General features: G+C 59.8%; 110 protein-coding genes, 4 pseudogenes and 2 CRISPR repeat arrays (2 of these 116 only partly in view). Of the genes and pseudogenes, 43 read left to right on the top strand and 71 right to left on the bottom strand.

The features are described from left to right. Positions 1–1,301, bottom strand: partial view of a copper-translocating P-type ATPase gene (locus ACQUS8_RS15165; protein ID WP_435102618.1) — the 5' portion only. The gene continues 655 nt to the left of window position 1, outside the view; only the first 1,301 of its 1,956 coding nucleotides appear in the window; its start codon is at positions 1,299–1,301; the stop codon falls past the left edge of the window. Between the two features lie 138 nt (positions 1,302–1,439). On the opposite strand from ACQUS8_RS15165, the gene ACQUS8_RS15160 reads away from it, so the two are divergent. Together ACQUS8_RS15160 and ACQUS8_RS15155 are read left to right on the top strand one after the other, a co-directional pair. After that, the gene (locus tag ACQUS8_RS15160; protein WP_435102616.1) at positions 1,440–1,646 is read left to right on the top strand and encodes a hypothetical protein; all 207 of its coding nucleotides are present in this window, start codon (positions 1,440–1,442) and stop codon (positions 1,644–1,646) included. A 213-nt stretch (positions 1,647–1,859) separates the two neighbouring features. Further along, a complete protein-coding gene (locus ACQUS8_RS15155) occupies positions 1,860–2,231 on the top strand; it encodes an SHOCT domain-containing protein (protein WP_435102614.1) in 372 nt (123 codons plus the stop codon). Here ACQUS8_RS15155 and ACQUS8_RS15150 read toward each other — a convergent pair. Genes ACQUS8_RS15150 through trxA form a run of 3 tightly spaced genes read right to left on the bottom strand, consistent with a single transcriptional unit; the run spans position 2,228 to position 5,130 of the window. Beyond that, positions 2,228–3,694 (bottom strand): multicopper oxidase family protein, encoded by a 1,467-nt coding sequence (locus ACQUS8_RS15150; protein WP_435102612.1) that lies wholly within the window; start codon positions 3,692–3,694, stop codon positions 2,228–2,230. The two genes, ACQUS8_RS15155 and ACQUS8_RS15150, sit on opposite strands and share 4 nt — an antisense overlap. Beyond that, positions 3,691–4,722, bottom strand: a complete 1,032-nt coding sequence (locus ACQUS8_RS15145) for an NAD(P)/FAD-dependent oxidoreductase (RefSeq protein ID WP_435102610.1) — start codon at positions 4,720–4,722, stop codon at positions 3,691–3,693. Before ACQUS8_RS15145 ends, ACQUS8_RS15150 begins: the two co-directional genes overlap by 4 nt. Next, the gene (gene trxA, locus ACQUS8_RS15140; protein ID WP_435102608.1) at positions 4,723–5,130 is read right to left on the bottom strand and encodes a thioredoxin; all 408 of its coding nucleotides are present in this window, start codon (positions 5,128–5,130) and stop codon (positions 4,723–4,725) included. A gap of 196 nt (positions 5,131–5,326) precedes the next feature. Between trxA and ACQUS8_RS15135 the strand changes: the two genes are divergently transcribed. Both ACQUS8_RS15135 and ACQUS8_RS15130 read left to right on the top strand, forming a co-directional pair. Then, positions 5,327–5,731, top strand: coding sequence for a DUF302 domain-containing protein (locus tag ACQUS8_RS15135; RefSeq protein WP_435102606.1), 405 nt, complete (start codon positions 5,327–5,329; stop codon positions 5,729–5,731). Between the two features lie 123 nt (positions 5,732–5,854). Further along, positions 5,855–6,568, top strand: a complete 714-nt coding sequence (locus ACQUS8_RS15130) for a DUF4396 domain-containing protein (RefSeq protein ID WP_435102604.1) — start codon at positions 5,855–5,857, stop codon at positions 6,566–6,568. Positions 6,569–6,580: 12 nt separating this feature from the next. Here ACQUS8_RS15130 and ACQUS8_RS15125 read toward each other — a convergent pair whose 3' ends face one another. Then, complete coding sequence (locus tag ACQUS8_RS15125) at positions 6,581–7,828, bottom strand: MFS transporter (RefSeq protein WP_435102602.1); 1,248 nt, start codon at positions 7,826–7,828, stop codon at positions 6,581–6,583. A gap of 192 nt (positions 7,829–8,020) precedes the next feature. Between ACQUS8_RS15125 and ACQUS8_RS15120 the strand changes: the two genes are divergently transcribed. Then, the gene (locus ACQUS8_RS15120) at positions 8,021–8,584 is read left to right on the top strand and encodes a class I SAM-dependent methyltransferase (protein WP_435102600.1); all 564 of its coding nucleotides are present in this window, start codon (positions 8,021–8,023) and stop codon (positions 8,582–8,584) included. Then, positions 8,577–8,945 (top strand): rhodanese-like domain-containing protein, encoded by a 369-nt coding sequence (locus ACQUS8_RS15115; protein WP_435102598.1) that lies wholly within the window; start codon positions 8,577–8,579, stop codon positions 8,943–8,945. The genes ACQUS8_RS15120 and ACQUS8_RS15115 overlap by 8 nt, the downstream gene beginning before the upstream one ends. Before the next feature lie 31 nt (positions 8,946–8,976). Here the strand turns inward: ACQUS8_RS15115 and ACQUS8_RS15110 are convergent, their stop codons facing one another. From ACQUS8_RS15110 to ACQUS8_RS15080, 7 genes are all read right to left on the bottom strand, one after another. Continuing rightward, positions 8,977–10,098 (bottom strand): MBL fold metallo-hydrolase, encoded by a 1,122-nt coding sequence (locus ACQUS8_RS15110; RefSeq protein ID WP_435102596.1) that lies wholly within the window; start codon positions 10,096–10,098, stop codon positions 8,977–8,979. Positions 10,099–10,337: 239 nt separating this feature from the next. After that, complete coding sequence (locus ACQUS8_RS15105) at positions 10,338–10,739, bottom strand: helix-turn-helix domain-containing protein (protein WP_435102594.1); 402 nt, start codon at positions 10,737–10,739, stop codon at positions 10,338–10,340. Between the two features lie 66 nt (positions 10,740–10,805). Continuing rightward, positions 10,806–11,786, bottom strand: a complete 981-nt coding sequence (locus tag ACQUS8_RS15100) for a sulfite exporter TauE/SafE family protein (protein ID WP_435102634.1) — start codon at positions 11,784–11,786, stop codon at positions 10,806–10,808. A 17-nt stretch (positions 11,787–11,803) separates the two neighbouring features. Continuing rightward, positions 11,804–11,953 (bottom strand): DUF7512 family protein, encoded by a 150-nt coding sequence (locus ACQUS8_RS15095; RefSeq protein ID WP_435102592.1) that lies wholly within the window; start codon positions 11,951–11,953, stop codon positions 11,804–11,806. 90 nt (positions 11,954–12,043) lie between these two features. Further along, positions 12,044–12,484, bottom strand: coding sequence for a DUF6691 family protein (locus ACQUS8_RS15090; protein WP_435102590.1), 441 nt, complete (start codon positions 12,482–12,484; stop codon positions 12,044–12,046). Then, on the bottom strand, positions 12,481–12,987 hold the full coding sequence (locus ACQUS8_RS15085) for a YeeE/YedE family protein (protein WP_435102587.1): 507 nt from the start codon (positions 12,985–12,987) through the stop codon (positions 12,481–12,483). The genes ACQUS8_RS15090 and ACQUS8_RS15085 overlap by 4 nt, the downstream gene beginning before the upstream one ends. 2 nt (positions 12,988–12,989) lie before the next feature. Continuing rightward, on the bottom strand, positions 12,990–14,171 hold the full coding sequence (locus tag ACQUS8_RS15080) for an MBL fold metallo-hydrolase (RefSeq protein ID WP_435102585.1): 1,182 nt from the start codon (positions 14,169–14,171) through the stop codon (positions 12,990–12,992). Positions 14,172–14,376: 205 nt separating this feature from the next. Between ACQUS8_RS15080 and ACQUS8_RS15075 the strand changes: the two genes are divergently transcribed. From ACQUS8_RS15075 to ACQUS8_RS15055, 5 genes are all read left to right on the top strand, one after another. Beyond that, positions 14,377–14,619 (top strand): sulfurtransferase TusA family protein, encoded by a 243-nt coding sequence (locus tag ACQUS8_RS15075; protein WP_435102583.1) that lies wholly within the window; start codon positions 14,377–14,379, stop codon positions 14,617–14,619. 7 nt (positions 14,620–14,626) lie between these two features. Further along, complete coding sequence (locus ACQUS8_RS15070; RefSeq protein ID WP_435102581.1) at positions 14,627–15,202, top strand: DsrE/DsrF/DrsH-like family protein; 576 nt, start codon at positions 14,627–14,629, stop codon at positions 15,200–15,202. A 50-nt stretch (positions 15,203–15,252) separates the two neighbouring features. Next, complete coding sequence (locus ACQUS8_RS15065; protein WP_435102579.1) at positions 15,253–15,615, top strand: rhodanese-like domain-containing protein; 363 nt, start codon at positions 15,253–15,255, stop codon at positions 15,613–15,615. A gap of 122 nt (positions 15,616–15,737) precedes the next feature. Then, entirely contained in the window at positions 15,738–16,442 is a 705-nt protein-coding gene (locus tag ACQUS8_RS15060) for a DUF2270 domain-containing protein (RefSeq protein WP_435102577.1), read from the top strand. A 43-nt stretch (positions 16,443–16,485) separates the two neighbouring features. Then, entirely contained in the window at positions 16,486–16,824 is a 339-nt protein-coding gene (locus ACQUS8_RS15055; RefSeq protein ID WP_435102575.1) for a DsrE family protein, read from the top strand. Between the two features lie 2 nt (positions 16,825–16,826). Here the strand turns inward: ACQUS8_RS15055 and ACQUS8_RS15050 are convergent. The 3 genes and pseudogenes from ACQUS8_RS15050 to ACQUS8_RS15040 all read right to left on the bottom strand — a co-directional run. After that, a pseudogene (locus tag ACQUS8_RS15050) lies at positions 16,827–17,504 on the bottom strand (TSUP family transporter); the annotation flags it as partial. Between the two features lie 60 nt (positions 17,505–17,564). Beyond that, a complete protein-coding gene (locus tag ACQUS8_RS15045; protein ID WP_435102573.1) occupies positions 17,565–18,821 on the bottom strand; it encodes an RNA-guided endonuclease InsQ/TnpB family protein in 1,257 nt (418 codons plus the stop codon). A gap of 97 nt (positions 18,822–18,918) precedes the next feature. Then, a complete protein-coding gene (locus tag ACQUS8_RS15040) occupies positions 18,919–19,206 on the bottom strand; it encodes a hypothetical protein (protein ID WP_435102571.1) in 288 nt (95 codons plus the stop codon). Between the two features lie 210 nt (positions 19,207–19,416). On the opposite strand from ACQUS8_RS15040, the pseudogene ACQUS8_RS15035 reads away from it, so the two are divergent. Together ACQUS8_RS15035 and ACQUS8_RS15030 are read left to right on the top strand one after the other, a co-directional pair. Further along, positions 19,417–20,001, top strand: a pseudogene (locus tag ACQUS8_RS15035) (RNA-guided endonuclease InsQ/TnpB family protein); the annotation flags it as partial. Positions 20,002–20,144: 143 nt separating this feature from the next. After that, a complete protein-coding gene (locus ACQUS8_RS15030; RefSeq protein WP_435102632.1) occupies positions 20,145–20,417 on the top strand; it encodes an alpha/beta fold hydrolase in 273 nt (90 codons plus the stop codon). A 24-nt stretch (positions 20,418–20,441) separates the two neighbouring features. On the opposite strand, the gene ACQUS8_RS15025 is transcribed toward ACQUS8_RS15030, so the two are convergent. Then, positions 20,442–20,798, bottom strand: coding sequence for a hypothetical protein (locus ACQUS8_RS15025; RefSeq protein ID WP_435102569.1), 357 nt, complete (start codon positions 20,796–20,798; stop codon positions 20,442–20,444). Positions 20,799–21,316: 518 nt separating this feature from the next. On the opposite strand from ACQUS8_RS15025, the gene ACQUS8_RS15020 reads away from it, so the two are divergent. Both ACQUS8_RS15020 and ACQUS8_RS15015 read left to right on the top strand, forming a co-directional pair. Further along, the gene (locus tag ACQUS8_RS15020; protein ID WP_435102567.1) at positions 21,317–21,850 is read left to right on the top strand and encodes a VIT1/CCC1 transporter family protein; all 534 of its coding nucleotides are present in this window, start codon (positions 21,317–21,319) and stop codon (positions 21,848–21,850) included. Then, positions 21,847–23,367, top strand: a complete 1,521-nt coding sequence (locus ACQUS8_RS15015; RefSeq protein WP_435102565.1) for an SLC13 family permease — start codon at positions 21,847–21,849, stop codon at positions 23,365–23,367. The genes ACQUS8_RS15020 and ACQUS8_RS15015 overlap by 4 nt, the downstream gene beginning before the upstream one ends. Before the next feature lie 15 nt (positions 23,368–23,382). Here ACQUS8_RS15015 and ACQUS8_RS15010 read toward each other — a convergent pair whose 3' ends face one another. From ACQUS8_RS15010 to ACQUS8_RS14995, 4 genes are all read right to left on the bottom strand, one after another. Then, a complete protein-coding gene (locus tag ACQUS8_RS15010) occupies positions 23,383–24,111 on the bottom strand; it encodes an SDR family NAD(P)-dependent oxidoreductase (RefSeq protein ID WP_435102563.1) in 729 nt (242 codons plus the stop codon). 57 nt (positions 24,112–24,168) lie between these two features. Next, positions 24,169–24,456: a DUF6293 family protein gene (locus ACQUS8_RS15005; protein WP_435102561.1), complete on the bottom strand. Its 288-nt coding sequence runs from the start codon at positions 24,454–24,456 to the stop codon at positions 24,169–24,171. A gap of 43 nt (positions 24,457–24,499) precedes the next feature. After that, positions 24,500–25,075, bottom strand: coding sequence for a hypothetical protein (locus ACQUS8_RS15000; protein ID WP_435102560.1), 576 nt, complete (start codon positions 25,073–25,075; stop codon positions 24,500–24,502). A gap of 419 nt (positions 25,076–25,494) precedes the next feature. Beyond that, positions 25,495–25,689: a cold-shock protein gene (locus ACQUS8_RS14995; protein WP_435102558.1), complete on the bottom strand. Its 195-nt coding sequence runs from the start codon at positions 25,687–25,689 to the stop codon at positions 25,495–25,497. Between the two features lie 242 nt (positions 25,690–25,931). On the opposite strand from ACQUS8_RS14995, the gene ACQUS8_RS14990 reads away from it, so the two are divergent. Continuing rightward, positions 25,932–26,927, top strand: a complete 996-nt coding sequence (locus ACQUS8_RS14990; protein ID WP_435102556.1) for an aldo/keto reductase — start codon at positions 25,932–25,934, stop codon at positions 26,925–26,927. Positions 26,928–26,945: 18 nt separating this feature from the next. On the opposite strand, the gene ACQUS8_RS14985 is transcribed toward ACQUS8_RS14990, so the two are convergent. The 3 genes from ACQUS8_RS14985 to ACQUS8_RS14975 all read right to left on the bottom strand — a co-directional run bounded on the left by ACQUS8_RS14985 (position 26,946) and on the right by ACQUS8_RS14975 (position 29,523). Then, the gene (locus ACQUS8_RS14985; protein WP_435102554.1) at positions 26,946–27,827 is read right to left on the bottom strand and encodes a metallophosphoesterase; all 882 of its coding nucleotides are present in this window, start codon (positions 27,825–27,827) and stop codon (positions 26,946–26,948) included. Positions 27,828–27,995: 168 nt separating this feature from the next. Then, entirely contained in the window at positions 27,996–29,219 is a 1,224-nt protein-coding gene (locus ACQUS8_RS14980) for a PQQ-binding-like beta-propeller repeat protein (protein WP_435102552.1), read from the bottom strand. 70 nt (positions 29,220–29,289) lie between these two features. Further along, positions 29,290–29,523 carry a sporulation control protein gene (locus ACQUS8_RS14975; RefSeq protein ID WP_435102550.1) on the bottom strand — a complete coding sequence of 78 codons (234 nt, stop codon included), beginning with the start codon at positions 29,521–29,523 and terminating at the stop codon, positions 29,290–29,292. A 351-nt stretch (positions 29,524–29,874) separates the two neighbouring features. Between ACQUS8_RS14975 and ACQUS8_RS14970 the strand changes: the two genes are divergently transcribed. Then, positions 29,875–32,457, top strand: coding sequence for a TrlF family AAA-like ATPase (locus ACQUS8_RS14970; protein ID WP_435102548.1), 2,583 nt, complete (start codon positions 29,875–29,877; stop codon positions 32,455–32,457). Positions 32,458–32,923: 466 nt separating this feature from the next. Here ACQUS8_RS14970 and ACQUS8_RS14965 read toward each other — a convergent pair whose 3' ends face one another. The 7 genes from ACQUS8_RS14965 to ACQUS8_RS14935 form a co-directional block, all read right to left on the bottom strand. Continuing rightward, positions 32,924–33,148 carry a hypothetical protein gene (locus tag ACQUS8_RS14965; protein ID WP_435102546.1) on the bottom strand — a complete coding sequence of 75 codons (225 nt, stop codon included), beginning with the start codon at positions 33,146–33,148 and terminating at the stop codon, positions 32,924–32,926. Positions 33,149–33,324: 176 nt separating this feature from the next. Continuing rightward, positions 33,325–35,607: a pentapeptide repeat-containing protein gene (locus ACQUS8_RS14960; protein WP_435102544.1), complete on the bottom strand. Its 2,283-nt coding sequence runs from the start codon at positions 35,605–35,607 to the stop codon at positions 33,325–33,327. Next, positions 35,604–36,548, bottom strand: a complete 945-nt coding sequence (locus ACQUS8_RS14955; protein WP_435102542.1) for a hypothetical protein — start codon at positions 36,546–36,548, stop codon at positions 35,604–35,606. The genes ACQUS8_RS14960 and ACQUS8_RS14955 overlap by 4 nt, the downstream gene beginning before the upstream one ends. Continuing rightward, positions 36,545–37,045 (bottom strand): DUF2617 family protein, encoded by a 501-nt coding sequence (locus tag ACQUS8_RS14950; protein ID WP_435102540.1) that lies wholly within the window; start codon positions 37,043–37,045, stop codon positions 36,545–36,547. Before ACQUS8_RS14950 ends, ACQUS8_RS14955 begins: the two co-directional genes overlap by 4 nt. Before the next feature lie 2 nt (positions 37,046–37,047). Then, positions 37,048–38,838 (bottom strand): spermidine synthase, encoded by a 1,791-nt coding sequence (locus tag ACQUS8_RS14945; RefSeq protein WP_435102538.1) that lies wholly within the window; start codon positions 38,836–38,838, stop codon positions 37,048–37,050. Between the two features lie 12 nt (positions 38,839–38,850). Further along, positions 38,851–39,612, bottom strand: coding sequence for a hypothetical protein (locus tag ACQUS8_RS14940; protein ID WP_435102536.1), 762 nt, complete (start codon positions 39,610–39,612; stop codon positions 38,851–38,853). 104 nt (positions 39,613–39,716) lie between these two features. Then, positions 39,717–40,484 carry a formate/nitrite transporter family protein gene (locus ACQUS8_RS14935; RefSeq protein ID WP_435102630.1) on the bottom strand — a complete coding sequence of 256 codons (768 nt, stop codon included), beginning with the start codon at positions 40,482–40,484 and terminating at the stop codon, positions 39,717–39,719. Between the two features lie 134 nt (positions 40,485–40,618). Between ACQUS8_RS14935 and ACQUS8_RS14930 the strand changes: the two genes are divergently transcribed. Both ACQUS8_RS14930 and ACQUS8_RS14925 read left to right on the top strand, forming a co-directional pair. Beyond that, positions 40,619–41,872, top strand: coding sequence for an anion permease (locus tag ACQUS8_RS14930; protein WP_435102534.1), 1,254 nt, complete (start codon positions 40,619–40,621; stop codon positions 41,870–41,872). A gap of 127 nt (positions 41,873–41,999) precedes the next feature. After that, entirely contained in the window at positions 42,000–42,686 is a 687-nt protein-coding gene (locus tag ACQUS8_RS14925) for a DUF5828 family protein (RefSeq protein ID WP_435102532.1), read from the top strand. A gap of 79 nt (positions 42,687–42,765) precedes the next feature. Here the strand turns inward: ACQUS8_RS14925 and ACQUS8_RS14920 are convergent, their stop codons facing one another. After that, positions 42,766–43,194, bottom strand: coding sequence for a DUF7539 family protein (locus ACQUS8_RS14920; protein WP_435102530.1), 429 nt, complete (start codon positions 43,192–43,194; stop codon positions 42,766–42,768). A 209-nt stretch (positions 43,195–43,403) separates the two neighbouring features. On the opposite strand from ACQUS8_RS14920, the gene ACQUS8_RS14915 reads away from it, so the two are divergent. The 4 genes from ACQUS8_RS14915 to ACQUS8_RS14900 all read left to right on the top strand — a co-directional run bounded on the left by ACQUS8_RS14915 (position 43,404) and on the right by ACQUS8_RS14900 (position 46,105). Further along, positions 43,404–44,039, top strand: a complete 636-nt coding sequence (locus tag ACQUS8_RS14915) for a hypothetical protein (protein ID WP_435102528.1) — start codon at positions 43,404–43,406, stop codon at positions 44,037–44,039. Positions 44,040–44,300: 261 nt separating this feature from the next. After that, the gene (locus ACQUS8_RS14910; protein ID WP_435102526.1) at positions 44,301–44,882 is read left to right on the top strand and encodes a mechanosensitive ion channel family protein; all 582 of its coding nucleotides are present in this window, start codon (positions 44,301–44,303) and stop codon (positions 44,880–44,882) included. Positions 44,883–44,938: 56 nt separating this feature from the next. Continuing rightward, a complete protein-coding gene (locus ACQUS8_RS14905; RefSeq protein ID WP_435102524.1) occupies positions 44,939–45,451 on the top strand; it encodes a hypothetical protein in 513 nt (170 codons plus the stop codon). A 54-nt stretch (positions 45,452–45,505) separates the two neighbouring features. After that, entirely contained in the window at positions 45,506–46,105 is a 600-nt protein-coding gene (locus tag ACQUS8_RS14900; RefSeq protein ID WP_435102522.1) for a DUF5789 family protein, read from the top strand. A gap of 166 nt (positions 46,106–46,271) precedes the next feature. On the opposite strand, the gene ACQUS8_RS14895 is transcribed toward ACQUS8_RS14900, so the two are convergent. The 4 genes from ACQUS8_RS14895 to ACQUS8_RS14880 all read right to left on the bottom strand — a co-directional run bounded on the left by ACQUS8_RS14895 (position 46,272) and on the right by ACQUS8_RS14880 (position 50,939). Further along, positions 46,272–46,892, bottom strand: a complete 621-nt coding sequence (locus tag ACQUS8_RS14895) for a hypothetical protein (protein ID WP_435102520.1) — start codon at positions 46,890–46,892, stop codon at positions 46,272–46,274. 69 nt (positions 46,893–46,961) lie between these two features. Further along, positions 46,962–47,780 carry a hypothetical protein gene (locus ACQUS8_RS14890; protein WP_435102518.1) on the bottom strand — a complete coding sequence of 273 codons (819 nt, stop codon included), beginning with the start codon at positions 47,778–47,780 and terminating at the stop codon, positions 46,962–46,964. Then, a complete protein-coding gene (locus ACQUS8_RS14885) occupies positions 47,773–50,241 on the bottom strand; it encodes a tubulin-like doman-containing protein (RefSeq protein WP_435102516.1) in 2,469 nt (822 codons plus the stop codon). Before ACQUS8_RS14885 ends, ACQUS8_RS14890 begins: the two co-directional genes overlap by 8 nt. Positions 50,242–50,393: 152 nt before the next feature. Further along, on the bottom strand, positions 50,394–50,939 hold the full coding sequence (locus ACQUS8_RS14880; RefSeq protein WP_435102514.1) for a hypothetical protein: 546 nt from the start codon (positions 50,937–50,939) through the stop codon (positions 50,394–50,396). Between the two features lie 96 nt (positions 50,940–51,035). Between ACQUS8_RS14880 and ACQUS8_RS14875 the strand changes: the two genes are divergently transcribed. Next, positions 51,036–51,437 carry a hypothetical protein gene (locus ACQUS8_RS14875; protein ID WP_435102512.1) on the top strand — a complete coding sequence of 134 codons (402 nt, stop codon included), beginning with the start codon at positions 51,036–51,038 and terminating at the stop codon, positions 51,435–51,437. Between the two features lie 42 nt (positions 51,438–51,479). Here ACQUS8_RS14875 and ACQUS8_RS14870 read toward each other — a convergent pair whose 3' ends face one another. Further along, complete coding sequence (locus ACQUS8_RS14870) at positions 51,480–51,614, bottom strand: hypothetical protein (protein WP_435102510.1); 135 nt, start codon at positions 51,612–51,614, stop codon at positions 51,480–51,482. A gap of 54 nt (positions 51,615–51,668) precedes the next feature. Between ACQUS8_RS14870 and ACQUS8_RS14865 the strand changes: the two genes are divergently transcribed. Both ACQUS8_RS14865 and ACQUS8_RS14860 read left to right on the top strand, forming a co-directional pair. Continuing rightward, positions 51,669–52,904, top strand: a complete 1,236-nt coding sequence (locus ACQUS8_RS14865; protein WP_435102508.1) for an RNA-guided endonuclease TnpB family protein — start codon at positions 51,669–51,671, stop codon at positions 52,902–52,904. Between the two features lie 25 nt (positions 52,905–52,929). Continuing rightward, on the top strand, positions 52,930–54,516 hold the full coding sequence (locus tag ACQUS8_RS14860; RefSeq protein WP_435102506.1) for a hypothetical protein: 1,587 nt from the start codon (positions 52,930–52,932) through the stop codon (positions 54,514–54,516). Here the strand turns inward: ACQUS8_RS14860 and ACQUS8_RS14855 are convergent, their stop codons facing one another. From ACQUS8_RS14855 to ACQUS8_RS14810, 10 genes are all read right to left on the bottom strand, one after another. Further along, positions 54,517–56,523, bottom strand: a complete 2,007-nt coding sequence (locus ACQUS8_RS14855) for a M48 family metalloprotease (RefSeq protein WP_435102504.1) — start codon at positions 56,521–56,523, stop codon at positions 54,517–54,519. A gap of 533 nt (positions 56,524–57,056) precedes the next feature. After that, complete coding sequence (locus ACQUS8_RS14850) at positions 57,057–57,401, bottom strand: hypothetical protein (protein ID WP_435102502.1); 345 nt, start codon at positions 57,399–57,401, stop codon at positions 57,057–57,059. A gap of 89 nt (positions 57,402–57,490) precedes the next feature. Continuing rightward, positions 57,491–58,009 (bottom strand): DUF7342 family protein, encoded by a 519-nt coding sequence (locus ACQUS8_RS14845; protein ID WP_435102500.1) that lies wholly within the window; start codon positions 58,007–58,009, stop codon positions 57,491–57,493. 409 nt (positions 58,010–58,418) lie between these two features. Then, positions 58,419–58,982 carry a hypothetical protein gene (locus tag ACQUS8_RS14840; RefSeq protein ID WP_435102498.1) on the bottom strand — a complete coding sequence of 188 codons (564 nt, stop codon included), beginning with the start codon at positions 58,980–58,982 and terminating at the stop codon, positions 58,419–58,421. Continuing rightward, complete coding sequence (locus ACQUS8_RS14835; protein ID WP_435102496.1) at positions 58,979–59,518, bottom strand: DUF7342 family protein; 540 nt, start codon at positions 59,516–59,518, stop codon at positions 58,979–58,981. Before ACQUS8_RS14835 ends, ACQUS8_RS14840 begins: the two co-directional genes overlap by 4 nt. A 372-nt stretch (positions 59,519–59,890) precedes the next feature. Further along, complete coding sequence (locus ACQUS8_RS14830) at positions 59,891–60,142, bottom strand: hypothetical protein (RefSeq protein WP_435102494.1); 252 nt, start codon at positions 60,140–60,142, stop codon at positions 59,891–59,893. A 214-nt stretch (positions 60,143–60,356) separates the two neighbouring features. Then, on the bottom strand, positions 60,357–60,662 hold the full coding sequence (locus tag ACQUS8_RS14825) for a DUF433 domain-containing protein (protein WP_435102492.1): 306 nt from the start codon (positions 60,660–60,662) through the stop codon (positions 60,357–60,359). Positions 60,663–61,123: 461 nt separating this feature from the next. Beyond that, a complete protein-coding gene (locus tag ACQUS8_RS14820) occupies positions 61,124–61,798 on the bottom strand; it encodes an SdpI family protein (RefSeq protein ID WP_435102490.1) in 675 nt (224 codons plus the stop codon). 449 nt (positions 61,799–62,247) lie between these two features. Then, positions 62,248–64,050 (bottom strand): glutamine--fructose-6-phosphate transaminase (isomerizing), encoded by a 1,803-nt coding sequence (gene glmS, locus ACQUS8_RS14815; protein WP_435102488.1) that lies wholly within the window; start codon positions 64,048–64,050, stop codon positions 62,248–62,250. Between the two features lie 7 nt (positions 64,051–64,057). Continuing rightward, positions 64,058–65,218, bottom strand: coding sequence for a sugar phosphate nucleotidyltransferase (locus ACQUS8_RS14810; protein WP_435102486.1), 1,161 nt, complete (start codon positions 65,216–65,218; stop codon positions 64,058–64,060). A gap of 303 nt (positions 65,219–65,521) precedes the next feature. Between ACQUS8_RS14810 and ACQUS8_RS14805 the strand changes: the two genes are divergently transcribed. Further along, the gene (locus tag ACQUS8_RS14805; protein WP_435102484.1) at positions 65,522–66,712 is read left to right on the top strand and encodes a glycosyltransferase family 2 protein; all 1,191 of its coding nucleotides are present in this window, start codon (positions 65,522–65,524) and stop codon (positions 66,710–66,712) included. Positions 66,713–66,717: 5 nt separating this feature from the next. Here the strand turns inward: ACQUS8_RS14805 and ACQUS8_RS14800 are convergent, their stop codons facing one another. From ACQUS8_RS14800 to ACQUS8_RS14790, 3 genes are read right to left on the bottom strand one after another with little or no spacing between them, the layout of a single operon-like run. Continuing rightward, a complete protein-coding gene (locus ACQUS8_RS14800) occupies positions 66,718–67,788 on the bottom strand; it encodes a glycosyltransferase family 4 protein (RefSeq protein ID WP_435102481.1) in 1,071 nt (356 codons plus the stop codon). Further along, positions 67,785–68,897 (bottom strand): glycosyltransferase family 4 protein, encoded by a 1,113-nt coding sequence (locus ACQUS8_RS14795; RefSeq protein ID WP_435102478.1) that lies wholly within the window; start codon positions 68,895–68,897, stop codon positions 67,785–67,787. Before ACQUS8_RS14795 ends, ACQUS8_RS14800 begins: the two co-directional genes overlap by 4 nt. A 55-nt stretch (positions 68,898–68,952) precedes the next feature. Then, on the bottom strand, positions 68,953–70,008 hold the full coding sequence (locus ACQUS8_RS14790) for a glycosyltransferase family 4 protein (protein WP_435102476.1): 1,056 nt from the start codon (positions 70,006–70,008) through the stop codon (positions 68,953–68,955). Between the two features lie 239 nt (positions 70,009–70,247). Between ACQUS8_RS14790 and ACQUS8_RS14785 the strand changes: the two genes are divergently transcribed. Both ACQUS8_RS14785 and ACQUS8_RS14780 read left to right on the top strand, forming a co-directional pair. Beyond that, on the top strand, positions 70,248–71,702 hold the full coding sequence (locus tag ACQUS8_RS14785; protein WP_435102474.1) for a hypothetical protein: 1,455 nt from the start codon (positions 70,248–70,250) through the stop codon (positions 71,700–71,702). 55 nt (positions 71,703–71,757) lie between these two features. Continuing rightward, a pseudogene (locus ACQUS8_RS14780) lies at positions 71,758–72,332 on the top strand (IS6 family transposase). A 57-nt stretch (positions 72,333–72,389) separates the two neighbouring features. Here the strand turns inward: ACQUS8_RS14780 and ACQUS8_RS14775 are convergent. Further along, positions 72,390–73,706, bottom strand: a complete 1,317-nt coding sequence (locus ACQUS8_RS14775) for a sulfatase-like hydrolase/transferase (protein WP_435102472.1) — start codon at positions 73,704–73,706, stop codon at positions 72,390–72,392. Between the two features lie 191 nt (positions 73,707–73,897). On the opposite strand from ACQUS8_RS14775, the gene ACQUS8_RS14770 reads away from it, so the two are divergent. After that, entirely contained in the window at positions 73,898–74,815 is a 918-nt protein-coding gene (locus ACQUS8_RS14770; RefSeq protein WP_435102470.1) for an NAD-dependent epimerase/dehydratase family protein, read from the top strand. 27 nt (positions 74,816–74,842) lie between these two features. On the opposite strand, the gene aglM is transcribed toward ACQUS8_RS14770, so the two are convergent. Further along, positions 74,843–76,138 carry a UDP-glucose 6-dehydrogenase AglM gene (gene aglM, locus ACQUS8_RS14765; protein ID WP_435102468.1) on the bottom strand — a complete coding sequence of 432 codons (1,296 nt, stop codon included), beginning with the start codon at positions 76,136–76,138 and terminating at the stop codon, positions 74,843–74,845. Between the two features lie 87 nt (positions 76,139–76,225). Here aglM and aglF point away from each other — a divergent pair, with 87 nt between their 5' ends. Together aglF and ACQUS8_RS14755 are read left to right on the top strand one after the other, a co-directional pair. After that, on the top strand, positions 76,226–76,936 hold the full coding sequence (gene aglF / locus ACQUS8_RS14760) for a UTP--glucose-1-phosphate uridylyltransferase AglF (RefSeq protein WP_435102466.1): 711 nt from the start codon (positions 76,226–76,228) through the stop codon (positions 76,934–76,936). Positions 76,937–76,983: 47 nt separating this feature from the next. Continuing rightward, positions 76,984–77,934 (top strand): hypothetical protein, encoded by a 951-nt coding sequence (locus tag ACQUS8_RS14755; protein ID WP_435102464.1) that lies wholly within the window; start codon positions 76,984–76,986, stop codon positions 77,932–77,934. Between the two features lie 9 nt (positions 77,935–77,943). Here ACQUS8_RS14755 and ACQUS8_RS14750 read toward each other — a convergent pair whose 3' ends face one another. Both ACQUS8_RS14750 and ACQUS8_RS14745 read right to left on the bottom strand, forming a co-directional pair. Beyond that, positions 77,944–79,386, bottom strand: a complete 1,443-nt coding sequence (locus ACQUS8_RS14750) for a flippase (RefSeq protein WP_435102462.1) — start codon at positions 79,384–79,386, stop codon at positions 77,944–77,946. 242 nt (positions 79,387–79,628) lie between these two features. Beyond that, positions 79,629–80,693 carry a glycosyltransferase family 4 protein gene (locus tag ACQUS8_RS14745; RefSeq protein WP_435102460.1) on the bottom strand — a complete coding sequence of 355 codons (1,065 nt, stop codon included), beginning with the start codon at positions 80,691–80,693 and terminating at the stop codon, positions 79,629–79,631. 1,101 nt (positions 80,694–81,794) lie between these two features. Between ACQUS8_RS14745 and ACQUS8_RS14740 the strand changes: the two genes are divergently transcribed. From ACQUS8_RS14740 to ACQUS8_RS14720, 5 genes are all read left to right on the top strand, one after another. After that, a complete protein-coding gene (locus ACQUS8_RS14740; RefSeq protein WP_435102458.1) occupies positions 81,795–82,673 on the top strand; it encodes a hypothetical protein in 879 nt (292 codons plus the stop codon). Beyond that, positions 82,674–83,423 (top strand): hypothetical protein, encoded by a 750-nt coding sequence (locus tag ACQUS8_RS14735; RefSeq protein WP_435102456.1) that lies wholly within the window; start codon positions 82,674–82,676, stop codon positions 83,421–83,423. Further along, entirely contained in the window at positions 83,420–84,358 is a 939-nt protein-coding gene (locus ACQUS8_RS14730) for a hypothetical protein (RefSeq protein WP_435102454.1), read from the top strand. The genes ACQUS8_RS14735 and ACQUS8_RS14730 overlap by 4 nt, the downstream gene beginning before the upstream one ends. Before the next feature lie 982 nt (positions 84,359–85,340). Beyond that, positions 85,341–86,229: direct repeats of the CRISPR family, unit length 30 nt; unit sequence GTTACAGACGAACCCTAGTCGGGTTGAAGC. Positions 86,230–86,681: 452 nt separating this feature from the next. Continuing rightward, positions 86,682–87,074 carry an IS200/IS605 family transposase gene (gene tnpA / locus ACQUS8_RS14725; RefSeq protein WP_435102452.1) on the top strand — a complete coding sequence of 131 codons (393 nt, stop codon included), beginning with the start codon at positions 86,682–86,684 and terminating at the stop codon, positions 87,072–87,074. A 1-nt stretch (position 87,075) separates the two neighbouring features. Next, entirely contained in the window at positions 87,076–88,389 is a 1,314-nt protein-coding gene (locus ACQUS8_RS14720; RefSeq protein ID WP_435102450.1) for an RNA-guided endonuclease TnpB family protein, read from the top strand. A gap of 50 nt (positions 88,390–88,439) precedes the next feature. Here ACQUS8_RS14720 and ACQUS8_RS14715 read toward each other — a convergent pair whose 3' ends face one another. The 10 genes and pseudogenes from ACQUS8_RS14715 to ACQUS8_RS14670 form a co-directional block, all read right to left on the bottom strand. Continuing rightward, positions 88,440–89,822, bottom strand: coding sequence for an ATP-binding protein (locus tag ACQUS8_RS14715; RefSeq protein WP_435102448.1), 1,383 nt, complete (start codon positions 89,820–89,822; stop codon positions 88,440–88,442). 609 nt (positions 89,823–90,431) lie between these two features. Beyond that, positions 90,432–90,896, bottom strand: a complete 465-nt coding sequence (locus ACQUS8_RS14710; RefSeq protein WP_435102446.1) for a hypothetical protein — start codon at positions 90,894–90,896, stop codon at positions 90,432–90,434. 156 nt (positions 90,897–91,052) lie between these two features. Then, on the bottom strand, positions 91,053–91,391 hold the full coding sequence (locus ACQUS8_RS14705; RefSeq protein WP_435102444.1) for a hypothetical protein: 339 nt from the start codon (positions 91,389–91,391) through the stop codon (positions 91,053–91,055). A gap of 79 nt (positions 91,392–91,470) precedes the next feature. Continuing rightward, positions 91,471–92,727, bottom strand: coding sequence for an RNA-guided endonuclease InsQ/TnpB family protein (locus ACQUS8_RS14700; RefSeq protein ID WP_435102442.1), 1,257 nt, complete (start codon positions 92,725–92,727; stop codon positions 91,471–91,473). Between the two features lie 846 nt (positions 92,728–93,573). Continuing rightward, positions 93,574–94,221 (bottom strand): winged helix-turn-helix domain-containing protein, encoded by a 648-nt coding sequence (locus tag ACQUS8_RS14695; RefSeq protein WP_435102440.1) that lies wholly within the window; start codon positions 94,219–94,221, stop codon positions 93,574–93,576. 54 nt (positions 94,222–94,275) lie between these two features. Then, positions 94,276–94,428, bottom strand: coding sequence for a hypothetical protein (locus ACQUS8_RS14690; protein ID WP_435102438.1), 153 nt, complete (start codon positions 94,426–94,428; stop codon positions 94,276–94,278). Between the two features lie 325 nt (positions 94,429–94,753). Further along, the gene (locus ACQUS8_RS14685) at positions 94,754–96,283 is read right to left on the bottom strand and encodes an SLC13 family permease (protein WP_435102436.1); all 1,530 of its coding nucleotides are present in this window, start codon (positions 96,281–96,283) and stop codon (positions 94,754–94,756) included. Positions 96,284–96,804: 521 nt separating this feature from the next. Continuing rightward, a CRISPR array of direct repeats spans positions 96,805–98,160; the repeat unit is 30 nt; unit sequence GTTACAGACGAACCCTAGTCGGGTTGAAGC. A gap of 11 nt (positions 98,161–98,171) precedes the next feature. Then, positions 98,172–98,429, bottom strand: coding sequence for a hypothetical protein (locus ACQUS8_RS14680; protein WP_435102434.1), 258 nt, complete (start codon positions 98,427–98,429; stop codon positions 98,172–98,174). Positions 98,430–98,543: 114 nt separating this feature from the next. After that, positions 98,544–99,323 (bottom strand): annotated as a pseudogene (locus ACQUS8_RS14675) (cell division control protein Cdc6); the annotation flags it as partial. Positions 99,324–100,144: 821 nt separating this feature from the next. Continuing rightward, the gene (locus ACQUS8_RS14670) at positions 100,145–100,669 is read right to left on the bottom strand and encodes a hypothetical protein (RefSeq protein ID WP_435102432.1); all 525 of its coding nucleotides are present in this window, start codon (positions 100,667–100,669) and stop codon (positions 100,145–100,147) included. A gap of 135 nt (positions 100,670–100,804) precedes the next feature. On the opposite strand from ACQUS8_RS14670, the gene ACQUS8_RS14665 reads away from it, so the two are divergent. The 5 genes from ACQUS8_RS14665 (at position 100,805) to ACQUS8_RS14645 (ending at position 102,800) form a co-directional block, all read left to right on the top strand. After that, the gene (locus ACQUS8_RS14665; protein WP_435102430.1) at positions 100,805–101,323 is read left to right on the top strand and encodes a DUF7342 family protein; all 519 of its coding nucleotides are present in this window, start codon (positions 100,805–100,807) and stop codon (positions 101,321–101,323) included. Beyond that, positions 101,324–101,749 carry a hypothetical protein gene (locus ACQUS8_RS14660; RefSeq protein WP_435102429.1) on the top strand — a complete coding sequence of 142 codons (426 nt, stop codon included), beginning with the start codon at positions 101,324–101,326 and terminating at the stop codon, positions 101,747–101,749. Between the two features lie 119 nt (positions 101,750–101,868). Further along, positions 101,869–102,015 carry a hypothetical protein gene (locus ACQUS8_RS14655; protein WP_435102427.1) on the top strand — a complete coding sequence of 49 codons (147 nt, stop codon included), beginning with the start codon at positions 101,869–101,871 and terminating at the stop codon, positions 102,013–102,015. Positions 102,016–102,172: 157 nt separating this feature from the next. Beyond that, the gene (locus ACQUS8_RS14650) at positions 102,173–102,409 is read left to right on the top strand and encodes an antitoxin VapB family protein (protein ID WP_435102426.1); all 237 of its coding nucleotides are present in this window, start codon (positions 102,173–102,175) and stop codon (positions 102,407–102,409) included. After that, positions 102,366–102,800 carry a type II toxin-antitoxin system VapC family toxin gene (locus tag ACQUS8_RS14645; protein ID WP_435102424.1) on the top strand — a complete coding sequence of 145 codons (435 nt, stop codon included), beginning with the start codon at positions 102,366–102,368 and terminating at the stop codon, positions 102,798–102,800. Before ACQUS8_RS14650 ends, ACQUS8_RS14645 begins: the two co-directional genes overlap by 44 nt. 656 nt (positions 102,801–103,456) lie before the next feature. Here the strand turns inward: ACQUS8_RS14645 and ACQUS8_RS14640 are convergent. From ACQUS8_RS14640 to ACQUS8_RS14610, 7 genes are all read right to left on the bottom strand, one after another. Then, positions 103,457–103,726: a hypothetical protein gene (locus ACQUS8_RS14640; protein ID WP_435102422.1), complete on the bottom strand. Its 270-nt coding sequence runs from the start codon at positions 103,724–103,726 to the stop codon at positions 103,457–103,459. A gap of 222 nt (positions 103,727–103,948) precedes the next feature. Next, complete coding sequence (locus ACQUS8_RS14635; protein ID WP_435102420.1) at positions 103,949–105,160, bottom strand: phage NrS-1 polymerase family protein; 1,212 nt, start codon at positions 105,158–105,160, stop codon at positions 103,949–103,951. Then, a complete protein-coding gene (locus ACQUS8_RS14630) occupies positions 105,157–107,076 on the bottom strand; it encodes a VirB4 family type IV secretion system protein (protein ID WP_435102419.1) in 1,920 nt (639 codons plus the stop codon). Before ACQUS8_RS14630 ends, ACQUS8_RS14635 begins: the two co-directional genes overlap by 4 nt. Next, on the bottom strand, positions 107,073–108,095 hold the full coding sequence (locus tag ACQUS8_RS14625; protein ID WP_435102417.1) for a hypothetical protein: 1,023 nt from the start codon (positions 108,093–108,095) through the stop codon (positions 107,073–107,075). The genes ACQUS8_RS14630 and ACQUS8_RS14625 overlap by 4 nt, the downstream gene beginning before the upstream one ends. A gap of 7 nt (positions 108,096–108,102) precedes the next feature. Further along, on the bottom strand, positions 108,103–109,218 hold the full coding sequence (locus tag ACQUS8_RS14620) for a hypothetical protein (protein ID WP_435102415.1): 1,116 nt from the start codon (positions 109,216–109,218) through the stop codon (positions 108,103–108,105). Next, on the bottom strand, positions 109,215–110,819 hold the full coding sequence (locus ACQUS8_RS14615; protein WP_435102413.1) for a hypothetical protein: 1,605 nt from the start codon (positions 110,817–110,819) through the stop codon (positions 109,215–109,217). The genes ACQUS8_RS14620 and ACQUS8_RS14615 overlap by 4 nt, the downstream gene beginning before the upstream one ends. 8 nt (positions 110,820–110,827) lie before the next feature. Beyond that, on the bottom strand, positions 110,828–111,235 hold the full coding sequence (locus ACQUS8_RS14610) for a hypothetical protein (protein ID WP_435102411.1): 408 nt from the start codon (positions 111,233–111,235) through the stop codon (positions 110,828–110,830). 295 nt (positions 111,236–111,530) lie between these two features. Between ACQUS8_RS14610 and ACQUS8_RS14605 the strand changes: the two genes are divergently transcribed. Further along, on the top strand, positions 111,531–112,706 hold the full coding sequence (locus ACQUS8_RS14605; RefSeq protein ID WP_435102409.1) for a Fic family protein: 1,176 nt from the start codon (positions 111,531–111,533) through the stop codon (positions 112,704–112,706). Between the two features lie 119 nt (positions 112,707–112,825). Here ACQUS8_RS14605 and ACQUS8_RS14600 read toward each other — a convergent pair whose 3' ends face one another. After that, on the bottom strand, positions 112,826–113,083 hold the 3' portion of the coding sequence (locus ACQUS8_RS14600; protein ID WP_435102407.1) for a transcription initiation factor IIB. 657 nt of this gene lie beyond the right edge of the window; the window shows 258 of its 915 coding nt (coding positions 658–915); the start codon falls outside the window, past its right edge; its stop codon occupies positions 112,826–112,828.

Below are 113,083 nucleotides of genomic sequence, written 5' to 3'. Positions count from 1 at the left end.
TTGACGTCATCGGGTGCCTCAACGTCGAGTTTTTCGAGCAGATTCGGGCCACCGACGTGATACGTCTCGTCGTCGATCTCGGCACGGACACCGAGGCCGCGGAGGTTTTCGAATGACGTCGCGTGGGCTCCCTTGATGCCGCGTTCATCGGCGGCATTCCGAATCGCGCGGGCGATCATGTGCTCGGAGTCGCCTTCGATCGCAGTCGCGACGCGGAAAGCCTGTTCTTCATCCCAGCCGCTGGCGGTTTCGGTGCCGACGACACCTTGCTCGCCTTTCGTGAGCGTTCCCGTCTTGTCGAAGATTATCGTATCGAGGTTGCGAGATTCCTCCATAGCGATGCGGTCGCGGATGAGCATCCCATTCTGGGCCGCTGTCGACGTGTTGATAGCGACAACCAGCGGAACAGCGAGCCCGAGCGCGTGCGGGCACGCGATGACGAGAACCGTGACGACGCGTTCGAGGACGGCGATGTTGTAGCCAGTCGCGATGACCCACGCAACCGCGGTGACCGCGGCGACGCCGAGGGAAACGTAGAACAGCCACCCCGCGGCTTTGTCGGCGAGTAGTTGGGTCTTCGACTTCGACTGCTGGGCCTCCGAAACGAGGCGCATGATCCCCGCGAGTGCGGTTTCCTCGCCGGTCTTGGTGACCGCGACACGGAGACTGCCGTCCTGGTTCACAGTACCGGCGATGACCTCTGCACCGGGATCCTTGTCGACAGGACGGGACTCACCAGTAATCATCGACTCGTCGACCGAAGACTCGCCTTCGACGACTTCCCCATCGGCAGGAACGCTCGCTCCCGGCCGAACGAGAACGACATCGCCTTCCTGCAGATTGGCAATCGGGACTTCCTCAATCTCGTCGGATTCGGTGACGAGTTCGGCGGTGTCGGGCATGAGCTTCGCGAGTTCGTCGAGTGCACCGGAGGCCTGGCGAACCGACCGCATCTCCACCCAGTGCCCGAGGAGCATGATGTCGATGAGGGTGACGAGTTCCCAGAAGAACGGCGTCGTCCCCTCGAGGAAGAGGCTCGCGAGCGAGTAGACGAACGCGACCGTAATCGCGAGCGAGATGAGCATCATCATCCCGGGCTCGCGGTTCCGGAGCTCGGTGCGCGCCATCGAGAGGAACGGGACACCGCCATACGCGAAGATGACTACCGCGAGGACTGGGGTGATCCACACGCTCCCTGGGAACGTGGGTGCAGTGTAGCCGACGACGTCCTGGATGAACTCACTGAAGACGATAACCGGGATGGAGAGGACGAGCGAGACCCAGAACCGCCGTCGGAACATTTGCTCGTGGCCGGTGTGGTCCGTGTGTGCGCTGTGGCCAGTGTGGTCGTGACCTTCGTGCCCCGTTGTTGGCGTCACGTGGCTCACAGACGGCTCATCAGCAGCTCGTTCGTGATGTGGCTGGGGCTCACGCATCTCGTGTTCCGCGAGATCATGGTCGGGATGCCCGTGCTCAACGTGCTCACCGGCGTGATGCTCGTGTTCAGAACGGTCTTCTTGGTTTTCGGATTCGACAGTATCGGATACCTCCTCGGTCGCATCCCCATCACAGAATCGACAGGAAGGATACGTGCCGATCGGGTGCTCTGGTTCTTTATCGTCCGTCATTACCCCACCTCACTGTGACGAAAGTCGTCATTACCAGGATGTACGCGGTGTCAACCAAAGAGATGGTGGGTGGTTTTCCCAGGTAGAAAGCCAGTCGCTACGAAGTGGCCTGCCAGTCTTGACGTCGATATATTACTGGATGGTTTGTGTTTGCCAGCAAGAGACTTCATTAATTCGCCACAGTGCAAATTCGGGATAATGGTTATATCGCGACCACACGGAGGTTCAAGTATGAGTTCAGAGCCACGCCGTTCCGGTGACCGAGACCTTTTCCGACTCGTTATTCTCGTCGTCGGCGTTATCGTCCTTGCACCACTCCTGATGATGGTGTTCATGATGCCGATGATGGGAATGATGGGCTGGTGGTGGAGCGACGGGATGATGGGTGGAATGTCCTCATTCTGGGGACTTGTTATGATGCTGTTTTGGCTCGTGATCTTAGCGGGAATTGGATATGTGCTCTACCGAGCCGTGGCCGGCAGCGATCGTGCAGCTGGGAGAGTTGACCCAGCCCTCGAAGAGCTGCGGTTGGCATACGCACGTGGCGAATTAACGCAGGAGGAGTTCGAAGAACGCAGAGAACAACTTAGACGAGAAGGCTAGACGTATCGAACGACCCGAGCCATCCCGGACTCGAGGTGATAGAGGTTGTGGCAGTGGAAGAGCCAGTTCCCGGGGTTGTCGGCACGGAAGTCGATACTGACCTGCCCCATGTGGCCGGGCACGCGGACGGTGTCCATGAGGGCGTCGCCGACGCGGAAGAAGTGGCCGTGGAGGTGCATCGGGTGGGTGACTGGACTGTGGTTGATCATCCGGAATCGGACGTGTTCACCTTCTTTGACGTCGAGTGGTTCTGCGTTCGGGTACGCCTGTCCGTCGATGAGCCAAGTGTACGAGTTCCCCGCACGGGAGAGAGTGAGGTCGTAGACTCGGTCCGGCGACCCGGAGACCGGCATCTCCTCACGTGCGTGCAGTGAGCCGTAGCGGAGGTGCTGTCCACTACCCCAGTCGGGGAGACGCGGTGGTCCATCTTGGCCTTCGTACTGGACGTCGACGCGAGCCGGCGACTCTTCGCCGTCGACGGGGTCGGCGAGCAGTTGCCACGCTCCGGCGTTCGTCATCTTGACGACGGCGTCGTAGCGCTCTCCGGGGCCGAAGACGAACTCGTCGACGGTCACGGGGTCGACTGGGCGGCCATCGACGTGCGAGATGGCCATACGGTGGCCGGCGAGTCGGGTTCGGAACTCGGTTGCACTCGCGGCGTTCACGAAGCGGAACCGAATGCGTTCACCCTCCTCAACGTCAAGGGTTGGCGCGTTCGTCGGGAGTCGGCCGTTCGCCGTCAACCCGGTGTAGGGTGGCCGCACGTCACCCATCATCCCGCCCATGCCGCCGCCCATTCCTCCACCCATTCCGCTCCCACCGTTGGAGAGTGGTTCGGGAGGTTGGTCGAGGTAGTCGTCGAAGACGACGGTGAACTCGCGGTCGTAGTCGACGTGTGGGTCCGCTTCTTCGACGACGAGTGGGCCAAGGAGGCCGCGGTCGAGTTGCAGCCCGACGTGACTGTGGTAGAAGTACGTCCCTGCAGGCTCCGCACGGAACGTGTAGGTGAACGGCGTTCCTTGGTCGACGGGGTCCTGCGTGACGTACGGAACACCGTCCATCGCGTTCTGGAGGGGAATGCCGTGCCAGTGTGTGGTCGTCACCGCCGGGAGGTCGTTCTGGAGCGTCACTTCGAGAACGTCACCCTCACTGACTCGGAGTTCGGGGCCGATGTATTGCCCGTCGTAGGTCCAGGTCCGTCGCGTGTCGCTTCCAGACGGGGAAATCGTCGCTTCAGTCGCCTGTAGCGTCCGGGTTACGTCGGGGGCAGGAAGCGGCTCGGGCTCGGGCGGCGTGTACGTCGGCGGTTCGAAGGAATCGCCCGGTTCCTGGTCGCCCTCGCCGATAGGCGGACTCGGTCCCCGTCCGTCTCGACCGGGGAGGAGTCCGGCACACCCCGCCAGTGACATGAGTCCCGTCCCAGCGAGGCCAGCTAGAAACTGGCGTCGACTCTCCTTGCTCATACTGTCGCGTCGTCCGAGAGTGACTTTTCTGTGGCGGGTGGCTCGAAATCGGTTCTGTGCTCTTCGAGCCACTCCTCGGCGTCGAGGGCGGCCATGCTTCCTGTTCCAGCGGCGGTGATCGCCTGTTGGTACTTGCGGTCCATCACGTCGCCAGCAGCGAACACGCCCTCGACGGCAGTCTCGGTGGTCATTCCCTCGCGAGTCTCGATATAGCCGTCCTCGTCGAGCGGGACCGTGGTTTCCTCGAGGAACGCAGTATTCGGCGTGTGACCGATTGCGTAGAAGACGCCCTGTACGTCGAGGACGCGCCGCTCTACGGACTCATCTGCCTCGAGTTTCTCTCGTGGATACCCCTCTGGGTGCGTGACGAGTTCCGCACCAGTGATGCCCTCCTCACGACTCCCCTGGAGTTCGAGGAGTTCGGTGTTCCAGAGGAACTCGACGTCGTCGTTGTCGAACGCACGTTGGCGCATGATCTCGGAGGCGCTAAGTTCGTCACGACGGTGAGCGACATAAACTGTGTCGGCGAACTTCGTCAGGAACGTGGCTTCCTCCATAGCGGAGTCACCACCACCGACGACGAGGACGTCGTGCTCGCGGTGGAACGCACCGTCGCAGGTGGCACACGTCGAGAGACCGTAGCCCATCAACTCGTCTTCGTTCTCGGCGCCGACCCAGCGTGCGCTCGCACCCGTCGCGACGACGAGTGCGCGAGTACGAACTGTCTCGTTGGACGCGAGCTCGAGGGCGAATGGGCGTGTCTCCAAGTCGGCCTCGACGACGCGGCCACGACGGTACTCGGCACCGAACTGTTCGGCCTGCTCGCGACCACGTTGGGCGAGTTCTGCGCCACCAACGCCCTCGGGGAAGCCGAGGAAGTTCTCAACGTCTGTCGTGAGCGTGAGCTGGCCCCCTGGTTCGGGACCAGTAAGGACTAGCGGATTAAGGTCCGCCCGTGCTGCGTAGATCGCGGCGGAGTGGCCAGCGATGCCCGACCCGACGATGACGAGGTCGTGAACCTTGCCCATCTAGTTCGCCACCTCCTCGACAAGATTCGCGTAGAACGTCTCGTCACGGACGCCGACGACTCGTTCGACCGGCTCACCGTCTGCAAACACGACAACGTTCGGGACACCTTGGACGCCGTACCGCGCCGCGAGTTGCTGGTTCTGGTCGACGTCGACCTTCGCGACGGCTGCGTCAGTCTCTGCGGCGAGGCTCTCGAGAATCGGCTCGAGCATCTGGCACGGTCCACACCAGTCCGCGTAGAAGTCGACGAGAACGACGTCGTACTCGCTGACTATCGCGTTGAGCTCTGACTCACCGTTTACGTAAACCGGCTCTTCGGAAGTTGACCGACCATCCGCTGCATCGAGCAACTCATCGCGGCGCCTCTCACGAATCTCCTCAATGTCGTTTGCCGTTCGTTCTGCCATTGTGTTTCGAGATAGGGGCCGGACTGGCTTAATAGTTTTGTACGTAGTGAACAATACTGACGTCGCATGAGATCTTCCTCCTTTTGCCGGATGAATCAATTTTCTCTCTACAGGGTGCTAATAGCCACAGACAATCAAACTCATAGAAACCATAAGCAACACAACCTCTAAGTCCTCTTAGTTAGAATTGTCTAATATGTCCTATACTCTGGACAAGCAGGTCGCGGGATCGTTCAACGATGTCGTCGCGCAGACCGAGGAGGCACTCGCTGAAGAAGGGTTCGGCGTCCTGTGTGACATCGACGTCGAGGCGACGTTCGCGAAGAAGCTCGACGTCGACTTCCGGAAGTACCGAATTCTCGGCGCGTGCAATCCGCCGCTGGCTCACGAGGGAATTGAGGCCGAGTTGGGTCTAGGCGCTCTCCTGCCGTGCAATGTCATCGTCTACGAGACCGACGACGGCGACGTCGCCGTGCGTGCCGTCGACCCCGAGGTCCTTCTCGACGCCGTCGACAATCCTGAACTTGACGAAATCGCCGCCGAGGTCCGTGAGCGTTTCGAGCGGGTACTCGACTCGCTTCCCGAAAGCGTCGAAGAGTAACGGTCGACTCTCGTTCCTATCGCTTTGGATCGTTAGCCGCAACCGCATTTAACGAGCCGACGGTATTGTGAACCGAGAGATCATCGACAACCAGCTGGGCGAAGGCAGTGTCCACTTCACACCATGATACTTGACCAACTCGTCTCGCGCCTCGAGCAGTTGTTCGAGCCGCTTCGATCTGTTCTCAGACCGATTCTGTCTGACCCACAAGTCGCACTCCTGTGGACGGTACTGGTCGCCGTTTCAGTCGGCACACTCGTCTGGGATATCCGGAAGCGAAATCAGGCAATTCCCTCGCTAATGAAGGGGGTTTGGGGCTTAGTTGTCCTCTATTCAGGACCGTTCGGACTCGCTCTCTACTGGTACGCCGGCCGGACGCAGATTAGCCACGACTCACTGTGGCGTCGTGGCGTCCGCTCGACAGCTCACTGTTACTCGGGATGTGGCGCCGGCGAAGTTGTCGGTGTGACGATTGCACAGGGTATTCTCGCACTGGCGGTCGGGTGGGTCGCTGCAATTACGTTCGGGTTTGCCTACGTCTTCGGCTACGCGCTCACCGTCGGACCACTCATGCAGGAGGGAGTCAGCTTCGGTGAGGCGGTGACGGACGCCTTCTACAGTGAGACTCCCTCGATCACAATTATGGAAATTGCCGCAATCGGCATCGACCTCCTCCTCGCAGCCGACGCACACATGGGCGACATTCTGTTCTGGATGGCGCTGGTCTTCTCGCTCTCGATTGGTTTCCTCGCGGCGTTCCCGATAAACGTCGCGCTTGTCAGACTCGGCGTGAAAGAAGGGATGAAGAATCCGGCCGAACTCAACGCTGGGAGCTAACTGGTGTCGCTCTCAGCGTGTTCCGTGCGTGCCGAAGTTTGGATGGGTCTCTTCGAGCCAGGCGAGCGTGACAAGACCTGAGAGGAGCATCGCGACGCCGACGCCGAGGATGGCTGCCTCGATCGAGACGAGGTCGGCGAGCAAGCCGACGAAAATCGCGCCGAATCCGTAGCCGGCGTCGCGCCACATACGGTACACACCGAGGCCCTGTGCCCGCCAGCGTGGATGTGCGGCATCCCCGACGACCGTGATGAGGTTTGGGTAGAGCAGCGCCATTCCTGCACCGGTGACAGTCGCGGCACCGATCCACAGCCAGTACCCGCTAACAACCGCTGTCAGTGCCGTCCCGACACCCGCGATAAACATCCCGACGACGATCGGCGGCCGGCGGCCGATGCGGTCGGCGAGCCGACCCGTGTAAAGTTGGCCGACACCCCAGACACCGCCGTAGACGCCCACAACCACACCGACTTCCGCAACTGAGAGCCCTCGTGTCGTGAAGTACAGCGGGAAGGCGATCCAGACGAGTGCGTCAACGAACTTCTCGACGCTCCCGGCCTGAGCCGCCGCGAACAGCGTCCGGTCACCATAGGTCGCCTGCTTCACTACCTCGGCAAACGGGAGGTCGCCATCGCTGTCACCGCTCTCGGCGGCGTCTGCTTCGGCGTCGGCATACGGCTTCGTCTCCTCGACGAGGAGTATCGAGGCGAGGAGACCAACGAGTACCACGCCGGCGAGGAGGAAGAACGGCTCGGGACGGAGCCCGTAGGCCGTGGCGACGACCCCGGAGATCCATCCACCGACAGCGACGCCAACGTAGCCGAATGTCTCGTCGAGACCGACCGCAAGACCGCGCTGCGTGTCACCTGCGAGGTCGATCTTCGCGTTTACGCTCATACTCCACGCCAGTCCCTGGTTAACGCCGAGGAGCACGTTCGCGAGCGTGACCCACCACCAGTTCGTCGCGAAGACGAGAACTACGGGGATGGGAAGTGCGACAACCCAACCGAGCGAAAGAATCGGCTTGCGGCCGTATGTGTCGGCCCATTTCCCGCCATAGAGGTTCAACAGCGCCTTCACGAACCCGAAGCTCAACACGAACGAGCCGATCACCAGGAGCGATTCAAGGCCGAATACCTCCCGACCGAGAACGGGAACGACCGTCCGCTCGCTCCCGATAGTGAGCCCGACGGCGAACACCATCAGCAACTGGAGGACGAACTGCTGCCAGTTCTCGCGAATCCCTTGGATAGCGCTCATCGGTCTGGATCACTCCCCGGAGTACCGGCTGTCTCCGACGGCGAAACCCCAACAGATGTGCTCATCATATACATTACTACACAATCCTGAATGTATATCCATTCCGAAGAAGGGGACTAATGCCACATATTCCCCATGTAATAAGTATCCTGCACCGATGTCTATTTCGTAGTATGGACACAACTACACAGTATGGGTTACCACACGTTCGACGCTGCGAAGGCATCGAAGCTCGAAGACGCAGCGCGTCGATACCGCTATATCTCCCGTGAAGAGCTACTCTGGGCGCTTGACGTGAACGGGACAGAAACTGTTGCGGATCTCGGGAGTGGGACGGGTTTCTACACAGACGACGTTGCACCCCAGGTTGAGTCCGTATACGGGGTCGACCTGCAGGCAGAAATGCACGAGCAGTATCGCGAAAAGGGCCTCCCGGAGAACGTCGAATTGGTTGAGTCTGACGTCGTCGACCTCCCGTTCGACGACGATACTCTCGATGCCGCATTCTCGACGATGACGTATCACGAGTTCGCGAGCGAACAAGCACTCGAAGAGATCGCGCGGGTGGTTCGTCCGAATGGACGACTCGTCGTCGCGGACTGGTCGGCAGATGGTGACGGCGAGGCAGGGCCACCGCTGGAGGAGCGCTACGACGGCGACGCGGTCGTAACCGAGCTTCGTGACGTCGGTTTCGAGATCGAGTTCTGGGCGACCAGGCGAGAGACGTTCCTCGTTGTCGGGGTGCTCAATGCGTAGCGTCTCTCCAGAACAACTGGATGAGTTACGTTCCGAGGAGGGCGTCTTCGTCCTCGACATTCGCCCCGAGGCGGATTTCCAGCGCAGTCACATCGACGGGAGCTACAACGCGCCGGTCTACCACGAACTTCGACGGGGTGAGAGCGACGTACTCATCGAGTATCTCGACGACATCCCAGAAGCCGCTACGGTCGTTACCGTCTGCAAGGCCGGTGTCGTCGCCAAGAAGGCGACGTCGACGCTCGCCGATCGAGGGTACGACGCGGCGACGCTCATCGGCGGGTACACGGGTTGGCGTCAGTACGAGGCAAACACACTCCTGTATCGGATCTTGGCCGCTATCCGGTCACTCCTTCCCTAAAAACGAAAGCCCGACGAAGGGGTCGGGAGCGTTAGTTAGCAGCGCAGTTGTTGGGGCCGAGTTCGAGCGCCTCGACGTCGCCACCGGGCTGGGTTTTCCCCCAGTTGATCTGCTTGATTTCGTTGTAGTTGGCGGGCTCGTCGGCGAGGCTCTCGACGATGGTCTCGACGAACGTCTCCTCGTCGTCGTCCTCGACGTAGCTGAGGAGTTCGTTGGTCGACTTCTCCTGGAGCGCGCCGAGTTCGGTCGCGAGCGGTCGAATCTCCTCGTCGCTGAAGTGGCCGGGGAGGACGACGGTCGCGTTGTCGAGGTCGGTGAGATAGTCGAGACTGTCGAACAGCTGGCTCGCGGCCTCGCGGACGGCTTCCTCGGAACTGTCCTCGAGGTCGGGGCGGCCGACGCTCCGGAGGAACAGCGTATCCCCTGAGAGGAGCGCGTCACCGAACCGGAAGGAGACGCTACCGGGCGTGTGACCGGGCGTGTGGAGCACATCGAGTTCGCGCTCGCCGACGTCGATGGCGTCACCGTCTTCGAGTTCGGTCACTTCGTCAAGTTCCGCCGCGTCGTCTTCGTGGAGGTAGTAGGGGATGTTGAGTTCGCCGGCGAGGCGTCGCGCACCCGAGACGTGGTCCGCGTGGGCGTGAGTGTCTGTGACACCGACGATGTCCAGCCCGTGCGAATCAGCAACGCTCAGGTACTGGTCGATGTACTGCGATGGGTCGACGACGACCGCCTCACCGCCGTCGTGGACGAGGTAGGAGACACACCCCGTACCCGGCCGGACGATCTGGACGACACCGTCAGTAGCCGTATCGTACTCGCGGTGAACGCGCCCCCAGCCGTTCATCCCGTTGTCCATAGACTTCGCGTCGAAGCCGTGCTCACGGAGGAATTCGGCGGCGCGAGCCGACGTCACACCACCGACACAGACAGTCGCGATTTCTTTATCTTCAGGGAGTTCCTCGAGGCGCTCCTCGAGCGTCGAGAAGTCGTACTCCAGTAGCTCGTCGTAGACTGGCAGGTTCGTGCTGCCCGGAATCTGCCATTCCTCGTAGTCGTCTTCGTTACGCACGTCGAGGATGAAGAGGTCCTCGGAGCCCTCTTCCTGCACGCGTCGTGCGACTTCCGATGGCGAGAGTTCAATATTGCCCATTACACCCAATACTAACCAACACTAGCGCATAAATGTATCGTCCAACCTGGTGGTTACTGCATCCGATAGTGATGAAGAAGGCTCGATAGATCAGTATCGGTGGGTATTTACACTTCTACACAATATTCGATTCTGGGGCGGTCTGGTAGAGTTCGAGCATTCTTCCCGCCGCCCCTTTCGCAGAGGCACAGCTAATTCCTTTGCAGTGGTAAGAAGAGTACGTGAGTTGGTCTGTTTGATTAACCCTCGACAGTCGCGGATTCGGGCTGATCGCCGTACTTCTCACCGAACTCGCCGATGAGTTGACCCATCTTCGCGTACCAGTCGTTGAGCGTGCGCTGCATCTCTTGTGCGATTTCTTCGCCGTCGCGGGGACGGTAGACGTGGTAATACCCACCCTGTTCGTAGTTCACCTGCTCTTTCTGGATGAAGCCAGTCTGGAGCAGTCGCTGGACCGACCGGTAGGCCGTCGAGCGCTCGCGGTCGACTTCGTCGGCGATCTCGTCGACTGTAAGCGGTTCCTCGTAATCACACAGCACTTCGAAGATCTCCTTGTCGAGTTCTTTCAGGTCGTGGAAGCACTCGAGCAGGCCCTCACACTCCATATCCTGCCGGAGCATCTCGTTCATCGAATTAGCCATTAGTTATCTAGAGTACGGTTTCAACACTCAAAAGTATTTGTATAGTGGGCACAATACTGCGCCTTTCTATGACGTCGTGAGCCGACACCACGTTCCAGTACTATCCCCTCGTAGTCGACAGATGGCCGCGAGGACGACAGCACTACTCACGAGCAGTGCTGCACCGAAGATCAGCACGGTACTCACAGTATTGAGAATCTCGATCCCGTAGACGTTGCCGAGCTTGTTCGCAGCGACAGCGACACTTCCTGCGAGGAGCATCGCAGCGAAGTAGCCCTTAATCGACTCCTCGTCGACAAGATTAGTCGCCCCGGCACCGATACGGGCACCGAGAGCGCTCCCCAGCAAGAGGAACCCAACAACGGATAGGGCGACCGAGCCGGACTGCGCGTAGGTGAACGCGCCGAATGCCCCCGAGATCGTGATCTGGAGGATGTCGGTCCCGACGGCGACCGCGGCGGGCACGCCGAGCCCGTACATCATCGCGGGCATCAGGAGGAATCCGCCGCCCACGCCGAGGAATCCCGAGAGGACACCGATGACCAACCCGACGGCGAAGATTATGAGCCCCGAGACACGAACGTCGCCTCGAAGCGTCACCATCGGCGGGAGTTCGATGGCCTGAACACGGTCGGCGAGATTGAGGCCCGGCTCGTCGGCCGTGTCCGAGCGGGCGTCGCGGAGCGTGAACAGCCCGACAGCGGCGAGCAGCCCCACGTACGCGACGTTGATGATGAGGTCGGCCATCCCTGTTGCCTCAAGGAAGAACACGACGTTTTTCCCGAGCTCGATACCGATAGTCATCGCGACAGTCATGATCGCCGCCAGCTTGTAGTCAACCTGTCCGTGGTCGCGATGTCTGAGCGCGCCGATGACACTCGTCCCGAAAACAAACGCGAGCCCGCTTCCGACAGCGACCGTCGACGGATACCCCAAGACGAGGAGGGCGGGAGTCACGAGGAATGATCCACCCATTCCGAAGAACCCGAACAGGGTTCCGATGAGGAGGCCGAAACCGACAAACACGCCAACCATCAGGAGGCTCATTCCGAGGATTTCCATCGTCACTCACCTCCGAGGCTGTTGAGAACAGTCGATGTGACGAGCCGACTCAACGCCCCGTACACCACGTAGAGCGCGAGTGATTCGGCGAAGACGACGCTAATGGCCGCAGCTGCCTGCAGCGGCTCGCTCAGGGTTTCGAGACCCATCATATTAGACCACCCTATTCTTGCTTGAAATTGGGTTCACTACACAATACTGCTGGCGTGTGGAGACTGTCTGTGTCTGTTGAAACATGGTGGTTAGTTCTCCGAGAGGCGAGTCCGGACGGCGCCCTGAATGTAGGCACCGAGGAACATCCCGGCGATGGCCCAGAAGATCGGGTAGTTTCCGATACCGACGCTCGCGTACGCGGCGCCGGGACAGATCCCCGAAATCCCCCAGCCGACGCCGAAGATTGCGCCGCCGAGGACGACGTTCCGGTCGAACTCCTTCACGCGACGCGTGTATTCGGTGCCGGTGAGTGGAGCACGGTTGAGGCCGGTAGTCGCGACGAAGAACGTCACGCCAGTGACGACGGCAGCCCCTCCCATGACGAAGAGGAGACCGAAGTCGTCGAACTGGAGGAAGTCCAGCACGACCTCAGGGCGTGCCATGCCACTGATAGCGAGACCGAGCCCGAAGACGAGCCCGCCGATAAAGATCGCGGGCATGAACAACGGGCTCTCGCGACTCTCGCTCATGGTGCCACCCCGAGCGCGGCGACGAGTTGGGCGGTGCCGATAGCGAACGCCATGAACGTCGCAACGTTCACTAACGACGTCTCAGAGAGCGAACCGACACCGCAGACACCGTGCCCGCTCGTACAGCCTTTCCCGAGACGAGTGCCAATTCCGACGAGTATCCCACCCCCGAGGAGGCGCCACCACTGAACGTCGGTCGTCCAGACACCGGGGTTCGGTGCGAGCGCCAGTCCCCAGACGGCAGCACCAGCGACGATACCGAGTGTGAAGACGACGCGCCAGTCGCGCGACTGGACGTACTTGAAGCGGTTGAATCGCTCAACGTCCGAGACGTAGCTCAGCGTCGACTCGAGGAACGTGCTCGCGCCCGCGATAATCCCTGTCGAGAGGTAGATGACCGTGGCGCCGAACCCCACGAGAATCCCGCCGATCAGATACGGCAAGATACCGCGTGGGAATAGTGTCTCGAGCCCGGACGCGGCTACTGGTGTGAGTAACCCCATCGTTAGTTCGTGAGGGCGTCCTCACTCGCCGCGCAGTTGTTCGGCCCGAGTTCGAGTTCAAACGCGCGTTCGTTATCGGGCGCTTCCTGTCCAAGATTCGTCGCGATTATCTCTTCGTAGTTCGCCGGCTGGGGCGGCATATCTGCGACGATGAAGTCGACGAACTCGTCTTCATCCATCGACAGCGCCTCCATACGCGCCTTCAAATCGCCGAGTTTAGCGGTGTAGGTGCCGTCGTCGTTCGGAGTTGCCGCGTCGCTAAAGTGTGCGGGTGCGATAACCGTTTCATCGGGGAGTGAGAGAATCTTTGCCTGCAGACTCTCGTAAAGGGTCCGCGCGGCGTCCTTAGCTGCTTCGGGGTCTTCGAGGTCAGGTCGTGCAACGCTCTCTGTGAAGAGGCCGTCGCCCGTGAAGAGCACGTCACCGACCTTGTAGGCGGTCATGCCCGTCGTATGGCCAGGTGTGGTGATGACCTCAATGTCGACATCGCCGACGGTCACCATCTCGCCGTCCGTGACCGTCATGTAGTCGACATCGTAGTCGACGCCACGCTCAACTGCACGCTCTGGGAGAACCGGCGTCGCGTCGGTCTCGGTCGTGAGGTCGCGGAGGCCTGAGATGTGGTCAGCGTGGATGTGTGTGTCGAGTGCATACGCTACGTCGGCGCCAAGTGTGCGCACGTCCTGCACGTACTCGGTCGTGAATGCGCGGAGCGGGTCGATGACTGCGGCCTCGTCCTCAGAAACGATGAGGTACGCCAGGCAGCCACTCGACGGCCGACGGTACTGTGCGACCGTCGCATCGACGTCCACGTCGAGTTCCGAATACTCGTAGATGCGCGCCCACCCCTTCATCCCACGCTCAAGGTGTTCAACCTCGTAGCCATCCGATTCGAGGTTCTCAGCGATCATCTCACTGGATCCACCCTTCGCACAGAGCACCGTGAGACGGCGGTCGTCGGGAAGCTCCTCGTGAAGGTCGTCGGGGATTTCGTCGATTAGCTGGAAGTACGGGTAGTTCACGATGTCGACGTTCTCACCGTCGATATGCCACTCTTCGAAGTCACCCTCCGACCGGACGTCAAGGACAAATACGTCTTCACCCCTGTCGATTCGCTCCTTCAGCTGCTCAGGCGTGACTTCGGCAATCTGTTCCTCCGCCGTCGTCGGGTCGGCGTCACTCATCTTCACTGCCCACTATCGGCCGTCGACAAATAAGGCTTTGCATAGAAACTCATTTTCTGCACAATACTACTCCGGCAATACACTCCTGAATGTCCTGTATACGCGCATTATAGTGATATAACGCCACCACAATAGTGTCTGTACCTGAATTACTACCGATGCGCTTTTCACGCTCAGTCCAATATTGGAGGGTGAAGTCAATATCATGACGGACTACGAAGTCACTGAGACGCTCGACGTGAAGGGTCAGAACTGTCCGATGCCGGTCGTCAAAACGAAGCAGACCATCGACAAGCTTGAGGAAGGTGCAGTGCTCGAAGTACTCGCGACCGATCCGGGGAGCATGAGCGACCTGGGTGGGTGGGCCGACACGACCGCCGGGGTCGAACTCGTCGATCAGCAGGAAGGCGACGAGGTGTACACACACTACGTGCGGAAGACGGAGTAAACTACTCATGAGTACCGACACCCCAACTCCCAGCGACGACGACCCCAGCCGCGCGGAACTGGCGGCACGTGTCGAGGAACTCGAAGCGCAAATCGCCGACATCGAAGCCCGAGCAGACGACGACCAGCCGAAGATGTCCATCATCGCGACGAAGGGGACACTTGATATGGCGTATCCGCCGCTCATCCTCGCGAGTACTGCAGCCGCCTTCGGCTACGAGGTCACGGTCTTCCACACGTTCTGGGGACTCGACATTCTCCATGAGGACCGCTCGAAGAACCTCCAACTGAGCTCTGTCGGCAACCCCAACATGCCGGTCCCGAACGCCATCGCCGCGCTCCCGGGGATGGATAAGATGACGACGAAGATGATGGAAAAGCGGATCGAGGACAATGATACGGCCACGATTGAGGAGCTGATCGACACGTCACTTGACATGGGCGTTGAGTTCCAGGCCTGTCAGATGACGATTGATCTCATGGACTACGACGAGGACGACTTCTACGATGGGGTCACCACCGGTGTCGGCGCTGCGACTGCCATACAGGACATGGCCGACGCTGACATCCAACTACTGGTCTAACCGGAGCGGCGAACCATTTATGTATTCTCTAGAATGTAGTATTGTATATAGTGAACAATACGATTCGGGCTGAAGCGGTTCGAGATCGTGCCGATGAGCTATTCGTTCTCGACGTGCGGCCGGCATACAGTTACCATGAGAACCACATCGTGGAGAGCCACAATCTCCCGATCTACGACCAACTCGCCGGCGAGAGCTTCATCGGTCTCGATGCGTCTCTCGACGAACTTCCCGACGACCAAGAAATCGCCGTCGTCTGCTTCAGCGGCTCGAAGGCCTCACTTGCTGCCGAACACCTCCGAAAGCGGGGCTACGATGCGAAAGCCCTCATTGGTGGGATGAGCGACTGGCCGTACGAGACGGTCGGTGAAGCACCTGCTGCTACCGTCCGCTCTATCCAAGCACGTGGGTAACTCGACGACTTCGGGCATAAGCACTAAGGAGCCCAGAATGACTGTGCATAGTATAGCGAATATTATGAACATCCATATATTACCCCCAAAGGTCGACGCGGCTTCGCGCCGGGTGTACGACGATGACTGATGATTCGGAGGGGCGTGGCGACCTAGCAGACCCTGAGCATCGCGACGTCGGGAAGGGGCTACTCGACGAGGAGATGGGACCGAGCGGAGCGATGGCGCACCTCTATCGGGGCGAAATCCATCGGATGAAGTACTGGCGCGAACGACTCGATAAGACCACGAACTGGGCGGTCATCGTCATGGCCGCCATCCTCACGTGGGCGTTCTCCAGTCCGGACAACCCCCACTACATCGTCCTCATCGGCGTTGCGACACTCACAGTTTTCCTCGTCATCGAGGCGCGACGCTACCGAGGGTACGACATCTGGCGCTCACGCGTCCGCATTCTTCAGGAGAACGTCTGGTCGGTCGGCCTTGATCCCACGAAAGACGTCGCTAACCCAGAGTGGCGAGAGAAACTCAGCGATGACTACCGTGCACCAGCGATCAAGATTACTGCTGAAGAAGCCATCGCACACCGCTTGCGACGCATCTACCTCCCGATGCTCAGTATCATGCTTGCTGCATGGGTCGTCCGCATTACCGCCTTCTCTCCAGAGTCGTGGATCCAGACCGCCGCCATCGGGATGATCTCCGGCCCACTCGTCGTCGCATTCGTTGCTGTCTTCTTCGTCGGCACACTCGCCGTCGCCTGCCGGCCACGGACGTGGCACGCGAAAGGCGAACTGCGCGACGAACGCCTCCGAAAAGAACGCTAACCAGGTCATAGCGCTTATCCGGGATTCGGACGAATCGAGACGCATGCAGGCTGTCTTCCACCATTCAAACGACGAGAACACCCTCCAGACACGTGTCGTCAACAATATCGCCAACCTCCTCAACGACGAGACGATTGACCTCGACGACGTCGTTCTCGTCACGAACAGCGGCGGCCTCCAACTCGTCCTTGAAGACTCGCCAGAGCGAGAACGTGTTGTAGAACTCCTCGAGCGCGGCGTCACCGTCAAGCAGTGCCAGAACACCATCGAAGGAACCGACGTCACAGCCGCAGACCTCATCGACGGCGTCGAACTCGTTCCGTCCGGCGTCGGAGAGCTAACGCGCCTGCAGAACGAGGGATACGCGTATCTCGTCCCGTAGCTTCAGAGGAGTGCCGGAACGGTGTTCCGGAAGATGTTGAGCGAGATGATGAACAGGAGTGTGATGACGAACCAGTTGAACTTCTGCTGATCCTCCTCGAGACGACGCAGGTACGTGCCGAGTAGAAGGCCGATGATGGTCACGACGGCGATTGTGGAGCCGAGCCAGATTCGGTACGTCGTCAAGAGATCGGTGAAGAGCGCCATCTGGACGAGGCGCACCGTGAAGATAATACCGAGTACCATCGAGAGTCCGCCGATATACCGTTCGGTGTCGCGCTCGAACGTGTGGAAATATGCCGGGAGGAGTGGGCCGAGGTTCGACGCTGCGAGAAGGAATCCCTCCAGAAAGCCTGCTGCACTGAGGGCGATTGGATGATGGGCTTCTTCGATCGTCACGAAGTTCCGAGCGACTTGGAAAATGACGTAGCCGAGGATGATGAGCCCGATGAGGAATGGGACGATCGGTCCGGTGCTGTAGTGTGACAGGAAGTAGACGCCGATGACTGACCCGATAACCGCCAGTGAAACGAGAAGCCACTCCTCACGGATGAACGTGACTCCGGTCTTCGTCTCGCCAATCTGGAACATATTGATCATCCATGGTGGAATCGCCAGAACGACGACGGCGAGCGTCGGGTCAATGACTGACGCGAAGATCGGTGTCGTGATGAGTGCGTGACATCCTCCCCGCCGTGAACGGCGGGGCTTCCCGTCCCGCAGTTTGGGATATTTGCCGGTCTACGATACGACCTGTTCTCTCGATTTGAACGTCCCGCTCTCGCGGTCGAACAGGTGTACCGATGGCTGTGCCACACAGCCGTTACTCCTATCCTCACCGTGAGGACTCGGAGTTATCTTTTGGCGCATATTCTCCGCCCCATTACAATCCGCGTTAGCTACCAATTCACACGACGAGCACACGTACAACCCACGCTCAACACGATTCGACTTCGTGTCGTCACCACACCGTGAACACGTCTTCGACGTATCCCACTCGTTCTCTTTCAACACCTCGATACCACGTATCTCGCCCTTGTATGCGAGATATCGGTAGATGCGGTCGAATGCCCACGAGTGCAGCTTCTTGTTCCCAGTCTTGCCCCAGTCGGACTCTCGCACGTCTTCGGGCCAACTCACCGCGAGCGTGCCAACACCACGTTCGACACACTCGGTGATGATGGTGTCCGTAAGCGTGTGGTAGAAGTGCGTTTCGCGCTCTGTGAGTTTCCTACGTACCCACATCGCCGTCTCCGAGGGGCCGTTCTCACCCTTGGTGTCGTACTCTGCTTGGGTGAAGTAGTGTTTGTCCTCTTTGAGCGAGTTGCCGGGATACAGGACGTATTCGTCGGGGAAGGCGACCGTGGCGATGTTCGTGATGCCGAGGTCGATGCCTGCCACTTCATCGCCTGCTGACTCTGCGGTTTCAAGGCTGATTTTGCAGACGAAGTGCAGTTCCCACTTGTCTGTGGAGCCGTTCCAGACCGCACGGACGTTCTGCACCCGGTTGACTTCCGAGAGGTCAACGTCGGGTCGCGTCTGGTACTCGCAGAGCAGGAAGTCCGAGAAGTGGTCTTTGAGGTTCGACCCCTTGCTGAGTCGGACGCGATTATTCTCGGGGTCGTGTGTGAAGCCATCGGCTTTGAACGTGACCGTACTGCGTGGTCGAGTATCGCCGTGTTTGCGGTAGCCGGGCGGATTCGCCTCATCAAACTTGTGTCGCAGGTCGAACCACGACTGGAAAGCGTCGGAAAGTTCTTCAATGACTTTCTGACTGGATTGGGCGTTCAAATCTTTCCAGCACGACTGGTTCTTCATATACGCTTTCAGTATACCTTCGTCTGGGATTTCGCCGGTTGCGTCCCAGATGCGGTCGGCTGTCCAGCGTGCGACATTCCAGATTTTCGAGGCAGAATCACCGAGCGAATTGAGGCCATCGCACACCTGTTGATGGTTCTGGATGGAACCAACGTAGGTACGTGTGACCTCAATCGCCATACATAGCCTATGTAAGTAGAATTACTTAGTAGTGTATATTGACGTAGAATATCCAGCCTTGCCATCGACAGTGGGTTGGGTAAGGCAGTGACGCGATTCACGCCCGCCGTAAACGGCGGGATTCTCTCGCTGCTAGAAGATAGCCGAAGCCGAGCATACCTTTGATCGCGCCGGCGACGACCGCGACGACAACAAAGAGAATCAGGAGATCCGTCGTTACGGACGACTGAATCCCTTTGGTAACGTTCGCCCATCCTGGGAAGAGGAAAATTGAGCCTGCCACGACAGCAAGTGTCGCGAGGGACATCATCACTTCTCGATACTGGAAGTTCCGGAGATTGTCGATGAACTGCTGGGAATCGACGGCCTTCTCTGGTGTACGCATAGATAGATCAGCAGGGGTTGAGTAGCGTGTCTTAGCTACCACCTATGTATTCCTCTGTCTAAACCGGCAGTACGGATACCGAGATACGACGGGCGATATAGTGTCGATTTACCTCTGAGGGCTCTCAAAACAACCTGAACGCGATTTCGGCCACGCACACTGTCATATATAGCGGCAAGTGTTCCGGAGACTTGATGCGAAGCCCTGTACGGCCGGGTCTCTCTTTCCACAGTTGACGACCGCATCCGGTGCGATTTCGCACTGCCGGACGACAAAGACAGCTACCAACACCAGTACCTCAACAGCGAGGACTGGGAACTCACCGAATCCACCCTTTCTCGGCGTGACGGTGATTACTACCTGCATCTCGGCTTCCGCGAACCGAAGCCCGAGAAACAGGTCGAACAACAGGGCGACGACGAGGACAGGACAGTTCTCGGCGTCGACCTCGACATCGTCAACATCGCCACCACTAGTACGGCGTACTTCGTGTCCGGTAGGAAACCCGGGCATCGCCATCGAGAGTTCGAGCGGATTCGCGTAACTCTCCAACAGACTGGCACGTAGTCCGCGCACCGCACCATCCAGCAGATGAGCGGCAAAGGGGTACGATACGTTCGGGATGTCCTCCACCGCGTGGCCAACGACATCATCGAGGAAGCGTTGACGCACGATCGCGAGTACATCGCGTTCGAGAACCTGCGACATATTTGGGAACGCGCGTCGCCGGTGAAGGAGTTCCACCAGTGGGCACACCGACAACTCGTTGACCTCGTTCCCGGACTGAGTGACGCCTTCCAACCGCTACGTGATTCGATGCTCTCGCGAGTCCTCCTCAAGCACTACTATCGACCGTACGTCGACGAGTTCACGCTCTACGTCATCAGCCGACCGCCCGATCTCGCGGAGGGGACGACAACACGAGAGATGGCGGACGGATACGTCTCGATTATCGACTCCTTGAACACACCCGTCTATATGAGAGCCACGCGAGCGACGTACTCGAAGCCATCAACATCCCGTTCCTCGTCATCGGTGGCGAACAAGATCCGATTTTCCCACCGGAGGCCCTCCGAGAGACGGCGACCGGGATCGACGACTCTCGGTTGGAGATCCTCGCCGACGCCTCTCACGGCGCGTTCGAACAACGAAAGAAGACCTTTGACAAGCTCGTGACGGCATTTCTCGATGGCAAAACTGTCGAGACATGATCGGATAGTGTCCTCGTTGACGAACTACTCTCGACTCAATACAAATACGCCGGCGCCCGCGAGAACCCCAATAATTGCGGCGGCCACGAGCGAAATCGTGTTCCCTACTCGAAGCACGACCCCCAGGACGAATACGACGAGGAGGACGACGCCAAACGTGCCAAGAGCCTTCGCGAGATTCCGTCGCGTCGGACTATCTTCTTGACCGATTTGGCTGAGTACGAATGCGGCCGCGAGGGCACCGGCGACCAGACCCGCAGGGATACCCACGAGGACTGAGAATTCGACGTATGGGAGGAGGACTTCTGAGACGGCGACAAATACGACGAGGAACGTTGCGATGCCGGCGGCAGTGGCATATCCGATCGTTCGAGTGCGCATAGCGACATGTCGACGGGTGAGCTCAAAGAATTATCGTCCGTTCACCGTCGCCGTAAGTCGTGACCTCCCCCTCTCCGTAAACGGCGAGGCTTCCCACGGCACTGCACCGCTGAGTTGGGATATTTGCTGGTTCGTAACCCGGTCGGCATGACCGGGCTACTGGCGGGGCCACACCGCCGTTACTCCTATCCCGGCATGGGGACTCGGAGTTATCTTGTACCGAGACACCACAGCGGTTTGAGATAAGTGTCTCGAACATTCTGGGTCTCGGAGTCCCGATATTGTCCGATTAGGAGGACGGTCGTGCCGCCTCGGTGTACGTCATGCGATGGTACGATGCAACTTAAATATCCGTATTGACAGCAGAAGATGGTTTGTGGGGAGGTTGTCGGATTCACTCCCGCCGTAAACGGCGGGATTCTCGTACAGCATCGACGGCCTTGGCGTCCGACACATCACCACGCCCGTTCTTCTGCGTGCCCCGCAACCACTTTCACCCTGTCATACTTCGTGATAATATGCTCACTCGGGCGCTTGACCGCGAGATAAGGTCCTCTGGAGCCTACTTGGCCGAAGTCATCTATGGGGCGAACGACGGCATCGTTACGACGTTTGCAGTCGTGGCCGGCGTCGCCGGCGCGGCCCTTGATCCCGGCATCGTCGTTATCCTCGGCGTCGCGAATCTCCTCGCCGACGGGTTCTCGATGGGGATGAGCAATTACCTGAGTCGCCGCTCCGACCTCGCGTATCAGGAGGCGGTGGGCGAGGAGACCGAAATAGATGCGAAGCCCCCATCGAAGACGGCCGTGGTCACGTTCCTCGCATTTGTCGTCACCGGCTGGACTCCATTATTCCCGTACCTTCTATCGGTACAACCGGTCTTCGAATTTTCCATCCTTGCGACAGCAATCGCCTTCTTCGTCGTCGGTGCGAGTCGGACTTTCGTCACGCGCCACGGCTGGCTTCGAAGCGGCAGCGAGATGCTCGCAATCGGGATGCTGGCAGCTGGCGTCGCGTACAGCGCCGGGGCGTTCTTGAGTGGGGTCGCATGAGTATGTCGTCCCGGTCGATCCGTTACCTCGCTGTCTCAGTCGCTGCCATGGTCCTCGTCCTTCTAATCCCGACTCCAGGGCTCTCAACGGCGGGTGCGTTTGCGCTCGCGACGATGGTATTCGCGGCAGTTCTGTGGGTTACAGAGGGGCTTCCGCTCCCGGCGACCGCTCTCTGCGTCCCCATTTTGCTAACGGTGTTTGGCGTATTCCCGACGATAGCCAGCGCGCTCCAGGGATTCGCGGATCCGATCATCTTCTTGCTCTTGGCTGGATTCGTGCTCGCAGAAGCCCTCCAGAAGCACGGGATCGACCGACGGATTGCATACTATCTCATTGCTCGTCTCGGGACGTCGCCGCGACGGCTTGTACTCGCGATCATGACCGCGACTGCGGTCCTCTCGATGGTGGTTTCGAACTCCGCGACGACCGCAATGATGATTCCGATCGCACTCGGCGTTGCCCGCGAGATCGGTGAACACCCGGAGAAGACGGATAGCTCGGTATCGAACCTAGAGGTCTCGCTCCTGCTGGGAACCGCGTACGCGGCCAGCCTCGGCGGCGTCGGAACGCTGATCGGCACGCCGGCGAACGCGATCGTGGTCTCACAGCTCGAAGCCCATCTCGGGTATCAGATCGGGTTTCTCGACTGGCTCGTGATCGGCCTCCCGCTCGTGGCCGTGAGCCTCCCGATCGCCTGGTACCTTCTCATCAAGCTCTTCCCGCCGGAGGTCACGGACGTCACGCACGCGCGTCAGCACGCTTCCCGCGCACTTGCGGAGATGGGGGCGTTGGACTCGGCAGGCCGCCGAACGCTCGCCATCACCGCACTCACCGCGGGACTGTGGATCCTCGGCGGCCTCGACTTCCTTTTCGAAGGTGTACTGCCGCCCGTGTGGTACGACACGCTGTTCGGGGGCGCGGGAAGTATCGTTGGGGTTCCACATCAGGGCGTGCTGTTCTACGTCCTCGTAGGGCTCGCGGCCGTCCCAACGCTTCTCGCCGGTGGGTGTATTGAGTGGGACGACGTCATGGAAATCGACTGGGGAACGCTCATCCTCCTCGGCGGTGGACTTGCGCTCGCAGACGGGCTGGCGGCGACCGACGCAACACAGTGGCTCGCCGACGTGACGTTCGGGTCCCTCGTCGGGATGTCGATCCTGATCGTGGTGCTTGCGGTGGTCGCGACGACCATACTCTTGAGTGAACTGGCGTCGAACACGGCAGTCGTCGCGATCTTCGCACCGATCCTCATCACGATTGGGCCGCGCTACGCCGACGCGCTGGGTTCGACGCCCGAGGCGGCCGCGGTCTTCCTTGCAGTTACTGGTGCCGTCGCCGCCAGCTTCGGGTTCGCCCTCCCGGTCGCGACACCTCCGAACGCCATCGCATTCGGGACCGGGAACGTCAGCCGGGAACACATGCTGCAGGCGGGCATCAGGCTCGACCTGCTGATGGTCCTAGTCTCGACTGCCATCATGCTTGGAGCGTTCCGATTGGTTTGGCCGCTCGTGTTCTGATCGTTGGCGGTCTGGTTAGTGTGCGGTCCAGCCGCCGTCAACGGGGATGTTCGCACCCGTAATGTAGGATGCTTCGTCGGACGCGAGGAACATCGCGATGCCGCTGATCTCCTCGGGTTCGGCGACCCGACCCATCGGCGTCTGACCGCGCACGAACTCGTAGAACTGCTCCTGATCAAGGTAGTCGTCGGTCATCGGCGTCTCGACGAATCCTGGACAGATACTGTTGACGCGGACGCCCTCGCTGGCGTAGTCGACGGCGAGTTCGCGAGTGAAGTTCACGACACCACCTTTCGACGCAGAGTACGCCGGTGCGCCGGGCCCACCGACGAGTCCGAAGATGGACGCGACGTTGATGATGCAGCCGTCGCTCTCCTTGAGATACGGGATGGCTGCACGGGAGCCGTACATGACGCCCGTGAGGTTGACCTGAATAACGTTATGCCAGTCATCGATCGACATCTCCTCAACGTTCCCGGCGCTCCCAATCCCAGCGTTGTTCACCATCACGTCAAGCTGACCGTGTTCCTCGACCGTCCTGTCGACGAGGCGCTCGACTTGGTCGTACTCCGAGACGTCACACTGGATGAATTGACAGCCGAGTTTCTCGGCCGTCTCCTGGCCTGTTTTCTCGGACCGGCCGGCGATCACGACGCTCGCGCCGTACTCAATGTACTTCTCGGCGATCGCTTTCCCGATTCCTGTCGAGCCACCGGTGATAATCGCAACTTTGTCGCCAATCATGTTGTACACTCATCAATTCATCGGACAACATGAAATACTCGCTGGTGAGGGCTTCATTTAGAGTCCTGATACTCGCAGCGAAGGTACGCACCGAGGTAGCCGCCCGCGGTGCTGAGCCTCGCCAGTCTCGGTGAGTGAGACTTGCTTTCGTCGGCCGACGCTCTCGATCGCGAGATAGCTATCCGCGACGAGTGGCTCGACGGCGTTTGCGAACCCAAGCACATCGACATCCCCGGCATCAACGTGGATACTTCGGTCGATCTCTCTGACCAGGAGGCTCAGGGCGTCCAGGGCCGGGTGCAACACCGTCTTGGTGATATCACGGAAGAAACCCTGTGACGCCATCAACCGCATTGCTCCCCACAGAAAAAGTGGGTAAGGTATAACCTCATACCATATACCTGAGGTGTCTGAATGGTGATGGTGATGTACTCCTTGACGATGAGTGGGTGGAAGACCCCAAGGAACCCGATGCGACGTCTTGGTTATCGAAAGCAGCGATCACCCGCCAGGCTATCGATACAGTTTCCAATACTTCCATCCCGGCGACGGCGATCCACTCATCCGATACGACAACTCCGTCGAAGGCGTCTGCGAGTCGGTCATTCATCTGCTCGCGGCGAAGGTTCCGACGTTGGGCGTCGGAGAGGTAGTTCCAGTAGACGACCTCGGGGCTCTCGGCACCCTGCTCTTTGACGACGTCCTCCAAGTCGTCGATGACGGCGTCGCGGGCGTCGGAGTACGTCGAGTACCAGAAGCGGCGGCCCATCTTCGCTGTAGGTGTCGACCCGGCGACGGTGAGACCGGCGTCGTCGGCGAGTCGCTTGAAGCGGCTGCTGATGGTTTCGCTGATAACGTGGCCGCTTGCAGACTGTGAGGACGGGAAGAGCCAGCCCGTCCACTCGTCGTCCTCGGCGAGGTCGTCGATGCGTGCCTGGAGGATGTCCTCGCCGTAGAGGATCATCACCCTCCCCGGGCCGTTCTTGCGCTCCTCGAACTCAAGGCGTGGGACGTCGTCGTCGGCGGGGTCGAGGTTGATGTTCGGGAGGCGGAGTGCAGCGACCTCGCTCGGGCGGAGCCCCCACGCGCAGAGCGCGACGACGAGTAGGCGTTCCGCGGTCGTGGAGGCGGCGTCGGCGATGCGGGAGACCTGCGCGACGTCGAGGGCCGCATCACGCGCGTCGAGACGGACGCGACGACGACTGCGTCGCTCGCGATGCCGGGAGACGACTGATCGCTCGGCGGCGCCACCGCGCTGTCACCGTTTGCTCGTGGTGCTGGGAACACGCGTAATCCGTCCGAGAGCGTCTGCTACTCGGGTGTAGTATTCAGGAAAACCGAGGTATTCAGGTGTCGCCTGACGGCGACGGGTAGAACTCGGGGTTAGTTGCGGACGACGTTGGTCGCGCGCGGGCCCTTGGGGGCGTCCTCGATGTCGAACTCCACGTCCTGTCCTTCTTCGAGATCGGGGCCGCCAACGTCCTCCATGTGGAAGAAAACGTCCTCGTCCGCGTCCTCAGTCGAAATGAAACCGTAGCCGCCAGTGTCGTTGAAGAAATCAACGTTTCCGTTTGCCATTGCAAACAATTGTACGCCGAGTGCAGGGATAACCCTTCCGCGACTCGCGGTACCACGACTCCCTCCATCGGTCGCCGTCGATGCCGCGCCGATATCGGATCAACGGGCGGTTGCTCTTCGTGCTCTCCGTCACTCGGGGTTCCCTCGCCGGCGACTTCCGACCGGTCCTCGAGTACGGCCTTCGGTGAAGCAGTCTGCCCCTTCGCGTACACTTATCCGGACGCTTCCGAGACCACACGGGTATGGAGCGACGCACACTCGGCAGCACGGGCATGGACTTGACGACGGTTGGGCTCGGCACGTGGAACGTCGGCCCGTCGTGGGGTGAGGTGACCGACGCGGAGGCGACGGCCGCCATCGAGGCGGCGCTCGAGGAGGGGTCGAACTTCATCGACACCGCGGAAGTGTATGGCGACGGGCGCGCCGAGCGCCTGATCAGTGACGTCCTCGCGGACCGGAGCGTGGACGACGAGCGCGTCTTCGTCGCGACGAAAGCGGCGCCGGACGCGGACGAACACCACTCCGAGCAGGGGCTCCGGGAGTCCGTCGCGGGCTCGCAGGAGCGCCTCGGCGTCGACACGCTCGATCTCGTCCAACTGCACTGCCCGACGACTGATGCCTTCTACGAGCCTGGGACGTTCCGCGTGCTCGAGGACCTCAAAGCGGAGGGCGAGATTGCGCACGCGGGCGTCAGCGTCGAGAAAGTCGAGGAGGCCGCGAAGGCCATCGAGTACGACGTCGTCGAGTCCGTCCAGATCATCTTCAACCCGCTCCGCCAGCGGCCCGCCGAGCGGTTCTTCGAGCGCGCGGCGAACAACGACGTCGGCATCATCGTGCGCGTCCCGCTTGCCTCCGGCCTGCTCGCGGACGCCTTCGAGAGCGTCGACGACCTCGCGGAGGGCGACCACCGCCGTGCCGCCGCGGAGAACGGCGTCGAGGCGGGCGTCGGCCGGAAGGGCGGCGAGACGTTCGCGGGCGTCCCCTTCGAGGACGGCCTCGCCGCCGTCGAGGACATGCGTCGCCTCGTCCCCGAGGACGCGACGATGGCACAATTCACCCTCCGCTGGGTGCTTGACCACGACGCCGTCACCACCGTTATCCCCGGCAGCACCTCCGCGGACCACGTTCGGCAGAACGTCGCGGCCGCCGACCTCGAGTCGCTCAGTCACGAGACGCACGGCGCCGTCCGCGACATCTACGAGGCGCACGTGAAGGACTACGTCCACCACCGCTGGTAACCTCGTCCTCGCGTCCGCTTAGACGGACGTCGTCGTGACGCCGCCGCTGGAGGTGCGACGGACGGCCGTGAGGTCGTCGCTCGTCTCGACGAGGACGCCCTCGCCGCCGGGTGAGCGATGGTTCATTCGGATGACGTTCCCGCAGACGACGTTCCCCTTGCGTGTGGCTTCGAACTGTTTCGTGTGCCCGACGACCTGCGGGGGCGCATTGGCGTCGAGGTACTCGAAGTCCATCCAGCAGAGGCCGGCGTCCGGCCCGCGGCCGCCGTGACTGTCGCCGATGCCGAAGACGTCCGCGTGGCGGTCGTGGAGGCGGCGTTGCACGTGCTCACTATCGGTTTCGAGGAGGTCGCGCGCGGCGTCGCGCACGCGCTCGTTCACGTCGGCGACCTGGAACGCTTCGTTCCGTCCCGCGTGACTGTACGTGTAGTTGTAGCCCTCGAAGGCGGCGGTGACGTCGCCGTTCGCGACGCGTTCGAGGAACGCACGGTGCTCCTCGGGTGTGAGGCTCACCGAGTATTCCGAGCGCCAGCCGACGAGCGCTGGGAGGAGAATCGCGAGTTCGTGGTTGCCGATGTGGTAGCGCACGCGGCCCGCGGGCGCTTCCCGGTGGAGTCGCCAGACGAGGTCGAGACACGCGTCGTTCGCGGGCCCGCGGTCGATGAGGTCGCCGTTCACGACGAGGACGTAGTCGTTGTCCGCCCAGTGGAGCGTCCCGTCGTCGTCCGCCGTCACGACCGGGTCGAAGCGGTCGGTCTCCCCGACTGCGCGCAGTGCACTCCGCGCGTCCGCGAGGTAGCCATGAATATCGCTAATTTGGACGACTGTCGGCTCGCCGTCGAACGCATCGACTGTCGGCTCGCCGTCGAACGCATCGACTGTCGCTCGCGTCTCGTCCATGTGCGCCTTCTGCTCGTGTCGCCCGATAGTCCTATCGCTGGACCACCAGTCGAGTGAGCGAACGCGTCCTCCGCGACTGAGAACGTGGACTCACGCCGTCGTCGCGTTCGTTCGAGAGTCCACACGTGAGCGGGGCGTGCTGTCGTCGCGCCACTGCACACTTCGGCCCTAGTTGCCGAGGACGTGGACGTTCCCGTCGTTCGTGGCGACGTGGACGAGACGGTCGCGAACGAACGGCGGCCCCGAGATTGGCGCGCCGAGACGCACGGTCGAGACGACGTCCTGCGTGCCGGTTTTGACGACGGCGACTCGCCCGTCGGTCGTCCCGGCGTAGACGAGTCGCTGTCGCCACCCCTCGTATTGGGCGTCCTCGTCGACTTTGTCGACGACTGCGAGACCGTCCCGAATCGGGCCGCCGACGTCGACGCGGTACGTGGGCTTCCCGGACGCCGCGTCCAGCGCGTAGACGTGGCCGTCAGTACTGCCGACGTAGACGACGCCGTTGACGACGGCCGGCGCGCTCGTCGCCGCGACCGGGAGTTCACTCGCCCACACCTGCTCGCCGTTCGCGGCATCGATCGCGTAGAGGTGGTCGTCGGCACAGGACACGTAAACCCGGCCGTCCGTGACCGCGGGAACGCTCACGTCGCCGCTGACACCGGTGAACGTCCACTCCTCCGAGCCATCGGCGGTCGAGACGGCGAACACGGACTGCGTGTCGTCGTCGGCCTCCGCACTCCTGCCGACGTCCGCCATCGTGCCGACGTAGGCCGTGCCGTTGACGGCTGTCGCCCCCGAGAGCGTCCCGACCTCGACCTCGTACCGCCAGTCCTCGCTCCCGTCCCGCATCCCGATGATGCTGCCGGCGCCACGACCCGCGTTACTGCCGACGATGACCGTGCCGTCCGCGTAGGCTGGCGCCCCCCAGACGCCACCGTCGATGTCGACCGTCCAGACGCGCTCGCCCGTCGCGGCGTTAAGCGCGCGGACGCCGCCGCTCCACCCGACGTATAGCGTGTTGTCGACCAGGATGGGTGCTTCGGACCCCCACGTTCCGACGGTCGTCTTCCACCGAATCGTCCCATCGAGCCGGTCGAGGGCGTAGAGCCGATGGCCGATGACGTGAAACACCGTCTCCGTGGCAATCGCCGCCGGGCCGACGTTTCGGAACGCGGTCTCGGACGTCCACAGCCGAACGAGCGTATCCGGCGGCGCGGTTTCGTCGCGCACGTAGCCCGTATTCTGCGCGTTATGGCCGAACGACGGCCACTCGCCGGCGACCGTCGCCGACGACCGATCGAGCAGTGACGTACAGCCAGCCAGTCCAGCGACACCGGCCGCGGCGCTCGCCGACAACACCCGACGTCGCGTTCGATGGAGGGGCGGGGACATACCACGCACATCTCGGAGAACGCGTATAGAGATAGGGGGACGCTACCGCGCTGGTGCAGCGCGCAGCGCCTCAACCAGAAACGGATACTCCGAGGCGGTGGATGACGATGACGAGCAGTTCGACCGTCACCACTCCGAGGGCAGCCCCGAATGTGAATGCGAGCCAGATTCCGAGTGTGAATACCGAGAGTCCCGTGAGCACGGGAGGCAGTCGGTCGTACTTTCCTGCCTCGGAGTAGACGAACGCCGAAACAGGTGCTTGTACGAGGGCGAATATCGCGGTGTCAATGCCAGGTACGGTCATCGAACTCAGTTTCGTCTCCCTCACCCCGCCACCCTAGCTCGCGAGGTTGTCAGCGATCCGCTCGACAGCGTGGGTGATGTTCTTCGGGTTGTTCGGCATCGCGGTTGCTTTCTTCGGCTACTACTGGCGGTAGTGAATGCAGAGGCAAACAGGCTCGTGATCCTCGGAGAAGGTTGATAGCTCGGTGCTTGCGTCCATCTTAGAATGGTAGTCATCCCGTACTGAATCGACTTGCCCGAAGGTCAGAAGAATTCTGCCTGCGAAATCTAGAGCTTGAACTTCGTAGATCGGTCTGTATGTAGTCTTATCGGCACCAAATCTCCGAAAGTTACATGACATCTACAGGAGACTATGATACTAATCATGGTTTCATTCGATACGACAGGTGGTGCGGACTTCTATAAGGCCGATCTCCACGTCCATACACCCGAATCACACGATTATGCGGACCCAGACGCTGACCCAGATGATTTAGTCGCGGCATTCGAGAGAGAAGATCTTGACCTGGTGGCAGTGACGGACCACAACACTGCGGAGTACTTCGAGAGGCTTCGAGAGGTGGCCGAGGACTCCAGCGTTACAGTTCTCCCGGGTGTTGAGATAACAACAGGGCAGAGTGGGGAGCACCAGATACACATGACTGCTGTTTTCCCGCCTGAAGAAGCCGATGTCCTTCCGACGTTTCTCCATGACATCGGCATCAGAGACGATCCGGAAGAGGCGATCGCTGGTGACACGATTCCGAAGATCTGCGAGAAAACTCGTGAATATGGTGGTCTTCCGATTCTAGCGCACATTGATGTGGCGGCCGGTGCCGATTACGAGTTAACTGATCGGAATACTCCGACCCGGCAGAAGGTATTTGACGGCGAAAAGGTCGCTGCATTGGAGATTGTTGCAGAGGAGACTGCTAACGCGTTTGAAGAGTTCGCTCACATTCGATCCTCAGATGCACATTCGCTAGCAGATATAGGAGAGCGGTATACCTACATCAAAATGAATTCGCCCTGCTTCGAAGGGCTTCGTACGGCGCTTGCGGATCCAGAATCCAGGATATCTCTAATTGATGAGCCAACCACTCACCCGAGTGTAGATGGGTTACTCGTTCACAACGGGTTCTTGCAGGACCGGCATCTCCAATTAAATAAGAATCTTAATTGTCTCATTGGAGGAAAAGGGACGGGGAAATCGACCGTAATTGAGCACATTCGGTACGCTCTGGACGTAGATCCGCGCTCGGATGACATCAAAGAGGATTACACCGCTCTCATCGAGAATACTCTTCGACCTGACGGAATAGTGGAGCTGTTAGTCACGGCATCGAACGGTGATCGGTACCGAATCAGGCGGGAATATGACGACGAACCAGAAGTCAAACGGCTACCGACTGCTGAAGGTGGTGAGCCACAGGAAGTAGACCTAACAATCGAGCAGTTTAGAACGGAATTCTTCGATATCGAAATCCACAGCCAGAGGGAGTTGATAGAGCTGGCGCGGAACGAAATCAACCAGCTGGACCTACTTGACTCCTACTTCGATATTACTGACAAAATCGAGGCACGTGAATCAGTAAAGCAAGCGATCAGAATGAAGAACCGTGAAATCGCCGATCTCCGAGAGAAGGTTGCATCACTTAAGGCCGAAGAAGAACGGTTTGAGGCGCTGAAGCAGCAGGTCGAGGTGATGGAGCAGAAGGGAGTAGGCGATTATGTTGAGGGGCAAGAAGAGTGGGAACAGGAGCGAGCCGCTCTCAGTAAGGTTATTGATGACATCGAAGCGGTAGAAGAAGAAGTCTCATCGCTCTCTCTCGCTAACCAGCTCTCGGTTACTGATGTAGACGGCGGCCCGAACGAAGATCTGCTCAAGTCAGTAGACGAGACGATTTCGGAACTGCGGGAGAAACTCGCTGAACACGAGGAAGAGTTAGAAAACATAGTTAGTGAAGGACGTGAGGATATTGAGGGTGTTCGAGAGGAGTGGAATGCGGAGAACGAGCAGCATGAGGCAGAGCACGAATCTCTGGCAGACGAAATCCAAGAGGAAATTGGAGTCGATATCGAGGAGTTCTTCGATAAAAAGGCCGAGCTGGAGGATCTGAGAGGTGTCTCCGAAGAATTGGAAGAAAAGCGTGAGGAACTACAGATTGCTCAGGATGAGAAGTCAGATCTCCTAGAAGAGCTCGAAGCGGCTCGACAAGAGGTCAGTGATGCTCGAAATGAAGGGATTGAAGAGCTAAATGCACACTTAGGGAATGTCAGAGTATCACTGCACAGCCAGTCTAACCGAAGCGAATATATCGACTGGATAAATCATGTTCTGGAAGGATCGGGGATCTGGACGGAACATAAAGAGCAAATCGCGGAGGCCATTGACCCATCGAAATTAGCCGAGATAGTTCGTAATGAGGATACTGAAACGCTGACCGATCTCGCCGATGTTACCCCGACAACTGCGGAGAATTTCGTGTCCCACGACGATCTCGTTGAGCAACTGACCAAGTTAGAGCTCTTTGAGATCCACGATCGTCCTGTCATTGAGCTCAATGACGGAGGCTGGAAAGAACTCAATGAGATGTCCGACGGGCAGCAATGTACGGCCCTGCTCTCTATCGCTATGATTGAGCGTGATGTGCCGCTAATTATCGACCAACCGGAGGATATGCTCGACAACAAGTTCATCTTCACCGATGTGGTAGAGATCCTTCGTTCGATCAAGCAGAATCGCCAAGTAATCACAGCAACGCACAATGCGAACATCCCGATAATCGGTGATGCTGAACAAATCGTTGTGATGAGATCTAACGGGCGTGCTGGTTTCTATCGGAACTGTGGTTCTATCGATGACGATGAAATCAAAGCCCTTGCACAAGAGATTCTTGAGGGTGGCCAGATGGCTTTCAAAAGACGCAGGGAGATGTATCACCGGCTCGTTTAGGAATTGTAAGGAGGCGCTTCGGAGGGGGATCGTTCACAGACACATTCACCTGAAAACTGTCGGCAGAAAGACATCTTGTTGTTTACTCGAACATATTAAATATTGAGATGATAGTAAGTCACTCCCGACTGTCAAAGCCACGTGAGGACGTTAATTACTACGGATGACCGCTCAGAAATCGCGGGTGTGATATTCTGCCTCTATTCCAACCAAGTTTGACAGGCTATCTTTGTAGGCTGTGATCGGAATGTGTGCCCTCATATAGCAGAATATCAGGAGCGAGGTCGACGCGGGGGTCGTTATCGACGAGTCACGAGAAACTGGCCGCGTCCGAGGCAGTCGATGACGCAGTTCTGTTCGAAGTCCTCTTCGATAATCCTGTCTCGCTGAAGTGTGTCTTTCGGGAGCACCACCTGACTGCTCCTGTTGTGGACTTGGACCGTCTGCATACACATCTATAGATGAACTACCCCTCCTCGGTCTCGTTTTTGAGTGCTTCCACCTGCTGTTCGAGCTCGGCGATTCGTTCGCCTTTCTCTGTCTCTGATCCCTGCATGTTAGCACCAATAACTAGTGGAATCACCAACCGGAGGTAGAACCCGAACAGGCCGAGGGTGAAGAAACCTGCAAGTCCTCCGATTGCGAGAATGATGATGACTTCCGATAGGAAACCATCATCATAAAATCTCATCAACTGCCTGCCCAATCATTTGGTCGCAAATTCCTTTCGGGAAATCGATACTGGAGCTAGTACCCCTTTTGCCGGAACTCGACGGCCATGTCTCCTCTGGATAACCAGCTGTCGGGGGTGAGAGTCCGCCGGAGGGTACTCGTCATAGGCCAGCGGCCTCCTCGACCGACCTCCGCTTAGCTCCCGCCGAGCACGCGTTTGAAGAGCGTGAACGTCAGGAGCGTGAAGAGGAGGCCGTTGAGCATCCCCTGGCTGGCGGCGAGGAGTTTCGCGAGCGAGCCGATGGGGCCGATGCCCCCATAGCCGATGGTGGAGAAGGAGATATAGCTGTAGTAGAGGCCGTCGCCGAGCGTGTGGAGTGGGCTCGGGGACGTCCAGACGACGCCGGCGCCGGTTTCGAGGGGACCGCCGAGGACGTAGAGGACGCCGAAGAACGCGGGGAGGAGGAAGGTGAGTGCGGCGATGCGGGGGAGGCGGTTCCCGTAGCCGCAGGTGATCTGCATCATGTAGTTGAGCGCGACGGTGGAGGCTTTCTTCATGCGCGCGACGGAGCCGAGTGCGGACTGGCTGCGCAGCAGGTCGAAGTTCTTCTGTCGGTTGTAGTGGTAGCGTTTGAACTCGAACTCGCGTTTCGCGGGGGTGTCGCCGACGTCGGCGGCGCTCGCCATCGCGCTCCGATAGGTCTCCTCGATGACGGCGGGCGTCATCTCGACGTCGGCGGTGGTGTCGTCGCCGACGAACTCGTGGATGGTCCAGTCGTTGCGCTCTAGATAGGTGTGGTGGTCGGAGAAGTCGAAGCGGTCGAATTCGGTCTTGCAGAAGCGGAAGGCGTCGAGGAGGTCGCCGTCTCCGTCGCCGTTGCGTTCGAGGGTGATGTCGCCGACCGTCGCTTCGGTGAGGTCGTAGGGGAGGGTGCTGTCTGCGGGTTCGACGATGTGCCCACCGTGTACCGTCGCGTCCGAGAAGTCGACGTAGACGTCGTCGGTGGTGGCGCGTGCTCGGATGTGCAGGTCGCCGGTCACGTCGACGTCCGAGAAGTCGGCTTGGCCGCCGAAGGTGACGTCCCAGAGCGAGAGGTTGGTGAACGTCGAGTCGGCGAAGCGTGCGTCCGCCTCGAAGGCGGCGCCTTCGAAGGTGGCGTTGTCGTCGAGTGATTTCGCTTCGCCTTCGAAGAGCGCGCCGCGGAAGGAGACGACGTCGCGGAAGGACGCGCGCTCGAAGCTCACGTCCTCGTGGAAGCGGACTTCGTCGAAGGTCGCGGGCCCGCCGAAGACGGTGTCGGCGACGTCGGCGTCGCCGTAGAACTGCGTCTCGATGGCGCTCGTCTCGCCGTCGAAGCGCGCATCGGTGGCGTCGAAGCCGTCGTCGAAGCGCGCGTCGTCGAGTTCGAACGGTCCGGCCGCGTGGAGGCCGCTCATGTCGACGCGCGCGCCGAACCCGGCACGGACGAGATGGACGCTCCCCTCGAAGATGGCGTCGGCGAAGTTCGCCTCCCGGAAGCGTGCCTGTGTGAAGTCGGCGTCGTCGCGGAACGTCGCGCCGTCGAACGCCGCGTCGTCTTCGAGGGTGCGTGCGCCGCCGCGGAACTCGGCGCCGCGGAAGGACGCGACGCCGCCGAAGGTCGCGTCGCTGAACGTGACGTCGGCCTCGAAGCGCGCCTCGTCGAAGGACGCGGGGCCGTGGAACGTGGCGTCCGCGAAGACGGTGTCGTCGTGGAAGGTGACGTGCCCGAAGTATGCGTCCGCGTCGAACCTGGCGTTCGCGTAGGTGGCACATTCGACGGTCGCGCGGTCGAAGTTGACGTCGGCCTCGAAGTGCGTCCCGGCGAAGGAGACGTGGTCGTCGAGTTCGTGGCTGGTGCCGCGTGCGGTTGCGTTCCGGAAGGTCGTGGGCGCCGCGAACGTCGCGTTCGCGAACGTGGTGTCCTCGCCGAACGCGGTCTCGTCGCAGGTGACGCGCGCCTCGAAGTGCGCGTCGGCGAAGCGGGTGTCGTCGCCGAAGACGGCTTCCGTCGCGTCCACGGGGCCGGTGACGGTGACGTCGCTCGCCTCGACGGAGCCGTCGAGGCGTGCTTCGTCGAGTGCGAGGTGGCCGACGGTGGCGCCACGGAGGTCGATGCTCTGGTCGAGGCGGCCGTGCGTGAGGTCGAGGGACGCGATGTCGGCGTGCCGGAAGTCGAGTGGGTGGTTGGTCACGCCGCGCACGCGCTGATAGGTGAAGGTGAGCGCGGGGAGGTCGGCGCCGACGTACTCGTTGCTTCGTGGGTCGCGCGAGTCGAGGTTCTCGCGGAGCGTCTCGACGACGTCGTCGTCGGTGACGCCGCACGCGTGGCGCTCGGCGTCGTCCATGTGGAAGATGCAGCGCTCGCTCTCCGGGTGGGCGTCGTGCGGGCACGTCCACGTCCCCGTGATGTGGCTGGCGGTCTCTGCGGGGTCGAATTGGTAGGTGCAGTCAGTCATCGGCCGAAGATCTCCTCGCGTTCCGCGGCGCTCAGGCTGGCGTCGATACGCTCGGCGCAGTGCTCGCACTCCTGGGTTCGGCTCCCGGAGGCGAAGGTCTTGAGCGGGATGCCGAAGAGGAAGAAGGCGTCCTCCTGGTGGCGGCGGATGATGGTCTCGGCCTCCTTCCCGCAGCCGTTACACCACGTCTCATCGCGGGCGGGCGTCTGATAGGTGACTTTCGCGCGCCCAATCGTGATGCGCCCGTAGGCCTCGTCCTTCGTGGTCTCGATGAGGTCCTCGTAGGGCACCGGCTCGACGGTCACGTCGTTGTCGAAGCCGGTCTCGACGGCGCGGTCGATGTCGATGTAGGGTGCGAGGTCGACGGTGGTGTCCCGGCCGACGATGTGGAGTTCGACGCTCGCCTCGCCGTCGACGCTGACGCTGTGCTCGGTGCCGATGAGGTAGAGCGCGAGATGCCCGCTCGCGTCCGTGATGGTGACGTCGGCGCGGCTGCCGGCGACGAGCACGCCGACGTCCGGGTCCTCGACGGTGCGGGTCTGCTCCCAGCCGCTGACGCGGACGTCGTAGGTCGCGGGGTCGCGACTCGGCGGCTCCGTCGTGCCCGTATCGAACACTTGCTCGGGGCCGAGCGCCGCGCACGCGCCCGCGACGGCGTCGTGGCCGATGAAGACGTCCTCGGCGTTGACGATCTGGAGGTCGCCGTCGACGCCGTCCGGTTCGACGTAGCCGTCCTCGATGCTGCCCGTGACGTTCGTCTCGACGTCGTCGACGCTCGCGCCGCCCTTGATGGGGGTCGCGGTGAAGACGTACTCGACGTCGTGGAGTTCGAGGTCGCCGGCGATGCTGTCCGGGTGGACGTAGACGTCCTCGGGGTTGGCGAGACTGATCGGTGGCGTTGCGCTCCCGGTGAGCGTCACGTCGCCGCTATACGTCGTCATGTGTCGTGTGGCGTCCGCGCTCGGTCATCGTGGGATGGTGCATGTGTAGAGAGGTCGGTCTGGGTATACACGGTTCGGTCGTGCTCGGGATAGGTGTGGTAGGTTTCGTACGCGCGCTCGCCCACCCGGATGGCGGTGTGGGCGCGGGGCGCGAAGCGATACTGGAGGTCGTAGTCGGCGTCGGGGTCGAACGCGTCGAGCGGGCGTGTCTCGACGGTGAGCACGCCACCATCGGGGAGTGTCCGCTGGCGCGTAACGCGCGTGGTGAGCGGGATCGTCTCGTGTTCGCCCGCGAGTGGCTCGCACGAGCAGAGTTCGTGGAAGCCGAGTGTGGGTGCGCTGACGGCGTGCGAGGACCCGATCACGTAGAAGTCGACGGGTGCGCTACGGCACTCGAGGGTGGCGTGTGCTTTCACGTCCATCTCGGCGAGGGACGGCGCCGACTCCGGGTGGGCCGCGTAGAGCGTGGTCGTCTTGGTGTGTGTGGTGTCGCCCATGGTTACTCGATGAGGATGTCGTAGTTCGGGTGGAAGATGCTGTTCGTGCGCACGCCCGCGTACGTCGGCGTGTCGTGCCACGACACCGACTCGTAGCGTTCGGCGTAGCGCCGGACGTACGCGCTCCCGTTCGCCGGGTCGAGTGCGGGCCGCGGGCCGGGTGCGAGGAGGGTGAAGCGCTCGACGCGCTCCGTCTCGGGGTCGGCGTCGATGTCCTCCCACGCGAAGTAGGGCGCGGCCCGCGTGAAGCCCGCCGCGGCGATGGTGTTGTAGTGTGCGGCGCGATGCTGCGTGTAGGATTGGCGCGAGTACGTCCACGTCGCGACCACACCCCGCTCGGTGAGGTGCTCGCGGAGTTCGGTGTAGAACTCCGTCGAGTAGAGCGAGAGGAGGTCGTCGTCGGTCGCGCCCGGGACGTCGAGGAGGATGAGGTCGTAGCGCGTCTCGTGCTGCTGGAGGTAGTGGAAGGCGTCGGCGGTGTGCGTCGTCTTGTTCGGGTACGTGTAGGCGTCGTCGTGGTACTGCGCGAGATAACTATGGTTTTTCGCGCGCTGCATGAACTCGCCGTCGATGTCGACGTGGTCGACGGTGACGTTGTGGGCGCGCAAGTAATCCATCGCCACCCAGTCCCCGCCGCCGACGAGGAGGACGTTCGTCTCGCTCCCGTTCGCGTAGAGCGAGAGCGGGACGTCGACGAGGCCGTGGTGGTAGCTGTCCGCCCACGAGTCACAGAGCTGAATCGCTTCATCGAGGCGGAGACAGCGCTCGCTCGTCCCCTCGAAGAGCGGGTTCGACCCGGTTCCCGTCCACGTCCGGGTGTATTCGGTGACGCGCTGATAGCGTGTCGTCCACGTGTCCGTCACCGTGACGTCGAGCGCGCCCTCGGGATAGTCGAGTTCGTAGTCGCGGCCGAAGTAGTACTCCGAGACCTCCTCGTTGACGGTGTTCGCGCTCGCGACCGCACCCCCGGTGGTCGCGGTGAGCAGGAGGCAGACGACGAAGAGCGCGCGACTCGTCGAACTGACCGGCCGGGGCAGATAGCGGGTGAGGCCCGACCGGAGTGGTGGCGTGCCGACGGTGAACGCGAGCGCGGCGAGGCCGTTCAGGAACGCGAGGACGAACACGGACGCGATGAGGCCGAGCTCGGGATAGAGGACGAAGACGTAGACGAGCGACCCGGCGAGCCCGCCGATGTAGTCGACGCCGAGTACCGCCGCATACGCGCTCGTCCGTCCGCGCTCGTCGTCATCGTTCGTCGTCTCGACGTCGAACCCGAGCGCGAGCACGCGCGTGCAGGCCGCCTTCGTCGCCGCGACGACCCCCGTGAGGCCCGTCGCGAGCACCCCCGTAGGGACGTCGCGCTCCGCAGTCCGTGTCTCTTCGGCGAGCGCCGTCAACAACGGCAACTCGAACCCGGAGAGGAAGCCGATGGCGACGATGGGAATCCGGGCGACGACGCCGACCACGGGCGCGTACGCGGCCGGATAGCGCAGCGTCCCGAGGACGATGACGCCGAGGAAGCCCAGCGGCGCGACGAGCGCGAGATACGTCTCCACGCGGAAGAAGTTCGGCCCCGCCTCCCCCTCGAGACGCCCGGAGAGGAACGACCCGAGTCCGAGCGAGGAGAAGAACAACCCGATGGTGATACCGTACTGGGTGACGCTCCCGCCGAAGACGACGGTGTAGAGTTCGGCGAACACCAGCTCGTAGGCGAAGCTACAGAGCGCGACGACGAACGTCAGCGCGTGCAGGAGCGACAGCGGATACGACTGGCGGGACTCGCGGGCGGCCATCGGGCGCGACGCTCAGATGCGCGGGGAGACCTTCCAGCGCTGCTCGATGGTGTAGGAGTCCCCGGCGTCCTCGACGAGGACGTCGACGCACTCCCAGCCGAGGTCCGTCCCGCCCGGCGTCTCGAGATGCGTCCCGACCCGGTACCAGCCCGGCTCGGAGACCGTGATCTCGACCGTGTCGTCGGGGTTCGACCACGTCTCGTCCCACGGCACCGGCCCGGCATCGGGCAGACTGCTCTCCTCCTCGTGCGTCTCGCCGATTCGCGCCACCGCAATCGCGGCGATGACCGTCTCGGCGCGCGTCACGTCGTCCTCGTGGTTGTTGTACCACGACCCGACGTACGCGCCACCATGGTACTTCGCGCGGCCGTGATGCGTGCGGGGCGCGTCCGAATAGCCGGTCGCACTCCCGCGCCCGGTCGCACCGCGGGCACCGCCACCGCGGCCTTTCGCCGCGCGCGCACCGCCAACCGGCGAGAGCGACGCGAGGAGCGAGTCGCCGTCGACGCTCGCCGTCGAGTTTGCGGACGTCGTCGAGTTTGACGCCGTCGAGTTCGTTTCCGGTTCGTTCACGGGGACCTCTTCCCGACGCGTCGTGACCCACGGGTCTTGTGCGAGGTCGGCGACCAGCGCGCCGTCCTGGAGGGCGACGTCTTCGATCACGTTCGAGCGGCGGGGAGGAGGGCTGCTCCCGGACCCCGTACAGCCGGCGAGGGATCCGGTCGCGAGCGCAGCGAGAGCCGCGCTCTTGCGGAGGACTGCTCGGCGCTTCATGTTACCGTGCTTGTGCTTCTCCGTGAAGAGAGTACCGCTGCGCTCGTCCGCGACATCGCCCAGGTCACCAACCGCTACCAGAAACAAATCGAAGCCACGGGCCTCTAGTCTCCGCCCCGGACGACGTGACCATATTTCAATAGGGCAACGAACACGACTCCGCCGACTGCGTTCCCCATCGTGGCGAGCGCGAGGAACGATACGTAGTCCATCACCGAGATGTGGGGTGAGAGAAAGACGCCGAATAGCACCTCGACGTTCCCCGCAATCGAGTGCGGGAGATGGAGGATACCGATGACAGCCGTCACGATCAAGATGATCAGGAGACGGCTTGTCGTCTCTCGAGCGGCGGTAACTAGCCATGCTAGCAGTCCCATCAGCCACCCTGCAAGCACGCCGGCACCGAAGATCCACGCGAAGTCGTGGTGAACGAGTGAGAGCGCGATTGTCTCGAATGCCGATTGTGAGGCGACACCGAGGTCGGGTAGCAGCGTAACGATGAGCGCGACGAACGCCGCACCACCGATGATGTTACTGATGTAGACCAACCCCCAAAGGCGGCCTAGTTTCGCGAGTGATGCGCGGCCGTCAAGGACCGGCATTACGGCCACAGTCGTATGTTCGGTGAACAGTTCCAACCGCCCTAAGATGACGAACATAAATCCGACAGAGTAGGTGCTCGCGAGTAGCAACTCCGTTCCGAGATCACCATACCCACCCGGTGAGAGGGTGAGCATTACCGCCATCAGTAATGGACCAAACCCGATATCGAGACCGGCTGAGAATCCAGACAGTACCAACCCGTTCGTCTCACGGTTGATTTCATGGAGGCCACTTTCAATCAACGAGTTGAGTACTTCTGTCACTCCCATCGGATTGACCGTGTTCTCGCTTTCCGGTCCTAGCTTCTTCACGTACTTCCTCCGTCGACGGCGCTCCAAAAGTATATTGACCGAGAGAAATCACACATCACGCCGTATATACGACTGACGCAGCAAGTACGTGCATGGTCGAATTTTTGGTTGCAGTTGGGTTAGCTGTAGCCGTCTTCGTCGGGTTCAATATTGGTGGGTCTTCGACAGGTGTTGCGTTCGGTCCGGGAGTCGGCAGTCGCATTGTCAGAAAAGGGACTGCCGCCGCCCTCTTCACCCTCTTCGCGCTCCTTGGTGCCTGGACAGTTGGGCGGAATGTAATCGACACGATGAGCAGCGAAATCGTCGCTGCCGCTGCGTTCTCGCCAGAAGCGAGCGTCGGTGTCCTCTTTTTCACTGGCACAGCACTCCTCATCTCCAATCTCTATGGTGTCCCAGCATCCACCTCCATGACTGCTGTCGGGTCGATCGTCGGGCTCGGGCTCGCAACAGGCACACTCAATAGCGCGTTGATGTTCACCGTCCTCTCCGCGTGGATCATCTCCCCGCTGATCTCCCTCTTTGCCGGCGCGCTCTTTGGCCGCTATCTGTATCCGCACCTCAACGCGAAACTCGCGTTCGGCCGACTCCAGAGCCCGCTCGTCAAAGTAGACCAAGGCAAACTACTCCCCCGGCTCAAAATCAACAAGAACGCGGCATCTCGAGACCTCATCGGCTCCACACTCGTCATCACAATCGCCTGCTACATGGGCTTCAGTGCCGGCGCATCGAACGCCGCCAACGCAGTCGCACCACTAGTCGGGAACGGTGCTCTCGATGCCAGTCCAGCAATTCTGCTCGCAGTTGGCGCAATGAGCCTCGGCGCGTTCACAATCGCACGCCGAACACTCGACACCGTCGGAAGCGACATCACCGATATGCCGATATTGGCCTCACTTATCGTCTCAACCGTCGGCGCGACGATCATCACACTCCTCTCCTGGCTCGGGATTCCAGCGAGTCTCGCAGTGAGCACGACCAGCTGTATCATCGGTCTCGGTTGGGGTCGACTCAGCCGCGCTCGCACACTCGTCGAAATCATCACCCCAACGACTGAGGGCACGTCCGCTCCGGCCGCTTCTGCCAGCGGGATTGCCGCCGCGGACGCTGATAGCGATACTGAAACCCCTGTCAACCCGACGGTCGGGGAGCTTGCAGAAGGCGAAATCCCCGACCCCGAGGAGCAACAAGCACCTGAAGATGCGATTCCGGCAATCGGTGAGGAAACACCGATGGCAGCCGGCAGTCTCTTCGATTCCGCAGCGACAGCCCGCATTGTCGTTCTGTGGGTTCTCACACCTTCGATGGCAGTCGCTGGGTCCTACCTCCTGTTCTCGTTCCTCATTTAGGGAGGGTGCGTCCCGTATCCCCACCCGAATTCGAGTGCTAGACCTCGAACACTGGGCATTTCCGTGATTTCGGGCCTTCAGCGTAATTGCAAACTTTAATCGGGCTGTCGACAACATAGCTGAAGAAATGGAGGAGAGCATCTCGGGGTTCCGCGAGCGCGGGTCGTGGGGCGACCTCGTCGAGCACGGCGAACGCATCACGGCTGCACTCAGGGAAGCCGACAGTGACGACCCGTACCGAGAGGCCTACAAGGAGTGGGACGACTGGCGTCCCAAGACCCACGAGCGCCTCACCACCGACGTCAACGAGAAGACTGCCGAGCAGGCCAGCGTCGGCGAGGGCGAAGGCGAGAAGGAAGGAAAGGACGCCGACGACGACCTCCAGACCGCCGGCGAGCGTCTCTCGGAGTCCTACGAGAAACTCGGGGACGACACCGAGGGCGCCGTCGAGAAGTGGAACGAGTCCATCGGCCACGTCGCCCGCGCCGCCGATACCGCCGGCCGCAAGGCCCTCCGCAAGGTCGAAAACACCGTCTACAAGAACGTCATGACCCAGGTCGCTCCCTACTACTTCGACAACGACCTGATTTCGGCGAACGTCCAGCGTGTCCGCGGTGCGGACGACGCGTACGTCTTCGAGGTGCAGGTGAACGATGACGACCTCCGTGACGACGTTCGAGAGGTCCTCCACGAGTACGAGGCCGACGTCGAACGCTGGCACGTCGACACCGAGAAGGAGACCGACGCCGCCACCGCCGCCGAGGGCGTCGAAGCACCCGACGAGCCCGACGAGGCGAAACACACCACGAACTGACCCGACAGCCCTCCCTCTTCCGAATATCGGTTTCCTGTCAGTCGCTCCGTGAGGAGGGAGCAGTCGTGTCCACTGTCAGCTAACGCTCCGTTTGACGAACAAACTCGTGGAGTTTCTCTTCGATGCGTGTTGCGACGCGCTCGCTATATTGCCAGAGTGCGGCGTTGAGTCGTTCCTCAGTCTCGTCGTCGAGCTCGTCGGCGCCGCGGAGGACGGAATCTTTGGTGATCTGTGGGTGGTACACACAGACAACTCCAAGTGAGGTGTCTGAACTCGAGGTTCCTGCCGTGTGGATTCCGTACTGGTCGGTTCCCCAGACACCATCGCCGCCCTCTCGCTCCAGTTCGGAGTCGAGCGCATCGAGCAATCGTACCTCTTCGGGGGAGAGAAGGGGATCGTCACCGTCGAACAGTTCAGCATACGCCTCCATGCGAGCACGCTTCGTCCACTGATCTAACCGGGACCGCGCCTGTAGTACGAGTTGTCGTTCATCTGGAAATTCGGCCATGGTTCTGTGTGGACGGCCGGGACCATCAACGTTCGGCCGTTCACCCTGGTTGCTGGGTCTGATTGACTCTCAGCCGTCGTGTCGAGTCGCTGCTTTTTCGCCAACAGCCCACCGCATTCTGGACAGTGGTGTGTCCGCGAGGGTCCTGCCGTCTCGTGGAACACGGCAGTTCCCCTTCTTTATGGAACTCGCTCGCCTCTGGCCCTCCTATGGGAGTGCTCTCGTATTTTGGCTCGGCGTTTCACGTCTTGCTCCAGTCTCGGCCTCCGTTCACTGACTCGCTGACGATTATCGCGGTTGCAGTTGTCCTCGGGGGCGCAATCTGGTATCTCGGAAAGCATCTTCAGTCCCGTGTTCGAACCGAGATAGCCGAACTCACGCGAGCGGGGCTGCTCCTCATACTGGCCACTGCCGTCTCTCTCATCTTGTTGTATCGGTGGAATGCGACGATTGACGCGCTCAAGATTGCGGGCGTCGTTCAGGTCGGTGTCGATACGGGTGTCCGCGCACTGCTCTCAGTCGTCCTCTTCGTCACCGCATACACCCTCACTCGTGTTCTGAAAGAGCTTCTTCTGGGTGGCACGCGTTCGGGAGATCAAACGATATCGGAGCATCAGCGTCGTGTGAGCTTCTACGTCGGGCAGATTTCACTCTACGTCGCGGCGGTGGCTGGAACGTTCTCACTCTGGGGCGTCCAGCTGAGCGATCTCCTGTTGGGGGCTGGCGTTCTCGGGATTATACAGAGTAGGCGAGAAAACCCACGAGTTCAGTCGTGGGATGAATCGCCGCACAGTTTGCAACCACTGAAACCGCAACGTTTGAGTTCCAACGTTGTGTTTCTGTAATTGTCGTTGCGATGGTTTCCCATCGTGACTGACTGTCCGAGAACTGGCAGTTGACTTGGTGTTTGCCGCATCAAAACGTAAGCCTTCGGACACACAGACCGACGGTAAACAACCAGATACCTCCGAGTCCCCCACGGGATAGGAGTAACGGGGGCGTGGCACTCCCATCGGCGTGTCGGGTCGTACACGTAAGTTCCCAAACCAGCGCACACGGGCGTGGGAAGCCCACGACGTTAGTCGTGGGAGGATGTCACTCTTGGGTTGGCGTTTCAAAGTACGCTCGCGTCGGTTCTCGCGGGATTCGTCCTGATGCTTTCGCGACCGTTCGACGTCGGCCACTGGGTTCGCATCGGTGAACATGAAGGCTTCATCACCGAAATCACCGTGAATCACGTTCGCCTCCGCAACCTCGACGGCGAGCACGTCGTCCTCCCGAACGAGGCCGTCGGGAGTCGCACGATCATCAATCGGAGTGTGGAAGGGAAACTACGACACCGCGTCGAAATGGGGATTGACTACGACGCGGACCCCGAGCACGCGCGGACTATCGCCCTTGGAGCAATGGCGAACCTTGACGAGATCATGTCTCAGCCCGAACCACAGGTCTTCCCGATCCGGTTCGATGACTCGTCGATCGTACTCGAACTCCGGTTCTGGATCGACAATCCAACACCACAGCGGAAGTGGCGGGCAGTCCAGACCGTCATTCAGAGCGTCAAATCTGCGTTCAAACGCGAAGGAATCAAAATCCCATTCCCGCAGCGCGAACTCACGGAGCGCAGCGCGAGCGGTCCCTTTGGCACTACCAATGCTGATCAACCTAACCCCGACCAGCGGGAGTGAATAGTTGTCGGAAGTGGTGGGGCAATTGATGTTGCTGTGCCTCCTTGTGTCTTAGAGTGGTTGCCCTGATTACTGAATACGACGGCTACGACGCGTTCGTCCGCGAGTGGCATTCGGAGACGCTCACTGACGATGATGGTTCTCTCGAAGACGCCCGGAGCCGAGGACTGCTCAACGAACAGAAATCCCGGCACATCTGGCAATTACTGGGGCTTCTTGACCCGGATGAACTGCTCATCCAACTGCCGGAATGGCTGGCTGACGAAAAGGGTGAACCCACGGAGAGAACAACCCCGATAATGTTCGTTGGCACCATCACCCGCGAAACGGACGACGCGATTCTGTTCGAGAATGCCGCGGCCGCACAACCGCTCATGCAACTCGCACACAAAATACACTCACTCGAAAAAGGGATCGCAAACAAAGGGGGCGATACCGATTCCCATGAGCGGTTAACAACGCAGCTGGAAGACCACCGACAGCAGTTTGGCGACCGGGATTCGCTTCCAGGCCTCTCCGATGAGTGGCTTCCAAAAAGCCAGCTCGTAACCGCTGTTCGGCGGGTTTGAGGAGTACCTGTTGTCGTCCCTAGAGCTATCCGGCTGGAGACCCATCAGTATAGGATGGGAGACGATAAGCGCGCTCGAGACAAGCAAGCCCACGACGCCGAAAGACGCCAGCAAGAGCGTGAGATTGCTACCGAACTGGAGCGTGGAGACGAACCAGAGCCACCGATGGACGGAGCGGAGCTCACTAGTTTTGAGTCGGAGCTCGAAGAGCAACCATTCCCGGTGACGGGGAGTGAGCTCGTCGCGGCGATCGGCGATCACGAGCTCGAGTCGGTTGAGGGGAGCTACAGTATCGCGGAGCTAATACCGGAGACAGACGAGGAGACATTCGACTCACCCGCCGCTGTCCGGGTACAGGTACGGCGACCGACAGTCGCGGCAGCCATGAAACGAGTGGTGGAGGCCAGCACGTCGCTTCAAAATACGGAGTTCAGTTGGTCACAGCGCGAGGCGTACGAGACGACCTTCCAGGAACTCAAAGCGATCGACGGCGACGACGACGATGAAGGAATCCAAGCCATCAGCGACTGGATCGTTGCGCGAATCCACGACGAGGAACTGCTCCCGACGTCCCGGGCGGTACGCCGAGAAGCGGCGAAGTTCTGCCGAGCGAACGGCTATCAGGTCCGGAACGACGAGTGGCTCGGCATCTAGACCACCGAGCCCCAATTGAACGGCACGGCCACTCGCCGACGACGGCTGTACGATACGCCTTGGGTGCGTCCTCCGCGACTGCCATCAGTCGATTCGATGCGCGCGATCGTCCGGGTTTGTGTGGTTTCGCGCCCGATAGCGGCCGTTTGATGGGCTGATACGGCCGCTAGTCGTGGCTCGTCACGAGTGCGTGGAGACGCGTGGCGTAGTCGTGGTGCAGGCCGTCCGCGCTGAGGTGGCTGAGGAACCCGAGGAGGAACGTCGCGCTCGCCGCGAGGGACACGGCGCGAACCGACGTTCTGATCGGTCCGTCAGCGCCGAGGAGGAGGCTTACACTCGCGCCGATGCAGAGCGCGACGACGATTCCGGTGGAGAGGCGGTGTGTGACCGTTCGATGACTCGGTCGTAGTATCGGGAAGAGCCGCCACGTGCCGAGCCACGTCGCCCACGCCAGCGACGCGACGAGGCCGCCACCGAGGAACGCGCTCGGCTGGCCGGTGACACGTCCGAGTGTCTCGATGACGGCCGGCTGATAGCGGAGGCTGATGGCGAGCGCGAGTGCGCCAGCGAGGACCGGGCAGCCGTGTGCACCGTAGCGGTGTGGAATCGACGACGGATGGTCGAGGTCGGGGAAGAGCGCACCGGCGAGCGTGATGGGGAGGGTCGCCATGGCGAGTGCGAGCGCGCCGAGCGGGCTGACGCCGACGAGGTACGTGGTCACCACTATGGCGACGAGCACGCTGTGGGTGGCGATTCCCCAGCGGAGGTGTGTTTCGAAATCGCTCATCGGTTGGTGTGGTCGTCGCGGGTGTGGTCTCGTGGCGCGTACATGGGTGGATGGTGGTGCACGCGTCGTTCAGTCCTCGAAGTCGAATGCGGCGTCATCGGACTCCGTGTCGCGCGTCGTCCCGATCGACGGCGCGTCGCTGGTGGTCGGGTCGTCCTGTGTCGTGCCGCCGAGGCTCTCGATGGCGTCCGTGACGGTGCGTTCGGCGCTGGTGGGCAACGGCTGGTTCGCGACCGAGCGGAGGGTGTCGCGTGCAGACGACCGGAGGCGGCGTCGGTAGACGAGGCCGACACCGCAGGCGACGATGGCTGCACCGCCCGCGCCGAGCGCGCCGCTGACTATCGGTGGGAGGCCGGGGGTGTTGGCGTACGCCGCTTGGTCCGGGGAGACCGTGGGTGCCACGGGTGTCTCGGTTGTGACGACGCGCTGCGTGCGGACGAACTGTGTTTCGACGTCGACGGTGGCGAGCGTCTCGCCGCTCGGGAGTACGGCTTTCGGGTAGACGCGGAAGCTGATGGAGGCGGTTTCGCCTGGGTCCATTCGGTCGATGTCGAACGTCGGGGGGCGGTCGGCGCTTCGCGTGATGACTTGGTCGCCGCCGGTGGTCTCACTCGTCGTGATGGATGACGGCGCGATGAACGCCGCGCGTTCGGCGTCGAGGGTGAGCACGGTGTTGTTGATCGGGCCGCTGCGCTCGGTTGGTGCGACAGTCACGGTCACCTCGACTGCGTGGTCGGCGTCGGCGCTCGTCCCGACGAAGGTCTGGTTGACGTGGACGGGCGGGGTCGGGGCGTTGCTATTCGCGGTCACGGGGCCGGCGGCGACGCCGAGCGCCAGGACGACTGCGACGACGAGGATGAGTGCGCCGGCGCTGTGGCGCTCAGTCATCGCCCTCACCCCACTCGGGCAGGGCGGTGTCCTCGATCTGACTCCGCATCGACACTGGGTGGTGGTCGGGTAGCAGTTCCGGGTAAGCGTAGGAGTCTTCGAGCGGAATCGGGGTGCCCCAGAGGGTGGGTCGGCCGCGTTCGAGGGAGTCCCGGAGGTCGCCGTGGTCGAAGTTGTCGAGCGCGAGGTCGCCGTGGTAGGCGAGCAGGCCGATGCGCTGGTCGTCGGTACAGACGACCGTCTGCGGTTGCTTGTTGAATTCGTCGGTGGCGACGGTCTTCGGCGCGGTGCCGTTCGCGTCGTTCTGCCAGATCCGTTCGCGGACCTCCTGCGTGCAGAAGACGACGGGCCGGCTCCGACTCGGCCTCCGAACCTCATTTCGTGTCTCGAGGGTTGCGCCGAGCGCGCCGTCCTCGTGGGTGTCGAGCGTCTGCTTGAGGAGGTCGACGATGCGGTCGGTCTGCATCACGCCGCTGTCGATGAGCGAGGTGATCCCCGACTCACCTGAGAGGCGGTCGTCACTCAGCTCGACGCCGCTCGTGATGGGGAGGGTGATGAACCGGCCGAGCGGTGCTTTCCGGACGTCTTCGATGTACCGATCTAGTTGGTTTTTGGCGGTGTCGCGTTTCTGTCTGGCTGTCGTCCGATTGCTCGACGCCGTTTCGCGGGCGTCTGTGAGCGTGGTGTGGCGCGCCTCGAGCGACGCGATCGCGTCGTCGCGCTCGCTCTTGATGTCTTCGGCGAGTCCGGCGAGTCGGTCGTGTTCGTCGCGGGCGTCGCGGAGCTGCTGGAGGTGGCGGCGTTTGCGTTCGAGCCGCTCCTTCACGTTCGTGTATTCCTCGCTTCCGGTGAGGCGTGCGCGGAGGCCGAAGTCGTCGAGCTCGTTCGAGAGGGACTGAACCTGCGATTCGAGCATCGGCTCGATGGTCTGCACGAACTGGGTTTTCGGGGAGTCCGTGGCATCGAACGCGGGGTCGTAGCGCTTGATTTCCTCGTCGTGCTTCTCGACGAACGTGTCGACGAGTGAGCTGAAGCGGTGGTTTCGGAGCGCCGTGGTGGCCTCCGCGTGCATCGCGGCCATGAAGACCGCGCGCTGTATCTGGTCGCCGTCGACGCGGTCATGGAAGGAGTGTGTTCGGCGGTCCTGGTGCTCGCCGAGCTCGGCCTTGATGCTGTCGAGGCGAGTGTACTGTGGGTCGATGTTCCCCGCGATTTGCTGGGCGCGCTCGAACTCGGTTGCCATTGCGGCCGGGACTGGAATGTCGTCCTCATCGTCGCTGGCTTCCGTGGCGGGCACGGGGTCGCCGTCGCCTCGAAGCACGTCGTCGGCGTCGATTGCGGCATCGAGTTGCGCGAGGGCCGCGTCGTAGGCCTCGATCTCGTCCGTCAGTGATTCGACGGTGTCGGCGTGGTTCTGATACGTGGTCTTCTTCTCGAACAGGGTCTCGATCTGCTCGGTCGGGACTTCGAAGTCGAGACCGCGCGCCTCGTAGAAGGTGTGCTCGAGGACGTTCGCTTCGTTCTCGATGTCGTCGAATTGGGGTTGGTCCTTGCGCATCCATTCGATGATGACGCGTGCTGCTGTCCGGTCGACGCCGTCCCGGTACTGGTCGTCGTCGCTGCGGTCCTCGTCGTAGCGCAGGAGGAAGACGCCCGAGAAGGGGTTTTCGGTGATGGTGTACGCCGTTCGCCTGGTGCTCGTCTGGTCGCGTGAGGCGAGCAGCGGGATGCGCAGCGGGTAGTCGGTGTCGCCGTCGTAGTTGGTGATGGCGCGCAGTTCGTCGAGGAACGCGAGCGAGTTCGCGATGTAGCGCCAGTCGATGTCGGGGACGTCGCCGCCGCCGTTGAAGTTGGTGGCGCTGGCGATGCTGCAGACTGTCCAGTGCTCGAAGCCGGGAGAGACCTCCTCGTCGAGGTCTTTGATCACCTCGTGGAGTAACCCGGTGATGAGGGGTGCGATGCCGGAGCCGGTTCCGCCGCCTGCACCGACCATCTGGAAGACGTTGACGGCGCTCGGCCCGCTGACATCGGGGTCGTTCTCGAAGTGGGTGACGAACTGTTTGATCGTGCGACGAATCTGGTCCTCGTAGCTGCCGACGCGCTCGGGGTTGTCGAAGTGGTAGCGGCCGATGCCGGGTTGGCGAATGGAGCCGTCGCCGCCGCCGAGGGTGGCGTCCTCGGTGAGGTAGTGCCGGTCGTGCTTGTCGTGGTCGTGGAACCGCCGTTTGGGTGTCTTCAGTGTGACCGTCTCGACGGTGTCGCCGAGTTCGTGGGAGTCCTCGGAGCCGGCGTTGATGGCGATCATCTTGATGCGCTTGCGGACGCCTTCACGCTCGGCGAGCTCGAGCACTGCTTTCCCCATTTCGATGCCGCCGTCGCCCTCACAGACGAGTACGGTCGGCGTTTCGGTCAGGATTTGGTCGTCGTCGTCGGCGATGGTGACTGTGGTGTTTTCGGCCATGGGTGGGTGTGAGGTTGACGCGGTCCGTGTCGCGCCGTCCTCACTTCCCACAAGAACCCACTATATCACAACACTAACACTTTTCCCGAATGGGGTATGCGACCGCTGCGCGGAAGGCGTTCCACGCGTGGAATCGGGACGACCGACCAGTTCTAGAACGGCGACGACGGCATGAATCCCGGGTTCCGAGACACCAGCTCGCCGAGATCCTCGTCCGGGCCACCGTCGTCGATCTCGGGGAACATCCGCATGAACTGCGTCCACGAGAGCACCCACGCGGACGGGTTCTCGTCACTCAGCATCTCCGCGCTCGCGAGGAACACGACGTGCGTCCCTTCGACCTCGAAGCGCTCGACGGCGGCATCCGGGAGCTTCCCGGGTGCGCGAATCCGCGCGTTCTCCCCGGGATAGCCGTCGACGATGTTCCAGTCCGCGTACCGGTAGTCGGACTTGTGCGCCGGCGCGTTCGAGATGAAGACGAAATTGGAGCCCGCGTCGTAGTTCCAGTGCACGATCGGGTCCTCGCCGTCATCGACGATCCACTCCTGTGCGAGCTCGGGTAACTGGACACGGCGGTTGCTCTGCACGGGCCGGGGTTCCTGAAGCGGCCACGCGTCGTCGAACGCCGCGCCGTCTTCGTGACTCGCTCCGCCGCTCCCCCCGTCGGTGGCCGCTCGTCCGGCCTCGTCACGTCGCACGTGCTCTCACCTGTCAGCGCGTACTCAGTCCCCCGGTATAATCCCACCGCCGCCTGCGTGCGAACGCTTTAGTCCTCATCTCCGATAGCACGCGGTGTGCTTTCGCTGTCCGTGCTTGACCGCCTCACTGCACGCCTTCGCGATCCGTTCGACGCGTACGAGATACGGTGGACTGTGGACGGGCCACGCGCCGTCCTCGAACCGCGTCTCGACGACGCCTTCGAGCGAGTTCCGGGTGACGAATCGGCCGCGTGGCGAGACGACCATCCATTCATCTACACCGACCACCTCTCGTTCACGGACGACGGCGAGATCCGTGTCGTCCGCCGCTGGCCCGCGTCCGTCCGCCTCGCCCTCCTCAGCATCCTCCTCCTCGCTCCGCTCATCACCGCCTCCATCTGGTCCGTCCCCCTCTATCTCGGCGTCGCGGCCCTCGTGCAGGGGAGTCCGAACACCGACCCGCCCATCTTCAAACAGCGAGGGAACCCCGGCCTTTAGGCCGGGTGGGGAATCGCGTCACTTGACTACGCTGTCCGCCGTTCAATCGGCATTCCCGGAATCCAACTCCCGTTGCGCGTGGAGTAGCATCCCCCGCCACGTCAGGCCGTGACGCTTCTTTGTCTCTTTCAGTGATTCGTACTGTTCCTCGTCTACTTCGATGTTGATGTTCTTCACGTCTCATGATTTGTGACCGGCGATGTTAAGTATGACTAACACTATTGTATCATTGTGTCCGAGACGGTGACAAAGACGCTACAGGCCACGCTCGCCACGCCCACCACGGGCAAAGAGCAACGCCTCCAGCGCCTCTTGGACACCTACCGCGACGCACTCCACGACGCCTTCGACAACAGGGCGGACACAATGTCTGCCGTCAACGACGTTGTGACGCCCTACGACCTGCCGTATCAAGCCAAAGACGCGCTCAAGTCCTACGTCCCGAAACTCCGTTCGACGTACAACGCCGAGGAGTTGGACGACGAGCATCCGATTCGACTCGTCAATCGAGCCGCAAAGTTCGACTACTCCGAGGAGCGCGAACACGGTTTCGTGTGGCAGGCCCCGCAACCCGGTCGCGGGACGAACTTTTGGATTCCGCTTCGGATTAACCCCGAGCAGGAATCCCTGTGGTTCGACCTGCTCTCCGAAGACGCGACGGCAGGCGAGTTGCGGCTACAGAGACACCGCACGTCGTGGGAGTTACACGTCACCGTTGAATACTCGGTCGAAGAACCGACCGACTCGGACGACGAGACGCACATCGGCTTCGACGTAGGCGAGAGCGCGTTGATTACGGGCTGTGCCCTCAAACGCGATGTCCCACGGAAACCAATGCTCGTCAGCGGCAGTCGAGCGCGACACCTCCGCAAAGAGATGCATACAACGCTCAAGCGACTCCAAGAGCGTGATGCCGCCGAGTGGCGGATTAATGAACGATTCGACCACTACCAGAATGCCCTAACTGATATTGTCGAGAAAGCGTCTCGGCAGGCCGTCGAATACGCCCAACAGTTCGAGAATCCGGTTATCGTTCTCGAAGACCTGTCGTACATCCGCGAGCGGCTGGACTACGGCAAGTTCATGAATCGGCGGCTTCATGCGTGGGCGTTTGCTCGGCTACAGGGCCGAATCGAAGACAAAGCGACCGAGGTAGGTATTCGAGTTGAGTACGTCCACGCGGCGTACACAAGCCAGACGTGCCACGCGTGCGGTCGCCTCGGTCGCCGTAGTGAGCAAGCGGAGTTTGTGTGTCCGCACGACGACTGCCACGTATCGGAGTTCCAAGCAGATATTAACGCGGCGGCGAACATCGTCCGTCGCGCTAACCCGTGGGGAGAGAGCGTCCGTTGGGAACCCGGACGCAATGACTCGCCTCGGGATGGGAGCGCCTGTGACAGCGCCACAGTCCACCGTGAGACAAGCGAGAAATCCTCGCAGATGACGCTCTCGGCGTACTCGGACTGAAACCTGCCTGACGGATTCCTACCGTGTGGGAAGCCCCGCCGTTCACGGCGGGGAGGATGTCACCCAGGGCTGCGTCGAGACGACGCGCGAAACGGCGAACGGTCTCCTCGGCGTCACGATGATCGTCTCAGTCGTCGGGGTGTTCCGCCAACTCACCACCACGGTCGATTCGTGGCTCGTCACGCCGCTCTGTATCGCCGTCTTCCTCCTCGTCCTCGTGAACGTCTATCTCGAGGATGCACTCCCCTTCGTCACACCCGACCTCAGCAAGCGCGCCCTCCTCATCCCGTATAACTTCCTCACGCTCACCGCGCCCATCCTGATGATTTTCTTCCCGATTCTCGTGCTATCAGCGTGGGTTTCTCGGACGGGCGACCAACTCGCCACGTACGCCTCGAACAACCTCAATCGCGCGTCACGCTCGGTGCTCTCCGACATGCTCGGCACCCGCCTCCCCGAGACCGGGCAGATCGACCCGGCGATGGTTCGCCAACTCGTCTTGGAACTGTTCGCTCCATACGCAAGACTCGCCGTGCTCGGCGCCGGCGTCGTCTTCCTCCTCTGGCTGCATAACTCTCACACGACCCTCCGCTCCCTCCACCGCCAACGCCTCGGTCGCTTTACCTCCGACGTGCGGCGCGCGTTCGTCTTCCTCCTCTACGCCACGTTCACCGTCCTCCTCTACACCGCCACCGCCGTCGCCGTCGCCATCCTCGCCTTCGGGGTTACCGGTGTCTATCCGCTCCCGGACGCTACACTCCGGCCGCTTCTCACGTTCTTCCCCGCGGATACGCAGCCGACACCGACCGGCTTCCTCGTTGATCTCTATCGCACCCTCGACTACACCTTCGGCTACACCGGTCTCCCCGCTCGCGCTGTCGCCGTCACCTATCTCTGCGTCCTCCTCTGGCCGTTCGTCTTCGTCGCGCTCGGCACCGTCACCGAACTGCTCGCCCGCCCCGTCCGCATCGTGACCGTCCTCTATCGCTCACACCCACTCACCGAGGCTGACGGACAGGACCTCCTCCCCGATTCCGTCGAGGTGCGCCGCATCGACCGCGACGGCTACCCCGACCTCCGCCCGCTCTCCCTCCCGTTCGGCCTCGCACACTACGTCATCGTCAGCGACGCCGTCGTCGAGGACTTCCCGCGCGAGGAACTGCATGCACTCCTCGAGCACGAGCACTACCACATCCGCGAACGCAGTCTCGGCCCCGGAGCGACCATCATCTCCTCTCTACTCGGCGGTACCACCCTCCTCCCGGCCTTCTACGACTATCGTGAGAGCGAACGCGACGCCGACGCCGCCGCCGCGGACGCAGTCGGCGCACGCACCGTTCGAGTCGCCATCCAGCGCATCTACGACCAACGCGTCCGTGCCATCCAGCATCCGATCTCCCTCACACACCCCAGCATCGCCAGTCCGGACACCCTGACCACGCACACCGTTCATGCCGCGGACACACTCCGCGACGCCCTCGCGCGTCTCGGTGAAACCATCCACGCGTACGGAACCGCACCCTACCAGCTCTACTTCGGGAACGTGCTCGTCGACACAGCCCACCTCCGAAAGACCGAGCGCCTCGACGCACTCCGCGAGTTGGAGGACTAGTTACTCCTCGCGGTCGAGTCGGCGTACCGCCCGAATTCGCTCCTCGCTTGAGGGATGGACTCCGCCGGCGAAATAGCCGAAGAGGAAGTCGAAGACCCGACGCACACCCGTGACCGTCCGCTCGACAGCACCCACCTGCATCGTCGGGAGGAACGTCACCGCGGACTCCTCGAGCATCTCCCACTCCTCGCGCGTGAACCGATTGAGTACCCCGACGAGGACGTCCGCCCCGTCAGCATCCGGGACGTCCTCGTCGACGCGGCGCACCGCACGTTCGTCCGCCGTCAACTCGCGCGCGTGGAAGTCGTAGATACTGTACACGACGTTCTTCCCCAGCAACGCGAACGTCGGCAGGCACGCGAGGACGAACTGGAGGTACGCCCCACGATGCTCGAAGTGGCTCTCCTCGTGGGCGATCACCGCCGCTCGCTCCGCGGGATCGAGCGCGGCCAGCGCCCCCTCCGAGAGCACGATTGCGCGGTCGAACGGGTCCCAGTACGCTCCCGCGTGGAACTCGTCGCGCGGCAAAACCCACACCGGATATGCGGGCTCGAACGGCACGGCATCCGCCGACAGTCCACTCCGGTCACAGCGGTGCCGCACCGCCCACACCATGCTGGCCAGCCGGACGAGCTGATAGCCCGCCCCGCAGACCAGATACGCGCTCGGAAGCGCGAGCGCGACACCCAGCATCCAGACGCTCGGTGGTGTCGCCGCCGTCGCGAGCCGCCACCCCACCACGACTGCCCCGAGCAACACCGCGAGGAGCGTCCCCGCCGACGTGATCAGCGCGTACGCCGACACCGCCGCGACGCGCGTCGACACCGCCCGCCCCTCGGCCGTGAACCGACGTCGCGCCGCGTCAGCCGACCCGAACAACCAGACCCACATGGCGACCCAGACACCCAGCATCGCCACCGCGCTCGCGACAACTGCCGCCGCATCACCGAGTGACGCGACGTGAAGCGGGCGAATCCTGACCGCAAGGTGCCACGGGAGCGAGAGCACGAGCACTCCCGAGAGCGCCGCCGCGACGACGACCCGTATCGGCACCCACCGTCGTGACCCCTGGCGGCCCAGCAGGACCGCGACGGCCGCGCCGACACCAACGACCATGCCGAGCGAGACAGTCGGGCGACGCACCACGACGACAGCGTTCAACACCGCGAACGACACCAGGCCAACGCTCGCCGCCGCCGCTACCGCCGTGTACCGACTCGCCACCGGGGGGAGCTCGCGCAACCACGCCGTACTCACGTCCGACACGCCGGCGAACAGCGACTCCACCCACTGTGTCCAGCCGTGAACCACCCACACTCCACAGCCCACACCCGCACACACCACACCCGGCCATCCACCGACACCCACTGCTCCCGCGACACACAGCCACACCACGGCCAGCGGTCCCGCCTGCGAATACCGCGTCCTCGACACCGACACCTGGCCGTTCGGCACCTGACTCGGCGCCACCGCCGTGTTCGTCCCGGCGGCCACACCGAGAACACCCACCGCCCACAGCCACAGTACACCCACCCCGCCGCCCAGCCACGACGCCACCACCCCCACCACTAACGCGGCGACACCCGCCAACACCACCAGATACCACGCACGCGACACCGACACCGTCTCCGTCACTCGCGTCTCCTCCACGCCCCGATCGACTGTCCACGTCGTCCGACGCACCAGCCACCCCCAGAGCGCCTCCGTTACGTGCTCGTTCGCGACGTCACCCTCCTCGTCATCGAGATTCCGGGAGAACACGACGTACGGCACCCGGAGCGTCCCCGAACGCTCGGCAACCACAAATGACTCCCGCATACCTCGCGCTGACACACTCAACACCCAAAGCCGTTCGCCGACCAACGCACTGCAGCCTCCACGGCGGTCCGAACGCCAGCAGTCACCGTCACCACAATCGCGACTCACAGACAGCCTTCGGGCATCACCCCAGCATCGGCCCCCGCTCATAGCAGACACAGATGAGAGCCCAGGAGGCTCGCTACTCATTCATTATGGGAGTGCCGTTTCCAGTGCCTTCGACAGAGAGTCCACGATTTCCAGTGCTTTCCCGCCCCACAGAGAGGCCAGTAGTTCAACACCCCCGATTGCCGCAGAAAGAATGATCATAGTAGATACGAGCTCGTCCGAATGGTTGCTTGAACAGCGCTAATTCGGCGTAAACCAAGACACTAGCACTGCCTGTCCGGGCACTTCTCGATTCGAGCACTGGAAACAGTGGTGTGTCTCTCCACGTGGTTACTTCCCCGATCGCGTCTACGTCACACCAAGAACGATTCCTTCCGTGTCCCTTCCCCACAGACGTCTATCGCCACGGGACGCACACGTTCTCAATCTACACGACGTCAATCCCGTTCGGGATACCCCAAATTGGATGCGAGTCGAGTAAGGAACACACCCACCCCACTACTTCCGCTGTTAACACACAAGGATGAGAGGGGAGCAGACGGGACGTATCGTGGAGGACTGAGACTAACAGCGGAACCAGCGGGGTGGATATGTCGAGTATCTACTAGCGCCGATCAGTACTGCTCCCAGAGCGTTTCAACCCGTTCTTCGATCTGATCGAGAACGAGACGGCCCACCACCCGATGGTCAGGAGGCCATTCAGCATCCTCCGCGTCGGGACGGCTCGCTGCCGGTGGTGGATGGAAGTGGTCTCTGGAATTGTGGGTGTTTGGATGTCGATCCCACCGGCATTTCCACGTCTGATTCGGGTGTTTTTCCTGGTAGTGGACGTTGAAATCGTCGTTGCGATACCACCGAATCTCGAGTTGAGCAGATACCTCACCCGGATCATACTCGCTCGACGGTTCGACGCGGAGATGCAGATTCCCTTCTTCGAGAATTTCGGCGAGGTCGAACATTCGACTGCCGACGAATCGGGAGCGCATCTGCTCTAATACCGACCGGTCGATCGGCGCGGGACTCGCACCGTCGTCTACGGGCACCATCGTCAGCTGTGTGACGGAACCGTAGAGCCCGCAACCTTCCGTCGAGCGCGCTCGTGAAGAGCACGCTCCTCGATGGCGGTGGCCCACTCACCGAGTTCGACGTAGACGTCATCGATTCGGTCCGCGTCGAATTCGAGGACGTCGACTTCGGCGGGTGACTCAGCGCTGTATTCACGTCGATACTCCTCAATGCGGTCAGTCAGCTCCGATACCTTCGATTGTAACTCGTCAACAGTATGCTCTCGTGCCAACTCGTTCACGCGTCGCCACTCGAAGTAGTCGTCGTTGCGTTCGTACCTGACTGGCCGCCCCTCGTGCGTGATGACGATCCCGAGATCGGCGTAGAAGGACAGGTGCGTCCGCGCTGACTCCGTCGAGCAGTCCGCTCGGTCAGCAATCTCGGCGGCTGTCATCGGCTCGCGGGCGTGTAGCACCGCGTCGTACACGCGCTGCTTCGTGTCCTCGTCCTCGAATGGCCTGTCAAATGGTGGCGGACCAGTTCCACCACTGTCGTCAGTCATATCTCGATTAACACGTCTAGACAATATATTTCTTCTCCCAGTCAAAATATGCTGTTCTAGCCTTCGATCCACGCCTCACGACACCGCAACCGACCCTCATCAACGGCCCCCCATCACGAGACATCGACGTCGCCAGAAAACCACCCACGGAGCAGTACAGCCACCTACCACTCGCCGTCAACGGCCGTCCGAGACGCCCCGAGTGCCTCCTCAGCAATCCGGTCCCAGTCGAAGCGCTGCGCACACGATACCGAATCTGTCGGTAGTTGCTCGCCCGCTACTGCTTCTTCGAGCACGCCTGCGGCGCCGTCAACAGTCGGACAGCCACTTCTGGAGCATCATCCCCGCCCCTACTGGGGGCGACAATCCCGACCAGTGACGACGCAACTGAACAGCAACCGGTACGCGGCTACTCGCCGTGGAGTCGGTCCGCAAGTTCCTCGAGGACCTCCCAGAGCACGCCGACCGGTGAGGTTGCTTCGAGCGTCGCTTCGGCGTAGTCGTACTCGATGTCGGACGACAGCCGCTCCTGATAGTGGAGGTGGCCCTCGACGTGTGGGTTCGGTTCGAGATGCACGCCGCAATCGAACCCTGATGACTCCTGATAGTGGATTTTGAAGTTCGACGTCAACGACGTTCGCCGGCGGTCTTCAAGACTGGTCCCGGGTGGGAAGCGCGGATCTGGTTGCCAGGTCACTCGGAGCGACGCCGACGCGGCGTCGCGGCCGAAGTGCGCTGGATCGATGTCGGCTGTGACCTCGGCATAGTGTCCGTCCGGACTCTCACGAGCGGCGACGATGGCGGGATGTCGCTCAAGCTGCTCCCGCACCGATCGCAGAATCCGATGGCGTTTCTCGACGTCGACCTGCGAAGTATCACGACCACCATCCGGTCGTCGCCTCCGACGAGTGAACGCCCCGTCGGATTCAGTCTCCGTGACGCATTCAACCCGCTCCCGCTCCCCGACAGTCATACGGAGGCGGAGGGGCGTGCCGTGTAGGTGTCGTAGTGGTCGATCGCGTCCCGAAGCAGAGAGAGCTGATACCGAGCCGACTCCCAGTTCGACGCAGCCTCCAGACGCACTTTCGCCTCCGTGAGGGCGATCTCGTCTGTCACTGATGCGCGGAGCTCACGTGGTGTCTCAACGTCGTACTCGTCCTGCCACGCCGCGATATCTGCCTGAATCTCGGCCGCCTGCTCGCTGAGTGCCGTCTCCGAGTTCTCCGCGACAAGCTCCTGAATCGCAGTTAGGCGCGTGTAGACTGGATCCGGATAGTACGTCTTCCCCTGTCCCGTCTCGTCGACTACGAGGACACCGAGGTCGACGAGCCGCTCAAGATGGTTACGCGCCGTCGGCTCCGAGACGTACGCTTCCCCGGCGATCCACCCTGCTGTCCGCGGCTCCTCGAGCGACGACGCGACTGACCGCACACGGTCGAATCCCGTCGTCGCCTCCTTCCACCGAGACACATACGCCGGTTCATCCTTCCCCTCCCGTGAGTCCGCCATACCTCACACTTCACCCTGTAGGAAGATAATCTTTCCTACAGAGAAAATAATCCACTCATCACGACGATACAACCACTGCTCGTCGACCCACTCCAGTCTCCCACTGTTGCCAAGAACCAGTCACGAGCAGTGTCGTCATTCACCACTCACCGTCGCGTCCCGCCCGAGACGCCTCGAGTGCGTCCACCATCACCCGCCCCAATCGAAGCGTTGCGCACGCCCAACCGGATCTGTCGGCAGCTGCTCACCAGTCATCGCCCGTTCGAGTACCTCTACAATGCCATCAACAGTCGGTTCCGCGAGGAAGCGCGCGTCGTCGACCACCGCAGATTGAGAGATGTACGGACCACACCCACCCCACTGGTTCCGCTGTTAGCAGACAAGAACCCGGAGGAGGAGTGGCTGAAACGCCTCGTGGAGGACCGAGACTAACAGCGGAAGCAGTGGGGTGGGTGTGTTGAGTCTCTCCCAAATGAGACCTTCGTAGACAATCCCGTCGCGCCGATTGATGGCGTAGTGGCCGTCGAGACCGACAGATATCTTCATTCGGCCGAACCCCTCGCTGAGGGTGGTAATCTCCCTCAGCCAATAAATATTCCAGATTATGATACTCTCAAATATCATATTCTGAAATATCATTCTGTGCTAACAGCGGAAGCGGTGGAGTGGGTGTATTGAGTCTTTAAACTACATCAGCAGATGGACCTCCACCTGCTCTGTTGAAACCCTCAGAACGCACGTCGACATCACGACTGTACACGACACCATGGCCGTCCCCACGGAGTGCTGAGCCATACTCCTCAGGAACGGTCACGTCGACGAGAATACGGAACACCGTCTAGTCCGCCTGTTCGATTGAGTGCGACTCCCCACCCTGCACCTGCTCAAGCAACTCGCGCGTCTGTCGCTCGCCATCACGGCGTCGCGTCTCTGCCTCACGCTCCTCGACGGACTCACGCTGCTCATAGTAGTACGCGAGCGCACCGAAGAACTCCACCAGCGAAATCCCGTACTCCCCAGCGACGACATGTGGGTCCTCATCCTCGCCGATGACGCGATGCTTCACGTCACGAACCGTGATTCGCGTCCCCTCAAGACGCGGCTCGCCCGACCGAACCGCATCATCACACACAATCGAACCCACACCAGACACTACACCAGTTCACCCCTTACTCCCTCGGACGAACCCACCCACTCACTACACGACCCTGCTCACTACACGCCGTCGCGTACCGCCCGAGACGCCCCACGTGCATCTTCGGCACCCTCCCCCAGTCGAAACATCGCGCATGCACCGCCCGATCAGTCGGCGGCCACTCACCAGCCATCGCCCGCTCGAGTACCGCTGCAACACCATCAACAGTCGACGTCGCTCGGAAGTCTGCGTCGTCGAGTACCGCATCCACAGCCGACGCCGACTACCCGGCGCCGATACACCCCACCGCCGTAAGCGCCAGTCCAGCAATACGAATTACGTGTGTGGGACTGACGTCTCGTCCTCCGCCGAACGATCACCCACTCAGAATAGCGGAGTCCGACCCGGAACAGTCCCAGACCGCCCGCAGCGCGTGAGAACACCAGAATTCTCGGGGGCCGTCAGTCCGTTTATTCGTGGCCAGCGTTCGGCGGCGTCCCCGACGCCTCCTCGCGTTGCTGGTAGAGATAGTACGAGTAGACGACCGTCGTCAGAGCCGTGAGAAGCACGGGGACGAGGAGGAAGTACACCGCGTACTCGCCGAAGAAAAGCCCAAGGAGCGCAATCACTGCAGTTACCTTGAGGAGTTTGCCACCGAGTTCGTGCGTGCGCGTCCAGACTTCCTCATCGCTCAGCGTCCACGGGGTCCGAATCCCGACAAACCAGTTCTGTTCCGCGTGCGTGAGAAGCACGCCGAGGTAGTAGAGTAGTACCGCAACCGCGGCCAGGACGAGCAGCGTGAAGTCGAACGCGTAGCCGAGGTTGAACGCAATAATCCCCGCATGGAGGACGAACATGAACGCGGTGAAGATCACGATGAACCACTCGTAGTATCGGCGGAACTCCTCGATATTCTCACCGAGCGGATCGAGTCGAGGAACGAAGACGAGGAGAGCCACTAAACCGGCGGTCAGTGCGGGGAAGAGCGCGAGCGCGAGCGGCTTCGACATCGTCGCGTCGGGTTCGCCGGCCGCGTTCCAATGCGTGACCAGCTGCTCGGGGAGGGCGGGCGCAGCGAGTATACTCGCAACTGCAGACAGGACGACGAACCCTGCTGCCAGCGAGAGTCGTTGGCGGGAGTTCATGTTCGCTCGAAGACGCGCGACGTAGAAGAAAGTACTCGCGGAGCGCCCTCACGCAATCACGATGCCGCCGCCCGAACCGACCACGAACACGGCCTCCTGCTCGTGGCCGTGAGCCCCCCGGCCGCCTGGTGCTTTCTCCTCAGGCCCTTCCCACCAGAGATCACTCGAGTCGCTACGTGCGAGTGTCCATGAGTATTCCCGCTCGACGGAAAGCCTATATCCACGAAGTGATACCGATCCTGTATGTCTCGCTATCCCCGTGCTGCCCGCGGTGCCGCTGTCAAATGTATCGGCTGTAACGCGCCGACGACACAGACCACCGAGGGCGACTACGTCTGTGTCTCCTGTGGGGAGACACTCATCCCCGCTGCGTCGTCTCGCTCTCTGGCGTCGCTCGACTAACTGCTTACGCGAGAACTAATTGTCCGAAGTAACGGAACGCCGAGGCGCTACTCGACGGTGACGCTCTTCGCGAGGTTCCGCGGCTTGTCGATCGACCGGCCCTTCTCGTTCGCGACGTGGTAGGCGAACAACTGGAGTGCGACGTTCGCGACGACCGGCTCCATCGGGCCGATGTCGGCGACGTCGAACTGCTCGTCGACGAGGCTCGTCGTCTCGATGTCCGACGACACGCCGATGACGGGCGCGCCGCGCGACTTCACTTCCTTGACGCTGTTCACGGTCTCACTCGACGCCGCGTGGTCGGTGAGAAGCGCGATGACCGGCGTGTCCTCATCGACGAGCGCGAGCGGGCCGTGCTTCAGTTCGCCCGCTGCGAACCCCTCCGCGTGGTCGTAGCTGATCTCCTTGAGCTTGAGCGCGCTCTCCAGTGCGACCGAATACCCGCTCGCACGGCCGATGTAGAAGAACGACCGACTGTCCGCGTACTCGTTCGCGACGGCCTCGATGTGGTCGTTATTGTCGAGGACCTGCTGGACGGCGCCCGGGAGGGCGTTCAGACTCTCCAGAATCTCGGAGGCCTGCGAGACCGACATCGCACCGCGGACGCGCGCGAGGTAGACGGTGAAGAGCGTCGCCGTCGCGACCTGCGAGACGAACGTCTTCGTCGCCGCGACACCGATTTCGGGACCGGCACGAATGTAGAGCGTCGCGTCCGCGTCCCGCGTCACCGTACTCCCGACCGTGTTCGTCAGCGCGAGCGTCCGTGCCCCCGACCGATTCGCCTCCCGGAGCGCGGAGAGCGTGTCCGCCGTCTCGCCGGACTGCGTAATCGCGACGACGAGCGTCCGCCACGGATCACGCCCCCCACGGAAGTCGTACTCGCTCGCCAACTCCACACTCACGCGGATGTCCGCGTACTGCTCGAGGAGGTCCCGGACATAGAGACCAGCGTGATAGGACGTCCCGCACGCCACAATCTGGATCTCCTCCAGCGACTGCAGGTAGGGCTCGGGCAGGTCGATGTCGAGCGTCACATCACCAGACAGGTCATCGATACGCCCGGAGAGCGTCTGGCGGAGCGCCTGCGGTTGCTCGTGAATCTCCTTGAGCATGTAGTGCTCGTAGCCACCCTTCTCGGCCGCCGTCGCGTCCCACTCCACCGTCTCAACCGGGCGCTCGACCACGCTGCCGTCGTTGTGGATGGTCACCGAATCGTTCGTGATGAGCGCGATGTCGCCGTTCTCGAGGAAGGAGACCTCACGCGTGTGTTCGGCGAACGCCGTCACGTCACTCGCGACGAAATGTTCGTTCTCACCATAGCCGATGACGAGCGGGCTGTCCTCGCGTGCGACGACGATACCGTCGTGGCCCGCCGCCGTGACCGCGAGCGCGAAACTCCCCTCCAGACGCTGGACGACACGATGGACGGCCGCACGTAGCGAGACGTCGTCGTCGAGTTCGTCCTCGAGCAGATGCGGAACGACCTCGGTGTCCGTCTCGCTCTCGAAGAAATGCGCCGCCTGCAACTCCTCCTTCAGCTCCTCGTAGTTCTCGATGATGCCGTTGTGAACGACCGCGATCTCGTCTCGGCAGTCCGTGTGCGGGTGGGCGTTTTCCTGCGTCGGCTCGCCGTGCGTCGACCAGCGCGTATGCCCGATACCGACAGTATGGCCGGACGTTTCCGGGAACTCCAGCTCACTCACCTCGCCCTCACGCTTGTGCACCTGAATCGTCTCGCCCCCAAGCGCGACGCCCGCGGAATCATACCCACGATACTCGAGGTTCTTCAGTCCCTCATGGACGATTTCGCCACTGTCCTCCCCGCCGACGTAGCCGGTTATCCCACACATATCCTGGTTATCCTCGTGTGACGTGAGTCCCGCTCTCGATACGGCCCGAGACGACTGACCCACTGTCGACCGTCGTCTCGTTCCCGATCACGGCGCCCGGTCGAACGACGACGTTCCCGCCGAACTCGGCGTTGTCGCCGACGATCCCGCCAAACCTCACATCGCGATAAACCTCGTCGTCGATAACGACGTCCGCATCGCCACCTTCGACTGTCGAATTGGGACCAATGACCGTGTTTGCGCCGACAATACAGTCCTTCAACACTGCTCCACCCTTTATCGTCACGTCAGATAAGATTATTGTATTTTCCAATATGACGTGGGGCCCGACACTAACGTGATCGCCAAGCGTCGACCCACGCAGTATCGTCGCCTGCGGATGGACGATTGTTCCCTCGCCAAGGACTGAGACGTCGGAGACCACTGCGGTGTCGTCGACCGACGCCGCGCTTGAGGCGTACTCGCCGTACTCGATGACGGCGTCGTTCACCTCGATCAAGTCCCACGGATGCGAGACGTCAAGCCAGAGGCCACGATGCGGCACGGCCTCGACCGTATGGTCGTCGAGTAACGAGGCGAGCGTCGTCGTCAACCCCTGCTCGCCGTGGCGCTCGGTCTCTCGAAGTGCCGCGAAGATTCCCGGACCGAACGCATAGACGCCCGCGTTGATCATGTTCGACTTCGCCAACGGGGGCAGTGGCTGCTCCTGAATCCCGACAACCTCACGGCCACTCACCTCGACGACGCCGTAGTTACTCGGCTCCTCGGCCTCCGTAATCGCCATCGCCATGTGTCCAGTCTCTCGACGTCGCTCCCAGACGCGCTCGACGAGCTCGGCGTCGATAATCCGGTCACCGTTGAGCGCGATGAACTCCCCTCCGACGTTCGACGCCGCCTGCAACAGGGCATGCCCTGTCCCAAGCTGCTGCTCCTGCACGACGTACTCGATATCGACGTCCCACTGCGCACCGTCGCCGAAGTGGTTCTGAATCCGCTCACGTCGATACCCGACTACGAGGACGATCTCGTCAACACCTGCCTCGACGAGCGCCTCGACCACGTGTTCGAGGAGCGGCTTGTTCGCGACCGGGAGCATCACCTTCGGCCGCGTTTCTGTAAGTGGACGGAGACGGCGCCCTTCACCGGCGGCGAGCACGACGGCCTTCATACCCCCTATCGATTTTCAGGCCATACAACCCTTGTCACTCGATATTTCTCGTTACGGATACGGAGCCCGATTTGGCCGACAGACATAAGGGACAATCTTTTATCCTCCGCCGTCAATACTTCTTCTGAGACCCGATATCTTGGCCGCCCTACCATTTCCAAATGGAAATGGATGAAATTAACCGAATGATGACTAATCAAATCCGCGACCACAGAGGGGGGTAGTACCGTGGTACAAGACACACGAAACCCACTCGGAGAGTCGCAGACAGACCGGCCGGCGGTCTGTATAGCGACCGACAGTTTGAGTGGGGAGCTTCTCGAGACCGTCATTCGCGCACAACGGGACGGCTATCCCGTCCTCGTTGCTGCCGCTGATGAGTCATCGGAAACCGTCGAAACTGCAGAAGAACTCGGAGCGACGGTCGTTCCGGTTGCGGAGGACGAACAGGACGCCGATGACCGACTCGACGCGCTCGCTCGCGCGGCTCGCGACCGAGGATATCCCGGCGCCATCCTTCACGACGCCGAGAAACCGATCGACCTCCAGGGCACGCACACTCGCCTCCGTGAGTCGAACGAGTACGCCATCCGATCCCGTGAGGAAGTCGACTACGACATCATCGTCGGCATCCCCGCCTACAACGAAGAAATCGGCATCGGAAGCACCATCCACGCAGCACACGAGTACGCTGACAAGGTCATCGTCGTCGACGACGGCAGTACCGACAACACCGTCCCCATTGCGACAGATGCAGGCGCCGAGGTCATCGAACACGAGGAGAACAAAGGGAAGGGCGGCGCCGTCCAGACGCTCTTCGAGCGCGTTCAGGACGTGTCGTTCGACGCCTTCGTCCTCATCGACGGCGACGGCCAGCACCTCCCCCAGGAGATCACGCAAGTCGCCGACCCCGTCCGCGAGGGCGATGCCGACATGGTCATCGGCAGTCGCTACCTCGAGCAGGACGAAGAAGACGAAACCCCTGCATACCGCCGCTTCGGCCAGCAAGTCCTCGACACACTCACCCTCGGCTCGTCCAGCCAGGAACTCACCGACACACAGAGCGGCTTCCGGGCGTTCTCTCCGAGAGCCGTAGAGGAGTTAGAGCTGACCACCGACGGCATCGGCGTCGAGAGCGAGATGATCGACTCCGCCGCCCAGAACGACCTGGTTATGGAAGAAGTCCCCATCCACGTCCGCTACGAAGGGATTGACGGCCAGACCTACCACCCCCTTCATCACGGGCTCACCGTCGTGTCGTTCGTTCTCCAGCTCGTTCGGGATCGCCACCCGTTACTCTTCTTCGGTGTCCCCGGGGTATTGCTGATGGTCGCCGGCGCGCTCTACGGCGTTGACGGCATCCTCATCTATCGGGCGACCGGGCAGTTCTACCCCGCGAAGGCGCTCGTGAGTGGATTCGTCACGATTGTTGGGACACTGGGGATGTTCACTGGATTAGTGCTTAACCGGGTTGGAAATATGGTCTCAGACTAACTTGGTTACTGGTTTCCTACAATTTCGCAGATATTGACTATTGACCTAGCGCACTCATCCCAACTATATTCTGCTGCCTTCTTAACCCCCTTCTCGATCAACGACTCTCTCACACTCTGATCATTGACAGATTTTGATATTTGGTTTGATATCTTTACATGGTCATCCGGGGAGCTATAAAGTGCTGCTTCTCCAAGTATTTCTGGAAGTGCAGATGTATTTGACGCTACTACCGGTGTTTTACAAGCCATCGCTTCGAGCGGTGGAATCCCGAATCCTTCATAGTAGGATGGGAAAAGGAAAGTGTCAGCATTTTCATATGCTGTTTTGAGCTGCCCTTTAGACACATATCCGGGAACTACCAATTTCTCATCCTCAGAAATTGAATATCCTTCAAATACCTTCTTATTCCGTGGTCCGATGAGGACTAGTTTATACTCCGGAAAATCCTCCTGAAATTCCATAAATGATTTGATCACACCCTCAATATTTTTTCTCGGGTTTAGTGCACCCACGTACAGAATATATTTGTCTGGTAGATCAATTGGCTCTCCTGTTGTCTCCCTTTTGAAGTACTCATCCACTCCGTTGTGAACGACCTTCACCTTCTCAGGGCTAACATTAAGGAAATTAACTATCTCTCCCTTTGAAAACTCAGAGACAGTTATTATGCAATCTGCTTTCTCCGAGACTCTTGGAAGTATCGTGCGCTCATATTGGCTATACAGTTTGCTTGAATACCCATGATAGGAATTCATATCATGTATGCATACAATATTCTTCGTTGACGAATTTGTTATAAATCCGTTCGCGTTAGGGCAGAATAAAACATCAACCCCATGGTTCTTTGTCAACCTCGGGAGGAGTGTTTTTTCCCACAGAATACCATAAAATTGGCCAATGTCTGGATAGTATGTGGAGACAACGGTTGATTCTAGGTCAAGACTAGAGGGGCCAAAAGATATAATCTCATGATCAGACTCAGAAACCAACTGGTCATGGGCTTTCTTACCAAATTTTACTGCTCCCCCCGGTTCATCAACGGTAAATGTCCGAGCAGCGATGCCGATCTTCATGTGTTGAGAACCGATTGGTACTCCATAAGGTATTGCTCTATCGTCTCTTCCCAAGAAAATGTTTTATTTGGTGAGACAACAAATTCTTCTTGAGTAGCCTTTTCTAATGCCTGAGCAAGTGCAGTGGCACTTTGTGGCTCCACTATAATGTGCTCCCCATTCACCACCTCTGGGAGAGATCCGGCGTTTGTTGTTATTACTGGAGTGCCTACAGAGCAGGCTTCGGCAGCTGTGAATCCAAATCCTTCCGACAGAGACGGTACAACAACTGTATCTGCATAATCAATATACTGCGGTAAATTCTCTCTGGAGACCGGATCTTGAACTATAATATCTTCTGACACAGGTGATGACTTGATCTGTTGAAGTAGGGTTTCATAGCGCTGCTGAGGCTCATCTGACAGAATCATATATAGATATGCATTATCAGACTCTCCTTTCTCCTTCATCCGTTCAAATCCTTTTATTAGATAGTCTACTCCCTTGCTGAAACCAGGGCGGCCGTAATACAAGAATATATGTCCGTTTAGATGCCTTGGGTATGGATTCACATCAGATGATGTGAATAACTCTTCATTTATGCCGTTATATATGACAGAAACGTCCGTCCCCAACCCTCTCTCTTCGATCTCTTTCTTAGTACTGTTTGAAACCGCTGTGTAGCTATCAAATGGAAGCACAGAAATTACATTTTCCAATATGCTTGCACCAATTCGACTAAGAAGTGGCTTATTCGACTGATCATATGCATTAGTCAGAGATTCGTGATACGTCATCACCGCTGGCGTTCCGGTTATGGTACGTGCTACTGCTGAGGCGATCGGTGCAAACCACGTAGTGGTGTGTATTATGTCCGACTCCCGCGCGAGTGATATTGTTTTAGGGATTGCAGAAGCAGCGAAAGATACTCTATCTGCTCTTGTGGTGACTGGGACTCGATGGACGGTAACCCCATTTCGAACCTCATATTTGTCATATTCAGGTAATCTAGAGGTCACTACATGCACATTATGCCCTCTTTTATTCAATCTCTCTGCGACATTTTTGAATACGACTTCTACACCACCAATATATGGTGGGTAATACTCACAGACAATTAACACATCCATGGACAGTACTATTACTTCTATGAGATTAGGCTTATTGTTTTTCTGTTCACTTCCGCTATTGGATACTCCCGGTCATAACTTGGCTAATTACTTCTTCTGTTCTAGCAGCCACCTTCTTCCACGAATATTGCTCTGCTTTTGACACGCACGCATCTTGCTTAATCTCCGCTATTCGCGCTAATGATGATTTGATATCTGTGGATATTACTCCGCATGAGTTATCAACGATCTCGGATGCCCCACACTTTTTGCTAACAATTACAGGCGTCCCGCATGCAAGCGACTCTAGGATGACATTGCCAAAGGCTTCAAACTTCGCGGGATGTACTGTTGCAAACGCGTTCGTGTAATACTCTGCTAATTCCGGTTGTGAAATCTTTCCGAGCCCTTTCATATTCTTTTGATCTATGGTACTCTCGCCGGCCACATAGATCGGGTATTCGAGCTCTTGGGCAAGCGAAGCTACTTTTGACATCCCCTTACGTTCCTCTCCCCCAACGAATAACAAGTATCTCTCGTTAGTCTTGCTATTCTCGCGAGGATAGAATACTGAAAGGTCAACCCCATTATATATAACGCTCGATTCTGAGGAGAGGGTGTAGTTTTTCTCCCACATCCTTCGTGTTAATTCACTATTGAATATATAGTGGTCCGCATATGTTAGTGATCGTTGTTCAACCCAGCGTCGAGAGGGGTTAATCACAACATCAAAAAACTCTTCAATTTTATTGAAGTCATTCTGCATGAACTCTCGCTCTTCTTGGACACAATCATGATATTTTGCAATTGTGGGGATACCTATTGAGAATGGGACTGGGGTATGAGTTAATGCAACATCAAATGTTGATGTATCTATGTTTCTGAGTGCTTTCTTCGCCGCGATCGGAAATTGTAGGTGGTTCCCAGTTTGTGACGCGTACGTTGCCCACTGGATATCAATATCCGCGTTAACAGTCACGTCACCATCTGGATCAGCAGTTGTACATTTCCCGGCAACTACTGTGATCTCATGTCCTCGAGAGGCAAGCTTTTCATATAAATATTTGAGATGGTATGATATCCCACCTAAAACATGCGGTGGAAACTCACGGGTTATGACTAGGAGCTCCATGATTTACTCAACTTACCCTTTCCGAGTTCATATAGTCTGGTATATTAATGCTCCCCTATCTGGTCACTACTAAAGCCAGAAGACGAATCAGAGTTGTTATGGAGTAGTAGAATATTTATGTACAGATAGATGTCTAACTACCAATGGTACAAAAGAGAATCACGCTAATACTCTTTTTTATTACGGTGTCTTTTGTAACCGCTGAAGCTTTCTATGGTTCTTCTGTGATCGACTCATCTATGATTCTCATCGCCCTTGCGGCATTATATCTATTTTCGATATACCTCACAGTTATTGAGTATTATAGAGCATCTCTGACTACTTTGGTTTTGACTGCCGCACTTGGACTCTTTATTGTAATTGACCCTCTTGAATCCGGACTCTATGGATATGATCCATATTATTCTGTCCTCGAAACAAGCAGGCTGGCATCTGGTATGAGTTCCATTGATTTGTTGACTAAATATGGTGACCGACCGCTCATATTCTCTCTGATAACGATCGTCTCAAGTATATCAGCGGTACCAATTCCTTCAGCTGGGAAATACTATCCTCTTGTTAATGCTCTCTTGCCAGTCATTGGGTATGTAGCATTCAGGACTGTCTCTTCAAAGGAGGTGGCCCTTCTCAGCGCACACGCGATTGTTGGAACTAGAACATTTTTGACGTTTGAGTCTAAATTTGTCCCTGAATCACTTGGGATATTTCTGTTTTTCGCTCTGATATTCTCTTTATTGATGGAATTCTCTCAGTCAGACACCGACTGGCGATATCTATCGATCTTCTTTGGCATATCAATCATATTAACACATAACGTGACTTCTTTGATAGCTATCTTCTTTCTCCTAACAGTGTGCACAGTGTGTCTCTTGATCCCCCATATACCGCTTCCAACCACTCCATTTAATAAATCATCATATCCTTCCCCATCTTTGCAACTAGCTACTCTCATCCTCATAATAGGGTTCATGTCGTTATTTATATATGGAGATTGGATCACTCTCCGAAATATGATAATTAATATAGCAGTTGGTACCAAATCAGTTGGTCACACAACTAGCTCAACCCTCTCTATAATACAGCTGGTTAACGAATTTGGACAGTTGATCGTGGTCTTTTTCATGTGCATCTTAAATTTACTAATATTACATCCCAAATATGAATCTGATCACTGGGAGCTCGGAATTGCGGTCTTTAACGCGAGTTTGATATCGCTATTTATGATACAGTCGATTATGGGTAAGATAACTGATTTAGACCAGATTCGTCTAATAATATTTGTGTACCCACTTCTAGCATTTATATCATTAAGAACCATTTACGGAATCAATCTTCACAAACTTGATCAATATCGTGACCACCTTGCGGTTATTCTTCTTGTGGCATTTCTAATACCCCAACTCATTGCAATCCCTACACCTGTTCTAGAGACTACATACGGCCCCACGTTGGAAGAAGACCATTTTTCTGATTCACAGTTTGCTGCAGCGAATTGGGCTTCTCGATCAGAGATACAGTCAATCTCGGGATACGAGCGGGATGTGTGGCTCTTCGTTGGTAGGATGGACTATACTCCAATCTATGATGGGCGCTGTGAATCTGAGGTTTACGCTGGGAGGGGGTTACAAAATACCGTCTTAGATAACCGGATATACTCAAATGGTGCTATATCCATCAATAAATGTGGATTATGAGGCGGTGTTCTCAGATAAGGATGAAGACTGAGGCGAGACTATCTTTGAGTGTTCTATACTCGAAATCGCCGGTCTCGACAGTAGTATTGACTGCTTCGAGCTAGATTTACTGGAGCGAGAGGTGACACCCGAGCTCGCGATGAATCTCGGTATCCGACTCCATCTGGCTAGACGATCAGTTTCGGATACCGTAACAATTCTCGATAAGCTGGGTGTCGGCCGCTGTCGAACCGCCGTCCATAACTGGGTACAGAAGGCGGATTTACAGCCGCTTGGTGGCGCTGATTCGGATCACGTCGCGGTTGACGTGACCGTGATCCAACTGAGTGACGAAAAGTTCTGGGTGTACGCCGCTGTCGATCCCGCAACGAATCGCTTGCTGCATATCAGGCTCTATCTGACGAGAAATCAAGCAGTTACCGAGATGTTTCTCAGCGAACTCCGCGAGAAACATCCCGGTTGATTCTGCACCATGACTCCAAGCAGCACTCCACCGAATGGCCTCAATTACAGATACAAAAAGCACGGTAATAGGAACAGCGTTGAACGTGTTTTAGAGAAATAAAACGGCGAACAACCCAGTTCTCAAACTGCTTCAGTCACGCCGAAGCCGAAACTGTCGAAAATTGACTCCAAGCGTTCGCCTTCGTATGGAATTAACTAATCTGAACACTACCTCGATGGGTTTTATTTATATCCGAGGTTCTCAAGTCTATCTTTAACAATATTACTTGTATGCCCGACTTCTTCGGCTCCATCCCACTCGTCCGGTAACGAGCGCTCGAGTGATGTAACTGTCTCCTCTGACATGTCCTCAAACGTTTCACCGCAGTCAGAAACCTTAGCGGTGAGTGTTACGCCATCTGCTACCGATTTTATGAGCTTGAGGTTATCTCTATAAATTGCTTTCCGTTCCGGACCGTAGCGGGTGGACTCACAGATGACTGAGCGCTCTCGGGGTATTTCTCTGTGCCAATCACGTCCCGGGTGTTCTATTTGTGCTTTGACGTTTGAATTCACAATCGTTGAAGCAAGATCGCGTGTAGAGGGCCATCCACCGTTCGGAGTTGGAGCTAGCTCAGAAGTCCCGATTGGAACCCTTGCCAGTGAATCAAAGGGGGTACCGCCGTGACCTAGACAATAATTTGGGCGGGAATCACTCATTGCTTGATCAAGTTCAGCATATTCCCAGAGTGACTCACCGTGATCACCGACCAAGAATATTTGTGTATTCTCACTTATATCTTGAATTAGGGGTCGTAGCTGGTCAGAGACATAATCTAATGCTGCCTGGTACAGCTGTAATTTGTTCTCTCGATAGTCTATGCAGTCACTGTTCTCAGGGCTGTAGTTATTATTGTAATATCCTATATTTGGCAAGTCAGGAAGAGACAAATCAACATCATATTTTTGAATGTATTCATTTGGAGGGTCAACTGGTGCATGCAGGTCGCCTAAATGAAGATAGCTAAAGGTTGTGCTACGAGAACGTCTCCACTGTCGATAGTCATTAATAACAACTTCTGCGGGTGCGTCATCATAGACTCTATGCGACTGGTACCAGCCTCGGAGAGCTAGGAACGGAGTCGGAAATGCGCAGCCAGCATAGGTGTGAAACCCAGAAGCGTCTAAATATTTTGTGAGGATGCTATCTGAATCTGTCTGCTGAGGCATAGCATATACGTCATCACCGGGCATTGTATGGGCAGTCGCCTTATGTGTACTAGGTCTTTCACCAGTGTGCATACTTGTGACCGAAGGGAATGTCCAGGTTCCCGCTGCAACACCCGTCGTAAAATCTAATGGGAGGTCAGGTATGTGATCGCCTCGTAGTGCGTCAACAACAATTAAAAGAATATGGTCATGGTCCGTCTCCCTTCTATCCATGGAAATATCTGGGTCGTTATACTCTCGGTCAGCACGATATGACTGATATACCCAGTAGTACGGTGCGATATATTTTTTCGCCCGATTTGGTATAATATCTGCCAAATTGACATTCATGCTATACCGATTTATATACAGTCACCACCAATAAACACACCGCACAAGTCATTAGATTCACTTGATTCAGACATATCCGATTCTAAATTGTCTTTCCTGTGGGCGGACACCTCTCGTAGAGTGGTATTCGAAATGTCCAGTTATCTCCCCAATTCCAAGAGGTCATATACCCTGGTTGACCAGAATATGGTATGCAGAACCAGCGTATTCTCGTCACTGGCGGCGCCGGCTTCATCGGCTCCAACCTCGCCAACCACCTCGCGAAAGAGAATGACGTCGTCGCGCTCGACGACGGCTACCTTGGCACCGAGGAGAACCTCGAGGACGCCGTCGAGTATGTCGAAGCGAGCGTCCTTGAGGACGATCTCCCCACGGACGTCGACGTCGTCTTCCACCTCGCCGCACTCTCCTCCTACGCGATGCATGAGGAGAACCCCCAGCAGGGCGCACGCGTCAACGTCGAGGGGTTCGTCAACGTCGTCGAGCAAGCCATCCAAGACGGCTGCGAGACCGTCGTGTACGCCTCGACGTCCTCCATTTACGGCAACCGCACCGAACCCAGCCCCGAAGACATGCCGGTCCACGTCAACACCGGCTATGAAGCCTCGAAACTCGCACGCGAAAAATACGCCGAGTACTACTCCAACTTCCACGACATCACGTGTGCGGGTATGCGGTTCTTCTCCGTCTACCAGGGCTACGGGGGCTCCGAAGAACACAAGGGCGAATACGCCAACGTCATCGCCCAATTCGCCGACGACCTCGCCAACGGCGACGCACCTGCCCTCTACGGCGACGGCACCCAAACCCGCGACTTCACCCACGTCGACGATATCGTTCGTGGGTTGGAGCTCGCCGCCGAGGAACGCCTTGACGGCATCTACAACCTCGGCACCGGAGAAAGCTACACCTTCAACACCGTCGTCGAGATGCTCAACGAGGAGTTAGGGACGGCGATTGAGCCTGAGTACGTCGAGAACCCGATTCCTGAGGATGTGTATGTGCACGACACCATGGCCGACATCACGAAAATGACTGAGGAAACTGGGTGGGAACCCCAGATCTCGTTCGAAGAAGGGATCAAGGAGGTGTGTGCGCAGTATCAGTAGTTCAACAAAGTTCCATCTCCAGCTGCCTCACCACGTAAGACCCTCATAGGTGATGCCGTCACGTCGTCCAATGATGCGGCGGCCATCAACGACGACGGGATTCTCCATCGTGTCGAAGGCCTCGTCAAGGGCGGCAAACTCGTCCCAGTCAGTGACGACGAGCGCACCAGTCGCGCCCTGAAGCGTGTCGACCGCCGAGTCCGTATAGTCGATATCGGGGAAGTGTTCACGCATATTGTCGGTGGCAACCGGGTCGTAGGCGACGACCTCGGCGCCACGCTCCCGGAGGCCGGCAATCACGTCGATAGCGCGTGAGTTCCGGACATCGTCAGTACCGGGCTTGAACGCGAGGCCGAGCACGGCGACACGCTCACCCTCAATATCGACGTGCTTCTCGAGGAGGTCGAGCATGCGCTGTGGTTGTTTGTCGTTGACCTCGACGGCGGCCTCAAGGAGTGATGGCTCGTAGCCCTGCGCTTTGGCGGCGGCGATGATGGCCGCGACGTCCTTCGGGAAACACGACCCACCCCAGCCGACACCCGAGCGGAGGAACCGCTCGCCGATGCGGTCATCAAGCCCGATGGCGTCCGCGACCTCGTAGGCGTCGACGCCGAACTCCTTGCAGATGTTCCCCAACTCGTTAATCAGGGAGACCTTCGTCGCGAGGAATGCATTGTTCGCGTACTTGATCATCTCTGCCTCCGAGAGTCCCGTCTCAACAACTGGGGCATCCGTTTCCTCAAGGAGGGGCGCGTAGAGGTCGTAGAGGACGTCGAGTGCCGCGTCGTCGTTCTCGGTTCCGAAGACGAGTTTGTCGGGCTGCTGGAAGTCCGCGACGGCGCTCCCCTCGCGGAGGAACTCCGGGTTCATCGCGACGTGCAGGTCTTCCCCACGTGTCTTCCCCGATGCCTCCGCGACGATCGGTGCCAGGACGTCGCGCGTCGTCGTCGGTACCACCGTACTCTTCGTCACCACCACATGCTCAGACTCCTTCTCGCGAAGCGTCTCACCAAGTGTCTCTGCTGCCGTCTCGATAATCGACGTGTCGATACTCCCGTCCGCACGCGACGGCGTCGGCAACGCCAGGAACGTCACGTCCGTCTCCAGAATATCCGTATAGTCCGTCGTCGCTTGCAGCTCCTCACCACCATATTTCGCGAGCAAGTCGTCAAGGCCCGGCTCGTGGATCGGCGCCTCTCCCGAATTAATCGCCTCAACGATTTCCTCATCAATATCCACGTTCACGACATCGTGGCCAAGATCAGCGAAACACGCCGCGACCGTCGTTCCCACGTATCCGCTCCCGAGAATGCTGACGTCCATTACCTACTGATTCGTGTCCGTGAGTATCAGGATTTGGTTGTCCGAGTGAAAAGACATATCTCCCCGTATTTCCTCCCATCAGTATACATGAAAGCCGTCGTGCTGGCCGCGGGCGAGGGGACCCGACTCCGGCCGCTTACTGAGGACAAACCGAAGGGAATGGTCGAAGTCAACGACAAACCACTCCTGACGCACTGCTTCGAGCAGATGGTCGACCTCGGCGCCGACGAACTCGTCGTCGTCGTCGGCTACCTCAAGGAGAAAATCATCGAGTACTACGGCGACGAATTCGACGGCGTCCCCATCACCTACGCCCACCAGCGTGAGCAGAAGGGTCTCGCACACGCGCTCTTGACCGTCGAGGAGCATATCGACGACGACTTCATGCTCATCCTCGGCGACAACATCTTCCAAGCGAACCTTGAGGACGTTGTCCGTCGACAGAAAGAGGACCGCGCCGACGCCGCATTCCTTGTCGAGGAAGTCGACTGGGAGGAGGCTAGTCGTTACGGTGTCTGCGACACCAACCAGTACGGCGAAGTCACCGACGTTGTCGAGAAACCTGACGACCCGCCGTCGAATCTCGTCATGACCGGCTTCTACACGTTCTCGCCAGCGATCTTCTACGCGTGTCACCTCGTTCAGCCATCGAACCGCGGCGAGTACGAAATTAGCGAGGCTATCGACCTACTGATTCAGAGTGGACGCACCATCGACGCCATCGGAATTGACGGCTGGCGTATTGACGTCGGATATCCCGAGGACCGGGATGAGGCGGAAGCGCGCTTGTCCACGTAGCTAATAAGTGATGAGTATATACGTGAGCGACACCTCTCGGAGGATACATGGATACATTAATTGAATTAATAAAGAAGGGAGTATCGAATCCTTATAGAATACCTGGATATATCAAATGGAAAACTGGTGTTGACCCTTGGGGAAAGCGAGGACCTATTATAAAAGCTAGAGAGATGCGGTATAAGTACGCAAATTATCCACATCAAACTACGCCAATATGGGAAGAAGAGTGGGACCTTTTAATAATACTTGACGCTTGTCGTCCAGACTGGATGAAAGAAATTGAAGAGGAGTATAACTTCATTAGCGACATAAATACAAAACACTCCGTTGGAAGTCATTCCTCAGAGTGGATCTCAGAAACTTTCTCGGATGAATACTCTCAATTGCTTAAGGACACCTTGTATGTAACTGGAAATCACTATGCAAGCCAGATAGATGAGTCTAATTTGAGGAAATTAGTAATGGCACAGGATTATGGTGAGTGGGCATATGACTCAGCATCTCCCCCAGCAAATGTTGTAACTGACCTAGCGGTGCAAGCTGCAAGAAGTACTGATTGGGAGCGTTGTATCGTTCATTATATGCAGCCCCATAAACCATTCATAAAAAGAAAGGAGAGCAGGGAGGAGTTCTTAGTTAAGCAGGACTCTCTGGGGTACGAACCATATATTAGGCATTTTAATGGGGAGATATCTGAAGAGGAGCTCAGGTTGGAGTTTATATCCAATCTGAAATACGTTCTTGAAGAAGTTAAGCTACTCTTAGAAAATATTGATGCACCAAAAGTAGTCATATCCAGCGACCATGGCCAGGCTCTGGGTGAAGATGGTTTATGGGATCATACTATGAGAGTGAAGCACCCTTCGATGAAGCAAGTTCCGTGGATTGAGACGTCCGCTGTAGATGAGCAGACATTATCCCCGGATGAATACTCGTTAGCAGAGTATGATGAGGAGACAGTAAAAGAGAACTTAGAGATGCTGGGGTATAGATAGTCTAGTAATCTACCGTCTCGCTACTAGGCTCCTCACTTGGGATAAAGGAATATATCCTGCGGATATATTGAATATCATGAATATAGCCAGCCCGACCGGTGGGAATACCGCTATACTTAATGCCGGCGATAATGATACTGAGGAAACTATAAAATAGAATGTCATAAAATACGCGAGTTGTACGGAGAATATTCTACTCCACCACCACCCAGATAGAACATCAAATGTAGATATTCTCCACAGATAAATCTTCACTACAAACATGAAGATATATGACAGACTCGTACCAACTGCTGCACCCATAATTCCATACCTTGGTATCAGGAGCAAATTAAATATTATATTTGACCCTAATATGATTGCGGCGGCGATCTCAGTATGTCTAACCCACCCTGTTGCTTGTAGCACCGCATTTATAGGGCGAGTTATACCCATAACGAATGTCCCCAGAATAAGAATCTGGAGTGCTGTAGCCGAATCTGCGTATTCAGGGCCGAAATAGAGCGTGACAAATGAGGGAGAGAGTGTGAATAGTCCGAAACCGAAAAGTGACAGAGATAAAATGCAATATTTTGTCCCGGCCTTTATACTATTATTTATTGATTTGATGTTATCCGCTGCCCAATCACTTGCAGCACTTTGTAAGAATGCAGCCTGAATAGCTGCTGGCACAACCCAGATCATCTCAGCCGGGATAATCGCACTTTGATACAGGGCAGTGGCACCCTGTCCTCGAAAGAACTGCACAAGCAATATATCTGTCTTATACAATAGGAGGGCGCTCAATCCACCAATTAACTGGTACCCTCCATATGTTGAAATAGTTGATATGTCCTCTAATGACGGTCTGGTACTTCGTAGGGACTCCCTCCTATAGGAGATTAATAGTAGAATCCCAACAACGCAGGATACTATGAATGAAAGTGTATATCCCGCGAAAACACCCATGAGGCCAAATCCAAGTACAGCTAGGATAATTGCTGATACAGAATAAGTACCGATCCGGAGAACGTTCAGTAGCTCACCGATGTGCTCTTTCTGTCTACCATAGAAATATCCCTTAGACACGGAGAATAAATTCCCCGATATTATAGACAAAATCAATACTGGTATATAGTCAATATATATGTCTGGTATGATACCAATTAGTAATGATATAATAATGAGCGCAGAAGCCATGATTCCATATAGGATTGAAAGCGTGAACGAGCCCGTAACCGCCCCCAATACATTATTCTCGTCATACTGAGCAACTGTCTTCCTCGTCGCGTCAAATAACCCTCCCTTGGAGATAGTAGCGTAGATCGTAACACCTGCCATTATGCCAGCGAATAAGCCATATTCCTGCTGAGATAATAGCCGGACAAGAATTGGTGTAAAAACTGCCCCAATTAACGTCGTGGTGAATCTACCAGAAAAGATCGAGAAAACCGACCGTAGGAGTGAAGCCATCTTATATCGGGAATCTGTCGCACAGTAATTTAACTTCACGATATAGCTATCTGTTGTATTTTCAGTAGCTCGAAAAAGGGCAAGAGCTACTGAATTAGATTCTGGCTCAACTACTTTCCACCAGAGGTGATCGGCTCCAAAGTAGGTCTCTTCGTATCATTTTATATATCACATAAGACAGAGCTTATATATACAGTATAGAGGGCCGTCTGTTACAACCCTACCACTATTTTACAATATGGTTATTGGAGGTCGTTGTATTTTTTGTGATGTTGTTGTGCGACGGTTGCTAGGCTAAAGTCTTCAATACGCTCTCTGATGGCTAGGTAACAACGCTCTCGCAACCCCTCGTTAACTAACATCTTTTCTAGTTTCTCGGAAATGATTGTGGGGTTTTGTGGCTCGTTTACAAGACAACCAGCATCCCCTACTGCAGATGGTATACCTCCAGTCCCTGAGCCAAGAACAGGTGTACCATTAGCCTGTGCTTCTATGTATACGATGCCAAACCCTTCAACGTCAAACCCATCTTGTATTGGCGTTAAAGCAAATATAGAGGATCGGCGAAGCAGCTTGGACTTCCGGTCATCGCTAATACGCCCAAGAACGCTAATCGTCTTGTTCCCTTCAGATAATAATTCAATTTCTTCACGCTCTGGCCCATCTCCTGCAATAATTAACCCATGCCTTCTCTGAATATCATCCGGAATCATATTCCAAGCATCTATCAGGGTATTAATGTTCTTCCGAGAAACAAGGCGGGATATCGTGAACACTGGTCCATCAGAAATCAATGGCGGAATTTTTTCCGGTACATCGATCGATGGTGGCACAACATACGAGTTAATATCATTAATGTCCGATGATTTTTGTGTTAACTCCTCTGTAAATGGACTCACTGCATGAACTTGAGTGGATTTTGAAAGTGCGTCCCTAGCGAGTCGCGTGGAAGATAGCTCCAGGGCATGAGCTGAGACAACTGATGGAATATTGTGATTATTGGCAGCGTGAAGCGCGGGCCAGCAGACAATATGGGTTGCATGAACTACGTCCGGATCAAACTCTTGAATGGCCGCTTGAGTCTCTGAATATACCCTATTAAAATAGGGCCACTGTGGGACGTCACGTAGATTCCTAATCAATACTCTTGGGACAAAGTGACTGGGAGACAGTCCGCTATCTGGATCGCAGTGAACCACCTTCACATCGTCTCCGATCGCTCGTAATCCGCGTTCTAAGTTACGGGTTAGCGTCTGTATCCCACCTGGCGGTGGTGGGTAGTCAGGGGTAACGATCAAAGTCCTCATCTACCATGCCATTGGTGTCTTGGTTACAAATACTCTGTTACTACGACTCTGTACATATGGAGAATTGACTGGGTATATTCTCTGGCAACGAGCGCCGTGCCCCCGTCTTTCAGCCATTCGGGCGTCGCGCGACCGGTGCCGGACCAGCTCGCGCTGGACAGTCACGACGTCCGCACCATCCTTGAGGAAGACGCGGACGTTGAGGACGTGAACGCGAACACGGTGCGGGGAGTGCTGGCTCATGCGGCGAAGCTGACGAGTCGACTCCCTCGGGAAGAGCGTGTTGCCGTGCCGAGAACGGCGAAATGGAAACGAACTCTAGTCGGGTTGAGGTGCGTACTAAGACTAATGACATTTCCGAACGTAATCTGCCGCGCGTGATGGTCTATTCCGCGAATTCTGAGGCGTCGAATTCTGCCTCGAAATCTGCTTCGCTTTACTCACTGAGCAGGTAGTAGCCGTCGTTGTGGCCTCAAGAAGGCCGTATTCGCGAGCGTACGGCAGCACTTGCCGGCGTCGCGGACGTGCTCGAGGATCGCGTCATTGATGGGGGTTATTCGTCTCTGCAGACGACTTCGCGGAGCTCGTCGAGTAATTCGGGATCGTGCTCAGCTAAAACGTCAATGTCGTCCTCAAGTTCATCAAGTCGGTCACGGAAGTAAGAGCGTGTTTTGAGACGGTATGAGTCCGATGCTTCACCGGCAATAGCTTCGCGTTCGCGTTCGGTCAATAGTGCGCGACCGTGGGACATAGCGTGTCCTTCAGCCTCCGATGTGTTACTTTATACGGTAGTACGGACGTATCTCACCTACGCTATTACTAAATATGGTAAGTTTATATAGTAGTGAAGTGTATGTCTCATTGAGTGCGGGACGCCTCAGAGAAGGTGAGGCCGGTGCTGGCACACCGACCCCGTGCTCCGGCAACCAACCGAAGCATGAAGCAATCAGACCGTACACAGCAAGAGTCTGTCGAACAGCGTGATGAACGAACGAGCCTGGGTCCACAGTTAGCGGAATGCCCTGTCTGTAGGGCTGTGGGACTTCCGGAGCGGATTGAGGTGCATGATTGCCGGGTATTCTTAGCTCAGAGGGATGTCTGATGACGGATGATGTGTTCTCTGAGTTGGACTTCCGTGACGTGTACGTCCGAATCGAGACGGACTTACTCGTCATCGGCGACAGTATCTTGACCGACCGACACCACGCGTCAAGCGGGAACTACGAGGCAGACGATCCACAGAATCAGATTGGTGGCATCATTCCCGCTTTCCCGCTTTCCGGCTGGCTCCGGCACGGGATGGAGAACGTCATTCACGAACTCAACGGAACTGCTTGCCATCCCGGCGAGGCCAACGCGAACTTCATGAAGGACGAGATCTACGGGCGCGACCTCGACAACGGCTACCACAAGAAGGGGTCGTGTACTGAGGTACCGAAAGAAGACGACGGCTGTGTAATCTTCGAGCTCTTTGGTGGCTTCGGTGGCATCCCCGGTAAAGTGATGCGCCGCCCAGTTAAGTTCAGTCCCGTCCGCTCCAGTGTTGACTACACGCGTGGGCAGGCTGAGGGACACTATCGTCGCCTCACTCGGACCATTGTCTCCCGTAATCGCGAAGACAACAGGGAGCCCCTTCGTAATACAGAACTTGACGCTGTCGCCAACCTTGATGGCGCGTGGCATCTCTCCTTCCGTGAGACGAAGCCCGAATTCATTGGCCTTCTAACTGAGAGTATTGATTTCCTTGATGCACACAAGACTGATTTCATGCACCAACTTGGCGGGGCACGGAATTTCGGCGCGGGCATCGTCGATTGTGCGCTTATCAATCCACTCTACGATGAGCGGGAACTGACTCGCGTCTTTGATCGTGGGAAGAAGAGTACGGAGAAGATGGCCGAGAAGGACGAACAGTGGAGCGGCGAGTATCTCCCGGCGTTCGTGGCAGCACTAGAAGAGCGCATTGAGAGGGAGCAGTAGATGACCGCGTCACGCGAGCGCATGCTCATCGACTGCTATCGGCACGATGCCCACAAGATGAACGGCCAGCCCCACAAAGCTGCCACAGAAACGTTCGCCGGAGTTCCCGTGAACCAGACAGTCCCCCATGGGGCAGACGGGGATGCATCAGCGCTGAGTCGTCCCGATGGGAAGCCCTCTCAGACTGTCGAGACTCATGAAACGCCCTATCGTCTCTCGCTTATTGAAGGCAAAAGTCGGTACGACCCCGACACGTTCACGAGACGCGGAGTTGAGAACGGGATCCGTAACCTCCTGACCGAAGACGACCCGGTGGCTATGCATCGGGAGTGGCTGGAGAGCGACGTCGTCTCAGCGTTCAACGAGAGCGTCTACTACCCGTACACGAGTCTGAAGTACCACACGCTACTCGTGGTGGCCCTACTCGACAACTACCGTGACGGCCACGAGTTCGCCGATCTTCTCTTGGTGGTGGACCGCGCTGGGGAGACCGTGCCCCATCGGACGGTCTACGCGGGAGAGAACTTCGCGCTTCGCATCGACGAGAGCGCGGACGGGCAACCGTCTTCCCACCTCGGGAGTCGGCCGTGGCGGTCGTGGGCTTCGGCGTGGAACCGGCTGACTGCACACCCGCTCGATGCCGTTCACGACAAGTACGACATGGTTCTCGACGCGAATCTTCGCCGGATTGGCGCGTGGTCCACCGCGCTCCAGTACATCGAGGACTTCCGGGAGGCGTTCGACCGATGACGCGCATCCAGCAAGTCCATTGGGAACTGGAGATGGACTACATCGGGCACCCGTACTACGTCTCGGGGAACGCCATCATGCACGCGCTCGGTCAGCAGCTCCCACACGACGTCCACCGCCACCTGAACGCGAGTCACGGCGTCTTCGTGCCCGGCCAGTTCGGGACGTTCCCGGAGGAGCACTCGCAGAGCGGCATCCGGCCGTACCTCGGAAGCGGCCTCCCGGACGTGGAGAGCTACGACGACCTGTTCTTGATGCGGCAGGCGTCGCACTCGTGGCTTCTCGACTCCCGGCCGCGAGACGCGCTGAACACGCACGACATCCGCGTCCAGAGCGGCCACCCGGCACTCTCCCACGAGACGATCATGGGCAGGCCCGACGGCGCACGGAAACAGCAGCAGACGACGAAGTGGTACATCAACGCGTACCTCCACGCCGACCGGGACGACGTCCTCCCGCTCGACGAGAGCGCCCTGAACGGTCTCCAGTTCGGCGGCAAGCGCAACTACGGCTACGGCATCACGCGGCTGAAAGACACGCAGATCGTAGACCTGGAGGCACTGGACTACTCGCGCCTCGAAGACGGTGAGGCGTTCATCCTCGAACTCGTGACGCCGTTCGTTCTGGAGTCGGAGTACCCGAACGCTCACGACCAAGACGTCCCGTGGTGGTGGAAGGAGGACCGCCGCGAGCTCCGTGAACGCGAGGAGAAGGTACTGGAACAGCGGGAGGTGTACAAGCTCCAGACCGTAGACCACGGGCAAGTGGTCGCCTACGAGGGTGACCGCCCAGTGGAGACCGCGAAGAGCGGCATCCTCCGGGTCGGTAGTCACTCGAAGTACGGCTTCGGTGAACTGCGAGTGAAGCCCGTCGAACCTCCGGTCGGACCAGTATCAGAAATCAGAGGTAAAGACGGAGGTCTCCGGGTGAGATAACTCATTCGAGACGAAGGAATCGGCACGGAAAAATCACGTCGACGACTGAATAAAGAAATCGTATTTGCAACAACTGACAACCGCCTGCAGTTGCGTGCGGATAAGGAGGAGTGGGCGGCGTATCTCGACGGCGTCGAGGAACGCAGCGTTACGCCGTCGTAATGCGCCCACAAGGAATGCCGTAACCACAGGACGCGACGACGTCTCTTGACGTCGACGAATCGCGGTGTCTGCCCGGGTCGGCTACTGGTGGGTGCGTTCAGTCTCGGCGGTCGTCTCGGCGGTCTCTGCCGGTTTTGTGGCGGCGTCGTGGTTACGCTGTGGCTTCGTGGGGTATTACGACGGTGTAAGCACCCGGTGTCGTTTTCGTTCCAGACGTCGAGGAAGGCGTACTCGATGACGCCTACCGCGAGGTCGAGCCAGACGCGCGCGTCGAAGCCGGCGCGAGTGAAGCACGTCTCCGCTTCGTCGTCGTCGCGTTCATCGGTCTCCTCATTCTGGCGCTCGGCGCCGCGCTCCTCCTGTTGGTCGGACCGGAGTCCACCGTCGTTCGCTCCCGACATAGGGGGGTCTGCCTGTCCGAGGCGACGGACCACCGTGAGGAAGCGGACGGCCACCTCGGAACGTTCCGCGATGACCTCAATATCGGTGACGGAAGCATGATCGACGTCGAGATGGACGAGACGACACTGGGTAGGCGGCATAGCCTCGACTTGTGCGACTCGCTAGCCGCGGTTTTTGCGTAGACTGGCGGGCCTGCTTCCGCCGGAGGTCGGCGAGGTCCGCTGCGCTCCACGTCTCGACTGTTTCTGGCGAGTTGTCGAACGGTACGCCGAGGACACGGGTCCAGAGCCTTGACGAACCGCTCGTACGAGTGCAGTTCGTCGTCGACCCCCGGGGGGTACGACGACTATTGAGGGTCGACGGAAACCTTGATGGGTGAACTGTGAGAAGCGCCTCTGTGGCCCCCAAATTGGCCATGGTTACAGACGAACCCTAGTCGGGTTGAAGCACGCTTGTCCGACGGCGAGCGGGAGGCCTTCGAGTCGTTACAGACGAACCCTAGTCGGGTTGAAGCCGAACCCCGGATTGCCGTCAATGACGACTGCACTGTTGGTTACAGACGAACCCTAGTCGGGTTGAAGCTCGGAGTGGTCGTCCCACGCGACCGTCAGCGACCGAGTTACAGACGAACCCTAGTCGGGTTGAAGCAAGGACTTCCCGAAGGGAAACACAGTCCCTTTTGAGGGTTACAGACGAACCCTAGTCGGGTTGAAGCGTGTGGCGCGGTTGACCATCGAGATGAGTATAGTTGTTACAGACGAACCCTAGTCGGGTTGAAGCGGGCTGGAGGCGTTCGCGGGCTCCTGGTCGTAGACGTGTTACAGACGAACCCTAGTCGGGTTGAAGCGAGACCTTCAGATTGGCCGAGACGGAGTCAGTCCACGTTACAGACGAACCCTAGTCGGGTTGAAGCATCGAGGGTCTCCTCGGTAAGCTCCTCGGAGGCGTGTTACAGACGAACCCTAGTCGGGTTGAAGCCCAGCTCCCACTCGGCGCGGCGTCGGCGAGCACGATGGTTACAGACGAACCCTAGTCGGGTTGAAGCCGGTCGGGGACGGCGCTCTCGAAGGTCGGCCTCAGTTACAGACGAACCCTAGTCGGGTTGAAGCGAGGTCAGCGACGACGCGCTGCTGGCGTCCGGTCTGGTTACAGACGAACCCTAGTCGGGTTGAAGCACGACGTCTCCTGGAGCCCGTCGGCCGTCCACGAAGGTTACAGACGAACCCTAGTCGAGTTGAAGCCAGACGAGAATCACGGTGCCGCCGAATTGGCCGACAGTTACAGACGAACCCTAGTCGGGTTGAAGCGTCCGGTGCCGTCACTATCAACGCCGTCGAGACTCAGTCGGCGTCGTCACTGGCACGCCCGAATCGTTCTCGGTGGGTGACGAGTCAAGCGGCCCGATTCTCCAGAGATCTACGCCGTCACTCGGTTGCACCCCATCCATGGAACAGACAGTCGGCGGAGAAATCGCGTGTGTGCGTGGACGTCGACGGCCAGACGACGCCGAACACGACAGATCTGGCGCGCCAGCACGTCATCCCTTGCTTCGAGGAGTCCCCCTGTCCACACACCCCGCTCTCGACACGGATTCTTCCGGACGATCAAGGGATCTATCTTTTTTCAAGGCGAGAATCCCGCCGTTCATGGCGGGCGTGAAGCCGACAACTCCCTCACGTTCCACCGTCGGTTGCAGGCCGAATACCCCACGACTGCAAACCCTTATTAGAATTGGGTATATAGAAATTGGTACGGCCAAATGAAGTACAACCTCGAAACCGGGTCGAACACGGTCTACGCGCTCCAATATCACTTTGTGACCGTTACAAAGTACCGCGCGGACCTCCTCACCGACGAGATGGCCAAACGTATCGGTGAGATTGCCAGCGACATCTCCGAGGACTTCGGCGTGACCATCCAGAACGTCAACGGCGGAAGCGACCACGTTCACATCCTCTTCACGGCGAAGCCAACGACCGACCTCACCAAGTTCATCAACTCACTCAAAGGCGTCACGTCCCGCAAAATCCGTGACGAGAACCCCGAGGTTCGGCAGGCGCTTGACGAGGCGTTCTGGCAACCGGGGTACTTCCTCGCCACCACCGGCCAAGTGAGCATCGACGTGCTGATGGAGTACGTGGAGGACCAGTAGCGTGTCTACGACCGTCACGAAGACGTTGCAGGCGACGTTCGCCCCGCCGACGACTCACAAGCAGGCGAAACTCAACGACCTGCTTGAAACGTACCGTGACGGTCTGAAAGAGGCGTTCGACTCCGGGGCAAGTACGATGTCGGCGGTCAGCGACATCGTGACACCCTACGACCTGCCGTATCAGGCGAAGGCTGCGCTCTGCAACTACGTCCCGAAACTCCGCAAGACGTACAACGCCAAGGAGTTGGACGACGAACACCCGATACGGCTCACAAACCAAGCCGCGAAGTTTGACCACTCGGAGGAACGCGAGTACGAGTTTACGTGGTGGGTTCCTCGCCCCGGTAGGGGGACAAACTTCTGGATACCGCTCCGCATCAACCCCGAACAGGAAGACCTCTGGCACGACCTCGTCTCGGAGGACGCGAAGGCGGGCGAGATACGGCTTCAACAGCACCGGAAGAACTGGGTACTACACGTCACCGTCGAGTACCCGGTCGAAGACCCAGCGACGGACGGTGACGCCACGCACATCGGCTTAGACATCGGAGAAACCGCCCTCATCACGGGCTGTGCCCTCAAGGACGGTTCTCCGACTGACCCGTTCGTGTGTAGCGGACGCAGAGCGAAGCATCTCCGCAAAGAGATGCATACGACCCTGAAACGCCTCCAAGAGCGTGACGCATCTGAGTGGCGGATTGAAGACCGCTTCTCGCACTACCAGAACGTACTCACCGACATCGTGGAGAAGGCGTCTCGACAGGCCGTCGAGTACGCCAAGCAGTTTGAGAACCCGGTGTTGGTGATGGAGAATCTGACGTACATTCGGGAACATCTCGACTACGGGAAGTACATGAACCGTCGGCTTCACTCGTGGGCGTTCGCCCAACTGCAAGGGCGCATCAAGGACAAGGCGACGGAGGCAGGAATCCCGGTTGAGTACGTGAATCCGGCGTACACCTCGCAGACGTGCCACTCGTGTCAGCGTATCGGTCGGCGGGACTCGCAGGCAGAGTTCCGGTGTCCGCACGAGGACTGCCACGTTTCGACGTTTCAGGCCGACATCAATGCTTCCGCGAATATTGCACGACGGGTTGACCCGTGGGGAGAGAGCGTCCCGCTTGACAAGGCCGGACGCGATGACTCACCTCGGGATGGGAGCGGTAGTGACACCGCCACGACTCCGACCGAGACGAGCGTCCCAGCGCAGATGGCGCTCACGGCCTACGAAGAGTCGGAACCCTCTACCAGCGTTCACGAGACCGACGGTCTCGTGCAGCCAACCAGAACCTCCGGTTCTGGTGACGACGACTGACTGGTATTCCCCATGTGTGGGAAGCCTCGCCGTTTACGGCGAGGAGGATGTCACACGATATCTGCGGGTGTGAACAGTGAGACGTCATCACGCTCATCGGCGGTCTGGCGCAACCCGTCGGAGAAGCCGGAGCGACAGAAGCAACAGTAGTGGTAGTTAGGCTCGCCGCCTCCGGGTGGCGTCCAGTCGACCTGTGTGGCGCTCCGTTCGAGGTCTGCGAGGTCGCCTTCGTGCATCTCGCGCGCGGTATATTTGCATTCGCCGGCGACGAGCGTGCCGTCGCTCGCGAGGCCGACGACGTCGAGCTCGTGTTGCCTGTACCACCAGTAGCCGATTCCGCGATACGTCTTCGGGACGAGGTCGGGGAGGGCGTTCTGGCAGACGAGTTCGAACATCGGGCCCATGTAGTCCGTGAACGAGGGAGCGACGAGTTCGTCGTAGGCGGCGTCGCCGAGCTGTACGATTTCCCCCTCGTTCCCGTAGACGTACCGGAACCAGAACCGGAAGAGCGGCTCCTTCAGCCGATAGCGACTCTTTCGCGTCGAGTTCGGGTTCGCTGTCACGGGGATGTCTCGTTCGACGAGACGGAGGCGACGGAGCTTCGAAAGGTACGTGCCGAGGGCGTTCGAGTCGACGCCCGCGAAGTCCGCGATTTCGTTCGCCGCGCGTCGTCCTGTTGCGATCGCCCGGAGAATGGTGTAGTAGGTCTGTGGTTCGTGAATTCCGAACTCAGTCCGGAGGAGGAACTCGGGCTCGTTGTGGAGGACACCGTGTTCCGAGAGGACGTGACGCTGGATGTTCTCCGCGAATGCTGCATCATCGTCGAGTGCGCGGAGGTAGTACGGCGTCCCTCCGAAGACGCCCCAGGACTGAATGATACCATCGGGGTCCTCGGTTGGATAGAGTTCTTGGGCGTCGTCGAGAGCGAGCGGCGGGAGGTCGATTGTCGCTGTCCGACGTCCGTAGAGGGGGCTCCCACCGGACAACACCTTCTCCTCCATGATACTGATCGACGATCCGACGAGGACGAGCGTCGCGCCAGTCTCCTTGAGGTGGAGGTCCCACACGCGCTGGATTTTCGACGGAAGCGCGTCGTCCGACTCCACGAGGTAGGGGAATTCGTCGAGAATGATGACGGCGTCTTCGCGTCCCAGCGCACGGAGTAGGGCTTCCCAGTCCCGCTGAATATCTTCGAGTAGTGGATAGGTCTCACTCGCGGTGTCGACGAAGTTCTCGAGTTGGGCGTCGGATGTTTCCTCGGTGGCTTGCCAGTAGACGTCGTCGTCACGGTCCGCGATTGCCTCGCGGACGAGGGCGCTCTTCCCGAGGCGTCGGCGCCCGTAGATGACGACGAGGTCGGCGTCGTCTTGGTCGAAGCGTGAGCGCAGTAGGTCGAGTTCGTCGTTCCGGTTGACGAACTGTGTCGAAGGCATATTCGTCCTATACGGGACACCACCAAAAGCACTCCGGCTATCTAAATCTAGATTTTACTAATTCTGATTTTACTAATCAACACTGCCTGTCGCTTATACAGAACCAAGGAGAATACCCGCGCCTTTAGGCGTCCTCGGAACGCGGAGTGTTCTGATGTGCGAACGAGACGCGAAGCGTCTCGTCAACGCGGGATGAATCCGACAACTCATCCACATTCTACCGTCAATGACTAGCCGAGATCAGCTATTGAAGGCTAAAATTCACTTGAAATGGTGGTGTGTCTCTGGGCGCAGTTCTCCAGATTACGGCCAGCTAACACACGAGACTCAGAAATTCGTGTTCGTGGACCCTTCGATTGCGACCTCTCCCTTGACTCGTCAATTCACTTGAAATAGTAGTGTGTCTGACTCCCCGTGTTCTGCTCGTGGCTACGAACAGAACCAACCAGTACTGTTGAATTCCGTAGGCACTAACAGAAATCGGGCTGTCCATTATGGTCGCCGCCACGAACCACCCATGCCGTTGAGCCGTAAGGTGGTGGTGTGGGTTTCTTGGACGTCGGTTCCTAGTCCCAGACGGTTTCAACGTCGGCGTCGCGGATGCCGCAATCAGTGGTAATCACGAACGGTCATTGCGAGCGACGCCACGACGGCGAACGCGGCGACGACGAGAATTTGTGGGCCGATCGCGATGCCGACGAATCCGAGGACGAGGAGGAGAAGCGTGGCAGGCCACGCCGCTACCCGACGTGCGCGCGTCTCGTCCCACGCACCGAGGGCGACGACGAGCGTAAGGAGACAGATTCCCACGCCGAGCACGATCGCGTTCGTCGAGGCCGGTCCGAGTACGAGGTAGCCCAAGAGAAGGGCGGCTGAAACCACAGTGGCCCCACTGAAGAACAGTTCCAGCTTCCTGAGCGGTGACTGCATGTCGGCCATATCTCTCGCATTCTCCCGGCATCCGGAAAGTATCCCGCTACCGAGACCCGCACCATTGGGCTGCTGGGTGACCCCCTTCTCGACGTAAACGGCGGGATTTCCCATACGGTGGAAATACCAGTCAGTCGTCGTCACCAGAACCGGAGGTTCTGGGTGGCTCATGAGACTGCGTCTCATGACCGCTGGCAGTGGGCTTCGACTCTCGAAACGCCGTAAGCGTCATCTACGCTGGTACGCTCGTCTCACGAAGATCTGGGTGACGAACGAGACGAGACCGGGTCGTCAAAACGACTACTCGCCGGCGGTGTTCAGGGCGCTGTTGAACTCGTATAGTTCGCGGACGACGTCGCTATCGGCGACGCGGTAGCGCTGGGGCGTTGTGTTCGGCACAGTTTCGAAGACCTCCATCTCGAGGAAGAGGTCGGTGTAGTTCGCGACAGTCTGGCGGGTGACGCCCGCGTGGTCCGCGAACTCGGACTTGTTGAACTCGCGTCCGGGCGGGAGGTCAAGGACGGCGTCGAGGAGTACGGGGACGGCGTCGTGCTGGGTGAGGCGAAGAATCCCGCTCGGATGGTCGAAGCGGAGGCTCTTCTTCGTCTCCCGGTCGGAGCGCGGTTCGGTCTGACTCATTCTCGTATATTTGTATACTCGTCCATGTACTTGACATCCTCCTCCGCCTGAAGGCGGAGGAATCCCAAGTGTTGGGATATTAGGGTTTGCAGACTCCCTGTGCTCTCGGTGTGACCCGTCCGCTTTCGCGGTTGAACAGGAAGACTCCGGGCTGTGCCAACCAGCCGTTACTCATATCCCCCGTCGGGGGACTCTGAGTTATCTTTCGCCGGATATTCACCGCACCGTTCACGTCCGCGTTCATCGTCGTCTCACACGACTCACAGACGTACAGACCGCGCTCCACGCGGTTTGCATCTCGAATCTGCCCGCAACACGAACACGTCTTGCTCGTGTTTTCCTCGTCCACACGGTCAACGAGAATCCCGTGTTCCTCGGCCTTGTATTCGAGAAGTCGAGTGAAGCGGTCGAACTCCCATCCGTGGAGTTTCTTGTTCCCCGACGCTCCCCAGTTCCGCGAGTCGCCGGTTTCATCCTCGCGGATGTCGCTGAGGTCGCCAACCGCAATCGTCTCCACGCCTTCTTCGACACACCGCTCAACGATGTGCTTGCTGAGGGTGTGGAGGAAGTGGTCTGTGCGTCGAGAGAGTCTCTGCCGAGCCTTCAGCGCACGCTTGGATGGCCCGTTCTTGCCTTCGGTCTGATACTCTGCGCGGGTGAAGTAGTGTTTGTCCTCTTTCAGCGTATTCCCTGGATACAACTCCGAGGGGCCGTCCTCGTAGTCGATGGCGAGATAGTTGCTGATGCCGAGGTCGATACCCGCCGTGTTGTCGCCGGGTGCGTCCTCGACAGGAATCTGCTTCTTGCAGACGAGATGGAGCTCCCACTCCTCACCGTTCCAGACGGCACGCACCTGCTGGATGTTCTCGACTTCTACGTCGGGGCGAGTTTCGTATTCAGCGAGGATGAAGTCAGACCGACTCTCTTTCAGGTTGAAGCCTTTCGAGAGGCGAAGGTGACCGTGCTTGTCGTCGTGCTTGATGGCGCGCTTCTTCCACGTCACGGTCGAGCGCGGGTGTCGGTCACCACGTTTCCGGTAGCCCGGTGGGTTGTTACCGTCATCGGAGTTGTACCAGCCGGTGAACGCCTCAGCAAGTTCTTCGAGAACTCGCTGACTTGACTGCGAATGGAGGTCACTATAGCGTTCATGGTCTTTCAACTCCGACTTCAGTTCGGCTTCGGCGGGGATCTCCCCGTCTTCATCCCACCGTTCTTGGATGTAGTAGCGGCCGACGTTCCACAGTTTGGATGCGGAGAACCCACACTGGTCGAGGTCGTCACGAACCTGCCTGTGGTTCGTGATACGTGCGACGTACGTGCGGGTTGTCTCCAGCATCGTACTGTGTTCATAACTAGTTATGGAAGAGAGACTATTAAAGGATGTGTTTGGGGGTGGAATATCCGGCCAATGCTGTAGGCGGTAGAACGTGGCATTAAGTGACGGCGCGTATCCACGGCCTGAAGGCCGTGGTATTGCGCCTGTTCAGCGTATAATACTTCTGAATAGACTAACTAAGAATAGGCTATTTCAAAATAGGCTATCTCCATTGAGGAGCGAATCCCGCCGTTCACGGCAGGTGTGAATCGGACGTGAGGCGACCCAACCGCCGGCGATGGCTGGCCGGGAACCCAAACACTTCGAACACGCCTCACCCGGACACAAAACACGGGTTCCACCACATCTCACCTCGGTGGCCACCGAGGGATGTGGACCGCACACACCACCTATGGAAGGCTGTCCTGCGTGTTCAGCAGTGTTTCGTCCCCTTTTTTACTGCGGCCCACCACGTTGCAAGGACGGCGCGAGTCACTCGTTCGGGTGGGTGATTGGGTGCGATACACGATTCCTCGTGTCTACGTAGATCGTTCGGCGGATGGAAGTGATATACTGGGTTGTCCGTGTTCTCGCAGCCGAATCGGAATTCCAATCCTCGTTCCTGGTAGTGATACTTGTAATCGCCGTTCGCCCACCACTGGATGTCGAAGTAGCCAGCCTGCTGGTGAATCCCCGGTCGTACTGTGATTCTTGCCCTTCGCGGTCTGAAGGGCTCCTCTTCGTATGTGCCGTGTCGGGTGTTCTTGTACCGTGCCCGTAGGAATCCGTTCCCGAGTTGGTCCGCAGCGGTATTCACGCTCGCCAGAATTGCGTCTGGGTCAAGCGCGGACCCGTTCCCCATCACCATTATTGAGTGGACGCGTGGCTTGAATCACTGTCTCGTGTGGGGACTCCGGACGAAGCGGTGTTCTCCTTCGCCTGCCGAATCCGGTACGCTGCTCGGAGGTACTCTAGATCGCGGACTGTCGTCCGCCAGTGTGACACATCTGTTAATTCCTCGTCGGTCAGACTCCGGTCTGAGACCAGCAGTTCTTCTGGCGAGTCAGTGTCGTACTGCTCTCGGTACTCGGCCACTTCAGCCTTCGCGGCCTGAATCCGATCAACAAGTCCGTCAGTCATTGACAACTCGTGAATCTGCTCGATCAAGTATCGGTCCGGGTCGCGCTGGTACGCCGCCCCGGATTCGGTCTGCTCAACTCGGGCAACTCCTTCCTCGACGAGGGATTTGAGTGCGTTCCGTGCCTTTGTCTCCGAAACAGCAGCGGTCTCTGCGATTTCACGCACCGTTTTCGGAGAGGCAGTTCGCTTCACTACGGTTCGCACTCGTTCATCCGCCGTCGTCGACTTCTTCCACTCCGTAGTAGCGAGGTCGTTGATGTCGTCGAACTCAGTAGTATCCGTGCTGAACGGAGTGATGTCCTCCGGTGAGAGATCTTCGTCCGGTAACTCGTCACCAGTCGGGTACTCGTCAGGGCCCTCCGGTTCGTCAGTCATTATAGTGCCGCACACCCCTAAGACACATATACGTTATTGGAACAGATATGTGTCCTATTCTGGGGGTTGTTTGCTAATCAGTCCGTCCTCTACATCGCGCTGGTGCGCGCGGCAGACGCAGGCGTCCTCCTCACGAGCGACCGTGACTTCGACGTGCTCTGCGACGACGAGGACGCCGAGTACCGTGCCGTGTGCACACCGGCTCACCTGTTCGCTCACCAATCCCTATACGCATATTTCCTGAGCGTGACTTACCGTGTACGAGCTTACTCTACGAGTTCTGGCGCGTCTAGCTCCTCCGCAAGGTACGCTTCCGCTGCTCGCTGAGTGAGTCGTCGTCGTGGCGCGCAAGGAGGCCGTATTGTGTGAGTGTCCGACAGCGTTCGCCGGCGTCGTTGTGGTGGATGTCGATGCGCCCCGATGACCGCGGCGGGACGTCGCCGGCGTCATGGATGGACTCGCGGATTGTGTCGGTGCTGGGCTGATGCTCGTTTTTGTGGTTGGCTTCGCGGAGTTCGGTGAGTGCTTGGGCTTACGTCCAGACGATTGGGATCCACCAGATTGCGATCGCCGAGATGACGAGGATTGCGGGGATGGTGAGGGCGGCCCCGACTTTCGCCATCTGGGGAATTGTCATGTAGCCGCTGCCGAACACGATTGCGTTGGGTGCGGTCGCGACCGGGAGCATGAAGGCGAACGTGGCGGCGAAGGCGGCGGTTGCCATCAGCGTTAGTGGTGTCACGCCGATGGCGAGCCCGATACTCAGCGTGATCGGCATGAAGAGGGAGGCGGTTGCGGTGTTGGACGTGACGTTCGTCAGCAGGATGACGACCGTTGCGACGAGGAGGATCATGCCCGTAAGGCCCGTAATTCCGAGGTTCGTGAGTGCGTCCGCGACGACGCTATCCAGCCCGCTTTCCTGGAATCCGCGGGCGATGGAGAACCCGGCGCCGAGGAGTAACAGGACGCCCCACGGGACACGCGTCGTGTACTCCCAGGTGAGCATGCGGTCGCCGTCCACTGGAATGAGGAACACGAGCACGGCGCCGATGACTGCGATTATCGCGTCGGTGAGCATCGGGAAGACGGGCTGCAGCACGAAGGGGCGGAGGATCCAGCCACCCGCGACGAGCGCGAAGACGGCTAGGACGCGGCGTTCACCGGTCGTCATCGGGCCGAGTGCAGCCAGTTGTCGCTCGATGACGTCGTCGCGTCCGGGTCGTGTCTCGATCGATGGCTGGAGCAGTCCGATGAGCATGATCCACGTGATGCCGAGGAAGAGTGCTGCGAGCGGCACCCCGACGAGCATCCACTCGAGGAAGCCGATTTCGACGCCGAGAGTTGCCTCGGCGACGCCGGCAAGAACTGCATTCGGTGGGCTTCCGATGAGTGTTGCCGCACCGCCGATTGAGGCGCCATAGGCGATGCCGAGCATGAGCGCCAGTCCGAAGGAGGTGTTCGGAAGGTCGGTCGGTTCGTCGTTGGGGTGGTGGAGGAGTTCGCCCTCGACGTCGAGTGGCTCGTTCGGCTCCTCGAGGTCCGCGTGGTCGAGCGGTGGTGTTCGCTGGCCGCCGATCGTGGTGAGTTCGACGATGACTGCCGCCCCGATTGGCACCATCATCATCGCGGTCGCTGTGTTCGAAATCCACATCGAGAGGACCGCCGTCGCGGCCATGAATCCGAGGACGAGACCGTTCGCGCTGGTGCCGACGAGGGAGATGATGAGGAGTGAGAGTCGATGATGGAGGTTCCAGCGTTCGATCGCGAGTGCGAGGAGGAAGCCCCCGAGGAGGAGGAAGACGATCGGGTCCGCATATGGCGCGGTCGCGGTACTCGCGGGCATCACACCGGTCACAGGGAAGAGGGCGATGGGGAGGAGTGACGTCACGGGAATTGGGACGGCTTCAGTCACCCACCAGATGACGACCCACGCGGTGCTTGCGAGGACACCGGTCGCTTCCGGGGCGAGCCCGAACGGGGTCGTGAGAAAGAGGCCGGCGAACACGACCGGGCCAAGAAGAAGGCCGACGGACGCTCTCGAGAGCCGAGGATGGGGAAGCATACCTCCACTATCACAGGAGTACGATATAAAACCGATTCTGGGTGGCACGCGACAATCTGTACACACGCAGTCGCCGGGCGACGGGAGCGTGCAGACGACGCCGAACGTTGCGAGCGTTCTCGACGGCCTGGCGCACCACGAACGCCCCATATATGGCGCGTACGCCGCCGTCGCGTCCGGCTTGGAGCGTCTCGACACCTGGGTGTGGGGCTGGAGGCACGTGTTCTCACGGCCGAGCAAGCACAGACGGAGCGCCGTGCGCCGCTCCAGCGTGCGGCCGCACTCGAGGGCGCATCACGCGGGTGTCCGAGGGGCACGTTGACGCGACGGTGCAGTCGTACGCGTCGTGGCTCGACGGGAGCCTGCACGGCGTCGGACAGCAGGTCGGGGCGAGATGACGAACCCTTGTCGGAACGCAGTTCGTCGTCGACCCCCCGGGGGAACGACGACTACTGAGGGTCGACGAAAACCTTGATGGATGAACTGTGAGAAGCGCCTCTGTGGCTCCCAAATTGGCCATGGTTACAGACGAACCCTAGTCGGGTTGAAGCGCACCGAGCAGGATGGAGACGTCGTTCGCGATAGCGAGTTACAGACGAACCCTAGTCGGGTTGAAGCGAAGTCCTCGGTCGCTTCGATGGCGTACTTGATGCGTTACAGACGAACCCTAGTCGGGTTGAAGCGCGTAGCGGAACCAGAACCAGACGACCGCCTCTTGTTACAGACGAACCCTAGTCGGGTTGAAGCGTCGTCGCCGACTGCTGGCCACTAAGCGACCCAGTTACAGACGAACCCTAGTCGGGTTGAAGCCCGCGGGAGCCAGCGTCTTCGAGATCGTCGTCGCGACCGTCGAAAGTTACAGACGAACCCTAGTCGGGTTGAAGCCACGAGACGTGGCCGCAGATTGCTGACCGGCTCGGCGGTTACAGACGAACCCTAGTCGGGTTGAAGCTACTCCGACGATGACCGACTCGACTACCCGCAGGCTGGTTACAGACGAACCCTAGTCGGGTTGAAGCCAGGGTGCCGGCGACGACGGCGACGACGGCGACGTGTTACAGACGAACCCTAGTCGGGTTGAAGCTCGTGCACCGAGTACTGCGGCCGTGGCACCAGCTGCGTTACAGACGAACCCTAGTCGGGTTGAAGCCGCCGTTCGCGCCGGCGAAGCACATCCTAAGCGCCGCGTTACAGACGAACCCTAGTCGGGTTGAAGCTCGCTGAGCTGCGACACATCGAGCGCGATGTGAGCAGTTACAGACGAACCCTAGTCGGGTTGAAGCCAGCCGGTCGTACACGCGCTCGGGCTCTATCTCGTCGTTACAGACGAACCCTAGTCGGGTTGAAGCGCGTAGCCGAGACAGCGGCGAATCGTCGGGTCGTCCTCGTTACAGACGAACCCTAGTCGGGTTGAAGCGGGGACCGCGAGGAGACCGCGACCGACCACCCCGCCGGTTACAGACGAACCCTAGTCGGGTTGAAGCGACGGGTGGGAGCCGTCGCGTGTAGGGGAGGATTACAGACGAACCCTAGTCGGGTTGAAGCATCTACCAGATGCGGCCGCGCGTGCAGACGCTCGCGGGGGTGTTACAGACGAACCCTAGTCGGGTTGAAGCCGTGTGGCGGCGAACTACGCGAACGAATACAGCCTGTTACAGACGAACCCTAGTCGGGTTGAAGCCGGGTGGAAGCCGCTGAACGCGACCAAGAGATGGTTACAGACGAACCCTAGTCGGGTTGAAGCTGGATGAAACGCCTCGGGTTCAGTCAGACGAAGGGCAGTTACAGCCGAACCCTAGTCGGGTTGAAGCGAGGCCCAGTTCTCGGGCGCGTTCCGACATATCGCCGTTACTGCCGAACCCTAGTCGGATTGAGGTGCGTACTAAGCCTAGAGGCATTCCCGGGCGCGATCTGCGAATGTGAGTTCCGACTTGACGGGTTCTGATGCGTTCAGTTCCTCCTCAAGATCTGCTTCGTCTTGCTCGCTGAGCGAGTCGTTGCCGTCGTGGCGCTCGAGACGGCCGTAGTTCGCGAGTGTGCGGCAGCGCTCGCCGGCGTCGTTGCGATGGGTGTCGATGGTCCGGCCGATACGGGATGTCGTCGACGTTGCAGACGGACTCGACGGCGTGTCGTCGATGGGAATCATCCAGTCCGCGTACTGGCGCAGATCGTGTATTGAGTCCTCATACGTCTTCTCCGTGGTCCTAGTCGCGCTCTCCGCGTGGAGGTATTCCTACTCGAGACACGCTGTAGGTGTTCGTTAGAGGACATCGTTCTGCTCGGCGATTGAGCGAATCGTCTCAATCTCGCCTTCGAGCCGGAGGACGTCGTCCATCGCGGTGAGTGCGCTCCCGACGGGAACGTCGAGTGAATAGCTGTAGTAGTTACCGGGACTTCCACTTCGGTTCTCACTGGTGGAGAGAATGCCGAGCATGCGGAGGTCGGAAAGATGATTGTGGAGTGAACGTTGTGTGAGCGGGTCGGTGTCCGTCGAGTCACAGAGGGTCTGGTAGGCCGAGTAAATGGATTTCGTCCGGGCGGGTGTGTCCTCTCTAGCCGTTTCGAGGACGACGGCGAGGAGCGCGAGGCGGCCGTGCTGTGTGAGCTGTCGCATCCCTTCTTCGACGCGCTCCTGTTCGAGTCTCGTCTGTGCGGCTTCGACGTGCTCGGTCCGGACTGCCTCGGCATCCTCACTGAGGGCGAGTTCGCCGGCGAGACGGAGGAGGTCGAGAGCTTGACGCGCACTGCCGCTGTCGCGTGCAGCGAGTGCTGCACAGAGATTCACGACGCCATCGCCGAGCGCGTCGTCGTTGATAGCGACGGTGGCCCGCGATTCGAGGATGTTCGTGAGTTCGGTCGCGTCGTATGGTGGGAACTGGAGTTCGCGCTCGCAGAGGGTGTCTTGGACGCGTGGGTCGAGCTGTTCGCGGAACTTGAAGTCGTTCGAGATGCCGATGACGCCGACTTTCGTCTCGTCGAGGTTGCCGTTGGAGCGTGCGCGTGGGAGCTCGTAGAGGATTTCGTCGCGTTCGCCGATCGAGTGACCCACCGTCCACGAACACACCATCGTTTCATGTGAATCTCCCTCTTGTGGGGAGCTGCCTCGACTGGAAGTGGGCGCGTACGCCAATGCATCACGAGTTCCTGTTAGATATTTAGATGAAATGGTGGTGTGTTCTCTCCTAGTTAACCCACTCCAGAGCTCTTACTAAGACTTCCATCTACAGGATCGTAATCGTATGGCTCTCTAGCTCGTGCCTTGGCGCTTCGCAGGTATCACAGATTCACGTGAAACAGTGGTGTGTCTCTGATCGTAGTTCTTCTCCTGACTCCCGTCGGCTGGTAAACTAACGGTCAGGCAATTCGTTCTGTGGAGCGCCTGCTCGCAACCGCTTTGATTCACGTGAAATGGTGGTGTGTCTGACTTCCCGTAGCTCGCTTGTGGCTGCGAATCTGAGCTCTGGCGATCGAGGGTGATCGAAACTGAGGATTGAGACGGGCTAGGCTCACTTTCAGGATACAGCAGACCTTCTTAGGGAAAGCTGGTGGCGCTCGCGCTTCTGAAGGCAGTGGTTTACAACTCGAAAAAGGGGTGTCCTGGACTCCACACGAACACCAATTCTACCACTCAACACCTCAGAGATTCCCGACAACGACCAAATACTAGACAGTATCAATCACTTAAATAATATCCAATTTGTATAATGATGCTGTCGGAAATGGTGGGATGTGTCTGGTCCCAGCCTCTACCTGATGACCGCCGAGAGTCGGATCCGCAGTCAGTAATTCGTCACTGTAGGATTTCTCACCGCTGTTGAGCCCGGCGGACTCACGAGCATCGAGTTAAGTATATTCCCCTGTTCAGAATCGAACAACGTCGGATTCGTCCGGTTTGAATACTGCAGACTCGTCATCGCCGCGTCGGCCAAGGAACACGATCGCGTCGAGGGCGCCGCGCGTGAAGCGGGCTTCGTATGACCAGAAGAGGCCATCGGCGATGTCGTCGCGTGAGCCGTGGAACTCGAAGGATCCGTGCATGTTGTGGTCTAGCCAGAACTCCTCGGCGACTGTCTGAGACTGCGGCGCGATTGGTGCAAGTCCGCGTTCCAGGAGGTCGCCGGGATCTGCATTCTCGCAAAACGCCTCGTACTCGGCCCAGGAGTCGAAGCCGTGCGATTCCGCTTCGGACTGTTTCTCCACAGGCGTCTTCTCCCGATACTCCTCCTCGTGGCGCAACAGCCGTCCGTCCACGGTCAGCTTGTACTGTTGGCCGATGGGGTGGCCGATATCTTTCGTCTGCCAGTCGATTTCGCTTGGCTGTCGCCCCGTGGGGAATTTTGGGAGAGTGAGTCCGTCTTCGACGACAAGCCGGTCGTACAGCCCCATTGTTGTCTCGTTGGTGACTGGACGCAAAGTCTTTCGGTCGGTAGAACTCTCTGTGCGGGGCTACGTGAACGCCACCCGCCGTACAAATATTTGGAGGAGCGAAGCTATATCTGTACGCTCTGCGTAGTGTGCCGTATGGATGGCTTCGACCCGGCACCAGATACGGACACACAATGGCGTGATGGTGCGGATACGTTCGACCGGATTTACGACGTCGTCCTCGGAATCACGGAGCCGACAGCGTATCCCGATATCGCCGACGTCGCGGACTGTTCGGCGACTGCCGCGAAGAAGCATCTCGATCGACTCGCCGAGATGGGTGTCGTTCGTGCTGACACGGAGAGTCGGCCGGCACGATACGTACGCGACGAGGGATATCTCGAGTGGCAAGAAGCACGCCGTCTCGCCCGCGACCTCACCGTTGAGGAGATCATTGAGCGGGTCGAGGAGCTTGAGGCGGAGCGTGCGACCTACGAGGAGCGCTTCGGGACGACCGATCCCGCCCGTGTCGACGTCTTCGAGCAAGACGCCCACGAGACAGTTCACGACGCGATGGCGACGGTGGGCGACTGGCAGGCGACGATTCGCGACCTCCGCCTCTACGACCTCGCTCGGCAGCTCGCACAGAATGACGGCCACCTGATCAACGCCTAGATGTCGGAGACGACCGGGCCGCCGGACCGCCACGTGCTCCGGCTTCTCGAACGCCATCTCGCCGACGCCACACTCGTCACTGAGACAGTTTTCGACCCGACGACACACGAGCCACGTCTCCTCCACGCCCACCTCGACGCTGATCGGTATCCCGAGTATGTGACTGCGGCTCGACTCGACGTCCGCTGGTTCACCACCGGCGATTTCTCGATGCACTACCGTGAAACTCACGCCACGTGCACCCCGTGGGCGTGTCGCTGGGACCGCCATCCGAACGCCCACAATACGCGACTCCACTTCCACGAGCCACCCGACGCCGAACGGACGAGCGACCTCACGCTCGCATCAACACATCCGCTCGATGTCTACGCGACCGTTCTCACGGCCGTCGAGCAGCGGCTGGATACACTGTGGAACGATGAGTAGGAGTAACGGGGGCGTGGCACTCCCATCGGCGTGTCGGGTCGTACACGTAAGTTCCCAAACCAGCGCACACGGGCGTGGGAAGCCCACGACTAACGTCGTGGGAGGATGTCACTGCGAGTATGACCTTCTACGATTGGGCCGACGAACTCGACGCCCTGGAGACGGCGTTCGAATCGGACGGCCACGACTTCTACGTGGTCTACAGGCGGAGCAGGGCAAGTGCCTCGGGGCTTGACCCCGAGGGTGAAGGCCGTACGCTCCGCTAAACGCGTTCCGTTCGCTCGATATACTGCTCAATCGTGTCGGTCGAAAATCGCCGGCTATCCCCACGTGATGGCGATTGCGGACCGCGTTCAGGCCGGGGAACTCGAATACTGTCGGGTGGGGAAAGTCCTTTGCTGGTCTGCATACAACTGTATGCATATGTCGAAGAGTATCCGGCTCTCGGATGACGCGTACGAGCGCCTCAAAGCCCACAAACGCGACGACGAGACGTTCTCCGAGGTCGTCCTCCGGCTGGCTGGCGAGCGGTCCCTCCTCGAAATCGCCGGCATCCTGAGCGACGAGGAAGCCGATGCACTCCGCGACGCGGTCGAAGAACGCCGCGCGCGTCGTCGTGACGAACTCGAAGGTATCGCCGACGATCTGGGTGAGGCGTAGAGTACTTCTCGACACGAACTTCCTCATCGACCTGATGAACGGTGACGAGGATGCCGTAGAGAAGGCAGAAGAGTTGGAAACGGACCTCGTTCAGCAGCGAATCTCCTCGATGACTCTATTCGAGCTCTATTACGGAATCGCGCGGTCCGACCAGTCTGAGGCGGAGAAGGCGAAGGTGAAGGAGGTCCTGACGTCGAAGCCAACACAGCCTGCCGACACGGCCGTCATGCGGAAGGCAGGACGGCTCTCCGGCGAACTGATGAACGAGGGGAACGCCGTCGATGACGGTGACGTCATCATCGGAGCGACCGCCGACATTGTTGATGAGCCGGTTCTCACGCGCAACGTCGAGGACTTCGAGCGCCTCGACGTCGAGATAGAGACATACTGACGCGAGGGTAGTAGAAGACGGTCTCCACGTGAGCTCCAGGGTTGTACGTCGACAAACCGGCTTCCCTGAATATGCATCCGAACTCCGCACCGGTCGCGACGTCCGTGTGCACGACACCCCGCGTCCCAAGTGTTTGCCGACTGCCGTCGACGTCGAGTGACGTCCACGAGGAGAACGCGGAGCTCCAGCGTGCGAACGCCCAGTTGCGTGCGGACAAGGCAGAGTGGGTGGCGTACGCGACGGCGTCCATCGACGTCGTTAGATTGACTTTCTACTCGTTATACTGCCGTTAGGAAGTTCTCCTGTACTCGACGTCGAAATCGGGGGACTGTCCCGATTGGGTGGGAGAGTACGTTTCGTCTGTCTCGGAGCAACCGACGTCGGCGCTGTACTCGCTCTCCTGTGCAGACTGTCGTGGGAGAGAGTACGTTTTGTCTGTCTTCGAGACGTGCCAGCCCGTCATATTAGCCGATTCAGTCGAGTCCGTCGACGATAGAGCGAAGGCGATAATAATCTCTGCTCAACTGGATGAGGATATTTCGTTTGTCTCGGCAAAGTGGACGCTAGCACTCCCTCAATATACGACCGGCTGGGCGAGTGAGAGAGTACGTTTCGTCTGTCTTCGAGACACGTCGACGCTACGCCCGCATGTCAGACTACGAGGTGGGGGTTTGTGTCTCCTCAATTTCGCGTCGGATATCGAGGATGACGCTCGGGTCGAGGTCGAGTTGGTATTCGTAGTATCGGCCACCGCCTTCTCCATGGTTTTGGCCTGTGCGGGTGAGGAAGACGAGCATATGGAGATCAGCGAGATGGTTTTGGACGCTTTTGAGGGTCGTGAGTGGATCTGCAGCGTGTGAACGGGCGATTTGGGTATAGCGCGTCTGGATTGCCTTTGATAGCGACCATTCTCTCTCGTCCAACACTCTTGCCAGTTCTCACCTTCCGCTACACGCGCTCTTTTTCGGGAAGCCGGTAGCGACAGTCTCCTCTGGGCGGGTGAGTAGATTTCGTCTGTCTTGACCGACTCTGTGAGACAGACGAAACGTACTCTCTCCACGTGCTCTCGACCACCGAGCGTTCCGAACAGATTCACGTGAAACGGTGGTGTGTCTGTCGTCCTGTGTTGCGTTCGTGACGGCTCTTCCTCACGTCCGGCGGAGTCGTCGCCACCACGGTTGGGTGTCGCGTTCGTGGATTGCGAGTTTGGTGGCGAGGCGGTTGCGCTTGGCGCGTTCGGTTTCGAGTTCGCTCTGGAGGTACTCGAGTTGGGTGGTGAGCGTGTGGACTCGACGCTCGATGTCGGCGACGGTCTCCTGCTCTGTGGTACGGCGTTCGAGGGTGCGTTCGAGTCGCGCGACGTCGCGTTGGAGACTCGCGACGTCTGTCGCCAGCCCGGGGTTCTGCTCATTCGCGGTCGTCTCGCGTGCGGGCGTGTAGGCGTCTGTCGTGATCTGGGCGGCGCGTTGGAGGGTGGCTTCGCCGTAGGTGGTGCCGTCGCTGTAGTGTGCGTCGTCCCATTTCGCGCGGTAGAGGGCGGATTTCCGGAAGAGGCGGTCCATTTGGGCGGTGTCTCTGCCGGTCCAGAAGGCGAGGTGGCAGGCGAGGGCCATGTCGGCTTCGGAGTGGCTGTCGTAGCCTGTCGTGTCGCCGTCCCAGAGGCGGGCGAACTTCTGGGCGTTCTTCGCTTTGCCGGCGCGTGCGAGCACGACGTCGTCGGGGAGACTGTGGGTCGTGTCCGACTGCGCGGTCGGCGTCGCTGCATCGTCTCCCGACACCGACTGTGCAGCCATACCGTCTGGTATTACTGAACAGTCAGACTGACCAGACGTATTGATGTAGTCGCGGTGGACGGCGTCGAGCGCGGCCTGTCGCGCCACAATCTCCCCGGGCGTCCCAGCGACGTGCTCGCCGGTGACGGTGAAGAAGCGTGCGTGGTCGTAGCACTCGACGCGCCCGGCGCGATTCCCACCCGCGGGCACCGCTCCCTCGAGGATGACGTGATAGCCCGTGCCGCTCGGACTCACCTCCGTGTAGGAGTCGAGGCGACCCACGATGGCTTTCGCGTCGACGTCAGGCTGCCCGGTCTCGGGGTCGCGCATCGCATCGAGGTCGACGCCGACGAACGAATCCGACTCCGTGAAGACGAACCCGATGCCCGAGAGCGTGCTCTCCGTCTCGACCGCCTCATATGCCGTCGCGAAGTCCGTCCACGTCGCCTCGTCCGCGACCGACGCCAGTCGGCCGGTCCGCGGATTGACGGGGAGTTTCGTCTCGGTGCCGTCGCGGTCGGCCGTCCGCCAGCACACCCACTGTGCGCACTCGCGGAGTGCCGTCGGCACGGCGTCGTACGGACTCATCGCCCACCTCGGCCGTCCGCTCGTGCTCGCGACGCCGCATCGACGTCGTCGACAGGCACGGAACGGTCCGAATCGAGGACGCGGCGTTCGTACTCGCTGGCGCGCACGCGAATGGGGAACCAGCCGTCGCCATCGACGCCGAGGAGGGCTTCCGAATACCCGTCCGCGTCGTTCCCGGCTTTCGCGGCGCGCACCCACTCGACTTCGCGGTCGCTGAGGTCGAACCATTGCTGGAGTTTCGCGGCGTCCTCGTGCACGCGGTGGATGAGGACGAGCGAGCAGAGATCGGCGATGGTGCGTGCCTCGGGCGTCAGCGCGAACTCGCCGCCCGTTTGGGTGATGAAGTGTAGGGAGAGGTCGTAGTGGCGACTGTGGCGCACGGCGGTTTCGAGGAACTCGAGGCTGGTGGCGTCACGCATGAGGTAGTGGGCTTCGTCGATGACGAAGACGACCTTCTTCGTGGTCTCCTTCGCGCGCTCGTAGACGGCGTTGAAGACGACCTGCATCGTGAGGCTCGTCTGGTGGCCGCGCACGCCCTCGTCCTGGTGGAGGTCGAGGTAGAGGACGTTCGCGTCGAGCGCGAGCTCGGTCGGCCGCGCGAGGTTCTGCAGGTCACCATCCGGCCCGAACGAGGGCCGCAGGTCCTTGAGGAGGGATTGTGCGTCGGCGCGCACGCTCTCGCGTTCGCCCGCCGTCGCGTAGCCATACCCCTCGGGGTCCTCGAGCAACCCCTCGAGGACGGCGATGAGGTCGGTGATGGTCGGCGACGGGTTCGTGTGTGTCTCCGGGTCGCTCGTGATGCCGGCGTCCTCGTAGGTGCGTTGGACGGCACGGCGTAGCGTCTGGCGGCGCTCGCCGAGCGGGTTCGTCGCGACCGTCTCGAAGAACGTCGTGAAGAAGGAGAGCACCCACGTGATCTGCTCGCTCCACGGGTCAACGTCGCGCGCGCTCGCCAACACCTCGGGTGGTGTCGGGCGAATGTCGAGGGGATTGAGGCCGCGCGTCCCGCCGACGATAACGCGCTCGCCGCCAAGGGCGTGGTTCACGGCCGCGAACCCCTCGAGGGGGTCGAGCATGACGATGAGCGTCTCCGGATCGTACATCGCACGGCGGAGCAACTGGAGTTTCGTCGAGAAGGACTTCCCCGCCCCGAGCGTCCCGATGACCATCGTGCACGAGCCGGTGTCGCGCGCGAACCGATCGAGGATGAGCGGGCTCTCGGTGGGAGCATACGTCCCGTATTCGATGCCAGGTTCGGCGAACGCACCCGCAACGAACGGGAACATCGCGCCGACGGCACCGCTCAACATCGGTGTCGTCGCATCCGTCGCCTCGCCGAACGCATCACTCCCGACGGGGCTCCCGGCGACGAAGGCGTCGCGTTGCGCCCAGCGCGGATGAATCGGCGTGAGGTTCGCAGGCGCACGGCGGACGGCACCCGCGATACGGTCGGTGTCCGGGTCGCCATCACGCGAGCGTGCCGTGAGGTACATCGAGACGTCGAACGGTTTGGTGGGGGTGTTCCGCAGCGTGTCGTAGATGCCCTGGTAGTCGTCGAGGTCTCTGGCGATGCCGCGCGCGCCGGCGCGACGGCGCTCGCTGAGGTAGTCGTAGTCCGCCTCCAAGGTCTCGATGTGGTTTTCGAGCGCGTGCAATGTCGCCTGCGTGTCGCGTGGCGTGAGGTGCACGCTGACGTCAGTGCTGCGGGTTTCGCGCGCCGAGTAGACGTCCTCGAGGAAGCCATCGACGGGGGCGTCCGGGAATTCGCCGATCCAGAGCGTGCGCGTGTACGAGTCCCCAAGGCGGAGGCCGCCCGCCGTCTCCTTGAGGTCGTCGGGCGCGAGCACCGAGCGATGCGTCTCGCCGACGTCGACGTCCACGGAGTCTGCGTTCCGCTTCGACCACGGCCAGTTCATGCTGCACCCCCGTCGATGAGCGGGCGCGTCCGGAACACGGCGTCGAGGTCGCCGTACTCGACTGGCTCGCCGTGCCAGTACTCGGCGACGACCCGCGCGGCCTCGACCGCGGTGACGCGCTCGGCGTGACAGCCATCGATCGCGCGCAGGCCGGCCTCGACGCGTCGGAGGCGCTCGTCGAGTAGTTCGACGCAGGCGGCGCGCTCGTCGGCGACACGTGGGGCGAGGAGTGCGTCGACGAACACGCCGATGACGGGTAGGCGAGCGAGCATGCCCTGTCCCGTGCCGGCCTCGAAGCGCACGTCGTGTGGGGCGACGCCGACGATAACGTAGTGGTCGCGAATCGTCATCTGGCGTGCGTCGAGTTCGGCCCCGTACCACGCGATGTACTCCTCGATGAGGCGCGCCAACTGCGGGTTCGCTCGGACGTCCGGGTCCGTGAGGCGGTCCTCGTAGTGTGCGAGATACGCATCGACGGGGAACGGCCGCGTCGTCGCGTACAGTTGAATCGGGAATTCGACGACGGTGTCGAGGAAGCCCCGGAAGGCCTGTGCTTTCTGCGTCCACTCGGCGTCGGTGGCGAGCGCCATCGATGGTGGGTCGACGCGCACCAGCCCGATGACCGTGCCGTCAGTGCGTTCGAGGGCGTCATGCTCCGGGTGGACGCGCTCGATCCGCGTCTCCATGCCGGCCTCGGTGTGTGTCTGGGTGCGTGGCCGCCGGTAGAAGCCGGCGAGCGTGCGCAGCCAGTCGAAACTCGAGGTGTAGGTCGGCGTGAGCGCCACCACGGCGCAGCCGAGGAGGACGCCGAGGCCGACGAGCGGGAGCGCGGCGTCGTGCACGCGATACCCCCAGACGGCGAGGTCCGACGGGACGACGAGCTGGAAGCAGAGCACGACGACCACCGCGGGGATGAGCGCGACCGCGGCGTCCGCGAGCGTGTAGTTGCCGACGAGCGTCGCCGTCGTGGCGAGCGATTTCGGGATGCGTTTCGATGGGTCCGGATCGTGTGTGTACATGATGAGGTTAGTCGTCCTCGTCGTCGCGCGTGCGCGTCGAGGTGTTCGTTGAATGGTCGGGACGGCGCGTGACACGACTGTGGAGCGTCGTGCCACTCGCGTTGAGGCGGCGGCCGGCGGTGTGGGCGCGCGACCCTTGGAGGACGGTCTGGCCGTCCGGGCGAGTCGGGGGTGCGCCCCGGACGCCACGCGTGAAGTCGCGGCCGCCCTGCACGGCCTGCTGGCCACTGCCGCGCACGGTCGTGAGGCGGGCCTGTCCGCGCGCCCGCGAGGTGTGGCGTGCGACGCGCTCGCCCGTCTGGAGGAGACTCCCGGCCTGCCAGACGAGGACGAACGGCGAGAGCACCGCGACGACGGGGATGACGAGCGCGACCACCCAGAGGAACAGTCCCTGCGTGTCGAGCGCGAACCCCTCGCCAAGGACCGCGGCGAGCCGCAGGAGCACCGCGACCGGAATCGGCATCAGGAGGAAGGGGACGTAGAAGCCCGCGAGACGCTGGACGAATCTCGAGACGTAGGCGAACGGCCCGAGGCCCGGCACCCAGAGCGCGATGAGGAGCGGCACCAGGAGCACGAAGAGGTAGAGGACGACGATGCGGCCGACGTAGACGAGCGCCAGCAGCAGGAAGAGCGCGAGGTCGACGGAGAGCGAGACGGCGAGCGTGATGGTCGCGACGCCGCCGAAGGAGAGCGTCTGGAAGAGCGAGACGGCCGAGAGGTCGGGGAGGATGGCGCCCGCGAGCGCGTTCGCGAAGCGCAGCGAGAGCGCGGCGAGCCACCACCACGAGAGAATCCCCACCAATCCGACGAACGCGCGGCGCTTCAGGCGCGACTGGTGGTAGCCGCTGAAGAGGTGGCTCGTCGACTCGAGGAAGATGACGATACCCACGGAGAGACTCCACAGGAGGAGGGCGAGCGGGACGATGTCGCTCCAGTAGTAGTCGTAGAGCGCGGGCCACGGGGCGACGCTCGGGCGGCCGATGACGACGTCCGGCATCGGCGTGCCCACGATCGTCCGGAGGAGCGTGTCCCCATGCGTCTCGATGAGTGTCTCGACGGGCGCGAGCAGCGTCCGCAGGAACTCCTCGAGCGCGTCGACGATGGCGTCGCTGAACGAACTCATCGCGCCCCCCGGAGGAAGCGCCAGCCGGTGATGCGCTCGACGAGGAACCCGGCGACGACGAGCAACCCCACGGGAATACCGATGCCCGCGAGTATACCCAGGAGGTCGAGTGGCGTGTCACGAACGTAGACGACGTCGTCACTCGCGGCGTAGACGGTGTCAGTGGTCGTGTTCCACCACGCGACGGGCGTGTAGCGTGCGGTGTGCGCACCGCCAGCGCGCGGGAGCGTCACCGTCGCGGTGCCGTTCGTGTCCGTCGCGATTGGCTCGCCGTCGAGCGTCAGCGTCCCGCCGACGACGCCCGTGTCGAGCGGGGCGCCCGTCTCGGTGTCCATGAGGCGCACTTGGAGCGTGACGGTCTCGCGCGTGCTCGCGACGCGCTCGAGCATGAGCGTGCTCGCTCGGCGCTCCACTACGGGCAGCGCGTCCGTGTCGAGTGTGGCCGTCTGCCCACGAACCAGACTGCGCACCGTCATGGTGGTCGTGGGCACGTCCTCGAGGACGAGCGTCGTGCTCGCCGTATATCGCTCGGGCGTATCGAGCGAGACGTTTGCAGGCAAACTCGGACTCGCTGTCTCGACGCCGACGCTCGCGTGCAGTGTGAGCCGCCCGTCCGCACTCGGGCCGCTCGCACGCGGATACGCCGACACCATGAGCGGGGTGAGTGGCGACGCGCGTGTCGTCTCACCGACTGCCGTGCTCGCGACGAGCGTATCCCACTCCGGGTCACGTGCCGAGTAGACCGCCCACACACCCTGCGCACGCCCCTCGCTCGTGGTGAGGCCCGCCCACGGCGTCACACTCGACACCGCGAGCGCCACACTCCCGTCCGCATCGACGAGTCGGACTGCAGTCGGCGCGAAATCCGGCCGCAGTACCGCAATCGAGTCCGAGACTGTCACCGTCTCGACGGCCGAGTCGAGCACGCGCGCTGTCGCACATGCGGCGTCCTCCCCGCAGGCGTATTCCTCGACACGCACCCGAATCGTCGCCACCACCGTCAACGTATGCGCGCCCACCGCGAGACCCTCAAAGGACAGACTGGGCGTCCGCGTCCCCGCCGTCGCGGCGGCCGTCGTGCCGTCGACCTGCAGGCGCACACGCTCGACGTCGTGCTCGACCACCGACCACGACGACTCGTTCGTGCCCGCCGGGAGCGCGACACGATAATCCAGCGTCGCGAGCACACGCCCCGATTCGCCGACGTAGCGCGGCGGCTCGTTTCGGGTGAGGCGCGCCACCGTCGAAGGGTTGATCGCAAACGTCTCGATATAGGCGTCCCTAACGAGCACGCCATCGACGAGCGTCGCGTGCGGTGGATGTATCGACGTCCAGACGTCCCCCGTCGGGAAGTCCGTGAGGTCCGCCGCGTTCCACGTCTCGACCGCGAGAGGTGGGTCGTCGAACGGGACGTCCAAGACGCGCGTCACGTTCCGGACGTCCCCGCTCGCGTTCGCGGGGAGTGTCGTGTCGGCGTCGCCCGACCAGAGCGGGTAGAACGTCGCCGCGTCGAAGCCGTGCTCCGGCTGTGGGTCGCGCGCCCCGGCCGTCGAACTCAGCGCGCCCACCGCGACGACCGCGACCACGAGGAGTGTCTGCACCCGGCGGCTCAGAAGCCGCAACTCGTCCCTCCGACGACCACGTTGTTCAGGAGGAAGCGCAGGATGACCGTTCCGAGCGGCGCGACGATCACACCCCAGATGAGCGCCTGATTCCGCATCTCCGTCAACTCCAGTTTCTTGTCCGCACGCCGCGCCATCGGCCGCGCCACCGTCGCGCCCAGCGCGATGACGCCGCCGAGCAACGGCCCGCCGAACTGGATGAGCGTGAAGACGTTCGTCACCGTCGCCGCGAGATCCGACTCGCAGAACGCCGTCCCAACCGACTGCGCGAGCGCCGGCTCGCTCGCCACCACGAGGAGTGCCCCCAGCGCCAACGTGAGCCGCCGACGCCGCGTCAGCACCGCACGCCACTCGTGTGTCGACACCGCAGTCTGTCCGGTCGGCTTCATCGTCATGGTTGACGGCACTCGCCACCAGCTGACGACACACGGTCGCCAGTCGTGGGTCAAGTTACCGAGACGCAATCAGGTTTCCAGTAACGATAAGGGTTGCTGCTGGCTCGATGCGTAGTTCGGTCTGCTCACAGAGATGCAAGGTGGGCGCCCACGACTGACGTCGTGAGTCGATGACCGACACGCCATCCGATATTCATATATCGAGATGAATTCATGCAACGACCAAAATACACCTCTGAGTATTCATATACAGACAATAGATTAATTCATGAGTGGGTCTTCTAGTTGAGCATGCATGGCGCAGTCTGAACTGGATGCTACCGCTCCCGGCGAACTCGTCTCGTACGGCCGGGAGTCGTACTACAAACCTGATCCACTGCCGCCATCTCGGAACCTCGATCTGGGGGACGACTTCTACGAAACGCTCTCAGACGCGACGTTCTGGCTCGGGAAACTGAGTGGGGTGAGCCTCGAACTCGATTTCCCACCAGTGCTCTACACGTCACTCCTCCGCAAGGAGGCGATGGAATCCGCTGAAATCGAAGGTGCGGACGTCGACTACGACGCGCTCTACAGCCTTGAGACACGCACATTCGACGCCGGCGAAGACGAGCGTAGCGTCGAACCCACAGCAGGCCGAACGAAGGACACGCAGGAAGTCCTCAACTACGAAGACGCTATCGAGGACGGGATTGAGGCACTCGATCGCGGCGAAGAGCTGACCGTCGAACGGCTGCACGAATTCCACGAGACACTTCTCACTGGCGTTCCAGACGATCGAGTCGATACCGATACTATCGGCGCGTACAAGACGAAACCGAACCACATCGGTGCCTTCCTCCCACCCGTTCCGAACCGAATCGAGGGTCTGATGGACGCGCTGTTCACCTACTACAGAACTGGTGGGAGCTACCACCCGCTCGTGGACATCGCGCTCTTCCACTACCAATTCGAAACTATCCACCCGTATGGTGACGGGAACGGTCGTCTCGGCCGGCTCCTCATCACACTCCAGTTGTACGACGCGGGGTATCTCGAACGCCCGAACCTCTATCTTAGCGAGTACTTTAACCGAAATAAGCCGACGTACGTCGACCGGTTGGAGAGCGTTCGATATGACGGTGAGTGGGAGGCGTGGCTCTCGTTCTTCATCGAGGGCGTCGCTCGGCAAGCCCGCGAATCAGTCGACAGAACCCTCTCGCTAGCCGACCTCAAGCGTCGATACGACGCCGAGTACGGCGGGAAGTCGTACACGAAGAATCAACTCGCGGTGAAGCTCTTCGAACAGCCCTACGTCACCAGTACGACTGTGCAACGGCTCTTCGACGTCGAACAACCGACAGCGTCGCGAGCGATCAACGACCTCGTCGACGAAGGAGTCCTCGAGGAAGTAACCGGGCAGGACCGGAACAAGGAATATCGTGCCCGCGAAATCTTCGAGATCCTCGAGCAGCCACCGCAGACCTACTGACAGGAAGTCGATAGCACGCAGCGAGACGAGTCACCTCATCCAAGCGGTTCTACCCTTCCGAGGCTAAAATCACGGTAGGCGAATACTCACCCTTCACATTCAGCGTGCGAGCGGCCGGTCTAGACGCCCCGCAACTCCTCGATCCGGTTTCGAACGGTCGCTGCAGCAACACCCGCTGCCGCGGCGACGTCGGCTTGGGTGACGGGATTGCCACACTCCTCACCGGCGAGGTAGAGGCACGCGGCAGCCACGCCCCCGGGATGGGTGCCGTTCGTCACGCCCGCGCGTTCCGCGGCGTCGAGATACGCGGCGGCGCACTCCCGGACTCGGCGACTGGCGCCGACCCGTGAGGCGACCCGGGAGAGATGGTCGCCGAC

The sequence above is a fragment of the Halarchaeum sp. P4 genome (genome assembly GCF_051195175.1).
Classification (GTDB): Archaea; Halobacteriota; Halobacteria; order Halobacteriales; family Halobacteriaceae; genus Halarchaeum.
This window is presented reverse-complemented; position numbering and strand designations above follow the sequence as displayed.

What these genes read in the sequence shown, in the direction of transcription:
- ACQUS8_RS15155 (WP_435102614.1), top strand. Translation starts at nt 1,860, where the DNA reads ATGAGTTCAGAGCCACGCCGTTCCGGTGACCGAGACCTTTTCCGACTC.
- ACQUS8_RS15150 (WP_435102612.1), bottom strand. Translation starts at nt 3,694, where the DNA reads ATGAGCAAGGAGAGTCGACGCCAGTTTCTAGCTGGCCTCGCTGGGACG.
- ACQUS8_RS15145 (WP_435102610.1), bottom strand. Translation starts at nt 4,722, where the DNA reads ATGGGCAAGGTTCACGACCTCGTCATCGTCGGGTCGGGCATCGCTGGC.
- trxA (WP_435102608.1), bottom strand. Translation starts at nt 5,130, where the DNA reads ATGGCAGAACGAACGGCAAACGACATTGAGGAGATTCGTGAGAGGCGC.
- ACQUS8_RS15135 (WP_435102606.1), top strand. Translation starts at nt 5,327, where the DNA reads ATGTCCTATACTCTGGACAAGCAGGTCGCGGGATCGTTCAACGATGTC.
- ACQUS8_RS15130 (WP_435102604.1), top strand. Translation starts at nt 5,855, where the DNA reads ATGATACTTGACCAACTCGTCTCGCGCCTCGAGCAGTTGTTCGAGCCG.
- ACQUS8_RS15125 (WP_435102602.1), bottom strand. Translation starts at nt 7,828, where the DNA reads ATGAGCGCTATCCAAGGGATTCGCGAGAACTGGCAGCAGTTCGTCCTC.
- ACQUS8_RS15120 (WP_435102600.1), top strand. Translation starts at nt 8,021, where the DNA reads ATGGGTTACCACACGTTCGACGCTGCGAAGGCATCGAAGCTCGAAGAC.
- ACQUS8_RS15115 (WP_435102598.1), top strand. Translation starts at nt 8,577, where the DNA reads ATGCGTAGCGTCTCTCCAGAACAACTGGATGAGTTACGTTCCGAGGAG.
- ACQUS8_RS15110 (WP_435102596.1), bottom strand. Translation starts at nt 10,098, where the DNA reads ATGGGCAATATTGAACTCTCGCCATCGGAAGTCGCACGACGCGTGCAG.
- ACQUS8_RS15105 (WP_435102594.1), bottom strand. Translation starts at nt 10,739, where the DNA reads ATGGCTAATTCGATGAACGAGATGCTCCGGCAGGATATGGAGTGTGAG.
- ACQUS8_RS15100 (WP_435102634.1), bottom strand. Translation starts at nt 11,786, where the DNA reads ATGAGCCTCCTGATGGTTGGCGTGTTTGTCGGTTTCGGCCTCCTCATC.
- ACQUS8_RS15095 (WP_435102592.1), bottom strand. Translation starts at nt 11,953, where the DNA reads ATGATGGGTCTCGAAACCCTGAGCGAGCCGCTGCAGGCAGCTGCGGCC.
- ACQUS8_RS15090 (WP_435102590.1), bottom strand. Translation starts at nt 12,484, where the DNA reads ATGAGCGAGAGTCGCGAGAGCCCGTTGTTCATGCCCGCGATCTTTATC.
- ACQUS8_RS15085 (WP_435102587.1), bottom strand. Translation starts at nt 12,987, where the DNA reads ATGGGGTTACTCACACCAGTAGCCGCGTCCGGGCTCGAGACACTATTC.
- ACQUS8_RS15080 (WP_435102585.1), bottom strand. Translation starts at nt 14,171, where the DNA reads ATGAGTGACGCCGACCCGACGACGGCGGAGGAACAGATTGCCGAAGTC.
- ACQUS8_RS15075 (WP_435102583.1), top strand. Translation starts at nt 14,377, where the DNA reads ATGACGGACTACGAAGTCACTGAGACGCTCGACGTGAAGGGTCAGAAC.
- ACQUS8_RS15070 (WP_435102581.1), top strand. Translation starts at nt 14,627, where the DNA reads ATGAGTACCGACACCCCAACTCCCAGCGACGACGACCCCAGCCGCGCG.
- ACQUS8_RS15060 (WP_435102577.1), top strand. Translation starts at nt 15,738, where the DNA reads ATGACTGATGATTCGGAGGGGCGTGGCGACCTAGCAGACCCTGAGCAT.
- ACQUS8_RS15055 (WP_435102575.1), top strand. Translation starts at nt 16,486, where the DNA reads ATGCAGGCTGTCTTCCACCATTCAAACGACGAGAACACCCTCCAGACA.
- ACQUS8_RS15045 (WP_435102573.1), bottom strand. Translation starts at nt 18,821, where the DNA reads ATGGCGATTGAGGTCACACGTACCTACGTTGGTTCCATCCAGAACCAT.
- ACQUS8_RS15040 (WP_435102571.1), bottom strand. Translation starts at nt 19,206, where the DNA reads ATGCGTACACCAGAGAAGGCCGTCGATTCCCAGCAGTTCATCGACAAT.
- ACQUS8_RS15025 (WP_435102569.1), bottom strand. Translation starts at nt 20,798, where the DNA reads ATGCGCACTCGAACGATCGGATATGCCACTGCCGCCGGCATCGCAACG.
- ACQUS8_RS15020 (WP_435102567.1), top strand. Translation starts at nt 21,317, where the DNA reads ATGCTCACTCGGGCGCTTGACCGCGAGATAAGGTCCTCTGGAGCCTAC.
- ACQUS8_RS15015 (WP_435102565.1), top strand. Translation starts at nt 21,847, where the DNA reads ATGAGTATGTCGTCCCGGTCGATCCGTTACCTCGCTGTCTCAGTCGCT.
- ACQUS8_RS15010 (WP_435102563.1), bottom strand. Translation starts at nt 24,111, where the DNA reads ATGATTGGCGACAAAGTTGCGATTATCACCGGTGGCTCGACAGGAATC.
- ACQUS8_RS15005 (WP_435102561.1), bottom strand. Translation starts at nt 24,456, where the DNA reads ATGGCGTCACAGGGTTTCTTCCGTGATATCACCAAGACGGTGTTGCAC.
- ACQUS8_RS15000 (WP_435102560.1), bottom strand. Translation starts at nt 25,075, where the DNA reads ATGATCCTCTACGGCGAGGACATCCTCCAGGCACGCATCGACGACCTC.
- ACQUS8_RS14995 (WP_435102558.1), bottom strand. Translation starts at nt 25,689, where the DNA reads ATGGCAAACGGAAACGTTGATTTCTTCAACGACACTGGCGGCTACGGT.
- ACQUS8_RS14990 (WP_435102556.1), top strand. Translation starts at nt 25,932, where the DNA reads ATGGAGCGACGCACACTCGGCAGCACGGGCATGGACTTGACGACGGTT.
- ACQUS8_RS14985 (WP_435102554.1), bottom strand. Translation starts at nt 27,827, where the DNA reads ATGGACGAGACGCGAGCGACAGTCGATGCGTTCGACGGCGAGCCGACA.
- ACQUS8_RS14980 (WP_435102552.1), bottom strand. Translation starts at nt 29,219, where the DNA reads ATGTCCCCGCCCCTCCATCGAACGCGACGTCGGGTGTTGTCGGCGAGC.
- ACQUS8_RS14975 (WP_435102550.1), bottom strand. Translation starts at nt 29,523, where the DNA reads ATGACCGTACCTGGCATTGACACCGCGATATTCGCCCTCGTACAAGCA.
- ACQUS8_RS14970 (WP_435102548.1), top strand. Translation starts at nt 29,875, where the DNA reads ATGATACTAATCATGGTTTCATTCGATACGACAGGTGGTGCGGACTTC.
- ACQUS8_RS14965 (WP_435102546.1), bottom strand. Translation starts at nt 33,148, where the DNA reads ATGAGATTTTATGATGATGGTTTCCTATCGGAAGTCATCATCATTCTC.
- ACQUS8_RS14960 (WP_435102544.1), bottom strand. Translation starts at nt 35,607, where the DNA reads ATGACTGACTGCACCTACCAATTCGACCCCGCAGAGACCGCCAGCCAC.
- ACQUS8_RS14955 (WP_435102542.1), bottom strand. Translation starts at nt 36,548, where the DNA reads ATGACGACGTATAGCGGCGACGTGACGCTCACCGGGAGCGCAACGCCA.
- ACQUS8_RS14950 (WP_435102540.1), bottom strand. Translation starts at nt 37,045, where the DNA reads ATGGGCGACACCACACACACCAAGACGACCACGCTCTACGCGGCCCAC.
- ACQUS8_RS14945 (WP_435102538.1), bottom strand. Translation starts at nt 38,838, where the DNA reads ATGGCCGCCCGCGAGTCCCGCCAGTCGTATCCGCTGTCGCTCCTGCAC.
- ACQUS8_RS14940 (WP_435102536.1), bottom strand. Translation starts at nt 39,612, where the DNA reads ATGAAGCGCCGAGCAGTCCTCCGCAAGAGCGCGGCTCTCGCTGCGCTC.
- ACQUS8_RS14935 (WP_435102630.1), bottom strand. Translation starts at nt 40,484, where the DNA reads ATGGGAGTGACAGAAGTACTCAACTCGTTGATTGAAAGTGGCCTCCAT.
- ACQUS8_RS14930 (WP_435102534.1), top strand. Translation starts at nt 40,619, where the DNA reads ATGGTCGAATTTTTGGTTGCAGTTGGGTTAGCTGTAGCCGTCTTCGTC.
- ACQUS8_RS14925 (WP_435102532.1), top strand. Translation starts at nt 42,000, where the DNA reads ATGGAGGAGAGCATCTCGGGGTTCCGCGAGCGCGGGTCGTGGGGCGAC.
- ACQUS8_RS14920 (WP_435102530.1), bottom strand. Translation starts at nt 43,194, where the DNA reads ATGGCCGAATTTCCAGATGAACGACAACTCGTACTACAGGCGCGGTCC.
- ACQUS8_RS14915 (WP_435102528.1), top strand. Translation starts at nt 43,404, where the DNA reads ATGGGAGTGCTCTCGTATTTTGGCTCGGCGTTTCACGTCTTGCTCCAG.
- ACQUS8_RS14900 (WP_435102522.1), top strand. Translation starts at nt 45,506, where the DNA reads ATGGGAGACGATAAGCGCGCTCGAGACAAGCAAGCCCACGACGCCGAA.
- ACQUS8_RS14895 (WP_435102520.1), bottom strand. Translation starts at nt 46,892, where the DNA reads ATGAGCGATTTCGAAACACACCTCCGCTGGGGAATCGCCACCCACAGC.
- ACQUS8_RS14890 (WP_435102518.1), bottom strand. Translation starts at nt 47,780, where the DNA reads ATGACTGAGCGCCACAGCGCCGGCGCACTCATCCTCGTCGTCGCAGTC.
- ACQUS8_RS14885 (WP_435102516.1), bottom strand. Translation starts at nt 50,241, where the DNA reads ATGGCCGAAAACACCACAGTCACCATCGCCGACGACGACGACCAAATC.
- ACQUS8_RS14855 (WP_435102504.1), bottom strand. Translation starts at nt 56,523, where the DNA reads ATGAGTAGCGAGCCTCCTGGGCTCTCATCTGTGTCTGCTATGAGCGGG.
- ACQUS8_RS14850 (WP_435102502.1), bottom strand. Translation starts at nt 57,401, where the DNA reads ATGTTCGACCTCGCCGAAATTCTCGAAGAAGGGAATCTGCATCTCCGC.
- ACQUS8_RS14845 (WP_435102500.1), bottom strand. Translation starts at nt 58,009, where the DNA reads ATGACTGACGACAGTGGTGGAACTGGTCCGCCACCATTTGACAGGCCA.
- ACQUS8_RS14840 (WP_435102498.1), bottom strand. Translation starts at nt 58,982, where the DNA reads ATGACTGTCGGGGAGCGGGAGCGGGTTGAATGCGTCACGGAGACTGAA.
- ACQUS8_RS14835 (WP_435102496.1), bottom strand. Translation starts at nt 59,518, where the DNA reads ATGGCGGACTCACGGGAGGGGAAGGATGAACCGGCGTATGTGTCTCGG.
- ACQUS8_RS14830 (WP_435102494.1), bottom strand. Translation starts at nt 60,142, where the DNA reads ATGATATTTGAGAGTATCATAATCTGGAATATTTATTGGCTGAGGGAG.
- ACQUS8_RS14820 (WP_435102490.1), bottom strand. Translation starts at nt 61,798, where the DNA reads ATGAACTCCCGCCAACGACTCTCGCTGGCAGCAGGGTTCGTCGTCCTG.
- glmS (WP_435102488.1), bottom strand. Translation starts at nt 64,050, where the DNA reads ATGTGTGGGATAACCGGCTACGTCGGCGGGGAGGACAGTGGCGAAATC.
- ACQUS8_RS14810 (WP_435102486.1), bottom strand. Translation starts at nt 65,218, where the DNA reads ATGAAGGCCGTCGTGCTCGCCGCCGGTGAAGGGCGCCGTCTCCGTCCA.
- ACQUS8_RS14800 (WP_435102481.1), bottom strand. Translation starts at nt 67,788, where the DNA reads ATGAAGATCGGCATCGCTGCTCGGACATTTACCGTTGATGAACCGGGG.
- ACQUS8_RS14795 (WP_435102478.1), bottom strand. Translation starts at nt 68,897, where the DNA reads ATGGATGTGTTAATTGTCTGTGAGTATTACCCACCATATATTGGTGGT.
- ACQUS8_RS14790 (WP_435102476.1), bottom strand. Translation starts at nt 70,008, where the DNA reads ATGGAGCTCCTAGTCATAACCCGTGAGTTTCCACCGCATGTTTTAGGT.
- ACQUS8_RS14785 (WP_435102474.1), top strand. Translation starts at nt 70,248, where the DNA reads ATGATTCTCATCGCCCTTGCGGCATTATATCTATTTTCGATATACCTC.
- ACQUS8_RS14775 (WP_435102472.1), bottom strand. Translation starts at nt 73,706, where the DNA reads ATGAATGTCAATTTGGCAGATATTATACCAAATCGGGCGAAAAAATAT.
- ACQUS8_RS14770 (WP_435102470.1), top strand. Translation starts at nt 73,898, where the DNA reads ATGCAGAACCAGCGTATTCTCGTCACTGGCGGCGCCGGCTTCATCGGC.
- aglM (WP_435102468.1), bottom strand. Translation starts at nt 76,138, where the DNA reads ATGGACGTCAGCATTCTCGGGAGCGGATACGTGGGAACGACGGTCGCG.
- aglF (WP_435102466.1), top strand. Translation starts at nt 76,226, where the DNA reads ATGAAAGCCGTCGTGCTGGCCGCGGGCGAGGGGACCCGACTCCGGCCG.
- ACQUS8_RS14755 (WP_435102464.1), top strand. Translation starts at nt 76,984, where the DNA reads ATGGATACATTAATTGAATTAATAAAGAAGGGAGTATCGAATCCTTAT.
- ACQUS8_RS14750 (WP_435102462.1), bottom strand. Translation starts at nt 79,386, where the DNA reads ATGGCTTCACTCCTACGGTCGGTTTTCTCGATCTTTTCTGGTAGATTC.
- ACQUS8_RS14745 (WP_435102460.1), bottom strand. Translation starts at nt 80,693, where the DNA reads ATGAGGACTTTGATCGTTACCCCTGACTACCCACCACCGCCAGGTGGG.
- ACQUS8_RS14740 (WP_435102458.1), top strand. Translation starts at nt 81,795, where the DNA reads ATGACGGATGATGTGTTCTCTGAGTTGGACTTCCGTGACGTGTACGTC.
- ACQUS8_RS14735 (WP_435102456.1), top strand. Translation starts at nt 82,674, where the DNA reads ATGACCGCGTCACGCGAGCGCATGCTCATCGACTGCTATCGGCACGAT.
- ACQUS8_RS14730 (WP_435102454.1), top strand. Translation starts at nt 83,420, where the DNA reads ATGACGCGCATCCAGCAAGTCCATTGGGAACTGGAGATGGACTACATC.
- tnpA (WP_435102452.1), top strand. Translation starts at nt 86,682, where the DNA reads ATGAAGTACAACCTCGAAACCGGGTCGAACACGGTCTACGCGCTCCAA.
- ACQUS8_RS14715 (WP_435102448.1), bottom strand. Translation starts at nt 89,822, where the DNA reads ATGCCTTCGACACAGTTCGTCAACCGGAACGACGAACTCGACCTACTG.
- ACQUS8_RS14705 (WP_435102444.1), bottom strand. Translation starts at nt 91,391, where the DNA reads ATGAGTCAGACCGAACCGCGCTCCGACCGGGAGACGAAGAAGAGCCTC.
- ACQUS8_RS14700 (WP_435102442.1), bottom strand. Translation starts at nt 92,727, where the DNA reads ATGCTGGAGACAACCCGCACGTACGTCGCACGTATCACGAACCACAGG.
- ACQUS8_RS14695 (WP_435102440.1), bottom strand. Translation starts at nt 94,221, where the DNA reads ATGACTGACGAACCGGAGGGCCCTGACGAGTACCCGACTGGTGACGAG.
- ACQUS8_RS14685 (WP_435102436.1), bottom strand. Translation starts at nt 96,283, where the DNA reads ATGCTTCCCCATCCTCGGCTCTCGAGAGCGTCCGTCGGCCTTCTTCTT.
- ACQUS8_RS14680 (WP_435102434.1), bottom strand. Translation starts at nt 98,429, where the DNA reads ATGATTCCCATCGACGACACGCCGTCGAGTCCGTCTGCAACGTCGACG.
- ACQUS8_RS14670 (WP_435102432.1), bottom strand. Translation starts at nt 100,669, where the DNA reads ATGGGGCTGTACGACCGGCTTGTCGTCGAAGACGGACTCACTCTCCCA.
- ACQUS8_RS14665 (WP_435102430.1), top strand. Translation starts at nt 100,805, where the DNA reads ATGGATGGCTTCGACCCGGCACCAGATACGGACACACAATGGCGTGAT.
- ACQUS8_RS14660 (WP_435102429.1), top strand. Translation starts at nt 101,324, where the DNA reads ATGTCGGAGACGACCGGGCCGCCGGACCGCCACGTGCTCCGGCTTCTC.
- ACQUS8_RS14655 (WP_435102427.1), top strand. Translation starts at nt 101,869, where the DNA reads ATGACCTTCTACGATTGGGCCGACGAACTCGACGCCCTGGAGACGGCG.
- ACQUS8_RS14650 (WP_435102426.1), top strand. Translation starts at nt 102,173, where the DNA reads ATGTCGAAGAGTATCCGGCTCTCGGATGACGCGTACGAGCGCCTCAAA.
- ACQUS8_RS14635 (WP_435102420.1), bottom strand. Translation starts at nt 105,160, where the DNA reads ATGAGTCCGTACGACGCCGTGCCGACGGCACTCCGCGAGTGCGCACAG.
- ACQUS8_RS14630 (WP_435102419.1), bottom strand. Translation starts at nt 107,076, where the DNA reads ATGAACTGGCCGTGGTCGAAGCGGAACGCAGACTCCGTGGACGTCGAC.
- ACQUS8_RS14625 (WP_435102417.1), bottom strand. Translation starts at nt 108,095, where the DNA reads ATGTACACACACGATCCGGACCCATCGAAACGCATCCCGAAATCGCTC.
- ACQUS8_RS14620 (WP_435102415.1), bottom strand. Translation starts at nt 109,218, where the DNA reads ATGAGTTCGTTCAGCGACGCCATCGTCGACGCGCTCGAGGAGTTCCTG.
- ACQUS8_RS14610 (WP_435102411.1), bottom strand. Translation starts at nt 111,235, where the DNA reads ATGACGATGAAGCCGACCGGACAGACTGCGGTGTCGACACACGAGTGG.
- ACQUS8_RS14605 (WP_435102409.1), top strand. Translation starts at nt 111,531, where the DNA reads ATGGCGCAGTCTGAACTGGATGCTACCGCTCCCGGCGAACTCGTCTCG.